This window comes from Streptomyces sp. NPDC046759, assembly GCF_040645475.1.
Classification (GTDB): Bacteria; Actinomycetota; Actinomycetes; order Streptomycetales; family Streptomycetaceae; genus Streptomyces.
In genome coordinates this window covers 1-113,521 of record NZ_JBEYYJ010000014.1, presented here as the reverse complement: position 1 = coordinate 113,521, position 113,521 = coordinate 1, and the positions used below count along the sequence as shown (strand labels likewise).

Annotated in this window: 96 protein-coding genes, 3 pseudogenes and 1 riboswitch (1 of these 100 cut by a window edge); of the genes and pseudogenes, 32 read left to right on the top strand and 67 right to left on the bottom strand. The window is 71.1% G+C overall.

Annotation, left to right across the window (positions count from 1 at the left end; all coding sequences use genetic code 11):
- On the top strand, positions 1–944 hold the end of the coding sequence (locus ABZ919_RS20340; RefSeq protein ID WP_361249474.1) for an exo-beta-D-glucosaminidase. Its footprint begins 1,831 nt before the window's first position; only the last 944 of its 2,775 coding nucleotides appear in the window; the start codon falls outside the window, past its left edge; its stop codon occupies positions 942–944.
- Here ABZ919_RS20340 and ABZ919_RS20335 read toward each other — a convergent pair.
- Positions 931–2,382: a hydrolase gene (locus tag ABZ919_RS20335; protein ID WP_361249472.1), complete on the bottom strand. Its 1,452-nt coding sequence runs from the start codon at positions 2,380–2,382 to the stop codon at positions 931–933. The genes ABZ919_RS20340 and ABZ919_RS20335 overlap by 14 nt on opposite strands.
- Before the next feature lie 222 nt (positions 2,383–2,604).
- Between ABZ919_RS20335 and ABZ919_RS20330 the strand changes: the two genes are divergently transcribed.
- Entirely contained in the window at positions 2,605–2,868 is a 264-nt protein-coding gene (locus ABZ919_RS20330) for a GlsB/YeaQ/YmgE family stress response membrane protein (protein WP_361249471.1), read from the top strand.
- Positions 2,869–2,874: 6 nt separating this feature from the next.
- Here ABZ919_RS20330 and ABZ919_RS20325 read toward each other — a convergent pair whose 3' ends face one another.
- From ABZ919_RS20325 to ABZ919_RS20315, 3 genes are all read right to left on the bottom strand, one after another.
- A complete protein-coding gene (locus ABZ919_RS20325; protein WP_361249468.1) occupies positions 2,875–3,651 on the bottom strand; it encodes a GNAT family N-acetyltransferase in 777 nt (258 codons plus the stop codon).
- Between the two features lie 218 nt (positions 3,652–3,869).
- Positions 3,870–4,724, bottom strand: coding sequence for a GNAT family N-acetyltransferase (locus ABZ919_RS20320; RefSeq protein WP_361249465.1), 855 nt, complete (start codon positions 4,722–4,724; stop codon positions 3,870–3,872).
- 474 nt (positions 4,725–5,198) lie between these two features.
- A complete protein-coding gene (locus tag ABZ919_RS20315) occupies positions 5,199–5,870 on the bottom strand; it encodes a chaplin (RefSeq protein ID WP_361249462.1) in 672 nt (223 codons plus the stop codon).
- 281 nt (positions 5,871–6,151) lie between these two features.
- Here ABZ919_RS20315 and ABZ919_RS20310 point away from each other — a divergent pair, with 281 nt between their 5' ends.
- Positions 6,152–7,759 carry an alpha/beta hydrolase gene (locus tag ABZ919_RS20310; protein WP_361249460.1) on the top strand — a complete coding sequence of 536 codons (1,608 nt, stop codon included), beginning with the start codon at positions 6,152–6,154 and terminating at the stop codon, positions 7,757–7,759.
- Between the two features lie 131 nt (positions 7,760–7,890).
- Entirely contained in the window at positions 7,891–8,421 is a 531-nt protein-coding gene (locus ABZ919_RS20305; protein ID WP_361249755.1) for a DUF4232 domain-containing protein, read from the top strand.
- On the opposite strand, the gene asnB is transcribed toward ABZ919_RS20305, so the two are convergent.
- Positions 8,411–10,252, bottom strand: a complete 1,842-nt coding sequence (gene asnB / locus ABZ919_RS20300) for an asparagine synthase (glutamine-hydrolyzing) (RefSeq protein ID WP_361249458.1) — start codon at positions 10,250–10,252, stop codon at positions 8,411–8,413. The two genes, ABZ919_RS20305 and asnB, sit on opposite strands and share 11 nt — an antisense overlap.
- Before the next feature lie 278 nt (positions 10,253–10,530).
- Positions 10,531–11,310 (bottom strand): alpha/beta hydrolase, encoded by a 780-nt coding sequence (locus ABZ919_RS20295; protein WP_361249457.1) that lies wholly within the window; start codon positions 11,308–11,310, stop codon positions 10,531–10,533.
- A gap of 177 nt (positions 11,311–11,487) precedes the next feature.
- Between ABZ919_RS20295 and ABZ919_RS20290 the strand changes: the two genes are divergently transcribed.
- Positions 11,488–12,582 carry a chemotaxis protein gene (locus ABZ919_RS20290; RefSeq protein WP_361249454.1) on the top strand — a complete coding sequence of 365 codons (1,095 nt, stop codon included), beginning with the start codon at positions 11,488–11,490 and terminating at the stop codon, positions 12,580–12,582.
- Positions 12,583–12,743: 161 nt separating this feature from the next.
- Positions 12,744–13,769, top strand: a complete 1,026-nt coding sequence (locus ABZ919_RS20285; RefSeq protein WP_361249752.1) for a Gfo/Idh/MocA family oxidoreductase — start codon at positions 12,744–12,746, stop codon at positions 13,767–13,769.
- Here ABZ919_RS20285 and ABZ919_RS20280 read toward each other — a convergent pair.
- On the bottom strand, positions 13,759–15,786 hold the full coding sequence (locus ABZ919_RS20280; protein ID WP_361249452.1) for a phosphocholine-specific phospholipase C: 2,028 nt from the start codon (positions 15,784–15,786) through the stop codon (positions 13,759–13,761). The genes ABZ919_RS20285 and ABZ919_RS20280 overlap by 11 nt on opposite strands.
- A 130-nt stretch (positions 15,787–15,916) precedes the next feature.
- Entirely contained in the window at positions 15,917–16,333 is a 417-nt protein-coding gene (locus ABZ919_RS20275; RefSeq protein WP_361249449.1) for an SsgA family sporulation/cell division regulator, read from the bottom strand.
- Between the two features lie 348 nt (positions 16,334–16,681).
- Between ABZ919_RS20275 and ABZ919_RS20270 the strand changes: the two genes are divergently transcribed.
- Complete coding sequence (locus ABZ919_RS20270) at positions 16,682–18,106, top strand: SpoIIE family protein phosphatase (RefSeq protein WP_361249447.1); 1,425 nt, start codon at positions 16,682–16,684, stop codon at positions 18,104–18,106.
- Positions 18,107–18,154: 48 nt separating this feature from the next.
- Here ABZ919_RS20270 and ABZ919_RS20265 read toward each other — a convergent pair whose 3' ends face one another.
- Entirely contained in the window at positions 18,155–19,651 is a 1,497-nt protein-coding gene (locus ABZ919_RS20265; protein ID WP_361249444.1) for a hypothetical protein, read from the bottom strand.
- Between the two features lie 335 nt (positions 19,652–19,986).
- On the opposite strand from ABZ919_RS20265, the gene ABZ919_RS20260 reads away from it, so the two are divergent.
- Together ABZ919_RS20260 and ABZ919_RS20255 are read left to right on the top strand one after the other, a co-directional pair.
- Positions 19,987–21,132: an aminoglycoside phosphotransferase family protein gene (locus tag ABZ919_RS20260; RefSeq protein ID WP_361249442.1), complete on the top strand. Its 1,146-nt coding sequence runs from the start codon at positions 19,987–19,989 to the stop codon at positions 21,130–21,132.
- Positions 21,133–21,392: 260 nt separating this feature from the next.
- Positions 21,393–23,363: an N-acetylmuramoyl-L-alanine amidase gene (locus ABZ919_RS20255; RefSeq protein ID WP_361249440.1), complete on the top strand. Its 1,971-nt coding sequence runs from the start codon at positions 21,393–21,395 to the stop codon at positions 23,361–23,363.
- A 16-nt stretch (positions 23,364–23,379) separates the two neighbouring features.
- Here ABZ919_RS20255 and ABZ919_RS20250 read toward each other — a convergent pair whose 3' ends face one another.
- From ABZ919_RS20250 to ABZ919_RS20215, 8 genes are all read right to left on the bottom strand, one after another.
- Entirely contained in the window at positions 23,380–23,877 is a 498-nt protein-coding gene (locus ABZ919_RS20250) for a hypothetical protein (protein ID WP_361249436.1), read from the bottom strand.
- Between the two features lie 57 nt (positions 23,878–23,934).
- The gene (locus tag ABZ919_RS20245; RefSeq protein ID WP_361249434.1) at positions 23,935–25,350 is read right to left on the bottom strand and encodes a 3-hydroxybutyrate oligomer hydrolase family protein; all 1,416 of its coding nucleotides are present in this window, start codon (positions 25,348–25,350) and stop codon (positions 23,935–23,937) included.
- A gap of 341 nt (positions 25,351–25,691) precedes the next feature.
- Positions 25,692–26,627 carry a universal stress protein gene (locus tag ABZ919_RS20240; protein WP_361249431.1) on the bottom strand — a complete coding sequence of 312 codons (936 nt, stop codon included), beginning with the start codon at positions 26,625–26,627 and terminating at the stop codon, positions 25,692–25,694.
- Positions 26,628–26,825: 198 nt separating this feature from the next.
- Positions 26,826–27,068 (bottom strand): DUF397 domain-containing protein, encoded by a 243-nt coding sequence (locus ABZ919_RS20235; RefSeq protein ID WP_361249428.1) that lies wholly within the window; start codon positions 27,066–27,068, stop codon positions 26,826–26,828.
- An 82-nt stretch (positions 27,069–27,150) separates the two neighbouring features.
- Positions 27,151–28,317 (bottom strand): thiolase domain-containing protein, encoded by a 1,167-nt coding sequence (locus ABZ919_RS20230; RefSeq protein WP_361249426.1) that lies wholly within the window; start codon positions 28,315–28,317, stop codon positions 27,151–27,153.
- Positions 28,314–29,363 carry a thiolase domain-containing protein gene (locus tag ABZ919_RS20225; RefSeq protein ID WP_361249424.1) on the bottom strand — a complete coding sequence of 350 codons (1,050 nt, stop codon included), beginning with the start codon at positions 29,361–29,363 and terminating at the stop codon, positions 28,314–28,316. Before ABZ919_RS20225 ends, ABZ919_RS20230 begins: the two co-directional genes overlap by 4 nt.
- Positions 29,360–30,301 (bottom strand): OB-fold domain-containing protein, encoded by a 942-nt coding sequence (locus tag ABZ919_RS20220; protein WP_361249421.1) that lies wholly within the window; start codon positions 30,299–30,301, stop codon positions 29,360–29,362. The genes ABZ919_RS20225 and ABZ919_RS20220 overlap by 4 nt, the downstream gene beginning before the upstream one ends.
- A gap of 21 nt (positions 30,302–30,322) precedes the next feature.
- The gene (locus ABZ919_RS20215; protein ID WP_361249418.1) at positions 30,323–31,123 is read right to left on the bottom strand and encodes a crotonase/enoyl-CoA hydratase family protein; all 801 of its coding nucleotides are present in this window, start codon (positions 31,121–31,123) and stop codon (positions 30,323–30,325) included.
- 185 nt (positions 31,124–31,308) lie between these two features.
- Here ABZ919_RS20215 and ABZ919_RS20210 point away from each other — a divergent pair, with 185 nt between their 5' ends.
- From ABZ919_RS20210 to ABZ919_RS20195, 4 genes are all read left to right on the top strand, one after another.
- Complete coding sequence (locus tag ABZ919_RS20210) at positions 31,309–32,925, top strand: acyl-CoA synthetase (RefSeq protein ID WP_361249415.1); 1,617 nt, start codon at positions 31,309–31,311, stop codon at positions 32,923–32,925.
- 579 nt (positions 32,926–33,504) lie between these two features.
- On the top strand, positions 33,505–35,304 hold the full coding sequence (locus ABZ919_RS20205) for a sulfatase (RefSeq protein WP_361249412.1): 1,800 nt from the start codon (positions 33,505–33,507) through the stop codon (positions 35,302–35,304).
- Between the two features lie 165 nt (positions 35,305–35,469).
- Complete coding sequence (locus ABZ919_RS20200; protein WP_361249409.1) at positions 35,470–35,802, top strand: metalloregulator ArsR/SmtB family transcription factor; 333 nt, start codon at positions 35,470–35,472, stop codon at positions 35,800–35,802.
- A gap of 112 nt (positions 35,803–35,914) precedes the next feature.
- Positions 35,915–36,814: a TIGR03620 family F420-dependent LLM class oxidoreductase gene (locus tag ABZ919_RS20195; RefSeq protein ID WP_361249408.1), complete on the top strand. Its 900-nt coding sequence runs from the start codon at positions 35,915–35,917 to the stop codon at positions 36,812–36,814.
- Here the strand turns inward: ABZ919_RS20195 and ABZ919_RS20190 are convergent.
- A complete protein-coding gene (locus ABZ919_RS20190) occupies positions 36,804–38,300 on the bottom strand; it encodes an acyl-CoA synthetase (RefSeq protein ID WP_361249405.1) in 1,497 nt (498 codons plus the stop codon). The genes ABZ919_RS20195 and ABZ919_RS20190 overlap by 11 nt on opposite strands.
- 226 nt (positions 38,301–38,526) lie before the next feature.
- Here ABZ919_RS20190 and ABZ919_RS20185 point away from each other — a divergent pair, with 226 nt between their 5' ends.
- The 3 genes from ABZ919_RS20185 (at position 38,527) to ABZ919_RS20175 (ending at position 44,044) form a co-directional block, all read left to right on the top strand.
- Positions 38,527–39,960: a cytochrome P450 gene (locus ABZ919_RS20185; protein ID WP_361249404.1), complete on the top strand. Its 1,434-nt coding sequence runs from the start codon at positions 38,527–38,529 to the stop codon at positions 39,958–39,960.
- Between the two features lie 28 nt (positions 39,961–39,988).
- A complete protein-coding gene (locus tag ABZ919_RS20180) occupies positions 39,989–40,951 on the top strand; it encodes a (-)-alpha-amorphene synthase (RefSeq protein WP_361249750.1) in 963 nt (320 codons plus the stop codon).
- 183 nt (positions 40,952–41,134) lie between these two features.
- The gene (locus tag ABZ919_RS20175) at positions 41,135–44,044 is read left to right on the top strand and encodes an AAA family ATPase (RefSeq protein WP_361249748.1); all 2,910 of its coding nucleotides are present in this window, start codon (positions 41,135–41,137) and stop codon (positions 44,042–44,044) included.
- Positions 44,045–44,075: 31 nt separating this feature from the next.
- Here ABZ919_RS20175 and ABZ919_RS20170 read toward each other — a convergent pair whose 3' ends face one another.
- The 10 genes from ABZ919_RS20170 to ABZ919_RS20125 all read right to left on the bottom strand — a co-directional run bounded on the left by ABZ919_RS20170 (position 44,076) and on the right by ABZ919_RS20125 (position 56,324).
- On the bottom strand, positions 44,076–45,626 hold the full coding sequence (locus ABZ919_RS20170; RefSeq protein ID WP_361249401.1) for an acyl-CoA synthetase: 1,551 nt from the start codon (positions 45,624–45,626) through the stop codon (positions 44,076–44,078).
- A complete protein-coding gene (locus tag ABZ919_RS20165) occupies positions 45,623–46,735 on the bottom strand; it encodes a nitronate monooxygenase family protein (protein ID WP_361249398.1) in 1,113 nt (370 codons plus the stop codon). The genes ABZ919_RS20170 and ABZ919_RS20165 overlap by 4 nt, the downstream gene beginning before the upstream one ends.
- Before the next feature lie 77 nt (positions 46,736–46,812).
- Complete coding sequence (locus ABZ919_RS20160; RefSeq protein WP_361249395.1) at positions 46,813–48,378, bottom strand: NAD(P)/FAD-dependent oxidoreductase; 1,566 nt, start codon at positions 48,376–48,378, stop codon at positions 46,813–46,815.
- Between the two features lie 55 nt (positions 48,379–48,433).
- Positions 48,434–50,587 (bottom strand): serine/threonine-protein kinase, encoded by a 2,154-nt coding sequence (locus tag ABZ919_RS20155; RefSeq protein WP_361249393.1) that lies wholly within the window; start codon positions 50,585–50,587, stop codon positions 48,434–48,436.
- A 113-nt stretch (positions 50,588–50,700) separates the two neighbouring features.
- Positions 50,701–51,543: an oxygenase MpaB family protein gene (locus ABZ919_RS20150; RefSeq protein WP_361249390.1), complete on the bottom strand. Its 843-nt coding sequence runs from the start codon at positions 51,541–51,543 to the stop codon at positions 50,701–50,703.
- 393 nt (positions 51,544–51,936) lie between these two features.
- Positions 51,937–53,106, bottom strand: coding sequence for an LLM class flavin-dependent oxidoreductase (locus ABZ919_RS20145; protein ID WP_361249387.1), 1,170 nt, complete (start codon positions 53,104–53,106; stop codon positions 51,937–51,939).
- A gap of 33 nt (positions 53,107–53,139) precedes the next feature.
- Positions 53,140–54,336, bottom strand: a complete 1,197-nt coding sequence (locus ABZ919_RS20140) for an SfnB family sulfur acquisition oxidoreductase (protein WP_361249385.1) — start codon at positions 54,334–54,336, stop codon at positions 53,140–53,142.
- On the bottom strand, positions 54,333–54,890 hold the full coding sequence (gene ssuE, locus ABZ919_RS20135) for an NADPH-dependent FMN reductase (protein WP_361249383.1): 558 nt from the start codon (positions 54,888–54,890) through the stop codon (positions 54,333–54,335). The genes ABZ919_RS20140 and ssuE overlap by 4 nt, the downstream gene beginning before the upstream one ends.
- Before the next feature lie 41 nt (positions 54,891–54,931).
- Positions 54,932–56,068: a dimethylsulfone monooxygenase SfnG gene (gene sfnG / locus ABZ919_RS20130; RefSeq protein ID WP_361249380.1), complete on the bottom strand. Its 1,137-nt coding sequence runs from the start codon at positions 56,066–56,068 to the stop codon at positions 54,932–54,934.
- A 175-nt stretch (positions 56,069–56,243) separates the two neighbouring features.
- Positions 56,244–56,324, bottom strand: coding sequence for a putative leader peptide (locus tag ABZ919_RS20125; protein WP_361249745.1), 81 nt, complete (start codon positions 56,322–56,324; stop codon positions 56,244–56,246).
- 137 nt (positions 56,325–56,461) lie between these two features.
- Here ABZ919_RS20125 and ABZ919_RS20120 point away from each other — a divergent pair, with 137 nt between their 5' ends.
- Both ABZ919_RS20120 and ABZ919_RS20115 read left to right on the top strand, forming a co-directional pair.
- The gene (locus tag ABZ919_RS20120; RefSeq protein ID WP_361249377.1) at positions 56,462–57,388 is read left to right on the top strand and encodes a LysR family transcriptional regulator; all 927 of its coding nucleotides are present in this window, start codon (positions 56,462–56,464) and stop codon (positions 57,386–57,388) included.
- A 16-nt stretch (positions 57,389–57,404) separates the two neighbouring features.
- Positions 57,405–57,641: an AAA family ATPase gene (locus tag ABZ919_RS20115; protein WP_361249743.1), complete on the top strand. Its 237-nt coding sequence runs from the start codon at positions 57,405–57,407 to the stop codon at positions 57,639–57,641.
- A gap of 70 nt (positions 57,642–57,711) precedes the next feature.
- Here ABZ919_RS20115 and ABZ919_RS20110 read toward each other — a convergent pair whose 3' ends face one another.
- The 25 genes and pseudogenes from ABZ919_RS20110 to ABZ919_RS19990 all read right to left on the bottom strand — a co-directional run bounded on the left by ABZ919_RS20110 (position 57,712) and on the right by ABZ919_RS19990 (position 84,434).
- Entirely contained in the window at positions 57,712–58,857 is a 1,146-nt protein-coding gene (locus tag ABZ919_RS20110) for an LLM class flavin-dependent oxidoreductase (RefSeq protein ID WP_361249374.1), read from the bottom strand.
- Positions 58,850–59,941 carry an LLM class flavin-dependent oxidoreductase gene (locus ABZ919_RS20105; RefSeq protein ID WP_361249373.1) on the bottom strand — a complete coding sequence of 364 codons (1,092 nt, stop codon included), beginning with the start codon at positions 59,939–59,941 and terminating at the stop codon, positions 58,850–58,852. Before ABZ919_RS20105 ends, ABZ919_RS20110 begins: the two co-directional genes overlap by 8 nt.
- Positions 59,938–61,314: an NtaA/DmoA family FMN-dependent monooxygenase gene (locus ABZ919_RS20100; RefSeq protein ID WP_361249370.1), complete on the bottom strand. Its 1,377-nt coding sequence runs from the start codon at positions 61,312–61,314 to the stop codon at positions 59,938–59,940. The genes ABZ919_RS20105 and ABZ919_RS20100 overlap by 4 nt, the downstream gene beginning before the upstream one ends.
- 20 nt (positions 61,315–61,334) lie before the next feature.
- Positions 61,335–62,549 carry an LLM class flavin-dependent oxidoreductase gene (locus ABZ919_RS20095; RefSeq protein ID WP_361249367.1) on the bottom strand — a complete coding sequence of 405 codons (1,215 nt, stop codon included), beginning with the start codon at positions 62,547–62,549 and terminating at the stop codon, positions 61,335–61,337.
- A gap of 117 nt (positions 62,550–62,666) precedes the next feature.
- Positions 62,667–62,753 carry a putative leader peptide gene (locus tag ABZ919_RS20090; protein WP_361249740.1) on the bottom strand — a complete coding sequence of 29 codons (87 nt, stop codon included), beginning with the start codon at positions 62,751–62,753 and terminating at the stop codon, positions 62,667–62,669.
- Positions 62,754–62,799: 46 nt separating this feature from the next.
- The gene (locus tag ABZ919_RS20085; RefSeq protein WP_361249364.1) at positions 62,800–63,525 is read right to left on the bottom strand and encodes a GNAT family N-acetyltransferase; all 726 of its coding nucleotides are present in this window, start codon (positions 63,523–63,525) and stop codon (positions 62,800–62,802) included.
- An 83-nt stretch (positions 63,526–63,608) separates the two neighbouring features.
- The gene (locus ABZ919_RS20080; RefSeq protein WP_361249361.1) at positions 63,609–64,634 is read right to left on the bottom strand and encodes an ABC transporter substrate-binding protein; all 1,026 of its coding nucleotides are present in this window, start codon (positions 64,632–64,634) and stop codon (positions 63,609–63,611) included.
- Positions 64,635–64,699: 65 nt separating this feature from the next.
- The gene (locus ABZ919_RS20075; RefSeq protein ID WP_361249358.1) at positions 64,700–65,497 is read right to left on the bottom strand and encodes an amino acid ABC transporter ATP-binding protein; all 798 of its coding nucleotides are present in this window, start codon (positions 65,495–65,497) and stop codon (positions 64,700–64,702) included.
- Positions 65,494–66,474 carry an amino acid ABC transporter permease gene (locus ABZ919_RS20070; protein WP_361249355.1) on the bottom strand — a complete coding sequence of 327 codons (981 nt, stop codon included), beginning with the start codon at positions 66,472–66,474 and terminating at the stop codon, positions 65,494–65,496. Before ABZ919_RS20070 ends, ABZ919_RS20075 begins: the two co-directional genes overlap by 4 nt.
- 320 nt (positions 66,475–66,794) lie before the next feature.
- A riboswitch (SAM riboswitch) is annotated at positions 66,795–66,903 on the bottom strand.
- Positions 66,904–66,941: 38 nt separating this feature from the next.
- Positions 66,942–67,143: pseudogene (locus ABZ919_RS20065) on the bottom strand (hypothetical protein); the annotation flags it as partial.
- A 101-nt stretch (positions 67,144–67,244) separates the two neighbouring features.
- Complete coding sequence (locus tag ABZ919_RS20060) at positions 67,245–68,573, bottom strand: LLM class flavin-dependent oxidoreductase (RefSeq protein ID WP_361249353.1); 1,329 nt, start codon at positions 68,571–68,573, stop codon at positions 67,245–67,247.
- Entirely contained in the window at positions 68,570–69,628 is a 1,059-nt protein-coding gene (locus tag ABZ919_RS20055; protein ID WP_361249351.1) for an aliphatic sulfonate ABC transporter substrate-binding protein, read from the bottom strand. Before ABZ919_RS20055 ends, ABZ919_RS20060 begins: the two co-directional genes overlap by 4 nt.
- A 40-nt stretch (positions 69,629–69,668) precedes the next feature.
- Entirely contained in the window at positions 69,669–70,400 is a 732-nt protein-coding gene (locus tag ABZ919_RS20050; protein ID WP_361249349.1) for an ABC transporter ATP-binding protein, read from the bottom strand.
- Positions 70,397–71,290, bottom strand: coding sequence for an ABC transporter permease (locus ABZ919_RS20045; RefSeq protein WP_361249346.1), 894 nt, complete (start codon positions 71,288–71,290; stop codon positions 70,397–70,399). Before ABZ919_RS20045 ends, ABZ919_RS20050 begins: the two co-directional genes overlap by 4 nt.
- Entirely contained in the window at positions 71,287–72,183 is an 897-nt protein-coding gene (locus ABZ919_RS20040; protein WP_361249343.1) for a TauD/TfdA family dioxygenase, read from the bottom strand. Before ABZ919_RS20040 ends, ABZ919_RS20045 begins: the two co-directional genes overlap by 4 nt.
- Before the next feature lie 1,356 nt (positions 72,184–73,539).
- Positions 73,540–75,354, bottom strand: a complete 1,815-nt coding sequence (locus tag ABZ919_RS20035) for an FAD-dependent oxidoreductase (RefSeq protein WP_361249340.1) — start codon at positions 75,352–75,354, stop codon at positions 73,540–73,542.
- Complete coding sequence (locus ABZ919_RS20030) at positions 75,354–75,617, bottom strand: UBP-type zinc finger domain-containing protein (RefSeq protein ID WP_359258641.1); 264 nt, start codon at positions 75,615–75,617, stop codon at positions 75,354–75,356. The genes ABZ919_RS20035 and ABZ919_RS20030 overlap by 1 nt, the downstream gene beginning before the upstream one ends.
- 5 nt (positions 75,618–75,622) lie before the next feature.
- Complete coding sequence (gene trxA, locus ABZ919_RS20025; protein ID WP_361249337.1) at positions 75,623–76,069, bottom strand: thioredoxin; 447 nt, start codon at positions 76,067–76,069, stop codon at positions 75,623–75,625.
- On the bottom strand, positions 76,066–78,705 hold the full coding sequence (gene clpB / locus ABZ919_RS20020; RefSeq protein ID WP_361249334.1) for an ATP-dependent chaperone ClpB: 2,640 nt from the start codon (positions 78,703–78,705) through the stop codon (positions 76,066–76,068). Before clpB ends, trxA begins: the two co-directional genes overlap by 4 nt.
- Complete coding sequence (locus tag ABZ919_RS20015; protein ID WP_361249332.1) at positions 78,696–79,070, bottom strand: chaperone modulator CbpM; 375 nt, start codon at positions 79,068–79,070, stop codon at positions 78,696–78,698. Before ABZ919_RS20015 ends, clpB begins: the two co-directional genes overlap by 10 nt.
- The gene (locus tag ABZ919_RS20010) at positions 79,063–80,004 is read right to left on the bottom strand and encodes a J domain-containing protein (RefSeq protein ID WP_361249329.1); all 942 of its coding nucleotides are present in this window, start codon (positions 80,002–80,004) and stop codon (positions 79,063–79,065) included. The genes ABZ919_RS20015 and ABZ919_RS20010 overlap by 8 nt, the downstream gene beginning before the upstream one ends.
- A gap of 6 nt (positions 80,005–80,010) precedes the next feature.
- Positions 80,011–80,595, bottom strand: a complete 585-nt coding sequence (locus ABZ919_RS20005; RefSeq protein ID WP_361249327.1) for a nucleotide exchange factor GrpE — start codon at positions 80,593–80,595, stop codon at positions 80,011–80,013.
- Positions 80,596–80,605: 10 nt separating this feature from the next.
- Entirely contained in the window at positions 80,606–82,510 is a 1,905-nt protein-coding gene (gene dnaK, locus ABZ919_RS20000) for a molecular chaperone DnaK (RefSeq protein ID WP_361249324.1), read from the bottom strand.
- A gap of 585 nt (positions 82,511–83,095) precedes the next feature.
- The gene (locus ABZ919_RS19995) at positions 83,096–83,662 is read right to left on the bottom strand and encodes a type 1 glutamine amidotransferase domain-containing protein (protein WP_361249321.1); all 567 of its coding nucleotides are present in this window, start codon (positions 83,660–83,662) and stop codon (positions 83,096–83,098) included.
- Positions 83,663–83,984: 322 nt separating this feature from the next.
- Positions 83,985–84,434: a DUF1931 family protein gene (locus tag ABZ919_RS19990; RefSeq protein WP_361249319.1), complete on the bottom strand. Its 450-nt coding sequence runs from the start codon at positions 84,432–84,434 to the stop codon at positions 83,985–83,987.
- 672 nt (positions 84,435–85,106) lie between these two features.
- Between ABZ919_RS19990 and ABZ919_RS19985 the strand changes: the two genes are divergently transcribed.
- Together ABZ919_RS19985 and ABZ919_RS19980 are read left to right on the top strand one after the other, a co-directional pair.
- Entirely contained in the window at positions 85,107–85,484 is a 378-nt protein-coding gene (locus ABZ919_RS19985) for a DUF2267 domain-containing protein (RefSeq protein ID WP_361249316.1), read from the top strand.
- Positions 85,485–85,567: 83 nt separating this feature from the next.
- Positions 85,568–86,623, top strand: a complete 1,056-nt coding sequence (locus ABZ919_RS19980; protein WP_361249313.1) for an LLM class oxidoreductase — start codon at positions 85,568–85,570, stop codon at positions 86,621–86,623.
- A 41-nt stretch (positions 86,624–86,664) separates the two neighbouring features.
- Here ABZ919_RS19980 and ABZ919_RS19975 read toward each other — a convergent pair whose 3' ends face one another.
- From ABZ919_RS19975 to ABZ919_RS19965, 3 genes are all read right to left on the bottom strand, one after another.
- A complete protein-coding gene (locus tag ABZ919_RS19975) occupies positions 86,665–87,273 on the bottom strand; it encodes an NAD(P)H-dependent oxidoreductase (protein ID WP_361249312.1) in 609 nt (202 codons plus the stop codon).
- 12 nt (positions 87,274–87,285) lie between these two features.
- Positions 87,286–88,131, bottom strand: a complete 846-nt coding sequence (locus ABZ919_RS19970; protein ID WP_361249309.1) for an aldo/keto reductase — start codon at positions 88,129–88,131, stop codon at positions 87,286–87,288.
- Positions 88,132–88,232: 101 nt separating this feature from the next.
- Positions 88,233–89,507, bottom strand: a complete 1,275-nt coding sequence (locus tag ABZ919_RS19965) for an MFS transporter (protein ID WP_361249737.1) — start codon at positions 89,505–89,507, stop codon at positions 88,233–88,235.
- Positions 89,508–89,722: 215 nt separating this feature from the next.
- Between ABZ919_RS19965 and ABZ919_RS19960 the strand changes: the two genes are divergently transcribed.
- Complete coding sequence (locus tag ABZ919_RS19960; protein ID WP_361249306.1) at positions 89,723–90,622, top strand: LysR family transcriptional regulator; 900 nt, start codon at positions 89,723–89,725, stop codon at positions 90,620–90,622.
- A 583-nt stretch (positions 90,623–91,205) separates the two neighbouring features.
- On the opposite strand, the gene ABZ919_RS19955 is transcribed toward ABZ919_RS19960, so the two are convergent.
- The gene (locus tag ABZ919_RS19955) at positions 91,206–91,586 is read right to left on the bottom strand and encodes a DUF2267 domain-containing protein (RefSeq protein WP_361249303.1); all 381 of its coding nucleotides are present in this window, start codon (positions 91,584–91,586) and stop codon (positions 91,206–91,208) included.
- A 359-nt stretch (positions 91,587–91,945) separates the two neighbouring features.
- Between ABZ919_RS19955 and ABZ919_RS19950 the strand changes: the two genes are divergently transcribed.
- Entirely contained in the window at positions 91,946–93,370 is a 1,425-nt protein-coding gene (locus ABZ919_RS19950) for an NAD-dependent succinate-semialdehyde dehydrogenase (RefSeq protein ID WP_361249300.1), read from the top strand.
- A gap of 187 nt (positions 93,371–93,557) precedes the next feature.
- Here the strand turns inward: ABZ919_RS19950 and ABZ919_RS19945 are convergent, their stop codons facing one another.
- The 3 genes from ABZ919_RS19945 to ABZ919_RS19935 form a co-directional block, all read right to left on the bottom strand.
- Positions 93,558–94,547: a cytochrome d ubiquinol oxidase subunit II gene (locus ABZ919_RS19945; RefSeq protein WP_361249298.1), complete on the bottom strand. Its 990-nt coding sequence runs from the start codon at positions 94,545–94,547 to the stop codon at positions 93,558–93,560.
- On the bottom strand, positions 94,544–95,959 hold the full coding sequence (locus tag ABZ919_RS19940; protein WP_361249295.1) for a cytochrome ubiquinol oxidase subunit I: 1,416 nt from the start codon (positions 95,957–95,959) through the stop codon (positions 94,544–94,546). Before ABZ919_RS19940 ends, ABZ919_RS19945 begins: the two co-directional genes overlap by 4 nt.
- A 1,125-nt stretch (positions 95,960–97,084) precedes the next feature.
- Positions 97,085–97,405, bottom strand: a complete 321-nt coding sequence (locus tag ABZ919_RS19935; protein WP_361249292.1) for a DUF2795 domain-containing protein — start codon at positions 97,403–97,405, stop codon at positions 97,085–97,087.
- Between the two features lie 313 nt (positions 97,406–97,718).
- On the opposite strand from ABZ919_RS19935, the pseudogene ABZ919_RS19930 reads away from it, so the two are divergent.
- Positions 97,719–97,888: pseudogene (locus tag ABZ919_RS19930) on the top strand (transposase); the annotation flags it as partial.
- Positions 97,889–97,999: 111 nt separating this feature from the next.
- Here ABZ919_RS19930 and ABZ919_RS19925 read toward each other — a convergent pair.
- Positions 98,000–99,781, bottom strand: coding sequence for a helix-turn-helix domain-containing protein (locus ABZ919_RS19925; RefSeq protein WP_361249289.1), 1,782 nt, complete (start codon positions 99,779–99,781; stop codon positions 98,000–98,002).
- A gap of 757 nt (positions 99,782–100,538) precedes the next feature.
- On the opposite strand from ABZ919_RS19925, the gene ABZ919_RS19920 reads away from it, so the two are divergent.
- The 4 genes from ABZ919_RS19920 to ABZ919_RS19905 all read left to right on the top strand — a co-directional run bounded on the left by ABZ919_RS19920 (position 100,539) and on the right by ABZ919_RS19905 (position 102,379).
- Positions 100,539–100,736 carry a hypothetical protein gene (locus ABZ919_RS19920; RefSeq protein ID WP_361249286.1) on the top strand — a complete coding sequence of 66 codons (198 nt, stop codon included), beginning with the start codon at positions 100,539–100,541 and terminating at the stop codon, positions 100,734–100,736.
- Positions 100,737–100,808: 72 nt separating this feature from the next.
- Entirely contained in the window at positions 100,809–101,129 is a 321-nt protein-coding gene (locus ABZ919_RS19915) for a DUF2267 domain-containing protein (protein ID WP_361249284.1), read from the top strand.
- A gap of 90 nt (positions 101,130–101,219) precedes the next feature.
- Positions 101,220–101,705, top strand: coding sequence for an Hsp20/alpha crystallin family protein (locus ABZ919_RS19910; protein ID WP_361249281.1), 486 nt, complete (start codon positions 101,220–101,222; stop codon positions 101,703–101,705).
- 107 nt (positions 101,706–101,812) lie between these two features.
- Positions 101,813–102,379 carry a hypothetical protein gene (locus tag ABZ919_RS19905; protein WP_361249279.1) on the top strand — a complete coding sequence of 189 codons (567 nt, stop codon included), beginning with the start codon at positions 101,813–101,815 and terminating at the stop codon, positions 102,377–102,379.
- A 487-nt stretch (positions 102,380–102,866) separates the two neighbouring features.
- Here the strand turns inward: ABZ919_RS19905 and ABZ919_RS19900 are convergent, their stop codons facing one another.
- Both ABZ919_RS19900 and ABZ919_RS19895 read right to left on the bottom strand, forming a co-directional pair.
- Positions 102,867–103,073 carry a hypothetical protein gene (locus ABZ919_RS19900; RefSeq protein WP_361249277.1) on the bottom strand — a complete coding sequence of 69 codons (207 nt, stop codon included), beginning with the start codon at positions 103,071–103,073 and terminating at the stop codon, positions 102,867–102,869.
- 114 nt (positions 103,074–103,187) lie between these two features.
- Complete coding sequence (locus tag ABZ919_RS19895) at positions 103,188–105,542, bottom strand: FUSC family protein (protein WP_361249275.1); 2,355 nt, start codon at positions 105,540–105,542, stop codon at positions 103,188–103,190.
- A 457-nt stretch (positions 105,543–105,999) separates the two neighbouring features.
- Here ABZ919_RS19895 and ABZ919_RS19890 point away from each other — a divergent pair, with 457 nt between their 5' ends.
- The 4 genes from ABZ919_RS19890 to ABZ919_RS19875 all read left to right on the top strand — a co-directional run bounded on the left by ABZ919_RS19890 (position 106,000) and on the right by ABZ919_RS19875 (position 108,557).
- Entirely contained in the window at positions 106,000–106,632 is a 633-nt protein-coding gene (locus ABZ919_RS19890; protein ID WP_361249273.1) for an MBL fold metallo-hydrolase, read from the top strand.
- Positions 106,633–106,914: 282 nt separating this feature from the next.
- Positions 106,915–107,478: an aromatic acid exporter family protein gene (locus tag ABZ919_RS19885; protein WP_361249735.1), complete on the top strand. Its 564-nt coding sequence runs from the start codon at positions 106,915–106,917 to the stop codon at positions 107,476–107,478.
- A 42-nt stretch (positions 107,479–107,520) separates the two neighbouring features.
- Complete coding sequence (locus tag ABZ919_RS19880; RefSeq protein ID WP_361249270.1) at positions 107,521–108,165, top strand: hypothetical protein; 645 nt, start codon at positions 107,521–107,523, stop codon at positions 108,163–108,165.
- A gap of 29 nt (positions 108,166–108,194) precedes the next feature.
- Positions 108,195–108,557 carry a hypothetical protein gene (locus ABZ919_RS19875; protein ID WP_361249268.1) on the top strand — a complete coding sequence of 121 codons (363 nt, stop codon included), beginning with the start codon at positions 108,195–108,197 and terminating at the stop codon, positions 108,555–108,557.
- A gap of 57 nt (positions 108,558–108,614) precedes the next feature.
- On the opposite strand, the gene ABZ919_RS19870 is transcribed toward ABZ919_RS19875, so the two are convergent.
- The 4 genes from ABZ919_RS19870 to uvrA form a co-directional block, all read right to left on the bottom strand.
- Positions 108,615–108,779 carry a hypothetical protein gene (locus tag ABZ919_RS19870; RefSeq protein ID WP_176986079.1) on the bottom strand — a complete coding sequence of 55 codons (165 nt, stop codon included), beginning with the start codon at positions 108,777–108,779 and terminating at the stop codon, positions 108,615–108,617.
- A 397-nt stretch (positions 108,780–109,176) separates the two neighbouring features.
- A complete protein-coding gene (locus tag ABZ919_RS19865; RefSeq protein ID WP_361249265.1) occupies positions 109,177–109,329 on the bottom strand; it encodes a hypothetical protein in 153 nt (50 codons plus the stop codon).
- 121 nt (positions 109,330–109,450) lie between these two features.
- Positions 109,451–110,113, bottom strand: a complete 663-nt coding sequence (locus ABZ919_RS19860; RefSeq protein ID WP_361249262.1) for an SDR family oxidoreductase — start codon at positions 110,111–110,113, stop codon at positions 109,451–109,453.
- A 172-nt stretch (positions 110,114–110,285) separates the two neighbouring features.
- Entirely contained in the window at positions 110,286–112,754 is a 2,469-nt protein-coding gene (gene uvrA, locus ABZ919_RS19855) for an excinuclease ABC subunit UvrA (protein WP_361249260.1), read from the bottom strand.
- A gap of 645 nt (positions 112,755–113,399) precedes the next feature.
- Here uvrA and ABZ919_RS19850 point away from each other — a divergent pair.
- Positions 113,400–113,521, top strand: a pseudogene (locus ABZ919_RS19850) (aldehyde dehydrogenase); the annotation flags it as partial.

The window sequence follows — 113,521 nt, the reverse complement described above, 5'->3', positions numbered from 1 at the left end:
TCGCCGACTATGTGCGCAAGGCCCAGCTCGCCCAGTACGAGAACGTCCGCGCCCAGTTCGAGGCGTACGAGCGCAACGCCACGGACACCTCGAAGCCCTCTACGGGGGTCATCCACTGGATGTTCAACAGCGGCTGGACGTCCCTGCACTGGCAGCTGACGGACCGGTACCTGGACCAGGGCGGCGCCTACTTCGGTGCGAAGAAGGCCAACGAGCCGCTACACATCCAGTACTCGTACGACGACCGATCGGTCGTCGTGGTCAACCAGCGGCACGCCGCGGCGACCGGACTCACCGCACGGGCGACGCTCTTCGCCCCCGACGGCACACAGAAGTACGACAGGACCGTCACCGGGCTGGAGGTGAGCGGCGACGGCGCGCACGGCACCGCTCTCACCCTGCCGTCCTCGGTGAGCGGACTGCCGCCGGCGTATCTGCTCCGCCTGGTCCTGACGGGCCCGGACGGCAGGGAGGTGAGCCGGAACGTGTACTGGCTGTCCACTCGTCCCGACATCCTCGACTGGAACCACACCACCTGGTACTACACGCCGACGACCGGCTACGCCGACCTCGAGGGGCTCTCCTCGATGGCGCAGGTGCCGGTGTCGCTGACGGCGGCCACCAGGGCGCGGGACGACGGCGTCTCGACCACGACGGTCACCCTGCGGAACACCGGGACCGGGAAGACCCCCGCGCTGATGACGGATGTCCATCTCGTGGACGCGCGGGGCAAGCCGGTGCTGCCGGTGCGCTGGTCGGACAACGAGGTGAGCCTGTGGCCGGGCGAGTCGGTGACGCTGACCGCCACCTGGCGCACGGCCGATCTGCGCGGCTCGGCGCCGGGCGTCCGGGTCTCCGGCTGGAACACCCCGGAGCGGACGGTGCCCGCACGCAGCGGGGGCGGACCGGTACGGCCCGCCCCCGGCCGGTTCAGCTCACGTTGAGCGCGGTGTCGTCCACGACGAACGACGTCTGGTACTGGGATCCCTCGGTGCCGGTGAACTTGAGCGTGACGGTCTGGCCCGCGTAGCTGCTGAGGTCGAAGCTGCGCTGGGTGTAGCCGGAGGCGGCGTTGAGGTTCGAGTACGTCGCCAGGGTGCCGAGGACCGTGCCCGAGCTGTTGAGGACCTGGACCTTGAGGGTGTCGTAGGCCGTGCTGGTCGAGGGCTCGGCGGTGTCGACGTGGAGGTAGAAGCTGAGCGCGGCCGTCGAGCAGCCGGACGGGACGCTCACCGTCTGCGAGAGGGTGTCGGTGGTGGCGGTGCCGTAACCGTCGAGCCAGGCGTAGTACGAGCCCGAATGTGCCGGCTCACCGGTCGCGTTGGTGATGACCCCGCTGGACGCGCTCCACGCGGTGTTGCCGGACTCGAAGCCGTTGTTGCCGAGGAGCTGGGCGGCGGTGCAGGTGCCACCACCGCCGCCTCCACCGCCGCTGCTGGTGCCCGAACCGGCCAGCCAGGCGGTGGCGTTGAGCGCGAGGGGGGCGTTGGTGGCGCTGGAGTCGTTCCAGCCGTCGTACAGAGTGTTTCCGGACTGGCCGGTGCCGTCGTCGATCGGCGAGCTGTCGCCCCAGAAGGCGACGCGACCGCTGCCGAACGTGCTGGTCAGGAAGAAGGCGCCGGTGTTGCCGGAGTAACCGGTGCGGTAGAGCAGGCCCTTGACGGAGGAGTTGTCGGCGGGCTTGAGGGTGGCGGTGGTGCCGTTGGCGACGAGGCTCTTGGTGACGGTGCCGAAGGAGCCGTGCAGCACCGGGTCGGTGCTGTCGCTGATCGCCGCCGGGTGGTCGGAGCTGATGTTCAGCGAGTCGATGGAGAAGCCGAACGGGTCGGTGGAGTCGACGCTGTTGTTCGTCATCAGGTCGTTGAGGATCTTGACCGCGTCGTAGCCGTCGTTGTTGCGGTCGGCTCCGGTGTGGTCGGAGATCATGAACAGACCGCCGCCGTTCTTCACGAAGTTCATGATCGCCGTCTTCTCGGCGCTCGTGAACAGCGTGTTGGGTTCCGGCAGGACCAGCGTGTCGAAGTTCGACAGGTCGAGCGAGGAAGAACCGCCGTAGCTGAGGCTGGAGCCGGACGGCAGCGTCTTCAGGCTGTAGCCGCCGGTCTTCTGCAGCGCCACGCCCCAGGAGGACAGGGCGCCGGTCCAGTCGGTCTCGGCGGACGGGGAGGAGTCCTGGCCGAGCGGGTCGGGCTGACTGGTGGAGATGATCCAGTCGGCGTTGCCGGCCGTCTCGGCGTGGGCGTTGTCGAACAGGATGCGGTGCGTGGTCGCCGCGTGGGCGGCGGTGCCGCTGCCGACCTGGACGGCGGCTCCGGTGAGGAGCAGACCGAAGCCGGCGAGAGCGGTGGTGAATCTGCGGCGGGATCTCCAGGATCCAAGCATCCGGCGAACCTCCATGAGGGGTGGGGAGAGGCTGTGCGGGCGCCAACTCTGCGCGCGTAGAGCCCGCTTGAGGGTTCTACACGCGTCGACTGGTTGAAAGGTACATGGCATGAAGGCCCGGTGAACAGAAAGGCGCGGCAACAAGCGACGGCGACCCGAGCGGACTGCCTCCGGTCACAGCGGGCAGATGGTTAGCGGGAGGCAACACCATAAGGGGTGGACATGGAGATCTCGGGCATCATCAGCGCCATCGTCATCGGGCTCATCATCGGCGTCCTGGGGCGCCTGGTCGTCCCCGGACGACAGCACATCGGCGTCCTGTGGACCATCGTCGTGGGGATCGTGGCCGCGCTGCTGGGCTCGGCGATCGCCGCCGGGCTGGGAGTGGCGGACACCAAGGGACCCGACTGGATCGAGTGGTTCATCCAGATCGCCCTGGCGGCGGTCGGTATAGCTGCTCTGGACCGGTCCTTGGTCCGCCGCTGACGCCGCTCACCCTCCGTGGAGGTAGGGGGTCGTGGTGGTCAGCGCGTGGAAGCCGAGGCGCTCCAGGATCGGGCGGCTCATGTCCGAGGCGTCGACCTGGAGAAAGGGGTAGCCGCGGGCGGCGGCCACTCGGGCGCGGCGGGCGACCAGGGCGCGGTAGACGCCCCGGCCCCGCCAGGCCTCGACGGTGCCGCCGCCCCACAGCCCGGCGAACCGCGTGCCGGGCACCAGCTCCATCCGGGCGGCGCTTACGGGTTCGTCCCCGGCGAGCGCGACGACGGCGACGACCGTGCCGGGATCGGCGGCCAGACGGGCGAGCAGCCGGTGCCGCAGCCGGGTGCCGTCGGTGCCGAAGGCCCTCTCGTGGACGTCCACGACGAGGCCGACGCCCGCCGGGTCGGTGGCCTGTACGAGCCGGATGCCCGCGGGCGGTGCGGCGTCGGCGGCGAGCCGCTCGGTCTCTCCGATCAGCAGGGTCTCCTCGGCCTCGGCCCGGAAGTCGGCGGCGACCAGCCGGGCGCCGAGGTCCACCGGCCGGTCGTGGCCGTAGAGCTTCCACTCGAAGTCGCGCCCGAGGCCGGTGAAACGGTCGATCTGGTCGTGGATCGCGCGGTCCGCGCTCGCCCGGTCCAGACCGGACCAGAGCACACCGTTCCACCCGTGGGCGTCCGCGACCTGACGCACCACCGCGCCGGCCCGTTCGATCCGGGCTCCGGGGCCGTCGGGAGTCGCGTTCTCGCGCATGTCCCGGTCGTAGAGGGCGAGCACCGCCGTGTGATCCATGCATCCGACTCGACCATGCCGGACGGCGCCGGGCAACCGAATTGGCCTCCACCCGCCCGCGCGCCCCGGGCGGCCGGGCTCGCACCGGGCGGGCCGCCGTCGCGGGCCGCGCACTCACAACGGGCCCGCACGCGCTCGACGGGCCCGAGGGCGGCCGTCTCCCGGGCTGGGCGCGGCGCACCGCAGCCCGGAGAGGTACACGGCGCTCTGCCTGCGCGTCAGCCGAGTTCGAGGGTCGTGACGCCGAACACGCGGTGCCGGGCATGTTCCCGGACCGGCCCCGTGTACATGCGCGCCGTCTCGAACGAGGGCCGCAGCCCGGCCTGTTCGGCAAGCGTGACACCGGCCGTGTTCGGCTCGGGCACGTCGATGGCGACCTCGCGGCCCGCGGCCTCGGCGGTGAGGGCGCCGAACAGTGCGCGGGCGTCGTCGGCGGTGTCCGCGAAGAGGGGGCCGATGCGCAGCGTGTCATGGCCGGGGCGGAGCACACCGTAGCCGGTCGGGCGGGCGCCGTCGTACCGGACGAAGGCCCGGTGGCCGGGCCCGGTGAGCCACTCGGCGAGGAACCGCGGACGGTCGGCCGGCGAGCACGCGCTGTCGTAGGCGGTGATCGCGGCGAGGTCGGCGGGGCCGGCCGGACGGACGCCCGCGGTCACCCCGCCCTGCGGGGCGGTCCCGGTGAACCGGATGGTGCGGTGGGCGAGTTCGAACCCGGACTGGCGGTAATTGTCCTGCTGGGCGACGACGCCGTCCAGGCCGACGGTGCGGTTCCCGGCGTGGGCGAGGGCGGTCTTCCAGGTGGTGAGGCCGTGGCCGCGGCCGCGCAGGTCGGGCCGGACGAGGTAGCAGCCGAGGAAGGCGTAGTCCGGGCCGTGGTTCACGACCGAGATGGCCGAGACCGGTTCCCCGTCCATCCGGCCGAGGAAGAACCCGTCGGGATCCTGGGCGAAGAACGCGGGCCCGTCGGACAGTCCGGGGTTCCAGCCCTCGGCCGCCGCCCATCCGGCGATCACCGGCCAGTCGGCGAGAGTGGCCTGCGTGACGACGAGGTCGTGGGGGGCCGAGGGGGTCATCGGTGCGCTCCAATTCCGTCGGGACCGGACTGCCGTGCCGCATCCTTCCGGATCAACGGGCGCCGCGCCACGGGAAGATCGGCCGTCGTGCGCCGCACGTCCCGGTCGTTCGGCGCGCGCGGCAGCGGACGCACCCTCGCGGCGGCGAACAGTCCGAAGAGAGTGAGGGCAAGCAGCCGCACCGGCTGCTGCAGCCACGCGGATCCGCCTTCGCCCAGGGCGGCACACGCGGCCCGGACCCGTCGCGCCCAGTGGGCAAGCGCGCGCCGGTGCCCTTGTGCCGGCCGCCACCGGATCGGACTACCGCACTCCCGCACTCGTACCTCTGCCGCCTCGCTCAGTAGGACCTCACCTCGCGTCAGGATCAAGGCCGGCGATCGCGCGACGACCCAAGGCGCTCGGCCGCGGCCGGCAGGCCGGGCGGACTCCCCGGCCCCACCGGGGCTGCGCCCGGTGGGGCCTTCGGGGGGCGGGTCAGGTGGTGCCGCCCGGGCGGAAGCGGCGGTAGAGCACCGTGCCCGTGAGGAGGAGCGCGGCGCCGCCCGCGACGGCGGGCGCGGTGAGGTCCGTGCCGGTGTGGGCCAGCGTGGACACTGTCGGCCGAGCGACCGGGCGCGGTGTGCGGGGGGCGGTGTGGTGCGTGACGACCGGGCTGTGCGGACGGCGAGGGGTGCGGGGCTGTTCGCCGGGTCCGTCGACCGACCGGTTGCCCGTGGCCGGGTTGCCGATGCCGACCACGTCGATGCTGTTGCCGCTGACGTTCACCGGCACGTCGACCGGGACCTGGACGCCGTTGCCGGAGAGCAGCCCGGGCGAGCCGGCCGCGGAGCCGCGGGCCACGGCTCCGCGGGACTTCGGCACCCGGCTCTTTGCGGCGCCGCCGTTCGCGCACGCGTTGCCGGCGGCCGGGTTGAGCAGCCCGACCACGTTCACGGTGTTGCCGCACACGTTCACCGGCACGTGCACCGGGAGCTGGATGCCGTTGCCGGAGAGCAGCCCGGGTGAGCCGGCCGCGGAGCCGTCGGCGGCGGCGCCGTCGGCGGCGGCGCCGTCGGCGGCGAAGGCGGCGGACACCGGCAGCGCCACGGCCATCGCACCGGAGGCGGCGATGACGGCGATCACACCGTTACGGGTAGCCCGTCTCATAGGTTCCCTGCCTTCCAGATGTTGTCGCGGGTACTCACCCGCACCCCTTAGAACGCAGGCGAACCATCCGAGTTATGGCTTATCGGGCTTTCACCCCGTCGAGCGACAGGGTTATCGAACTGCATGTAAAGCCACTCAATGATCACTAACGGGACACGGAGGGTGATGCCAGGGGGGCCGGCGGCCGTACCGCTCGCCGGGAGGCGGGCCGTGCGGGGCCCGCTTATGGTGATCCGAGGGCGCCGCGCCCGGTCCGCGACAGGCGTCCCGGGAGGCGATCGATGCTGGCCAAGCTGTCCACACGGCCCGCCGTTCGGCGGTGCGCGGGTACCGGAGTCCTCGCCCTGGCGCTGCTCGGGGCCGGACTGCCCGCGGCTGCCGCCGACCGGCCGCAGCCCGACCTGTCCCGCTTCTACCGGCAGAAGGTGAGCTGGGCGGCCTGCAAGGGCACGGACATGCCGAAGGACCTCCAGTGCGGGAAGGTCACCGTCCCGCTGGACTACGCCCGGCCCGGCGCGGGCACGCTCGACGTGGCCCTCGCCCGCTACCGGGCCACCGGCAGGAAACAGGGTTCGCTGCTGCTCAACTTCGGCGGTCCGGGCGGCGCGGGCATCCCCGCGATGGCCGACGACGGCAGGGCGTTCATGGGCCTGACCAACGGCTACGACGTGGTCACCTTCGACCCGCGTGGCGTCGGCCGGTCCTCCCCCGTCAGCTGCGGCGAAGGCGGCGACGCGACCTCTGCGGTGACGGACTACGACGCCGACCTCGACCATCCGCAGGCACTGCTCGCGAAGCTGCGCAAAGCCGCCGACGAGTGCGCCCGGCACTCGAGCCCCGTACTGCCCCACATAGGCACGGTGAACGCCGCCCGCGATCTGGACGTGGTCCGCCAGGCCCTCGGCGACAAGCGGCTCAACTACCTCGGTTTCTCCTACGGCACGCGGCTCGGCGCGGTCTATGCGGCCGAGTTCCCGCACAAGGTGGGCCGGCTCGCCCTCGACGGCGTGGACACCCTGACCGAGCCGCTGTCCGAGCAGGGGGTGGCCGGCGCGGAGGGGCAGCAGACCGCGCTGGACGATTTCCTGGACTGGTGTACCACCGACGTCGCCTGTCCGTTCGGCCGGGACCGGCGGACGGCCGGGGCCCAGGTGGTCCGGCTGGTGAAGTCCCTCGACCGGAACCCGGTGCCGACGGACTCGGGCGGCTCGTTCTCCGGACAGGACCTGGTGGCGGCCGTCTCGCAGGCTCTGTACAGCAAGCAGTTGTGGCCCTCGCTGGAGCGTGCCCTGGCCTCGCTGGTCGAGGAGGGCGACACCCGGGGGGTGCTGACCTTCGCCCGTGGAGGCTCGGGCCTGCCCCGCGCCGGTCACCGCCCGAGCGGCGTCCCGCTCGATCCGCAGGACATCCCCGCGGACAACCTCGAGGCCGCGCTGATGGCGATCAACTGCGCCGACGACCCCGACCGGCCCGACGCGGCGCGGCTCACCAAAGAGCTGAAGGACCTGCGGGCCGAGTACGAGCAGGCATCGCCGGTCTTCGGCCGCTACCGGCTCACCCAGCTGCTCATGTGCTACGGCCGCCCCAAGGGCACCGACTTCATCCGCGACCGGGTGAAGAACCTGCACTCGGCGAAGATGCTGCTCGTGGGCACGCGCGGCGACCCGGCGACGCCGTACCGGTGGACCGTGGAGACGGCCGCGCGGCTCGGTCCGTCCGCGGTGGTGCTCGACAACAAAGGGGACGGCCACACCGGTTACGCCTCTTCCAGGTGCGTGCGCCAGAAGATCGACGACTTCCTGCTCTACGGCTCCCTGCCGCCGAGCGGCAGCTCCTGCCCGCCGGACGGCGGCAACGACTGGAGCGGCACCACGAACAGCACCGGCTGACGCCGGCAGGGCCCCATCGGGTATCAGGGGTGGATCCGGCACAACCTCAGTCCCCGGCCGGCCGTCCCACCGGACAGGCGCGCCCCGGCCGCCGCATCCCGCCGTACGTGACCACGACAAGGGACACCAGCATGCGCATCCGCACCGCCGTCGCCGTACCCGCCGCCTCCGCCGCCGCGGCGGTCCTGTTGTCGGCCGCACCGCAGAGCCAGGCCGTCACGGCCGCCCGGGCCGCGGATCTCCGGTGTGCCGCGCAGTCACTGGCGGTCCGGGCGAAAGCCGTGTCCGGCGATCCGACCGTGGTGCGCGTCAGCGTCACCAACCGCAGCTCCCGCGCGTGCCTCGTCGACCGGGTGCCCACGGTCACCTTCGGCGACCTGGACGGCGCGGCGCTGCCGACACCGGCGGGCGGCACGGGCACCTACCGGCTCCCGGCGGGCCGCGCCGCCCACGCCGACGTCCGGACCATCGGCGACCCGGCGGACCCCGAGGCCCGCCGGGTGGCCGTCGTGACCGTGGCCGCCTCCGCCGCCCAGCGGGGCCGCTCCTTCACCGCCGCGCAGCTCGGCACCGGGCCCCGGGTCCTCGTGTGGGAGCCGGTGACGACGTGGTGGCAGCCCACGCGGGCGGCCGCGGACCGGGCCGCCGGCCTCAGCCGGTGATCACATCGGGCGTGTAGAGCTCCAGCCACCGGGCGAGGTCCAGGGTGCGCTCCAGGCCGCGGCGGGCCGCCTGGGTGCTGATCGGCGCCTCGCGCTCGGCGGCCCGGCGGAGCCGGTCGCGGTCGACGAGGTCGAAGACCCGGTGCGCGGGCCGGGAGAGCAGGTCCTTGGCCTGCTCCTGCAGCGCGCGGGCGTACTGCGGGTCCTGGGTGGACGGGTAGGGGCTCTTGACCCGCTCGTACACCGAGCGCGGCAGCACGTCCGCGGCCGCCTCGCGCAGCAGGCTCTTCTCCCGGCCGTCGAAGGACTTCAGCGCCCACGGGGCGTTGTAGACGTACTCGACCAGCCGGTGGTCGCAGAACGGCACCCGGACCTCCAGGCCGACGGCCATGCTCATCCGGTCCTTGCGGTCGAGCAGGGCGCGGACGAAGCGGGTCAGGTGCAGATGACTCATCTGCCGCATCCGGTACTCGAAGTCGCTCTCGCCGTCGAGCCGTTCGATGCCGGCGACGGCGGTGCGGTAGCCGTCGGCGACGTAACTGTCCAGGTCCAGGGGCTTGGTCAGGTCGTCGCGCAGCACGTCGGCGTCCTCGCCGAAGTGCCGGCTGAAGCTGGCCAGCCAGGGAAAGGTGTCGGCGCGGCGCGCCTCCTCGTCGAAGAACTGCAGGTAGCCGCCGAAGACTTCGTCGGCCGATTCGCCGGACAGGGCCACCGTGGACTTGGCCCGGATGGCGCGGAAGAGCAGCAGCAGCGAGGAGTCCATGTCGCCGAAGCCGGACGGCAGGTCGCGGGCGCGGATCACCTGCTCGCGCACGGCGGGATCGGCGAGGTCCTGCGCGTCGAGCACGATGTCCTGGTGGTCGGTGCCCGCGAGCTCGGCCACGTCGTGCACGAAGGGCGTGTCGGGCGTGCCGCGCAGTTCGTCGGCGACGAAGTTGTCGGTCTGACCGGCGAAGTCGACGGCGAAGCTGCGTACCTTCTCGCCCCGTTCGGCGAGCTGCCGGGCAGCGATCGCGGTCATCGCGGAGGAGTCGAGGCCACCCGAGAGCAGGGTGCAGCGGGGCACGTCGGCGACCAGCTGGCGGCGCACGATGTCGTCGAGCAGCGAGCGTACGGTGGCGATGGTGGTGTCGCGGTCGTCCGTGTGCGCACGGGTCTGCAGCTGCCAGTAGACGCGGGTGGACGGGCCGGAGCGGTCGACGGTGACTACGGTGCCGGGTTCCACCTCGCGCATGCCGTCCCAGATCGCATGTCCGGGCGTCTTGACCAGCACGAACAGTTCCCGCAACCCGTCCAACGTCACCCGGCGGCGGGCCAGCGGGTTGGCCAGGATCGCCTTGGGCTCGGATCCGAAGAGCACGCCGTCGGGCGTGGGGTGGTAGTAGAAGGGCTTGATGCCCATGCGGTCGCGGATCATCACGAGCTTGTCCCGGCGGCCGTCCCAGACGGCGAACGCGTACATGCCGTTGAGCCGTTCGGCGACCTCGTCACCCCATTCGAGGTAGCCGTGCAGGACGACCTCGGTGTCGGAGTCGGTGGTGAACCGGTGGCCGCGGCCTTCCAGTTCCCGGCGCAACTCCGTGAAGTTGTACGCCTCCCCGGAGTACACCATGGCGATGGTCCCCTGAGGGGTGGCCAGGGACATCGGCTGACGCCCCCCGGGAAGGTCGATGATGGCGAGCCGGCGGTGGCCCAGGGCGGCCGGCCCCTCCACCCAGGTGCCGCGGTCGTCCGGGCCCCGGCAGGCCATCGTCTCGGTCATCGCATGCAAGGTGGTGGCCTCGACGGTCAGGTCGCGGTCGAAGGAAACCCATCCGGTGATGCCGCACATGCGCTGTCTCCTGCCTCCGGCTCACCGCCGGCTCCTGCGCCCGCCTGGACCTGTCCAGGTGAACCGGGGACCGGCCGACAAACCAGTTGTATCGAGCACCTACATGACGAGCCTCCGTCAGTTGCCCGAGGCAGTCAACGCGACGGGAACACGGCCGACCCGTCCACCCCCACGTTTCGGCCGTGTTTTGCTTGCGCGAAATCCCGCGAAGCCTGTGGCACCGGTCGGGCCCCCTGCGAACCGGCCACAGGCAAAAACTTCGCCAAGCGCCGCGCCGCTCACACCTTTTCGGTCACAAACCTGTCCAGCACAGCGGTCAGCTCGGCCGGCTTCTCCAGCGGCAGCTCATGGCCCGCGTCGAGGATGCGCACCTCCGCGTCCGGATAGGCCTTCGCCATCCGCAGCATCTGCCGCACCGGCAGCTGTACGTCGTGATAGCCGTGCACCATCAGGGTGGGCACGCGGATCTCGCCCGCCCGGTCGAGCACGTCGAAGGCGCGCATCGCTCCGTACAGCGTCATCACGACCTCGCGCGGGGTCGCGGCGGAGGCCCGGACGTGTGCCCGGATCTCCTCACGCGGATAGCCGGGCGCGAAGGCGCGCTGGATGTTCGCGGCCACGAACAGCCGGTACGGCACGAGGGTGGAGACGGCCATCAGCAGGCCCCGGCCCCGGCTGTAGGTCATCCGGCCGATGGACCCCACCAGCGCCATCCGCTCCACCCGCTCGGGGTGGGCGAGCGCGATGGTCTGCGCGATCATCCCGCCCATCGAGTGTCCGACCAGCGCGAACCGTTCGACCCCCAGATGGCCGAGGAGGGCCAGGACGTCCTGCGCCAGCTCCGCGATCGTGCGCACCCCGGCGCCGGTGCTCTCCCCGTGCCCGCGCAGGTCCAGCCGGATCACCCGGCGTCTTTCGGAGAAGTGCGCGATCTGGTGGTCCCAGCGGTGCCGGTCGGCGGTCCAGCCGTGGACGAACACCAGGGGCACCTCCCGCGCGTCACGGGGACCCTCGTCGTCGTACGTCAGGGCCGCTCCGTCGACTTCGAGCTGCGGCATCTTGGCCTCCTGGGGTGCGCTGGGCTCCGGTTACTGGCCGGTACCGTAGCCGCCCTCGAGGTGCCGCGTCACCGCTGTCCACCGGGGAACCCCCAGCTGTCCGTCCCGTGCACCCATGACGACTCTGCCCGGATTACCCCGAATGCCGTACTAGTGAATCCGACCTATCGTGCTGTCATGGAGCACGCACTGAGTCCCGCGGCCCTCGCCGAACTGCGGCGACCGCGTCCTTATCCGGCGGTGTCGGTGCTGACCCCCACGCACCGCCGCGAACCCGAGAGCGGCCAGGATCCCGTCCGGCTGCGCAATGTGGTCACCGAGGCCCGCAGGCGCCTGGAGGCCGATCCCGCCGTCACCCGCGACCGGCGCAACGAGGTGGTGGCACAGCTCGACCGGGCGCTGGCGGAAGTGGATCTGACGCATGCCGAGGACGGTCTGGTGATCTTCGCCGCGCCGGGCGAGCACCAGGTGTGGTCCCTCGCCCGCAGCGTCCCCGAGCGGGTGGTGCTCTCGGACACCTTCCTCACCCGCAACCTGGTCGCCGCGCAGGCCGCCGAACGCCCCTTCTGGGTGCTGTCGGTCTCCGCGGACCGCGTCACGCTGTGGAGCGGCGGCGAGGACCGTGTGGTGGAGGACCGCTCCGGCGGCTTCCCGCTGGAGCGCAGGCAGGTGAACTTCGACCCCGAGCGGCAGATGCGCACGGGCGGCCTGCCGAGCACCTTCACCGACGAGGCCACCCGGCAGTTCCTGCGCGAGGCGGACACCGCCATGACCTCGGTCCTGCGCGAGCAGCCACGGCGGGTGTACATCACCGGCGAGCAGGCGGCGCTGTCCCTGCTCGACGAGGTCGGCACCGCCGCGAAGTCCGCCGTCCACGTCCCGCACGGCGGCCTGGCGCAGGCGGGTCCCGAGGCCGTGTGGCAGGCGCTGAAGCCGGTGCTGGAGGCGGAGGCCCGCAAGGACACGACAGCCGTGGTCCGCGAGCTGACCTCGGCACGTGGCCACCACACCTTCGCCGCCGGTCTCGACGAGCTGTGGCAGAGCGCCCGGGAGGGCCGGGTGCGGCTGCTCGCCGTGGAGGAGAACTACCGGCCCACCGTCCGCGACAGCGGCGAGCATCTGATGCCGGCCGGGGCCGGCGACCTGGACGCCCGCGAGGACATCGTGGACGAGATCGTCGAGCGGTGCCTGGAGACCGGAGCCGAGGTCCGGTTCGTGCCCGACGGCACGCTGGGCGACGCGAACGGGATGGCCGGGGTGCTGCGGTACTGAGCCGGTCCCCGGCACCCGGCACTCCCCGGGCACCCCCGGCGCCACAGACAGCCCTGTTGCCGGCGCCAGACGGCTTGTTGCCCGCGCTCCCGGCCCTCACCGGGCGGCGCTCCCTGCGCGGCGTACGCTACGGCGTGATCGTCGGCGTGAGGGAGCGCAACGTGGGTGACCTGCTCGGAGTCGCGGTACTGGGTGCTGGGCACATGGGGGCCGACCACATACGACGTCTCGACCGAGTGGTCAGCGGCGCGAGGGTCGCCGCGGTGGCCGACCCCGATGCCGAGCGGGCCGGGAAAGCCGCGGCCGGCCTCGACGACGTCACCGTCCACGCGGATCCGTTGGCCGCGCTCGACGCGCCCGGCGTCGCGGCCGTGCTGATCGCCTCTCCCGGCCCCGCCCACGAGAAGGCGCTGCTCGCGGCGTTCGCCCGCGGGCTGCCCGTGCTGTGCGAGAAGCCCATGGTGCCGGACTCCACCGGTGCGCTGCGGGTGGTGGAGGCGGAGGCGCGGCTGGGCCGCCGGCTGGCCCAGATCGGGTTCATGCGCCGCTACGACGCCGAGTACCGCCGGCTCAAGGCGCTGCTGGACGACGGCGGTCTGGGCCGGCCGCTGATGCTGCACTGCACCCACCGCAACGTCTCCTCCCCCGGCCACTTCACCAGCGCCATGCTGATCAACAGCTCGGTCTCGCACGAGATCGACGCGGCCCGCTGGCTGCTCGGGCAGGAGCTGGCGGCGGTGACCGTGCTGCGTCCCACGCCGTCCACGAACGCCCCCGAGGACCTGCTCGATCCGCAGTTCGTGCTGTTCGAGACCGACGGGGGCGCGCTCGTCGACGTCGAGGTCTTCGTCAACTGCGGCTTCGGCTACCAGGTGCGCTGCGAGGCCGTGTGCGAGCGGGGCAGCGCACGCATCGGCGAGGAACACACCATGGTCGTCACCGCGGCGGGCGGCGCCCGCGAGGAGGTGGCGCAGGACTACCTCGTCCGCTTCGCCGACGCCTACGACCGCGAGGTGCAGTCCTGGGTGGACGCCACCCGGCGCGGCGAGGTCACCGGTCCGAGCGTCTGGGACGGGTACGCCGCGTCCGTCGTCGCGGAGGCGGGGGTCCGGGCGCTGGAGACCGGCGGCCGGGTGGCCGTCGACCTCGCCCCGCGCCCGGACCTGTACGCCGGGGTCAGCCGCTGACGCCGGCGGCACCCGTCTCCAGGTGACCGGTGAACCGGCGCGACCAGGTCGCGTCGGAGTCCACGGTCACCGTGAAGTCGTACCAGCCGTTCTGGTACGCGACGGCGTTGAAGTAGTCCTCCGTCGAGGCGCCCGCGGCGACGGTGTAGGTCCAGGGGCCGTCGCTGCGGTAGTGGGTGGAGGTGAGGGTGAACGTCACCGGTGACGTGTCCGAGTTGGTCATCCTGAAGTAGATGGCGAGCTTGCCCGTCCCCGGCTCGACCGCGTAACGGGTGTGCACCTCGGCCGACTTGCCCGCCTTGGTCGCGTCTCCCTGGAAGCGGCGCAGGAAGCGGTTGGGGCCGACCATGGTCAGGTCGTACTTGCCGCCGCCGAAACCGGTGCCGATGTTGAAGTAGTCCGAGGCGGTGCCGCCCGCGTCGACCGTGTACTGATAGGGCGTGGTGTCCCGGTAGGCGTTGGGGTGGATGGAGAAGTGGGCCGCCCGGGAGGCGGGGGCGCCCTGGTTGGTCATGGTGAACCAGGCGAGGATCTTGCCGGCCGCGTCGAACTCCAGATGGTCCAGGTAGCCGCCCGGCTGGTAGGGCAGCGCGCGGGCCGGGCGGGTGCCGGGCTCCTGCGCGGGCAGGGCGTTGTCCGTCGGCACCGGGTTGGGCAGCGGGCCGCAGGTGCTCAGCCCGATGACGCTCGTGGCCGGCAGGGACACGGGGCCGTGGACCGGGTGGGCGAAGTCGAAGACTCCGGTGAGGTCGCCGCTGACCTTGCGCCGCCAGTCGCTGATGTTGGGGCACTTGGCGGGCTTGCCGATCGCGGTCGTCCAGGTCTCCAGGAAGCGCAGCACCGAGGTGTGCTCGAAGACCTCCGAGGAGACCCAGCCGCCGCGCGTCCAGGGCGAGACCACGATCATCGGCACGCGGAATCCGAAGCCGTACGGCACGCCGTTCAGGAACTCCCCGGGCGTCCCGGCGGGCGGCGCCGGCGGGGGCACGTGGTCGAAGAAGCCGTCGTTCTCGTCGTAGTTGAGGAACAGGACGGTCGAGTCGAAGACGTCCTGGTCGGCGGCGAGGGCCTGGTAGACGAGGTCGACGAAGTGGGCGCCGTCGCCGGGCGGGGCGTAGGGGTGCTCGGAGAAGGCCTGGTTGGGGACGATCCAGGAGACCTGCGGCAGGGTGCCCGCGAGCACGTCGGCCTTGATGGCGGCGGCGATGTCGTCGGGGGTGGAGCCGGTCGCCTTCGGCACCGACGACATGCCGCGGTCGTGGAGCGGGTCGCCCGGCTTGGCGTTCGTGAAGTTCTTGAAGTAGGCGCAGCCGTTGTCGCCGTAGTTGTCGGCCGCGTTCTGGTACACCTTCCAGGTCACCCCGGCAGCCTGCAGCGCCTCGGCGTAGTTCTGCCAGGTCAGGCCCGACTCGTCGCCGCCGTCGTAGGAGGAGGAGTCGACCTTGCCGCTCCACAGGTAGGTGCGGTTGGGGCCGGTCGCGCTGAGCGTCGAGCAGAAGTAGGCGTCGCAGATGGTGTAGTTGTCGGCGAGTGCGTAGTGGAAGGGGATGTCGGAGCGGTCGAGGTAGCCGAGCGAGCGGACGTTACCGACGCCCGCGACCCAGTTGTCCATGCGGCCCTTGTTCCAGGCGGAGTGCTGCGAGGACCAGGAGTGGGGCAGGTCGCCGTTGCACTGGGCCAGGGTCTCGCCGTCCTTGCCGCCGGCGGACGGGGTCGCGCTGAGCTTCCACGGGTACTGGCGGCCCAGCCCGTTCGGCTGGTCGAAGACCGGATGGCCGCCGCTCACGGTGATGCCGCTGCGGTCGTCGAAGCCGCGGACGCCCTTCAGGCGGCCGAAATAGTGGTCGAAACTGCGGTTCTCCTGCATGAGGATCACCACGTGCTGCACGTCCTGGATGGTGCCGGTCGGCGTGGTCGTCGCCGCGGCAGCCGTACGGGTGCCCGCGCCGCCCAGCGCCACACCCGCCGCCACGGAAGCGCCGAGCCCCACGAATCCTCTTCGGCTGATCGGTGTCATTCGCCCCGTCCTCGTCACCTTCGGTGCCCCTGCGGCACGTCGCGCGCCAGGGTGCCCGCGGTGATCGTCGAGGTCCATACCGGTGCGGTGAGGCAAAGGTGAACAAAAGTCAAAGTCGTCGCCGGTGCCCTCACACGCTGCCGAAGAGGGTGCTCAGCCCCCGCTCGACCACCCCGGCCAGGTCCTCCTGCCCGGGCCCGACCGCCGCGTAGGTGCGCAGCAGGAAGCGGCGCAGCGCCGATGCGGGGAACTGCAGCAGGGCCAGGCCGTGGGGCGAGTGGAACTCCACGACCGTGCGGGTGCGGCCGTACGGCCAGATCTGGACGTCCCCGTGGCCGGCCGGGGACCGCAGCCCCTGGTCGAGCAGTGAGCGCGCGAAGGTCCAGGTGACGTCCACGCCTTCCAGGGAGGCCTCGGCGGGGAAGTCCACGAAGACGGCCAGGGGGTCGTCCGTGGTGTAGCGCAGCGTGGCCGACACAGGTATCTCCTCGTCCTCGGCGGTGATGAGCCGGGCCGGTGCGGGCTGTACGACAGTGATGGCGTCCATGCCTTTATGGAGTCCTCCGAGGCCCCTCGCATGGCGCGAAATCCGGTCAGAGTTCGATGGGTACAAGTCGTGTCGCGACAGCTGGAACGCAAGAGCGACGAACACGCGTGTGGATACCGGAGAAAGGCGATCGGCGACGGACAATTCCCGTAGCTCCTCTACGACTTGACCGTCCGAACACCTACGCCATTCGCGTGCGGGGATCAGTCCGGGGAGACTCTGGCATATGCCGGAAGCACCACCGTATCGTGTGTTGCCAAATCCCTTACGAGGCGTCGCGGGCTGTGCGAAAGTCGTTAACGGTCCCCCCGTCCTTCCCGGCCGTATCGTCCCCCAACGGAGTGCGTCATGCCGTCACCGGTCTCCGCGGACCACCCAGCCGCCCAGCCACCCGGACGCGGCTCGGTCGAGGCGTTGATAACGCAGACGCGACGGCTCAAGGGCGACGTGGACGCCGTACGGAGGGACACCCGAAGCGACGGTTCGGACCCGGAGGACCGCTGGCAGCGCGCCCTGTACGACCTGGCACTGCACCAACTGGACGATCTGAACGCCCACTTGGCCCAGCTCCGGGACGGCCCGGCCGGCGGGCCGGCGGAAGCCGTCGAGGCGCCCGCCTCACCCCATGTACCGGCCGGCACCCCGCGCGGCTCGCTGCTGAGCCGCGTCGGCAGCGCCGAGTGGAACCTGCTGACGGACGAGGCGACCTGGTCCGTCGAGCTCTACCAGATCCTCGGCCTGGACCCGGCCGTCCCCGCCCTCACCCTGGACGAACTCCCCTCGCTGGTCCCGGACGAGGACCGGCCGAAGCTGACCGCGATGGTGACGGACTGCCTGGTCGACGGCAAACCCATCGACGGCGAGTTCCGGATCGTGCGGCCCGACACCTCCGTGCGGGCGGTGCACATGATGGGCGAACCCGTACTCGGCGCCGACGGCGGAACGGCCTCGATGTGGGCCGTCGTGCGCGACGTCAGCGAACTGCGCCGCTGCCGGCGGACGGTGCACGAGACCCGTGACTCGCTGCAGCGTCACCGCCGCGAGGAGCAGACCGAGCACCGGATCGCGGCCGAGCTGCAGGAAGCCGTGCTACCGCCATGGCACGGCTCCCTCCGACTTCCGCACCAGGGGCCACGGGCCCTCGACCTCGCCGCCCGCCGTCTTCCCGCGGCGACGACCACACCGCTCGGCGGCGACTGGTACGACGCGCTGGAACTGTCCGACGGCGACACCCTGCTCAGCGTCGGCGCCCTGACCGGGCACGGGGTGGCCGTCACCTCCGGGATGGCGATGCTGCTCGGTGCCGTACGCGGCATGGCGCTGGCCGGCAGCCCGCCCGGTGAACTGCTCGGCATGCTGAACCAGTTACTGGACGCCACCGTCCAGCCCGCCCTCGGCAACGCCCTCTGCTGCCGCTACCGGCCCCAGAGCCGCACCCTGGTGTGGGCGCAGGCAGGGCGCCCCGCCCCGCTGCTCTACCGCGACGGGACGGGGCGCATGCTGAGCGCACCGGACGGCGTCCTGCTCGGCGCCACCTCGGGCGCCGTGTACGGCCAGGCCGAAGAGACCCTTCAGCCGGGCGACCTGCTGGTTCTGCACACCGACGGACTGGTGCCGGGGCACGGCGCGGCCGCGGACCGCCTGCTCGGCCTCGCCCCGCGGATCGGCGCGGCGCACACCGCGCAGGACTGCCTGCGGACGCTGGTCGAGGAGTTCGGCGGCGCCGGACGCGAGGACGACGCATGTGTGCTCGTCGCCCAGGTCACCGCATGAGTTGACGTCACGGACGGAATCCCGCGCACAGGCCCGGTGCCTGTGCGCTCACACCTGTGCGCTGTCGCCGCCGCCCTTGGCCCTCGGCTTGGGCAGGGCGAGCCGGATCTCCTCCCGCAGTTCCTGGATCCTCGGAAAGCCGGCGTACTCCGCGGTCAGCCGGTACATCTGGCGCAGCCGGTCCCAGGTGCGACGGGAGGAGTTGGAGCCCATCGACATCAGGGCCAGCCGGGCGTAGCGGTCGGCCTGTTCGGGGTCGTCGGCGATGAAGCAGGCCGAAGCCATGGACAGATGGTCGAAGATCTTCGACCGCTCCCGCCCGTCGACGCGCAGGGCCAGGGCCTTGTCCGCGTAGTGCTGGGCGTGCGCGGCAGCGCTCGGGTCGAACTCCGCCAGCGTGCGGTAGGCGAGGGCCTGCATGCCGTACAGGTCCTCGTCCTTGAAGGTCTGCATCCAGTCCAGTGGCTCGCCGTCGCCCCGGTCGGCGATGAACATGTCCTCCGCCTGGCCGAGGGTGCGGCGCATCGCCTGGCCCTTGCCCATCGCCGCCTGCGCCCAGGCCTCGATGGTGTGGAACATCGCCTTCGTGCGCGGCTGCAGCCGGTCACCGGCGCCCGACTGGGCGAGCTTCATCAGGTCCAGGGCGTCGTCGGGCCGGCCGAGGTGCACCATCTGCCGGGCCGCCCGGGACAGGGCCTCCCCGGCCCGGGGCCGGTCTCCGCCCTCTCTGGCGGCATGGGCGGCGATGACGAAGTACTTCTGGGCCGTGGGCTCCAGGCCGACGTCGTGCGACATCCAGCCCGCGAGGACGGCGAGGTTGGCCGCGACGCCCCACAGGCGCCGCTGGAGATGAGGTGGATGGTGGTAGGCGAGCATCCCGCCCACCTCGTTGAGCTGGCCCACGACCGCCTTGCGCTGAAGCCCGCCGCCGCGGGCCGCGTCCCAGGCGCGGAACACCTCGACCGAGCGCTCCAGTTCCTCGATCTCCTGCGACCCGATGGGGGCGGCCTCGTAGCGGTCGAACCCAGCGGGGTCGGCGTGCAGGGGGTCGTCGAGGACGGGGGCGTCGGCCTTCAGGGCCGGGTCGGTGTGCAGCCAGTCGTACATGGCGCTGCTGAGTGCGGATCCCGCGGCGAGCGCGGCACCCGCGCCCACCAAGCCGCGTCGGTTGAGCATGAGGTCCATTCCCGTGAATTCGGTGAGGACCGCGGCGGTACGTTCGGGCGCCCACGGCACGCCGTCGGGATGTTCCTCGATCCCGTCGCCCTGCCGTTTCCCCGCACGCCCGTGCCGTACCAGACCGAGGTCCTCGATGGTCACGACACGGCCGAGACGCTCGGTGAACAGGGCTGCCAGCACCCGCGGTACGGGATCGCGCGGGATCTCTCCCGTGTCGATCCACCGACGGACCCGGGAGGTGTCGGTCGACAGCTGGGGGTGGCCCATGGCCGCCGCCTGCTTGTTGACCAGCCTCGCGAGTTCGCCCTTCGACCAGCCGGCCAGGCCGAACAGGTCCGCCAGGCGGGTGTTGGGTTGTCCGCTCACGTCAAGCCCCCAGGTTCTCGGCTGAGTTGACAGTAGCCCGGTGGAGGTTGCCGGGCGACTATTCGCCAGGGTTCGCCAGGGTCCGCCAGATGGTGTGCCACTGGGCATCGGGTGTCGAGTAGGAACGCGCCACCCCGACCCGGTCGCCGCTCGTGCCTCACCGAGCTGACGGGTGCATTCCCCAGGGTGCACCCGGGCGACCGGGCCGGGCAGGCGCACGCTCACCGTGCACGCGATCGGAGTACGGGCTCCCCGGAGCTCCGGCCCGGCGCATGCGCGCCGAGCACAGCACCACAGGCAGGCACCGCAGGCACACGAAGGGATCTGTATCTCCCATGTACGCAGCATCGTCCTCCGTGTCCGCCCCGCCCCGGCCGCTGCGTTCCCGCCCGGCGGGCGGCGGACCGTATCTGGACCCGGCGGCGCGTCCGGGCGGACCCGTGCCGGTCGCGGGCCGGCTCCGGCGGCTGCCGGGCCAGCCCGGCACCCCGCCGCTCAGCGGCAGACTCGACCTGTCCGGCCCCCAGGGCACGCAGCTGCGCACCGCGATCGCCTCGGTGCACCGGATCTGCCCGGAGTTCACTCCGGTGCAGGTGCTGCGGCGCAGCGGACGGTCCGTTCTGCTGGTCGGAACGACGGGGCGCGGCGCGGCCGTGGCCAAGTGTCTGCTGGACCACTCACCCGCCTGGGCCGAGCGGATCCGTCACGAAATAGCCGCATACCGCTCGTTCGTCCGGCACCGGCCACCGGTCCGTGTGCCCCGGCTGATCGCGGCGGACCCGGACAACTGCACCCTGGTCATCGAGCGGGCGCCGGGCCGGGTGGCGGCGCTGCAGCGGCATCCGGCGGAGGCGCCGCCCCGCGCGGACATCCGGACCGCGCTGGGCGCCGTCTGCCGGGTCAACGCCTGGCGGCCCCCGGCGGGCACCTTCGACATGCCGCTGGACTACGGCGCCCGGATCTCCCGGTTCCACGAGCTGGGCCTGCTCACCGACCGGGACCTGGGCGACCTCCAGAAGCTGCTGCACGGCATCGCCCATGAGGTGGGCCGGCACGGCATGCTCCAGTTCTGCCACGGCGACGCCCTCCTGTCGAACATCCTGTTGTCACCGGCCGGTCCAGTGCTGGTGGACTGGGAGCACGCGGGCTGGTACCTGCCGGGGTACGACCTGGCGACGCTGTGGCTGGTGCTCGGGGACGCGCCGGTGGCCCGACGGCAGATCAGCCAGATCGCCCAGTCGGCGGGCCCGGCCTCCCGGGACGCCTTCCTGGTGAACCTGATGCTGCTGCTGACCCGGGAGATCCGTACCTACGAGACGGCCGTGCAGCGTTCGATGCACGATCCGGCCCCGGCGGCACCGGGCCTGGCCCACCCGGGTGCTGCGCCGTCCGGCGAGGAGCAGCGGCTGCTGCTCAGGCGGCTGCACGACGACTGCCAGATGGCCCGCAGGGCCGTCCGAGCGGCGGTCGGCACTCGCTGAGGGGGGACGAGGGTCCGCGGTGCGCCAGAGCGGCGGCGCACCGCGGACCTTCGTATGCGCGGCCGGACGATGGCCACTGGTGTACGCCAGTGACGCCGCGCAGGCCCGCGCACCGCCGCGTCGAAACTCGCCGAAAACCCTCCGTGACATGGGAAATCGCTGCCCCGAAGGCATCATTGACGGATCGTCGGCAAGCCGGTACGACTGTCCCAGTTCGGCGCCGTACGCCCCGCCACGCCCGCCCGTCACTGGAGGCCGCATTGCGAGGTTCCGCCACTGATACCACCTGCAGACCCGGCCACGGACCTCTGCGGCGAGCAGCCGGCCCGCTGGCCTCGGCGGCCCTGCTGGTGCCGCTGCTCGGCGCGGCCCCCGCCCAGGGCGCCACGGACTCCTCCGCGGGCCGGCTGCAGGACGCCTTCACCACCGCCGCGGCCGAGTACCACGTGCCGCAGAGCGTCCTGCTGGCCGTCTCCTATCTCCAGTCCCGCTGGGACCGGCACGCCGGTGCCCCGAGTGTGACCGGCGGCTACGGTCCGATGCACCTCACGGACGCCCGCACCGCCATCGCGGCGACGGAGCATCTGGCCGAGGGCACGGAGGACGCCCGCGGCGACACCACCCGCCCCGCCGTGCACCCCGACGTCAAGGTGCCGGCCGAGTCCACGCTCCCCGCCCGTCTGAAGACACTGCCGAAGGCTGCGGAACTGACCGGCCTGACGGCCCAGAGGCTGCGCACCGATCCGGCGGCGAACGTGGCCGGCGGCGCGGCCCTGCTCGCCGCCGCGCAGAAGGGGCTCGGCGAGCCGCTGAGCAGCGACCCGGCCGACTGGTACGGCGCGGTGGCACGCTTCTCCGGCGCCGACGACAGGGCGACCGCTGCGGCTTACGCGGACGATGTGTACGACGTCCTGCGCACCGGCGAGAGGCGCGTCACGGACGACGGCCAGCTGGTCGCGCTCGCCGCCCAGCCGCGGCTGGCCCCCGACACCACCCAGCTGAGGCGGGCCGGTCTGCGCACGCTGCCCACGGACGACGTCGAGTGCCCGAAGTCGGTGTCCTGCGAGGCGGTCTGGGCGCCGTACGCGCAGTTCGGGAACGACGACTACGGCAACCACGACCTCGGCGACCGTCCGGTGTCGCAGCCCGTCAAGTACATCGTCATCCATGACACGGAGGGCACCTGGGACGGGGTGCTGAACCTGATCCAGGATCCCACCTATGTGTCATGGAACTACACGATCCGTTCCACGGACGGTCTGATCGCCCAGCACGTCAAGGCGAAGGACGTGGCCTGGCACGCCGGCAACTGGGACATCAACGCCCGGTCCGTCGGCATCGAGCACGAAGGCTTCCTCGCCGCCCCGGACGCCTGGTACACCGAGGCGATGTACCGGTCCTCGGCCCGGCTGGTGAAGTACCTGAGCCGCAAGTACGCCATCCCGCTGGACCGGCAGCACATCCTGGGCCACGACAACGTGCCCGGCCCAACCGCGTCCACCATCCCCGGCATGCACACCGACCCGGGCCCGTACTGGGACTGGCGGCACTACTTCCAGCTGCTGGGCCATCCCTTCGAGCGCACGGCCGGGAAGCGGGCCGGGATGGTGACGATCCTGCCGGACTACGCCACGAACCAGCCGGCGTACACCGGTTGCACCACCGCGGGCCAGCCTTGCACGCCGCACGGCTCCGGCGAGGTCCGGCTGTACTCGGACCACGACGTGAACGCACCGCTGATCAAGGACATCGGTCTGAAGAAGGATCCGACCGAGGACGTGAACGACCTGTCCTCCCGGGTCTCCACGGGTCAGCAGTACGCGGTCGCGGACCGCTGGGGCGACTGGACCGCGATCTGGTACCTGGGCCAGAAGGCCTGGTTCCAGAACCCGTCCGGGGCGCGGACGGCGGTGCCCGCCAGCGGGCTGGTGATCACCCCGAAGGACGGGCCGGCGAGCATCCCGGTGTACGGCCGTGCCTACCCGGAGAAGGAGGCCTACCCGGCGGGCGTCCCCGTGCAGTCGGTGGTCCCGCTGCCGTACACGGTCCCGGCCGGTCAGAAGTACGTGGTCGGTGACGTGGTGCCGGGCGAGTACTACTACTCGGTCACCTTCACCACCGACTCGCACCGGGTCGTCGTGGGCAAGGACCTGTACTACGAGATCCAGTACGGCCACCGGGTCGCCTTCGTCCGCGCCGCGGACGTGACCCTCGAGGGCGCGGCCGGCTAGTCACGGCCGCCCGGCCTCAGCCCTGCTGGAAAAGCTCCGCCGGGAGTGGCTTCAGCAGGGCGTACAGGTCGTCGGTGATGGGGCGGTCCCAGGCGGCGATGGTGACGAGGACGCCGTCGCTGCGGTCGAACTGGACGCAGGAGATCCGGGACTCGGACAGCTTCAGCCGTCGCACGATGAGGAGGTTGTCGCCCTGCAGCACCGGGGTGTCCTCGACGCCCGCGACGGTGACCTCCTCGTCGTTCTCCAGCGCCAGCAGCAGCTGGCCCACCTCGAAGGGGATCTCCCCCTCGGCGACCTCGCGGGCCGGGGAGCCCTCCGGCAGATTCCCGATGATCATGGCGGGGCCGCGGCCCCCGAAGAGGTCGTAACGCAGGAAGACGCCCTGGCAGGTGCCGTCGGGGGCAGGCAGCAGACCCGCGCCGAGGTTGCCGGGCCAGTCGCCCGGGTCCATGGCCAGCACGTCGAAGTCGGGTCCGGCGGGGGTGGCGCTGCGGCGGCGGAGGAACGACATGCGGCCATGGTACGTGCCCGGGCCCCGGTGGGTGACCTGTGGGCGCCCGGAGATCCCTCATCGCAGGGGGCAGCTGGTGAGGAGCGTGGCGGGGTCGGCGCCGGCCGGGTGCGGGACGGTGTGGTCGGCGGGCGGGACGGCGGTGCCGGCGATCCAGCTCTCCAGTGCCTCGAAGGCCGAGCGGTGGCAGGGCACCATGGGCCGCAGTCTGCCGGGGAAGGCGTCGACGAGCGAGTCGGTGTGGGTGCCGTCCTCGATGCGGTAGTAGCGCAGCAGGGCGCCCCGTCCGGCCGCACGGATCATGCGCGCGTACACGTCGGAGTCCTGGCTGATCGGCAGCAGCGCGTCGAGGGTGCCCTGGAGGGTGATCAGCGGTTTGCCGATGCGGCCGGTGAGGGCGATCCGCTCGACCGCGCGGTGGACGGCCGCGGGGCGGGCCGCGTAGTCGTAGTCGGCGTCGCAGGCGGGCGTGCCGGAGGCGCAGAACGGGGTGCCGGCCTCGGTGGCGCCGTCGTAGCCGGGGTCGAGTTCCTCGCGGTAGATGCGCTGGGTGAGGTCCCAGTAGACCTGGTAGTGGTACGGCCACAAGTACTCCGAGCCGGCCGGGAAGCCGGCCCGGTGCAGGGCGTCCGCGGCCTCGGCGGCTGCGGGGCCGCCGCCGGCGTAGGCGGGGTAGTGGCGCAGGGCCTGGGGCAGGAAGGTGAGCAGGTTGGGGCCGTCGGTACGCCAGAGGGTGCCTTCCCAGTCGACTCCGCCGTCGTAGAGCTCGGGGTGGTTCTCCAGCTGCCAGCGGACGAGATAGCCGCCGTTGGACAGGCCGGTGGCGATGGTGCGGACGGGCGGCCGGTGGTAGCGCTGGGCGACCACGGTGCGGGCCGCGCGGGTGAGCTGGGTGAGCCGGGTGTTCCATTCGGCGATGGCGTCGCCGGGCCGTCGGCCGTCGCGGTAGAAGGCGGTGCCGGTGTTGCCCTTGTCGGTCGCGGCATAGGCGTAGCCGCGGGAGAGCACCCAGTCGGAGACGGCCTTGTCGTTGGCGTACTGCTCCCGGTTGCCGGGGGTCCCGGCGACGACCAGGCCGCCGTTCCAGTGGTCGGGCAGCCGGACGACGAACTGGGAGTCGTGGTTCCAGCCGTGGTTCGTGTTGGTGGTGGAGGTGTCCGGGAAGTAGCCGTCGATCTGGATGCCGGGAACGCCGCTGGGCGTGGGCAGGTCCCTGGGGGTGAGGCCGGCGTAGTCGGCCGGGTCGGTGTGCCCGGAGGCCACGGTGCCCGCGGTGGTCAGCTCGTCCAGGCAGTCGGCCTGTTGGTGCTCGGCGCCGGGCACGCGGAGACGGGTGAGCCCGGCGCAGTGGCCGTCCGCCTTGCCGGCGGGTGCCGCCGTGGCCGGGGTGGTCAGCAGCAGGCAGGCCGCGGTGAGCGACAGGGCGTGCAGTGCGGCTCGGCGGGTGGGCCGTCCGGGCGGTGTGGTGGGCATACGGTTCCTCCGGCTGTGGGTGGACGCGCTGGAGGTTAGGGCGCAGTGGGCGCGCCGGACATATGCGTGGGCGCCATGAAGGCGGCCCTTGCGACGTTGTCCGCCACCATGACCGTGCATGGCTGACCTGGTGTTGCTGACCTACCGTCAGGGCCACGGCGGCTGGCGGTGGTTGCTCGCCGTCCCGCAGGTGCGTCGTCGCCGCCGGCGGGGCCGCCCGGGCCGGGGGGTGTCCGGACGTGGCGCTGTGGAAGGACCCATGGGGGCAGCCGCGAGGGCGCGGGCCCGCCGTGCCCCTGCCCGTCGGCCACCGGAGACGGGCCGCGGGGCGCCGTGACGGTCTACCGGGCCGGCTGGGCCGCGTCCGGGCCGGACGCGTGATCCGGCTCGGACGGCGGAACCACCACGACGGGGCTCGCCGCGTGCAGCAGGACGGCCTGGGTGACCGAGCCCATCATGCGCGCCGGGGCGAGCAGGCGTCGCCGGTGGCGGCCGACGACGAGCAGCTCGGCGTCCTTGGAGGCGGAGACCAGATGGCCGGCCGCGTCGCCGGGCAGTGCCTCGGCGTCGGCGCGCACCTCGGGGTGACGCTCGCGGTGCGGGGCGAGGAACCCCTCGGCGAGGGCGCGGGTCTCGTTCTCGACGGCGTCCTGGTCGATCTGCGGCGGCATCAGCTCGGCCGGGGCCGCCCAGGTCTGCACCGGCCACGGGTAGGCGGCGATCACCTGGACGCGGGCGGCGCGCAGGGCCGCCTCGGCGAAGGCGAAGCCGAGGGCGGTCTCGTCGGGGCTGTCGACGTGCAGGCCGACGACCACGCGGGGCCCGGGCTCGGCCGGCCCGTCGCCGTGCACCTGCCGGCCGGGACGAGGTACGACGACGACCGGGCACTCGGCGTCCCGGGCGGCGGCGAGGCTGTTGGAACCGAGCAGCAGGCTGGCGAAGCCGCCGCGGCCCCGGGAACCGAAGACCAACAGCTGGGCGTCCGTGCCGAGTTCCGGCAGCACGGCACCCGGGACGCCCTCCAGGGCGACGTACTCGACGACGGGCTGCGGGCCGCGGCCCGCGAGCCGGGCGTGCACGTCGTCCAGGACCGGGTCACCCCCCGCCTCGGGCGGCCCGGCGATCAGCACGTCGGCCTGGCCCCAGGCGGCGTACTGCCGTACGTGCACCACCCGTAGCGGAGCGGCGCGACGGCGGGCGGCGTCGAAGGCCCACTCCAGCGCGCGCAGACTGTCGTCCGAACCGTCGACCGCGGCGATGACCGGCGCAGTGCTCATCGTCCCTCACCTTTCGGAACACGACCTTCCCCCTGTGCTGGGGCCAGCCTGACGCAGGCATCGGCCCCGGCCGGGCGCTGCTGATCGCGTGTCCCGAAATCCGGCCCGAACACCCCCGGTCCGGCTGCCGGTGCCCGGGAGGCGCCGGGTCGCGCACCGGTGGCGGCGGTCCCGCCACCGGGCCGGCTCGGGTGCGGGTCAGGTGAGGTCGAACTCTCCTTCCCTGGCTCCGGAGACGAAGGCACCCCACTCCGCCGGAGTGAAGATCAGGGAGGGGCCTTCCGGACGGCCGCTGTTGCGCATCGCGATGAAGCCCTCGACGAAGGCGATCTGGACATCGCCCAGCCCTCGGCTGCTGGACTGCCACTCGGCCTTGCTGAGGTCCAGCTCCGGCTTGTCCCAGCCCGCGAGCGGCTTGTGCTGGATGGTGGTCTCGGCCACGTCCGTGCTCCTCCCGGTTCGTCGTCCGCGGCTCAGCCTAGCGACCGCTCACGACGCCCAACAGGCCACGTGGGGAGGACTTTCAGGAGTCCGGCGGCAGCGCTCCCACGAGCCACATGGAGAAGAACTGCGAGCCGCCGCCGTAAGCGTGCCCGAGCACCCTGCGAGCGCCGTCCACCTGGTGTTCGCCGGCCTGGCCGCGGACCTGGAGGGCCGCCTCGGCGAAGCGGATCATGCCGGAGGCGCCGATGGGGTTGGTGGACAGCACGCCGCCCGACATGTTGACGGGCAGGTCCCCGTCGAGTGCGGTCACCCCGGACTCGGTGAGCTTCCAGCCCTCGCCCTCGGCGGCGAAGCCCAGGTTCTCCAGCCACATGGGCTCGTACCAGGAGAAGGGCACGTACATCTCGACGGCGTCGATGTCCCGGCGCGGGTCGGCGATGCCGGCCTGGCGGTAGACGTCGGCGGCGCAGTCCTTGCCGGCCTGCGGGGAGACGAAGTCCTTGCCCGCGAACAGGGTCGGTTCGCTGCGCATCGCGCCGCCCAGCATCCAGGCGGGCGGGCGGGGGGCGCGCGCGGCGCCGGCCCGGTCGGTGAGGATCATCGCGCAGGCGCCGTCGGAGGACGGGCAGGTCTCGGAGTAGCGGATGGGGTCCCACAGCATGGGGGACGCCATCACCTTCTCCAGGGTGATGTCGTGCTCGTGGAGGTGGGCGTAGGGGTTCTTCAGGGCGTTGCGCCGGTCCTTGTGGGCGACGAGCGCGCCGACGGTGTCGGGGGCGCCGCTGCGCCGCATGTAGGCGCGCACATGGGGGGCGAAGAAGCCACCCGCTCCGGCGAGCAGGGGCTGCTGGAAGGGAATGGGCAGGGACAGGCCCCACATCGCGTTCGACTCGGACTGTTTCTCGAAGGCGAGGGTGAGGACCGTGCCGTGGACACGGGCGGCGACCAGGTTGGCGGCCACCAGCGCGGTGGATCCGCCGACCGAGCCGGCGGTGTGCACCCGCAGCATGGGCTTGCCCACGGCGCCGAGGGCGTCGGCCAGGTACAGCTCGGGCATCATCACGCCCTCGAAGAAGTCGGGCGCCTTGCCGATGACGACCGCGTCGATGTCGGCCCAGGCCAGCTCCGCGTCCTCCAGCGCCCTGCGGGCCGCTTCGCGGACGAGTCCGGCGATCGAGACGTCCCGGCGGGCGGCCACGTGCTTGGTCTGGCCGATCCCTACGACGGCCACGGGCTCCTTGCTCATCGTGGATCCCCTTCGAGTACGGCGACCAGGTTCTGCTGCAGGCACGGGCCGGACGTGGCGTGGGCCAGGGCGCGGTCGGACGCCCCGCGGTGGATGCGGGCGGCGGCCTCGCCGATGCGGATGAGTCCGGCGGCCATGACCGGGTTGGCGGCCAGCGCCCCGCCGGAGGGATTGACGCGGACGTCGTCGCCGAGGCGGAGCGCCCTGCGCAGCACCACCTCCTGCGAGCTGAACGGCGCGTGCAACTCGGCGGTGTCGGCCGGCCGTTCGAAGGCGCCGGCCCGCTCGGCGGCCAGCCGGGCGGAGGGCGAGTCGGTGAGGTCGCGGACGCCGAGCCCGTGCGCCTCGATGCGGTGGTCGATGCCCCGGATCCAGGCGGGCCGCGCGCACAGCTCACGGGCCCGGTCCCCGGCGGCGAGGATCACCGCGGCGGCACCGTCCGAGACGGGCGGGCAGTCGCCGGTGCGCAGCGGCCGTACGACGTAGCCGCCGTCCGGTACGAGGCCCTTGAGCTGGGCGTGCGGGTTGGCTTCCGCGTCAGCCCGGCTGCGGGCGCCGACGGCGGCGAGCGCGGGTTCGTCGGTGCCGCCGGCGTCGATGAGGGCCTGCGCCTGGAGCGCGGCGAGGGCCACCGCGTCGGGCCACAGGGGCGCCACGTAGTACGGGTCGAGCTGGCGGGTCAGCACATCCCGCACCGAGCCGGGCGAGCACTTGCCGTAGGAGTACACGAGCGCGGTGTCCGCGTCGCCGGTGAGCAGCTTGGTCCAGGCCTCGTACAGCGCCCAGGCGCCGTCCATCTCGACGTGCGACTCGGAGATCGGCGGCCAGGCGCCGACGCCGTCCAGGGCGAGGGTGAAGGAGAAGGCGCGTCCGGCGAGGTAGTCGCTGGAGCCGGAGCAGGTGAAGCCGATGTCGGCGGTCCTGAGGCCGGTCTGCGCGAGCACCTCGTGGAGGACCGGCATGAGCATCTCGACCTCGGAGGACTCCTCGGTGGAGCGCCGGTGGTCGGTCTGGGCGAAGGCGACGACCGCGATCTCCCGGGTCACAGCAGCTCCTTGTAGGTGTCGTAGTCGGCGTCGGGCTCGCCGGTGGGCCGGTAGTGGTCGGGGTAGCGGGCGCCCTCGGTCCACACGGGCTCGACGCGCAGGCCCATGCGCACCTGGTCGTAGGGGATGCCGCCGATCCGGGCGTGCAGGGCGAGGTCGGCGCCGTCGAGGGCGATGTGCGCGTAGACGTAGGGGACCTCGATGTCGAGGTTCTTCGCCTTGATGTTCACGATGCAGAAGGTGGTGACCGTGCCGCGGGGGCCCACCTCGACCCGTTCCTCCGTGGCCACGCCGCAGGTGGGGCACGCGCCCCGCGGCGGGACGTACACCTTGCGGCAGGAAGGGCAGCGTTCGCCGACGGTCCGCCGCCCGGACAAGGCGTCGATGTAGGCGGACTGCGCACGGCCGGGTGAGTAGGTGTAGTCGAGGCGGGCCGGGGCGACGATCCCGGTGACCGGGTCGCCGAACTCACCCGTGTGGCCGTCCGGTTGCCCTGGTTCTCCGTCGTACGGCTCGAAGCAGGCGATGTCGGTGATGGCGCCGGTGCGCTCGCGGGCCCAGCGGACGCGCACCCGCATGCCGGTGCGGACGGCGTCGGGGCCGGGCGCGTCCAGGGCGTGCAGCAGGGCCGTGTCGGCGCCGTCGAGCCGGACCAGGGCCCAGGCGAAGGGGGTGACGAGGGGCTGGCCACGGCGCGGCTCGTGGTTCCACGCCCAGGTGGTGACCGTGCCCGTGGGGGCGACCTCCACCAGGTCGCGGATCTCCTCGGCGGTGACGGGGTCGTACTCCACGGGCGGGACGAGCACCCGTCCGTCGCCGGTCCGCACCCCGAGGACGACGCGTTCGCGCAGGCCGGTGAGGAAGGCGCTCTGGACGGGACCCAGGGAGCGGGTGAAGGGGAACTCGACGACGAGGGGGGCTTTGAGGACTTCGGGCATCCTGGGGACTCCTTCGGCGGCTCAGGCTCGCTTGTAGACGGGGGGCCGCTTCTCCGCGAAGGCGCGGGCGCCTTCCTTGGCGTCGGCGGTGTCGAAGACCGGCCAGCCGCGCACGAGTTCGGCCGCGAGGCCGTCGGTCTCCGTCATCTGGGCGGTCTCGTAGACCGACGCCTTCACCGCCTCTACGGCGAGCGGGCCGCAGGCGTTGATCTGCTCCGCGATCTCCAGGGCCTTGCGGAGGGCGGTGCCGTCGGGGACGACATGGCCGATCAGCCCGATGCCGGCGGCCTCCTGGGCGCTGTACGGCCGTCCGGTGAGCAGCATCTCCAGGGCGTGGGTGCGCGGGATCTGGCGCTGCAGCCGGACGGTGGAGCCGCCGATCGGGAACAGGCCGCGCCTGACCTCGAACAGGCCGAAGGTCGCGGACTCGCCCGCGATGCGGATGTCGGTGCCCTGGAGGATCTCGGTGCCGCCCGCGACGCAGTACCCCTCGACGGCGGCGACGACCGGCTTGCGGGGGCGATGGTGGCGCAGCATCGCCTTCCAGTGCAGGTCGGGGTCGGCCTTGAGCCGGTCGCGGTAGTGCTCCCCCAGCATGCCGTTCCCGGCCAGTGCCTTCAGGTCCATGCCGGCACAGAAGGAGCCGCCGGCCCCGGTGAGCACGATCGAGCGGACGTCGTCGTCGGCGTCGGCCTCGAGCCAGCCGTCGTACAGGCCGACCAGCATCGGAAGCGAGAGCGCGTTCCTGGCGTCGGGCCGGTTGAGCGTGAGCACCAGTGTGGCGCCCTCGCGCCGCACGGTGAGGTGTTCCGTCCCGCTCATGGGCTTTCTCCCCTCGGTGAGAACGAGAACAGGTTGCAGGAGGCAGGGGAGCACTTCAAGGGTTTTCTGACACCCAGTCAGATTTATTGGCGCGGGCCCTTCCCACTTGCCGCGCGCTTTGCTCTGATGACCGGCGAACCGGCTGAGGCGCCTTTGCCCGTCGGAGCGCGGGGTCAGGAGGAGCGGTGGAGTACAACCTTGCCGACCTGTTCGAGTCCGTCGTCGACGTGGTCCCGGACCGCGAGGCGCTCGTGTACGTCGACCATCCCGGCACCGGTGCGGAGCGCCGCCTGACCTACGCGGAGCTGGACGCGGCCGCCAACCGCATCGCCCACCACCTCCTCGGCAGCGGGGTACGGCCCGGGGAACACCTGGGCCTGCACCTGTACAACGGCGTCGAGTACCTGCAGACGGTACTGGCCTGCCTCAAGGCGCGGATCGTCCCGGTCAACGTCAACTACCGTTACGTGGAAGATGAGTTGGTCTACCTCTACCGGGACGCCGACCTGGTCGCCCTGGTCTTCGACGCCGAGTTCGCGGGCCGGGTGACGGGCGCGCTGCCGCGGGCGCCCCGGCTGCGGCATCTGCTGCGGGTGGGCGCGGAGACGGACGCGGTGCCCGGGGCGGTGCCGTTCGCCGGGGCCGAGTCGGCCGGCTCGCCCGGGCGGGGCTTCCCGGCCCGCTCCGGGGACGACCAGTTCATCATCTACACCGGCGGCACGACGGGCATGCCCAAGGGTGTGATGTGGCGCCAGGAGGACCTCTTCTTCGCGGGCCTGGGCGGCGGCGCGCCGACCGGGGTGCCGGTGAAGACACCGCAGGAGCTGGCCGAGCGGGTCGCCGCCGGCGGCTCCGGCATCACCTTCTTCCCCACTCCCCCGCTGATGCACGGCACGTCCACGCTCACGGCGTTCATCGGCTTCAACTTCGGCCAACGCGTCGTCCTGCACCGCAAGTTCGTGCCGGAGGAGGTGCTGCGGACCGTCGAGAAGGAGAGGGTCACCAGCATGTCGCTGGTCGGCGACGCCATGCTCCGGCCGCTGATCGACGCGCTGAGCGGGCCGCTGAAGGGCACGGACTGCTCGGCCCTGTTCAGCGTGTCCTCGTCGGGCGCGATCATGTCGGAGACGGTGCGCCGGCAGTTCGCCGAGCTGGTGCCGAACGCCGTGCTGCTCAACAACTTCGGCTCCTCCGAGTCGGGCTTCAACGGGACGGCGACGGAGGACTCGGGTCCCGAGCGCGGCTTCCGCCTGAGGGTCAACTCCCGCACGCGTGTGGTGGATCCCGTGACGCACGCGCCGGTCGCCGTGGGCGAGATCGGCCGGGTCGCCCAGTGCGGGCACGTCCCGCTCGGCTACTACAACGACGCGCGGAAGACCGCCGAGACCTTCTTCGAGAAGGACGGCGAGCGCTGGGTGCTGCTCGGCGACATGGCGACGGTCGACGAGGACGGCGTCGTCACCGTCCTCGGCCGGGGCTCGCAGTGCATCAACACGGGCGGGGAGAAGGTCTATCCGGAGGAGGTCGAGCAGGCGCTCAAGGCACATCCGGATGTGTACGACGCGCTGGTCGCCGGGGTCCCGGACGCGACCTGGGGCAACCATGTGGCAGCCGTGGTGCAGCTGCGCGAGGGCGCGTCGCATCCCTCGCTGGCCGACATCCAGCACCACTGCCGCACCCGGCTGGCCGGCTACAAGGTGCCCCGTCAGCTGGTGGTCACCGACTCCATCCAGCGGTCGCCGAGCGGGAAGGCCGACTACCGGTGGGCGCGGGAGGTGGCGGTGGCGGCCGACCGGCGGTAGCGACCGGGGGGCCTCCCGCCGCCCCACCACCCAGCAGGACCACTCCGTGCGCACGATCGGCATCTCTCGACTACGTTGGGTGACTGTCGGTCGGACGAGCGACGCGATCCCGGCCCTACGGACCGGCACCGGTCACGCACGGAAGGATCACGGGTGTCTCACCACACGCCTAGTCACCTGCCGGGCAGCGCAGACGAGACGAACAACGAGCCGACGGACGCCGGGGGTCCCACCGGACGGACGGGGGGTGGGGCGCCTGCCCGGCCAGCCGGAAGCCGGGGGCCTGCCGGGCCGACCGAGGGCGAGGCACCTGCCCGGCCCACCGGGAACGAGGCACCTGCCGGGCCAGCCGGAAACGGGGGGCCTGCCCGGCCAGCCGGAAGCCGGGCGCCTGCCGGACCGACCGGGGGCGAGGCACCTACCCAGCCCACCGGAACCCCGGGGTTCGCCAGGCCGGTCCGGACGGGGAGCCCAGGTGGGTCGGGGGAAGGCGGCGCTTGCGCTGCTCGGAAGGCGGACGCACCCGCGGCATCCGGTCGGCCCAGGGAGCGGGCCCGAGTCGCGCGGGGGCCCAACCCCGTGACCGGCCCACTCGGCGGGCTCGCTCGCATCGCGCGGGACCTCGCCGCAAAGGTCCGGCCGACCGGCAGGCGCACCCGCATCGTCCAGGAGCTCGTCGCCGAGGCCCGGGCGACCGACAGGCGTGCCCGCTTCCCGCGGGACCTCGTCGCCGAGGCCCGGCCGACCGGCAGGCGTGCTCGCATCGCGCGGTGTGTGGTCGTGGGCTCGGGCGTGCTCGCCGTCGCCCTGCTGGTCGTGGCGCTGCTGCTGCCGGACCAGCCGGACAGTCTCGGCCCGGCCGCGTTCGTACGGCTGCCGGCCGAGGGCATCCTCGTCGCCGCCGTGCTGCTGGTGCTCCCGCCCCGGGCGAGGCGGGCCGGTGCGGTGGCCATCGGCGTGCTGATCGGGCTGGTCACATTGCTCAAATGCCTGGACATCGGCTTCTACACGGTGTTGTACCGCCCCTTCGACCCGGTGCTGGACTGGGGTCTGCTGGGCAACACGGCCGACTATCTGCGGGAGACCTCCGGCCGCACCGGCGAGCTGTTCGCCATCGCAGGTGCCGTGCTGCTGGCGGTCGTGGTCCCCGCCCTGACCGCGGGTGCGACGGTCCGGCTGGCCGCCCTGCTGGCCCGGCACCGCGCCCGCGCCGTCGGGGCAGTCCTGGCACTGAGCACCGCATGGGTCACATGTGTCGTGCTCGGCCTGCAGACCGGCGGCGCGTCCGTCGCCTCGACCCTCGACGCGGACCTCCTCGGCGACCGCGCCAAACAGGTCCGCGCCTCCCTCGCGGACGCCCGGCTCTTCCGGCGCCAGGCCGCCCACGACGCCTTCGCCCGCACGCCGCGCGACCGGTTGCTGACCGGCCTGCGCGGCAAGGACGTGCTGTTCACCTTCGTCGAGAGTTACGGCCGCTCGGCGATCGAGGATCCCGCGATGGCCCCGCGGATCGACGCGGTCCTGAAGGCGGGCAACGACACCCTCGAGGCCACCGGATTCCGGGCACGCAGCGGCTGGCTGCGCTCGCCGGTGACCGGTGGCGGCAGTTGGCTGGCCCACTCGACGTTCCTGTCCGGGCTGTGGATCAGCAACCAGCAGCGCTTCCGCACCCTCACCTCCAGCGACCGCACCACCCTCACCGGGGCGTTCCGCAGGACCGGCGCCTGGCGCACGGTCGGGGTCGTGCCGGGGGTGCTGGTGGCCTGGCCGGAGGGCCGCTTCTTCGGCCTCGACCACATCTACGACGGCCACCACCTCGACTATCACGGCCCGGACTTCGGCTGGTCGCAGGTGCCGGACCAGTTCACCCTGCAGACGTTCCAGCGGCGGGAGTTCGGGAGGCGGGGCCGGGGCCCGCTCATGGCGGAGATCATCCTCACCTCCAGCCACTATCCCTGGGCACCGTTGCCCCGCACGGTCGACTGGGCGAAACTGGGCGACGGCTCGGTCTTCCAGCGGATCAGGCGTGCGGGCAAGTCGGAGAGCGACGTCTGGCAGAGCCCGGAGAGCGTGCGCGCCGAGTACCGCACCTCCATCGAGTACTCGCTGAACAGTCTCGTCGGATGGCTGCGGCGCTACGGCAACCAGAACACCGTCCTGGTCTTCCTGGGCGACCACCAGCCGGTGCCGACCGTCACCGGGAACAGCCCCCGCAGGGACGTCCCGGTCACCGTCGTCGCCCACGATCCCAAGGTGCTGGACCGGATCTCCGGCTGGGGCTGGACGGAGGGCCTGAAGCCCGCGGCGAACGCCCCCGTCTGGCCGATGGACAGCTTCCGGGACCGGTTCCTGAAGGCCTTCGGCCCGCAACCGGGCTGATCGCCGCAGACCGCCGCAGACCCTGCTCATCGGTCCCGCGCGTCACGCCGGCGACCGGTACCCGGCGCACCACGGGATCGTGGACCTGTGCCCGAGGACGCGGGCCGACCCCCGGATCGTATCGACGTACCCCGAAACGTCGCCGGGTGCCTATACTCCGGAGGCATGACGGACGCCGCCCCCATCCCGGACCCCGACCTGGTCAACGCGCTGCGGGCGCTGTCCAATCCGATGCGGCTGCAGATGCTTCGCTGGCTGCGCGAGCCCGAGCGGCACTTCCCGATGGAGGCGGCCATCGCCGATCCGGCCGAGGTCGGTGTGTGCGTGAGCCACATCCAGGCCAAGGCGGGACTGGCGCAGTCGACCGTGTCGGCCTACCTGGCGGAACTCCAGCGCGCGGGTCTGGTCCGGGCGACGCGCGTGGGCAAGTGGACCCACTACAAGCGGGACGAACAGCGCATCGCCGATCTGGTCAGGGAGCTGGCGCAGACCCTCTAGCCCGGACGTCCTGACCACGGGCACTGCCGGGGTCGACCACCGCTTGCACTCATATCGTCAATCTGCGATATTCCGAATCATCGCATCGAACCGACGCACGGGGAGCGACACCATGACCGGGAAGAACGACCTGGACCTCGGTACGTTCGGGATCTACACCTTCGACTTCGAGCACCAGCCGGCCGGGCTCGTCCGGGACTCCGTCCAGGAGCTGGAGGACCTGGGCTGGCGAGCCGTGTGGATCCCCGAGTTGCTCGGGCGGGACGCGTTCACGCACGCCGGCTATCTGCTCGCTTCCACGCGACGGCTCAGCGTCGTGAACGGCATCGCGCGGATCTGGTCCCGGGAGGCCCGCTGGACGCACGGAGCCGCTCTGCTGCTCGCGGACGCCTACCCGGGACGGCACGTGCTCGGTCTGGGCTTCGGCGGGCAGCCGCGCCCGGGGGTCAAGCCCCTCGCCGCGATGGCCGCGTACCTCGACGAGCTGGACGCCATGGACACTCCCGGCCCCCTCCCGGCAGAGCCGGTACGGCGCCTGCTGGCCGCATACGGCCCCAAGATGCTGGAGCTGGCCCGCGAACGCGCCGCAGGCGCCCAGACCTACCACGTGAACACGGCCCACACCGCACAGGCGCGGGAGATCCTAGGGCCGGAGGCCTTCCTGGCCGCCGAGCATGCCGTGCTGTTCGAGACCGATCCGGTCCGGGCCCGCTCCCTGGCGCGCGAGCACCTGCACGGCTACCTCGGAACCCCGTACAACGTCGCCAAGTTCCGCCGGCTCGGCTACACCGATGCCGACCTCTCCGGCGGCGGCAGCGACCGGTTCGTGGACGACCTCGTCTTCTGGGGCGACCCGGACACGGTCGCCCGCAAGCTGCACGGGCACGTGGACGCGGGCGCCGACCACGTGGCCGTGCAGGTGATCGGGGTGCAGCCGGGCGGTTCGGCGCTGCCGCACTGGCGGGCGCTGGCCGACGCGCTGCTGCCCGCGAAGGGCTCGGCTAGCCGCTGAAGCGGTCTCTCAGCTCGCGCTTGAGGATCTTCCCGCTGGCGTTGCGCGGCAACTCGTCGACGAACAGCACCCGCTTGGGGGCCTTGAAGGGCGCGAGCTTCTCCTTCACATGCGTGATGAGCTGGTCCTCGGTCACCTCGCCGCGCGGGACGACGATCGCCGTGACGGCCTCGATCCACCGCTCGTCCGGCAGTCCGACCACGGCGGCCTCGGCGACGCACTCATGGGTGTACAGGGCGTCCTCCACCTGGCGTGACGCCACCAGGACACCGCCGGAGTTGATGACGTCCTTCACCCGGTCCACGATCGTGAAGTAGCCGTCGGCGTCACGCACCGCGAGGTCGCCGGAGTGGAACCAGCCGTCCCGGAAGGCCTCGGCGCTCTCCTGCGGCTTGTCCCAGTAGCCCTCGCACAACTGCGGTGAGCGGTAGACGATCTCGCCGGGCGTGCCGTCGGGCACGTCCTCGCCCCGGTCGTCCACGATCCTGGCGTCCACGAACAGCACCGTCCGGCCGCAGGAGTCCAGCCGGCCCTCGTGCTCGTCGGGGCCCAGCACCGTGGCCAGCGGGCCGATCTCGCTCTGCCCGAAGCAGTTGTAGAAGGCGAGCCGCGGCAGGCTTTCCCGCAGCCGCTGCAGGACGGGCACGGGCATGATCGACGCGCCGTAGTACGCCTTGCGCAGTCCTTCGAGGTCGCGGGTGGCGAAGTCGGGCCGGTTGGCCAGGCCGATCCACACCGTGGGCGGCGCGAACAGGCTGTCCACGCGGCCGGCCTCGATCAGGTCGAACAGCCGGTCCCCGTCGGGCCCGTCCAGGATGACGTTGGTGGCCCCGACGGCGAGGTAGGGCAGCAGGAACACATGCATCTGGGCCGAGTGGTACAGCGGCAGCGCGTGCGCCGGAAGGTCGCCGGCGCTCAGGTCCAGGGCGGTGATCGCGCTCAGATACTCGTGCACCAGGGCCCGGTGGGTCATCATCGCGCCCTTGGGCAGGGCGGTCGTACCGGAGGTGTACAGCAGCTGCACCAGGTCCTCGGTGCGGGGCTCGGGACCGTCGTACGGCGCAGCGTGCGCAAGCCGGCCGAGGAGCGAGTCCTCACCGTCCCTGAGCGGCAGCACCCGTACGCCGTCGGGGAGTCGGCCGACGAGCGCCGGGTCGGCGAGGACCAGGGTGCTTCCGGACTGGCCGACGAGGTACGCCAGGTCGTCGCCGGCGAGGTTCTGGTTGACCGGCACGTGCACCAGGCCCGCCCGGGCGCAGGCGAGGAAGGCGATCAGGTAGGCGTCGGAGTTGTGCCCGAAGGCGGCGACCCGGTCGCCGGGGGCGAGGCCCTGCGCGAGCAGCACGGAGGCCGCGCGGGAGACGGCGGCGTCGAGCTCCTCGTACGTCCAGCTGCGCGCGCCGTACTCCACCGCGACCCGCGCCGGGGTGCGTCGGGCGCTGCGCCGCAGCACCCCGTCGACCGTGCTGCCGTGTCCCTGCGTCATGACTCATGATCCTCGGTCGGGCGGGGAGAGAGGTCAAGCACGAGGGGCGGCAACAATCGTTCGGCGCATACGACTTCTGCTTCCGCGTGCTTCCGTGCGCCCCTGTGGAGAAAGGTTTTTGGACACCGAGCAACGATGAACTTGGGCAGGACATGTTGAGATCACGTCCGAAGCAGATGCACCGCAGATGCACCCATGTAAGCGTCACATCGAGCAGGAGGTATCCATGAGCCGTGCTGTGGCTGAACAAGAACGAACGTGGACGACAGGTACTGCTCCCGGCATATTCCCACTCCTCGGCCACGGTATCGCCTTCTACCGTCGGCCGCTGGCGTTTCTGAGTTCTTTGCCCGCGCACGGGGACCTGGTCGAGATACGGCTGGGCCCCCAGCGCGCCTGGATGGTGTGCCACCCGGAGCTGGCCCACGAGGTACTCATGGATCCGCGCACCTTCGACAAGGGTGGACCGCTGTACGACAGGCTCGGGAAGCTGATGGGGGACGGTCTCGTCACCTGCCGCCAGCCGGCGCACCGGGACAAGCGCAGGCTGCTCCAACCCGCCTTCCGTCCCTCCCACGTCACCGCCTACGCGGACCTCGTCACCGAAGAGGCCGAGTCGGTGTGCCGGGCGTGGCCGGTGGGGCAGGCGGTTCCCGTCACCGAGGCGATGATGGCGCTTTCGACACGTGTGATCAGCCGGGTCCTCCTCTCCGACACGCTGGACGACACCACGACCGCAGAGGTCCGGGACTGTCTCACCGACGTCGTCCGCGGCCTGTTCGTGCGCACGGTCGTACCGATCGACGTCCTCTTCCGCCTCCCCACACCCGCCAACCGCCGGTACCGGCGCGCGCTCTCCCGTCTGCACGCGATCATCGACGCGGCGATCGCGCAGCGGCGCCGGGGTGCCGACCGCGACGACGTGCTGGGGACCCTGCTGGCGGCCGCGCGCGGCGACGGCGGGGCACCGGCCATCACCGACCAGGAGGTCCACGACCACCTGATCACGCTGCTGCTCACGGGCGCCGAGACGCAGGCACTGTGCCTGGCCGGCGCCTTCAGCCTGCTGGCCCGTCATCCGGAGGCGGAGCGCCGCCTGCACGCCGAGCTCGACTCCGTCCTCGCCGGAGGCCGACGGCCCGGTCCCGACGACCTGCCGCACCTCGTGTACACCCGCTGCGTCGTCTCCGAGACGCTGCGCCACTCGTCCCCCGGCTGGCTCTTCACCCGCGTGGCCACCAGGGAGACGGAACTCGCCGGGTGCCGTCTGCCCGCGGGGGCCACCATCCTGTACAGCCCTTACCTCCTGCACCACGATCCCGCGTCGTTCCCCGACCCCGAGCGCTTCGACCCGGACCGCTGGCTGCCGGGGGTGCCCGCCGTCGCGCAGCGCCGCGCGATGATGCCGTTCTCCGCGGGCAGCCGTAAATGCCTCGGTGACGAGTTCGCCACGGTGGAGGCCGTCCTGGCGCTGGCGACCATCGCCGGCCACTGGCGGCTGCGTCATCTGCCGGGGTACGTCGAACGGCCGCCGCGCCCCGGGATCACCATGGGGCCGCGTGCGCTGATCATGGCCTGCGAGGCCCGTCCACAAGCAGCGGCCGCGCCTCGCGCGTCGGATTCCCGAACGGCGGGTGACCACGTTGTCGACCACACATGAGGAAATCACGCTGGGCCCACCCGACGGGATGCCGGTCTCCAGCCTCCGGGACCTGATCGACGCCAACCTCCACATGCCTTTCCCGTTCCGTCGCAACCCCTGTGGGTCGGGAATGGCGGCCGAAGTCGATGCATGGCTGGGAAAGTGGGGACTGACCGGCGGACCGGGTGTGCCCGCGATGATCGCCCGCACGCGCCCCGCCGAACTCGCGCGCTGCACCAGTCCCACCGTCGATGCCGGTCTGCTGCACATCGTGGCCCACCAGATCGCCTATCAGTTCATCTTCGACGACCTCGCGGAGGACGTCGGCCGGCGCTCTCCGGACAGGCTGCTGCCCATGCTGTGCGAGAGCGTCGAGATCCTGCGGGACGGCCGGAGGCCCAGCACTCCGCTGGGAGCGGCCCTGGCCGATCTCCACCGGCAGGTACGGGAACGGAGCACACCCGCGCAGGCCGCGCGGTGGGCCTGGAAGAGCCGTGAATACGTACACGGCCTGCTGTACGAAGCGGTGGCCCAGACCCAGCCCCGCCTCCTGCGGACCGGGGACTGCACCTCGATACGGTCGCTGACCGCGGGCGTCGAGCCGTTCTACCCCTTGTACGAGGCCGCCCAGCCACGCGAATTGACCGCTGCCGAGGTCCACCATCCCGGCCTGCGGCGACTGAGCCGCCTGTCGGCCGACGCCGCGGTGTGGACGGCCGACCTGTTCTCCGCGGTGAAGGAACAGCGCGCCGGCGAGGTGATCAACCTGGCCCTGGCCCACCAGCGCGAACAGCGGTGCTCTCTGCAGGCCGCCGTCCTCCTGGCCGTCCGGCAGATCAACGACACGATCGAGGAGTTCCAGCAGCTCCACGAGCAGATCGAACCGGAGTTGAGCCCCGCGGCCGCCGGTTACGTGGAGGGCATGATCGGCTGGATCCGCGGGTGCTACGACTGGTCCCGCACCGTGCCTCGCTACGCGGATGTGGCATCGGTGCCTGCCGTGCCGTAGGCCTCCTGGGATGCTCCGGTGACAGCGCCACCGGGAGGTGTCCATCCCTGGGTTCTACCCCATGGGCGGACATTCTCCCACCGGCACTTCGTGATTCACCCTATGGGGCCCAATCCGGCCTTCCTCACCTGGATGGGGCGTACGCTCGGCTCCCGAGCCGAGCGACAGAAGGCGGTACGGCACATGGCGACGGAGCCGCGGCACCCGGTCCCGGAGCAACGGACATTGATCGAGCGCCGAGGCGAACTCCAGGCCCTCGACGCCGCGTTCCGGGAGCTGCGACGCACCACGGATGGCGTGCCGCGAGCCAGGCGCAGGGGGCTGCTCGCCTTCAGCGGACCGGCGGGACTGGGCAAGACGGCACTCATCACGGAAGCACGTGACCGGGCCGCGGCAGCCGGATTCACCGTGCTGTCGGGCCGAGGCGGGGAGAAGGAACAGGGGTCGGCGTTCCGTGTGGTGCGCCAGTTGGTGCAGCCCTTGCTGGCGAGGATGGAGGGGGCGGAGCTCCGCGCCTTCCTGGGAAGCTGGTACGACGTCATGGCCGCCGTGCTCGGCCTCGAAGCCAGGGGCCCCGCCCCCGCACCGGACCCGACCGGGGTGCGCGAGGGTCTCGACTGGGTCATGACGCGCCTCACCATGAAGAAGGCGCCCGTCGTCCTGTTCCTGGACGACCTGCACTGGGCGGACGCCGAATCCCTGAGCTGGTTCGTCTCCTTCGCGTCCCGCGTCGATGATCTTCCCCTGCTCGTCGTGGTCTCCTACCGGCCCGACGAATTGCCGCCCGAGGCGGACGGACTCCGCGCGCTCGTCGGACGTCACGGAGACCGCCCGCGCGACCTCGCTCATCTGACCGTGGAGGGCGTGAGGCAGATCATCCGGAAGGAAGTCGGGGCGTCGGCCGAGGACGTGTTCTGCAAGGAATGCTGGTCGGCCACCGGCGGAAGCCCCTTCGAGACGGTGGAGCTCGCCATCGGGCTCGCCGAACGGAAACTGAGCGGCACCCAGGACGAGCTGCCCGCGATGCGTGAGCTCGCCGCGGCGATCAAGGGCCCGGGACTGATCGAGCGTCTGGAACGGCTCGGCACCGCGACCGTTCGCTTCGCACACACCGCGGCCGTACTGGGTTCGCCCTTCCCGCCACAGCTCGCCGCGACCATCGCGGTGCTCGGCGACGAGGCCACCGCCGAGGCGACCCAGCAGTTGCGCGCGGCCCGGATCCTCGCCGACGGCCATGGGCCCGAGGGCGAGCTCGAGTTCGTTCACCCGCTGATCGCCACGACGATCTACCGGTCCATCCGCACCGGTTTCCGGGCCGGGCTGCACAACGCGGCCGCGGTGGCCGTCCTCACCGCGGGATACGGCCCCACCGTCGCCGCCCGGCATCTGCTGGAGGTGCCCTGCGAGGGCAGTCCCGAGACGGTCGAGTGTCTGCGCGAGGCCGCTCGCGAGTACCTTCGCGCCGGGGCCACCGAGGCCGCCCGGCGGCTGCTGACCCGTGCGCTGCAGGAGCCTCCCCTTCCGGAGGACCGTGCCGCGGTCCTGCACGAGCTCGCCTGCGCCACGTTCCTGATCGAGCCCACGGCCACCGTGCGGTATCTCCGCCAGGCGCTGGCCGAACCCGATGTCGACCCCGATCTGCGCGCCTCCATCGTCTACCGGCTGACGACGGCGCTGGCCCATACCGACCAGCTGGCCGAGGCCGTGACCGTGGCCGCCGAGGAGGCACGGCAGGCCACGAACCCGCGCGTCAAACTGCGCATGCAGGCGGATCAGTTCGTCTGGAGCACGATGCGCGCCGACGATCCCGACTCGCCCGCCCGCTCCCGGACACTGGCGCGGCTCGCCGCGCAGCTGCCCGGTCGCAGCCTGGAGGAGCGCTACATCCTGGGACTGCGGGCCTGGGACGCCGTGCTGCGCGGCGAGCCGCGACAGACCGCCCTCACCTACGCGGAGAAGTCCCTCCGAGGCGGCATGAGCTGGACCGACGAGAACCGGGGCTTCGAGGTGCCCCTTTCGGTCGCGCTGGTGTTCATGTACGGCGACCAGCCGCGTCGGGCCGAGGAGTTGTTCGAGAAGGGCATCGCCGAGTGCACGCGCAAGGGCTGGCACGGCTCCCACCTGGCATTCGGCCAGACCATCGCCGGCTACGTCCGCTACCACCGCGGCTGCCTGGCGGAAGCCGAGGATCTGGTCCGGGAAGGCCTGCGCATCGCCGACAGGGTGGAGGGGGTCGTGGCCGCCCAGTGGTACGGCGTCGGCATCCTGATCCAGATCCTGCTGGCCCGTGGGCGGATCGCCGAGGCGCGCGTACTCGCCGACGAGCACCGCTTCGGCGCGACGGCTCCGAACGCCGTCATCTATCCCGACCCGCGCACCGTGTACGCGGAACTGCTCCTGGCGGAGGGGCGGCACGCCGAGGCGGCCCCGCTGCTGTCCTCGGTCGGGGACTGGCTGGACAGCCGGGCCTGGCGGAACCCGGCCTGGTGTCCGTGGCAGCTGCGGCTCGCCTCCGCGCTCACTCCCACCGACCCGGAAGCGGCCATCCGCCACGCCCAGGAGGCGGTGCGGCGCGCCCGGCACTTCGGCGCCGCCTCGATCACCGGCCAGGCACTGCACACCCTCGCCGAGGTGACCGGCGGGCCGGCGACGCTCGATCTGTACGCGGAGGCCGTGGACCAGCTGGGCCAGTCGCCCGCCGCCTACGAGCTCGCCCGCGCCCAGATCGGCCATGGCGCCGCACTGTCCCGCAACGGACGGCTGCAGGAGGCCGCCGATCGGCTGTACCAGGGCCTCGAAGGCGCCGTCCATTGCGGGGCCGAGGCGCTCGCCGCCCGGGCCAGGGCGGAACTCTCGGCGGCCGGGTTGCGCCCGCTGCCGCTGCGCTATGCGCAGGCCGACACCCTGACCGCTCAGGAACGCCGTACCGCCGAACTGACCGTCCGGGGGCACCCGGTGGCGGTCATCGCCAAGGAGCTGCACCTCACTGAGCAGGGCGTGCGGCAGCTGCTGTCCAGCGTCTACCGCAAGATCGGCACGGACGCCGCCGGTCTCGCCCCGTTCCTGGAGAGCCGTCCTCGCCGTCGCCCGTGAAGCCGTGGGCCTGCCGCGTCACGCCCTTCGCTCACACCGGCCGCGTCCGGCCCTCCCAGTACGGATCCCGCAACCGCCGCTTGTACAGCTTGCCGTTGGGGTCGCGGGGCATCTCGGCGATGAAGTCGACGCTCCTGGGGCGTTTGTAGCCGGCGAGCCGCTCGGCGCAGTGCGCGAGGAGGGCCGCGGCCAGATCCGGGCCGGTCTGGTGGCCGGGGACGGGTTCGACCACGGCCTTGACCTCCTCGCCCCAGTCGTCGTGCGGGATGCCGAAGGCGGCGGCGTCGGCGACGGCCGGATGGGAGAGCAGCACGGACTCGATCTCGGCCGGGTAGATGTTCACCCCGCCGGAGATGATCATGTCGATCTTGCGGTCGCGGAGGAACAGATAACCGTCCTCGTCCAGGTAGCCGAGGTCGCCGACGGTGAAGAAGTCGCCGATGCGGTTCTTGCGGGTCTTGGCCTCGTCCTTGTGGTAGGAGAAGCCGCCCGTGTTCATCTTCATGTAGACCGTGCCGAGTTGGCCGGGCGGGAGCCGGTTGCCGTCGTCGTCGAAGACCGCGAGCTCGCTGATGGGCCACGCCCTGCCGACGGTGCCGGGCTTCTTCAGCCAGTCCTCGGCGGTGGCGAAGGCACCGCCGCCCTCGCTGGCCGCGTAGTACTCCTCCACGCAGTGCCCCCACCAGTCGATCATGGCTCGCTTGACGTGGTCCGGGCAGGGCGCGGCGCCGTGGATGGCGTGCCGCATGGACGACACGTCGTACCGCGCCTTCACCTCGCCGGGGAGGGCGAGCAGGCGGTGGAACTGGGTGGGGACCATGTGGGTGTGCGTGCACCGGTGGGTGTCGACGAGGCGGAGCATCTCCTCCGGGGTCCACTTGTCCATGAGCACCAGACGGTGCCCGATGTGCAGCGACGCGCCCGCGAACTGCAGGACGGCCGTGTGGTACAGCGGTGAGCAGACCAGGTGGACGTTGTCGTCGAACGGCTTGATGCCGAAGATGCCGAGGAAGCCGCCCAGGTACGCCTCCTCGGGCGCCTTGCCGGGCAGCGGGCGGCGGATCCCGCGTGGGCGTCCCGTCGTGCCGGAGGTGTAGTTCATGACCCAGCCGAGCTCGCGGCCGCCGGGCACGGACACCGGTTGTCCGTCGAGGAATTCGGCGTACGGCCGGAAGCCGTCGGCCGCGCCGACCGCGTAGCGGTGGGTGGCGGGGAGTCCCGCCTCGTCGGCGGCGGCGCGTGCGGCGGCGGCGAACCGTTCGTGGGCGATGATTACCTTGGCGCCGGAGTCGGCGACGATCCAGGCGATCTCGGGGCCGACGAGGTGGTGGTTGACCGGGACCAGGTAGAGGCCGGCCTGCGTGGCGGCCAGGTAGGCGGTGAGGAACTCGACGCTGTTCGGCAGGACGGCGGCGAAGGCGTCGCCGCGCTGCAGGCCGGCCGCACGCAGCCCGTGCACGAGCCGGTTGGCGGCGCCGTTCAGCCGTCCGGCGGTCCACTCCTCGCCGTCGGGGGCGACGAGGACGGTGCGGTCGGGCTGCTGGGCGGCCTGCGCCCAGAATCCGGCGGGGGGTGTGCTCACGACTGGCCGCTCCTTCCGGCGATGCGGTTGATGCGGTCCACGGCCTTCTCGAAGCCGCGGGTGAGGTCGTCGAAGACGGCCTGGACGCTGCGTTCGCTGTTCATCCGGCCGACGATCTGGCCGACCGGCGTACCGAGCAACGGCTCGACCTCGTACTTCTGGATCCGGGAGACCGCCTCGGCCACCAGCAGGCCCTGCAGCGGCATGGGCAGGGTGCCGGGTCCGGCCGGGTCGTCCCAGGCGTCGGTCCACTCGGTACGGAGCTGGCGTGCGGGTTTGCCCGTGAGGGCACGGGAGCGGACGGTGTCGCCGGACCCGGCGGCGAGCAGCTTGCGGGTGAGGGCGGGCGCGTGCAGGTCGGCCTCCGTGGTGGTCAGCCAGACGGAGCCCAGCCACACGCCCTGCGCGCCGAGCGTGAGCGCGGCCGCCACCTGCTGTCCGCTGCCGATGCCGCCGGCGGCCAGCACGGGCAACGGGTGGACCGCCTCGACGACTTCCGGCGTGAGCACCATGGTGGCGATCTCACCCGTGTGGCCACCGGCCTCGTACCCCTGGGCGACGACGATGTCGATGCCGGCCTGCCGGTGTTTGCGGGCGTGCCGGGCGCTGCCCGCGAGCGCCGCGACCAGCACCCGGCGGTCGTGGGCGCGGGCTACGACGTCCGCGGGCGGGGAGCCGAGGGCGTTGGCCAGCAGCCTGATCGGGTAGTCGAAGGCCACGTCGAGCTGGGTGCGCGCGACCTGTTCCATCCAGCCGGTGATGCGCCACCCGGACGGCTCCCCCGCGGCCAGCTCCGGGACCCCGTGCTTGGCGAGGGTCTCCCGCACGAACTGCCGGTGCCCCTCGGGGATCATCGCCTCGACGTCCGCCTCCGTCACGCCCTCGACCTTCTTCGCGGGCATGACGACGTCCAGCCCGTAGGGCCGGCCGCCGGCGTGTGCGTCGAGCCAGTCGAGGTCGCGTCTGAGGTCGTCGGGGGTGGTGTAGCGGACCGCGCCGAGCACACCGAAGCCGCCGGCCCGGCTGATGGCCGCGGCGACGGCGGGGAACGGCGTGAAGCCGAAGACGGCGTGCTCGATTCCCAGTTTCCTGCTCAGCTCCGTCTGCATGGGCGCAGGATGCCGCAGCCGGCCGGACGACGGAAGAGGTTTTCTGACGTTCCGTCAGATCGACTGGGGTGCGGGCCTCATGAGGTGGCTTCCAGCACCGCCATCGCCGCGTTGTGTCCCGGCACCCCGCTCACCCCTCCCCCGCGCACCGCTCCCGCGCCGCACAGCAGGACGTTCGGGTGGCGGGTCTCCACTCCCCAACGGCCCGTCTCCTGCTGGGCGTAGGGCCAGGACAGGGCGCGGTGGAAGATGTTGCCGCCGGGCAGCCGCAGGTCCCTCTCGAGGTCGAGCGGGGTCTTGGCCTCGATGCACGGGCGGCCGTCGGCGTCGGTGGCCAGACAGTCGGCGAGGGGCTCGGCGAGGTGGGCGTCGAGCTGGGCGAGGGTGGATTTCAGCAGTTCCCCGCGCACGCCGTCGTTGTCCCGGTCGAAGAGCCGGGCCGGGGTGTGCAGGCCGAACAGGGTGAGCGTCTGGTAGCCGCGTTCGGCGAGGTCGGGGCCGAGGATGGTGGGGTCGGTCAGGGAGTGGCAGTAGATCTCCGAGGGCGGCGTGGCGGGGAGTTCACCGGCGGCGGCCTGGGCGTGGGCGGTGGCGAGCTGCCGGTAGCCCTCGGCGATGTGGAAGGTGCCGGCGAAGGCCTCACGCGGGTCGACGTCCGGGTCGCGCAGCTTCGGCAGCCGGGTGAGCAGCATGTTGACCTTGAGCTGGGCCCCCTCGGCCGGCTCGGGCGCCGCGTCGCCGGTGAGCACGGCGAGGTCCTGGGGGGAGGCGTTCACCAGGACGTGCCGGGCGGCGGCGATTCCCTCGCCGTCGGCGGTGCGGTAGGTGACCTCGGCGGTGTGCCCGTCGGTGGCGATGCGGACCGCCTCGTGCCCGGTCGCGACGACGGCGCCGGCCGAGCGGGCGGCGGCGGCCAGGGCGTCGGTGAGGGCGCCCATGCCGCCGACGGGCACGTCCCAGGCGCCGGTGCCGCCGCCGATGACGTGGTACAGGAAGCAGCGGTTCTGGGTGAGGGAGGGGTCGTGGGCGTCGGCGAAGGTGCCGATCAGGGCGTCGGTGAGGACCACGCCCCGGACCAGGTCGTCCGCGAAGTTCTCCTCCACGGCGACGCCGATCGGCTCCTCGAACAGCGCCCGCCAGGCGCTCTCGTCGTCGATGCGCCGGCGCAGCTCCTCCCGGGTCGGCAGGGGTTCGGTGAGCGTCGGGAAGACCCGCTCGGCGACGCGCGTGGTCATGCCGTAGAAGCGCTTCCAGGCCGTGTACTCGCCGTCGCCTCCGGTCAGCCGGGCGAAGGCGTCCCGGGTGCGCTGCTCACCGCCGCCGACGAGCAGTCCCGTGGGCCTTTCGGCCCGCTCCACCGGGGTGTACGAGGAGATGGTGCGGGCGCGGACCCGGAAGTCCAGCGCCAGGTCGCGCACGATCTTCTGCGGCAGCAGGCTCACCAGGTAGGAGTAGCGCGACAGCCGGGCGTCGACGCCGGCGAAGGGGCGGGTGGAGACGGCGGCGCCACCGGTGTGGTCCAGCCGTTCCAGCACCAGCACCGAGCGGCCGGCGCGGGCCAGGTAGGCGGCGGCGACCAGGCCGTTGTGTCCACCGCCGACGATGACGGCGTCGTAGGTGCGGGTGTGCTCGTTGGCAGGCATGGTCCTTCGTAACACGTGATGATCCACGGCGGCCAGAGGTGTGCCCCGGCCGGGGTCAGGCTCCGCCGGGTGCGAGCCGCCTGCGGACCACCGCCACTCTGCGGTACAGCTCACCGGCCTCGGTGCCCCGGCCGAGCCGCTCCAGGCAGTGCGCCTCGTCACCCCGCGCGGACAGGGTGTCGGGGTGGTCCCAGCCGAGGACCTGCTCGCGGGTGGCGGCTGTCCGCCGGTACTCGGTGAGGGCTTCCGCCCAGCGGCCCAGCCAGCCGAGGGCCACCGCGACCTCGCGGCGGCTGACGAGCGTGTCGAGATGTGCGGGCCCCAGGACCTGCTCGCGCAGCAGGCACACGTCCCGCGCCTCGCCCAGGGCCTCCTCCCAGCGCCCGAGCCTGCCGAGGTGGACACCGAGGCCGTGGCGGGCGCGCAGGGTCTCGGGATGCGTGGGGCCCTGGACGCGGCTGCGGTCCGTGATCAGTGCCCGGTACACGTTCAGGGCGTCCGCGCTGCGGCCGAGGCGGCCGAGGCTGAGTGCGGTCTCGTAGCGGGCGGCCAGGGTGTCGGGATGGTCCGGCCCCAGGACACGCGCCCTGGCCTCGGCGGCCTCGCGGTAGAGGCGCAGCGCCTCCTCCCAGTGGCCCGACTGGCCCTGGGCGTAGGCGACTTCGCAGCGCGAGACCAGGGTGTCGGGGTGCTCGGGGCCGAGCACCCGGGCCCGGGCGGCGGCCACCTCCAGCGCCGTACGGCGGGCGTCGTCCAGGCGGCCGAGCCGGCCGAGTGTGCAGGCGAGGTTGTGGCGGCAGCGCAGGGTGTCGGGGTGGTCGGGACCCATGGTGCGCACCCGGGCGGCCAGCACCTCCGCGTAGACCTGGTGGGCCTCGAAGTGGCGGCCCAGCCGGCCCAGCGCGTAGGCCGTCTCCTGGCGGGCGGCCAGGGTGTCGGGGTGGTCGGGCCCGAGGACACGCGCCCTGGCCGCGGCGAGGTCCGTGTAGGCGGCCAGCGCCTCGGCGACCCGGCCGGCCCGGATGAGGGCGAAGGCCGCCTCGTGGCGGCCGGCCAGGGTGCCGGAACCGCCCGGACCGGGAAGCTCCGCGGGGGGAGGCAGAACGGGTCGTCGAGCGTCCGCGGGCCCGTTGCGGCTGGTCGCGCCCACGCGGCGGGAGCCGCATGCCGGATCCGGCCCCGCACCCCCCCGGGGCGCTGCCGCCCACCGGGCCGACAGTGCCGCGCCCGCGTCCGGAGGCAGCGCGCCCGGACCGGCACCGAGCGCCTTGTGGCCCGTGGTCATGCCGCTGGTCCAGGACGGCAGGCGGGTTCCGCCTCCCGTGTCCGGGGTCCGAACGGCACGGACGGAGCCGCTCGTCGTCCGTCCGGCCCTGATCCGGCGGACCACCTCACCCGCGTCATCAGGCCGTTGCTCGGGCCGCTTGGCCAGCAGGTCGAGGATGGCGGCCTCGAGATGGCCGGGCAGCTCGGTGCGCAGCTCGCGCGGGGGCCGGGGCGGGGTGTCGCGGTGGCCGATGAGGATCGCCCAGGCGTCCTCCAGGTCGAACGGCGGTGCCCCGGTGGCTATTTCGTAGAGTACGCAGCCCAGCGAGTACAGGTCGCTGCGCTGGTCCACCGGGTTGCCGCCGATCTGCTCCGGGGACATGTAGTGCGGGGTGCCGAGGGCGACGCCCGTGCCGGTCAGCCGGGCGGTGAAGCCGATGTCGTGCCCGAGCCGGGCGATGCCGAAGTCGCAGATCTTCACGGTGCCGTCGGCCAGCCGCACGATGTTGGCCGGTTTCAGGTCGCGGTGGACGACGCCCTGCCGGTGGGTGTAGGCGAGGGCGGCGGCGACCTGCGCCGCGATGTCCTCCACCTGGTCCACCGGCAGGGGATGCCCCTTGTTGTCCTGCAGCAGCCGGCTCAGGTCGCGGCCGTCCAGCAGCTCCATGACGAGATACGGGACCCCGTCGGACTCGCCGAAGTCGTGCACGACGGTCACCCCGCGGTGCGAGAGGCCGGCGGCCACTCTGGCCTCGCGGCGGAACCGCTCGCGCAGGACGCGGGCGAGCGAGGGATCGTGGTACGGCCCGAGCGGCTTGAGACACTTCACCGCGACCTGCCGGCCGAGGGACTCGTCCCTGGCCCGCCACACCTCGCCCATCCCGCCCCGCCCGATCAGGTCGAGCAGCCGGTACCGGCCCTGAACCAGCCTGTTCTCCCCCATAGCGATCCGCCGCCCCCGTCGCCGTCCGCCCCGCCGCCGGGAGGCCGCCCGGACCGCACGCCCCTCCGCACCGGCCCGATCCGCGCCACCCCCTGCTCGTCCAGTATGGCGGTCTATCGCCCGACTTTGTACGGTGCCGGGCGCGCTTGTGGCCCGAGCCGGGCCATGGCCCGCAGGATGTGTTTGGGCGGCAGTTGCCAGCGCAGATGTGCGGGAACGCTTCGCAGCAGCGCACCTGCGGCCCGCAGTCTGCGCGTGACGACGTCGGGCGCGGGGGCCGGTCTGCCGTACAGCTCATGGGCGTACGGCGGCAGAGCGGCGTACGCCAGTTGCGCCACGCGCCGCCACAGCACCTCGCGCGCCGGGACGAGGAGGGGGTGCGTCGGCGGGCGGAGCAGGAAGTCGTCCACCTCGCGTGCCTCGGGCCCCGCCGCCAGCTGTGGCCGCACCGTGGCGAAGTACGCGGCGAGTTCGGCCCGGCTCCCCGGTACGGTCTCCGCATCGAGCCCCACCAGACGTGCGCTGACCCGGTGTTCGGCCAGGTACCGGTCGGCCTGGGCGTCGGTGAGCGGGAATCCGGAGCGGCGCAGGACGTGCAGATAGGAGTCGATCTCCGCACAGTGCACCCACAGCAGCAATCCTGGTTCGTCGATGCCGTACCGCTCGCCGGTGTCCGGGTCGGTGGCCGTCAGCATGCTGTGGATCTTCCGTACGCGGGCGCCGGCCCGCTCGGCGGCCTCGGTCGTGCCGTAGGTCGTCGTACCGACGAAGTTCGCGGTGCGCATGAGCCGGCCCCATGCGTCGCGCCGGAAGTCGGAGTTCTGCATGACGCCGCGCACCGCGCGCGGGTGCAGCGCCTGCAGGTAGAGCGCGCGGACACCGGCGACCCACATCATGGGGTCGCCGTGCATCTGCCAGGTCACGGAGTGCGGCGTGAAGAGCCCGGGGTCGCCCATGCCCGCAGTGTGACTGGGCTTGTCAGTTGACACAAGGAAACCCTCATGACCTGCACTGATGCCAACTGGCTCTACCGCCTGGAGCTAGATTGTCCCGTTACTTCCGTGAGCGAGGCTCGATCGAGCGACATCAGGGCATTTGGCTACACGACGCGTGGTGATCTGGGGTGTGACCGCGGCTGACTGATCCACGCTCCCGGATGACGAGTCGAAGCCGTCGAACCCGGCGCCTCCGTGGGATCGGGGCCCGGTGATGCCAGGGAGCCCGGAGTCGGACGCCTCGTCCAGTTCTGTGCGCGGCAGGACGCGTTCAGCGTCGCGCAGGGCGGCCTCGCGGGCGGACTCGACGGCCGGCTCGGCCGGCGACGGCAACCGCCTCGGCGTCGTCGGCGATCACGTGGGGCATCGCACGCTCCCGGCGTCGGCGAAGGGGACCTGGGCGGCGGGGGCCACCTGCTGCCCGTACGGGTGCTGCCACAGACCCTGCGCCTGAAGCTTCGGCAGCACGCCCTCGCCGAACCAGTACGCCTCTTCCAGATGCGGATACCCGGAGAAGATGAACTCCTCGATCCCCGACGCGGCGTACTCCTTGATCCGCTCGGCAACCTCGGTGTGGCTGCCGACCAGGGCGGTCCCTGCTCCACCCCGCACCAGACCGATGCCCGCCCACAGGTTGGGATGGATCTCCAGCCCCTCCCGGCTCCCACCCCCGTGCAGGGCCAGCATCCGCTGCTGTCCCTCCGACTCACTGCGGGCGAGCCCGGCCTGAACCTGCCGCACGGTCTCCGCATCGAAGCCCGCCAGCAGCCGCTCCGCCTCGGCCCAGGCCTGCTGGGAGGTGTCGCGGGTGATGACGTGCAACCGGATTCCGAAGCGGACGCTGCGGCCCTCCTTCGCGGCCAGCTCCCTGATCCAGACGATCTTCTGCGCGACGGCGGCGGGCGGCTCACCCCAGGTGAGGTAGACGTCCACATGCCTGGCGGCAACTTCTCCGGCGATCGGCGAGGAGCCCCCGAAGTACACCTCGGGCACCGGGTCGGGCACCCGGGCCAGCCTGGCGTCCTCGACCCGGAGGTGCTCGCCGGCGAGGTCGACGGTCTTGCCCTCCCACAACCCCCGGACGATTTCCAGGAATTCGCCGGTGCGCCGGTACCGCGCGTCCTTGTCGAGGAAGTCCCCGTAGGCCCGCTGCTCGTGGCTCTCGCCGCCGGTGACGACGTTGAGCAGGAGCCGTCCGCCGGTCTGCCTCTGGAAGGTGGAGGCCATCTGCGCCGCGAGCGTCGGCGAGACGAAGCCGGGGCGGAAGGCGACGAGGAACTTCAGACGCTCGGTGTTCTGGCTGACCATGGCGGTGGTCAGCCACGCGTCCTCGCACCACGCGCCGGTCGGCGTGAGAGCGCCGACGAAGCCGAGGTCCTCGGCGGCGCGGGCGATCTGGCTCAGGTAGGCGACCGTCGGTGGCCGGTCGCGCCCGGACTGCGTGGCGGGGGTGCCGTGGCCGCCGCCGACGACGTGGCGGCTGTCACCGTTGGTGGGCAGGAACCAGTGAAAGGTGAGGGACACGTGAGGGCTCCGATCGGTGTTCGTCAGCGTTGGTCACAGGAGGCCGTGCCGGGGCGGCCTGGTGCCGTTGAGCACGTAACGGCCGATGTGCTGGACCTTCCAGCGGGCCGGGTCGTGCAGGGTGTGGGTGCGCGCGTCGCGCCAATGGCGGTGCAGTCCCAGGGAGTCGAGCGCCGAGCGGGTGCCCGACACCTCGAAAAGGGCGCTGGCGACCTCCACGGCGGCCTCGGCCGCCGTCACTTTTGCGGTGGCCACCGCGATCGAGGCCTCTGCGGCAGATTCGTCGGTCAGGTCGGCGCGGGCGTCGTCGACCGCGCGGGCGGCCTCGCGAAGCAACGCTTCGGCAGCCCTTTCTCTGATCGCCAGCTCGCCGAACCGCTGGATGAGCAGCGGATCCTCCGCGGCGGTCGCGTGCCCCTCGGCGGCGCTCTCGAACCAGGGGCGGCTGTTCGTACGGACGAACTCCACCGCCTCGGCCAGCGCCCCGGAGGCGATCCCGGCGTCGATGGCCGCGTGCAGCAACTGAGCTACTGCGCCGTGGAGTTGGGGGCCCTGGAAGGTGAGGTGGTGCGGCACGACGCGGTCGGCGGGCACGGGCACCGACTGCAGGCGGACGGTTCCGCTGGCGGTGGTGCGCTGTCCCATGCCGTCCCAGTCGTCCACGACGGTAAGGCCGGGCGCATCGCGCGGGACGTACGCCACGTGCAGGGTGTCGTCCTCGGTGCGGGCGAGGACGGGGATCCAGTGGGCGAACAGCGCGCCGGTGGAGTAGTGCTTGACCCCGTCGAGGACGTACGACCCGTCCGGGAGCCGGGCGAGGCGGGTGCGGATGTCCTGGACGTGCTGGGTGCCCGCCTCGGACTGGGCGTTGCCGAACCGCTTGCCGGCCAGTACCTCGCCGAAGAAGAACTCCTGCTGCTCGTCGGTCCCGTGCCGGCGCAGCACGTTGACGTACACGAAGTGGCTCTGCGGGATCTGGGCCAGACTGGCGTCGGCGGCGGCCAGCAGTCGGAAGATCTCGGCGACCGTGTCCGCACGGACGTCCGCGCCGCCGAACCGGGCGGGCACGGTCACGGCGAGCAGCCCGGAGACGGACAGCCGCTCCAGTTCCGCGTGGGGGAGCCTGCGCCGCGCGTCCCGCTCGGCGGCGCCCTTGCGGAAGTCCGCGGCCAGTTCCGCGGCCACGGCGAGGGCCTCGGCGTCGTCCGCGATGACGTGCGCGGCGCTCATCCGGCGGCCGCCAGCAGTGTCGTCCGCCCGCCCAGCGCGGCCGAGAACTGGTCCGTGACCTGCGCCAGAGCCTCGGCCGATCCCGGCGCGACTTTCAGCGTGCCGTCCTCGCCCACCGTGATGTCCTTGTCGAGCGTGAACCAGCCCGGCGTGATGTGCGCGGGGCCCATGGAGGCCAGCACCGGGCGCAGGGCGTAGTCGATGGCCAGGACGTGGGCGGTGGTGCCGCCGGTGGCCAGCGGGAGGACCGTCTTGCCCGCCAGGGCGTACTGCGGGAGCAGGTCGAGCAGGGACTTCAGCAGTCCGGAGTAGGCGGCCTTGTAGACGGGGGTCCCGATCACCACCCCCTCCGCCTGCTCGAACAGGGCGTTGGCCCGGACGATCGCCGGGTGAGCGAAGTCGGCCCCGAGCAGCGCCTCGGCAGGCAGGGTACGAACGTCCAGCGCAATCACCCGGTGCCCCTGGGCGATGAGCCGCTCGTCCAGGTGGCGCAGCAGCCGAGCGGTGCGGGAGGTGGCGGAGGGGCTTCCGGAGACGGACAGGACAGTGGCCATGGGAGGACCTTTCGGTTCGTCGTTTCGTGTGCGGGCCGGGGTCAGGCGTGGGCGGCGGCGGGCTCGGACGCGGCTTCCTGTGCCTCCAGTTCGCGCACCAGGGGCAGCACCCGCTTGCCGAAGTACTCGACCTCCTCCAGGTAGTGCAGGAAGCCGAGGAGGAAGAGGTCGACGCCTAGCCGCTTGTAGGCGACGATCCGCTCGGCGATCTGCTCGGGGGTGCCGATCAGACCCGTGCGGAAGCCGTCGTTGTACTGGACGAGGTCCTCGAACGTGGAGTCCTGCCACATGCCCTTGCCGTCCCCGGTGGACGGACCGGCCTGCTGGACGGCGTCGCGGAAGCCGTGCACGGCCTGTGTGTCGGCCTTGGCGACGATCTCGCGGAGCGTGTCGCGGGCTTCGGCCTCGGTGTCGCGGGCGATGAGGAACCCGTTGAGGCCGAACTTCGGAGCCTTCCGGCCCGCTTGGGCGGCGGAGCCACGGACGTCCTGGATCTGCTCGGTGACGCCGTCGAAGTCCTTGCCGTTGGAGAAGTACCAGTCGGAGACGCGGCCGGCCATGGCGCGCGCGGCGGTGGAGTTGCCGCCCTGGAAGATCTCCGGGTGCGGACGCTCGGGGGTGTTCAGCGGCTTGGGCTTGAGGGAGAAGTCGCGCAACCGGTAGAAGTCCCCGGAGAGTTCCGCGTGGTCCTCGGTCCAGATCTTCCGCAGGGCGCGGATGAACTCCTCGGAGCGCCGGTAGCGCTCGTCGTGCTCCAGCCAGGGCTCGCCCAGCGCGGTGAACTCGCCCTTGAACCAGCCGCTGACGACGTTGACGGCGAAGCGGCCGTTCGACAGGTGGTCGGCGGTGGCGCCGAGTTTGGCGAGGACGCCCGGGTGCCACAGGCCGGGGTGGACGGCGGCGATGACCTTCAGCCGCTGGGTGGCGAGCAGCAGGGCGAGGCTGAAGCTGGTGGACTCGTGCTGGTACTCGGCGCCGTAGCTGGCCATGTAGCGGACCTGGCTGAGCGCGTAGTCGAAGCCGTTGTTCTCGGCGAGGACGGCGAGTTCACGGTTGTAGTCGTAGCCCCAGTCGGTGCGCTGCTCGACGGTGCTGGTGACCAGACCGCCACTGACGTTCGGCACCCAGTAGGCGAAGCGGACGGGATCGGATCCGGGGTATGCGAAGGATGCGGGCATGGGAACTCCTGGCTGGAGAATGCTGCGCGGGCAGGACGAATGGGCTCCGCGGAATTCAGGCACGCTGGAGCGGCGTTCCCGGGAAAGCCGTCGTCACGACGGAAATGAGCCGGGACCGGAATTCACGGAAGGAAGTCACAGAGGGAGCGGGTGGGAGGGTTTCCCTCGGGCGCGCTCAGACCCGACAGCGACAGGAGGCGCTGGAAACACGCGCAAGGTCGACATGGCGTCGCCGCGTGAGGTCCTGTCGCTTCATGCCATCGATCGAACCAGGGGGGAGTCCGGCCGGTCAAGAATGCCCGGATGTGATTCCACATGGTGAGAGTCGGTATTCACGAGGTTGTGACAGGGATTCCCTTGAACCCGGTCCCGGGAGGGCGCAGTCTCCTGTTCGTGCGTATCGAACAGCTCGAATACATCGCTGCCGTCACACGCCTCGGTTCGCTGCGGCGCGCCGCCGAGGAACTGCACCTGTCCCAGCCGGCGCTCAGCGAGACCGTACGCAATCTGGAGCGCGAGCTCGGCGTGGACCTGCTGGAGCGCAAGCGGTCCGGGGCGAAGATCAGCGACGAGGGACGCGAGCTGCTGCCGCACATCATGAGCGTGCTGGACGCGGTCGACCGGCTGCGCGGCGCGGCCGGCGACCAGCACCGCATCAGCCGCATGGTCCGGCTCGGCACGGTGAACACCGCTACCGTGCCGCTGGTCATCCCGACCGTGCGCGAGTTCCGGGCCTCGCACCCGGTCACCCAGGTGGAGTTGGTCGGCGCGCAGCAGGCCGACATCCACCGCGGGCTGCTGGAGGGCGCCTTCGACCTGGGACTGGTGAACTACCTCCGGGGCGACGACATGCCGCCCGGCTTCGAGACGAGGGAGTTGCTCTGCGGCCGGCCGGTGGTGTGCGTGCGTCCGGACAGTCCACTGGCGGCCCTGGACGCGGTGGACGCGGACAGTCTCCTGGCCGAGCCGCTGGTCGTGATGCGGTCCGGCTATGTGATGCACCGTTTCGTGCACCGGCTGCTCCGCGGCCGGACTCCGTCCTTCTCGTACTCCACCGACGGTGCGGAGATGGGCAAACTGATGGTGGCCGAGGGGCTGGGGGCCACGGTGCTGCCGGACTTCAGCGTCGTCGGCGACCCGCTGGAGCGACGGGGCGCGATCACTGTGCGGCCGCTTGCGGGGGATGCGACCGACGTACTGCTGGTACTGCAGCGCCGCCATTCCGGCTCCGTTCCGCGGGCGGTCCGCGACCTCCACGAGCTCTTCGTGCGCAACGCCCAGGCGTACGTCGCCTCTTCGCGACGTCTGACGGAGGGATGATCCCGTGCAGATCGTCATGGGCGGCCTGCCCGGCACCGGCAAGACCACCCACGCCCGTCTCCTGGCGGCCCGGATCGGCGCGGTCCATCTGCGGGTCGACACCATCGAGCAGGCCATCGTCCGCTCCGGGGCGGCCCCGGCACCCGATTGGTCCCGTGGGCTACGCCGTCGGACATGCCCTCGCCGAGGGACATCTGCGGCAGGGGCTGAACGTGATCACGGAATCGGTCAATCCACTGGGTGTGACGCGTGACGCCTGGCGGGACACGGCCGTCGGGGCGGGCGTGTGTGTCGTCGTGTGGGGACCGAAGTCCTCCCGAACATCAACTCGACTGGAAACGCCCCCGCCGGCGCCATTCCTCCGCGAGCAGTTGGTACGACCTCACCCGGTCCGTGTGGTCGTGGGTGATCGTCGTGATGAGCAGCTCGTCGGCTCCCGTGGCCTCCTGGAGTTGTTCCAACTGGTCGGCCACCCGGCCCGGTGAGCCGACGAACTGGGTGTCGAGGCGGTCCTGGACGAGGGCCCGGTCCTCGTCGGTCCATGGGTGGGCGCGCGCTTCCTCCGACGTCGGGTACTCGATGGCGCCCTCGGCGGTGCGAATGCTGCGGACCCACGGGCCGTATCCGGTGGCGAGTGCGCGGGCGGTGGCGTCGTCCTCGGCGACGACGACGTCCGCCGAGACGCTGACGTACGGCTTGTCGAGGAACTCGGAAGGCTGGAAGAAGGACCGGTAACCTTCCACCGCCTCCAGGACCGTGGCCGGGCTGACGTGGTAGTTCGCCGCGAACCGCAGACCGCCCCGGCCCGCGACGGCGGCGCTCTGACCACCGCTGCTGCCCAGGATCCACACCTCCACGTCGGCGCCCTCCCCCGGCACGACGTGCGCCTCGACCCCCTCCGGGGAGCGGTAGGTGCCGGCGAGCAGGGCGAGGATGTCGTCGATCTGCTCGGCGTAGTCCTGTGACTCGGCGCCCGGCAGGAGAAGCAGCCTGCGCTGCAGCGCGATGCGGGGTGACCCGAGCAGATGCTCGAAGGAAAAGCGGGGCGGGATCAACAGGCCGTTCGGGGTGCGGCCGTCGACGACCGGGGTCGCCGTCGGCAACGGTGCGGCCGGCTGTCCCGGCGGGCGGCCGCCCGAGCGGCCCAGGCCCAGGTCGAAGCGGCCCGGGTGCAGCGCGTCGAGCAGGCCGAACTCCTCCACCGTGGACAGCGCCGTGCGGTGCCCGAGCTGCACGGCCCCGGAACCGAGCCGGATGGTGGAGGTGGCGGATGCGGTCAGGGCCAGGAGGACTGCCGGTGACGTGCCGGCCACGCCCGGATTGAGGTGGTGCTCGGCGAACCAGTAGCGGGCATATCCGAAGCGCTCGGCCTGCTGTGCGAGGTCGATGGAGTTGCGCAGAGCGTCGGCTGCCGTCGAGCCGGAGGGGATCGGGACCAGGTCGAGAACGCCGAGGGCAGTATCAGACATGGACGGACTCCTGGGTGAGCGGTGGCGCCGGAAGCACGGGCCCCCACACGAACGGCGGGTCCGGGATCTCGCGGCGCAGCACGGGGGCGGCCTTGGACTGGAACAGCTCGAGGGAGGCACGGTGCTGGGACTCCGTCAGCCCGCTCGCGTCGGCGTGCAGGTGGAGCACGGTGTGCCCGAACTGTTCGTGGTAGCGGTGCACCTTGTCGATGACCTGTTGCGGGCTGCCGATCAGAGCGGAGCTGCGTTCGACGAAGTCCTCCAGGGTCTCGAAGACGACCGGCAGGCCGGCCTGCTTGAAGAACGCGAGGTTGGACTCGAAGACCGGCCGGTACGCGGCTGCCGCCTCCTGCGAGGTGGGGGCGACGTAGATGCCCGCCGTGCCCGCGCCGACGGTGATCTGCGCAGGGTCGTGACCGTAGTGCTCCCACCGGTCGCGGTAGTGGCGGATCAACGCGGCATACGGCTCGATGGGGTTGGTGACGTTCGCCGAGAAGAGCGGGTCGCCATAGCGGGCGGCCAGGTCGACCGACTCCTTGCTGGTCGCGCTGCCGTGCCAGACCCGGACCGGCCGCTGATACGGCCGCGGCCACACCTCGGCGTCCGTCAGCGGGGGACGGAAGCGGGTGTCGGCGGTGACCTTGTCCTGGCGCCAGATCTTCCGGAAGACCTCGTAACTCTCGGCGTTGCGATCCCACTGGTCCTCCGGCGTGACGTGGAAAAGGTCGCGCTGGGCGGCCCCGTTGCCCTTGCCGATGATCAGTTCGAGACGGCCGTTGGAGAGGTGGTCGAGGGTCGCGTAGTCCTCGTAGGCGCGGACCGGGTCGAGGAGGCTGAGCGTGGTCACGGCGGTGAACAGCCGGATCCGCTTGGTCAACGCGGCGACGTGGCTCAGTACGACCGGCGGCGACGAGGAGATGAACGGCCGCTCGTGCCGCTCCCCCACGCCGAAGCCGTCGAAGCCCAGTTCCTCGGCGAGCAGGGCGCTGTCGAGCACCTCGCGGAACCGGTCGTGCGTCGGCTTCCGGACACCGGTGACAGGGTCCGGGCGGTGCACGATCAGGGTGATCGCGAGGAACTTCACGAGGCCACCCGCTCGTCCGACACGTCGTCGGGGTGGGCGAGGCCGAGGTGGTGGCGGAGGGTCGGGCCCTCGTACTCGGTGCGGAAGACACCCCGTTCCTGCAGGAGCGGGACTACCTGGTCGGCGAAGGCGTCGAGGCCGGTGGGGGTGATGTGCGGGACGAGGATGAAGCCGTCGCTCGCGTCGGCCTGGACGTACTCATCGATGGTGCGGGCGACCGTGGCCGGGGAGCCGACGAAGTTCTGGCGGTTGCCGGCGTTGATGACCAGGTCTCGGATGGACCAGTTGTTGGCGGCGGCCAGCTCACGCCACTGGCGCGCGGTGGCCAGCGGGTCGCGGTACATGCGCACTTGGGCGCGGCCCTTGGAGATGTGGTCGTCGCTGACGTCCGGGTCGATGTCGGGCAGCGGGCCCTCGGGGTCGTAGGAGGACAGGTCCCGGTTCCAGACGAACTCCAGGTGCTTGATGGCCGTGGCTCCGCTGACCTGCTGGCGGCGCACCTCCTTGGCCAGCTCCTCCGCCTCGGCATCGGTGTCGGCGAGGACGAAGGTCGCGGCGGGCAAGATCAACAACTGGTCATGGCGGCGGCCGTACTTGGCGAGGCGGCTCTTGACGTCCGTGTAGAAGGCCTGGCCGCCCTCGAGGGTGGCGTGGCGGCTGAAGATGGCGTCGGCGGAGGAGGCGGCGAACTCGCGGCCCTCCTCCGAGTCACCGGCCTGGAAGATGACGGGTCGGCCCTGCGGTGAGCGCGGGACGTTGAACTGGCCGTGGATGTCGAAGTGTCGCCCGCTGTGCACGAAGGAGCCGGCCTTCGCGTCGCGCAGGAAGACGCCTGCGGCCTGGTCGGCGATGATCTCGTCGCCGTGCCAGGAGTCGAAGAGTTCGTTCGCCGTGGCCAGGAATTCCTTGGCGCGGGAGTAGCGCTCCGATTGGGGCAGGAAGCCGCCGCGGCGGAAGTTCTCGCCGGTGAAGGCGTCCCAGGAGGTGACGACGTTCCAGGCGGAGCGGCCGCCGGAGAGGTGGTCGAGGCTGGCGAACTGGCGGGCCACCTCGTACGGCTCGTTGAAGGTGGAGTTGATGGTGCCGGTCAGGCCGAGGTGCTCGGTGACGGCGGCGAGCGCGGCGAGGACGGTGAAGGTGTCGGGGCGGCCGACGACGTCCAAGTCGTAGATCTTGCCGCCCTGTTCGCGCAGGCGCAGGCCCTCGGCGAGGAAGAGGAAGTCGAACTTGGCGCGCTCGGCGGTCTGTGCGAAGTGGACGAAGGAGCTGAACTCGATGTGGCTGCCGGCGGCCGGGTCGCTCCACACGGTGGTGTTGTTGACGCCCGGGAAGTGGGCGGCCAGATGGATCTGCTTCAGCGGTTTGCTGGTCATGTCGGTGCTGTCCTTCCGGCTCAGGCGGTCGCTGCGGCGTAGCGGTTGGCGGGGCGGGACAGGCCCAGCAGGCCGCGCAGGGTGTCGGCTTCGTAGGTGGTGCGGAAGGCGCCCCGGCGCTGGAGCTCGGGGACCAGGCGCTGCGTGATGGCGGGCAGGTCGTGTCCCGCGACCGCGGGCCGCAGCCGGAAGCCACTCAGGCCCGCTGTCCCCCACTCCTGGAGCAGATCGGCGAGTTGATCCGGCGTACCGGTGAAGATGCGCGCGTCGCTGGTGTACGGCTCCTCCCCCAGGGCGTCGAGGCGAGCGCGCCGGTCCTCGGCGGCGGCCTGCTCGTCGTCCAGGAACACCACCAAGTCACCGAAGACATGCAGGAGTTCCCCGGCGCGCCCGGCCGCCTCCTGCTCGGCGTGGATCTCGGCGACGATCGCACGGGCGTGGTCGGCGTCGTGCGGGGTGACGTAGCCGACGTCGGTCTGGCGGGCGACCAGCCGGTACGGGACGGTCTGGTGGGCGAGGGAGGTGACCACGGGCTGCCCCTGCGGCGGACGCGGGGTGATGGAGGGGCCCTTGACGCTGAAGTGCCGGCCCTCGAAGTCGATGTAGTGCAGCTTCTTCCGGTCGATGAAGCGGCCGGTGGCGGCGTCCCGGATCTCCGCGTCGTCCTCCCAGCTGTCCCAGAGCCGGCGCACGACCTCGACGTATTCGGCGGCTTCGTCGAAGTGCTCGGTGAGCCGCCGCTGTCCGGCGGGGTTCTGCAACTCCTCCAGGCTGACCGGCGGGAAGGTGCGGCGGCCGAAGTGGTCGGCCTCGTGCGGGCGGGCACTGATCTGCACCCGCAGGCCCGCGCGGCCGGTGCTGACATAGTCGAGGGTGGCGATCGCCTTGGAGATGTGGAACGGCTCCGTGTGGGTGGCGATCACGGTCGGGACCAGGCCGATGTGCCGGGTCAGGGGTGCGATGCGGGACGCGGTCAGTACGGCGTCCAGGCGGCCGCGCACCTGGTCGGTGCGGCCGTCCAGCTCGCCGTAGTGCGAGGACTGCAGGCCGAGCCCGTCCTCGAAGGTGACGAAGTCGAGCAGGCCGCGCTCGGCCTCGGCGACCAGATCGGCCCAGTAACCGGCGGTGAACAGGTCCCGGGGGCGGGCGACTTGCTCGCGCCAGGAGGCGGGGTGCCAGCCGGTGCCGTCCAGTGCGACGGCAAGGTGCAGATGAGAAGGGGGAGTTGAGGACACGAGGATGCCTTCCTGGAGGTCCGTACGAGATCGCCGGCCTGCGGGAATCGGGGCGCACGGCGGTGGGCGACCGCAGGGAGATGGGGACGGGGGGTCCGGCCGAAGGCTGGGTGAGGATCAGGAACAACAGAGGGCGCCGGCCACGCGCTGGAGGTCGATGTGCAGCCGACTGTGGAGGCGGACGGCACGCGGTACACGTGTCACGCGGCCCACCTCCGAGTCATCGCCTTCGACAGGGACAACGGCATGGCTATGCCGTTTCTTCCAGTACGGCGGCTTCGGTCTGCCGTACAAGTGAGAAGACCGTACGGCGGCGCAGGGTGAAGCCGATCGACTCGTACAACCGGATCGCGTTCGCGTTGTCGGCCCTGGCGTGCAGAAAGGGCTGCTCGCCGCGCTCCTTGATGCCGGCTGCGACGGCACGGACCAGGCGGGTGGCCAGACCCCGGCCGCGATACGCCGGGTCGGTGCACACGGCGCTGATCTCGGTCCAGCCAGGTGGACGGAGGCGTTCGCCGGCCAGGGCGATCAGGCGACCGCGGTGGCGGATGCCCAGGTAGGTGCCCATCTCGACGGTGCGGGGCAGATAGGGGCCGGGCTCGGTGCGGGCGACCAGGTCGAGGATCTCGGGCACGTCGTCGGAGCCGAGCCGTACGGCCTCGGGGTCGGCCTCCGCGCGCAGGCCGGTGTCCACGAGCTGGACGCCGTGTCCGGTGCCGATGACCTCCCAGCCCTCCGGCGCCTCGGTGACGCCCCGCACCGAGGCGGTGCCACCGGGGCCGACGAGCGCGGCGAGGTCGCCCCAGGCGCGCGGGTCGTCCTCGTCGGAGACGGCGTGGAAGGGAGCGACGTCCTGGTGATAGCGGGCGGCGTTGCCGATGCGTTCGGCGAAGTGGGCGTGGGGCCCGGTGAGCGCGGCCCAGGCGGGGTTGTCCAGGATGTGCGGGAAGCTGGCGTCGAGGGTGGTGACGGACATGGTGTGGCGGTCTCCGGTGTCGGCTCGGTGTGTCCGGCGGGCGGGGAGTCCCCCGCGGGGCGGGGGGTCCCCGGCCCGCGGTGTCAGGAGTTGTCGAGCGGCAGGCCCGGCGGGTTGACCTCGGACTTGGCGACGGCCTCGTCGGAGAGGTTGTAGGCCTTGAGCCACTCGGCGTACTGGCCGTTCTTGATCAAATAGTTGATGGCGTCGGAGAGGGGCTTGGCGAGTCCGCTGTCCTTCTTCGCCGTTGCCGCGATCAGGCCCTGGAGGCTCGCGCCTGCGCCGGAGTAGGTGCCCGCGGTGCGGGTGGCGTTGGGCGTGTTGGCGACCTGACGGTTGTGGTAGGCGAAGCCGGGGTTGGGACCGAAGGAGGCGTCGATCTTGCCGCTGTTCAGGGCGAGGTAGGTGCTGGAGCTGTCCTGGAAGTACTTGACGGTGAGCTTCTTGCCCTCCTTGGCCAGCTTGGCCTTCCACTCCAGGAGGATCTTCTCCTGGTTGGTGCCGGAGCCGACGGCGATCGTCTTGCCGGCGAGGTTCTCGTAGGTGCCGTCGAAGTTCCAGGTGCTCTTCTTCGGCACGATGAAGGCCAGGTTGTCCTGCCGGTAGGAGGCGAACTCGTACTTCTTCTTGCGCTCCTCGGTGTCGGTGACGTTGGAGAAGGCCACGTCGACCTTGCCGCTGTCGATGCCGACGAAGAGGTTCTCCCAGGTGGAGTTCTTGACCTCGGCCTTGAGCCCGAACACCGCGGCGACCAGGCGGCCGAGGTCGGGCTCGGAGCCGGTGAGGGTCTTCTGGTCGTCGCCGACGTACGCCAGCGGGGGAAACCCGGCGGGCAGGGCGCCGATGCCGATCTCCAGCGTGCCGCTCTTCTTGACGGGGGCGGGCAGTTCGGCGCTGATGGACTTGACCTCGGAGACCTTGATGGTGGTCTGGGTTGCGGCGCCGTTGGAGACCCGTCCGATGACGACCTCGCCGGACTTGGCGCCTTCGGTGGTGGTGGCCGCGTCGCTGTTGCCACCGCAGGCGGCGAGCCCGGTGGCGAGGCAGGCGACGGCGGTCGCTGCGGTGATGCCGCGTATCAGGCTGCGTCGGGTGAAGTGGGTGGGCATGGCCGTTCCTTGTTCGCTGGAGGTGATGAGGGTGGTGTGGGGGGAGGTCTTGGGGGTGCGGCGGGTCAGAGGACCTTGCTGAGGAAGTCCCTGGTCCGCTCGTGCCGGGGTTTGTCGAGGACCTCGAAGGGCGGGCCCTGCTCGATGATCTTGCCGCCGTCGATGAAGACGACCCAGTCGGCGATCTCGCGGGCGAAGCCGATTTCGTGGGTGACGATGACGAGGGTGGTGCCGCTGGTGGCCAGGTCCTTGATGACGGCGAGGACTTCACCGACCAGTTCGGGGTCGAGGGCCGAGGTGGGTTCGTCGAAGAGGATGACGCCGGGGCGCAGGGCGAGGGCGCGGGCGATGGCGACGCGCTGTTGCTGGCCGCCGGACAGTTGCCGCGGGTAGGCGCCGATGCGTTCGCCGAGGCCGACGCGTTCGAGGAGTTCCTTGGCCAGTTGCTGCGCCTCGGGCTTGCCGAGCTTGCCGGTGGCGACGGGTGCGGCGGCCACGTTGTCCAGCACGGTCAGGTGTGGGAAGAGGTTGAAGTTCTGGAAGACGAACCCGATCCGGCCGCGCTGGGTGAGGATGGCCCGCTCGCTCAGCTCCTTCAGGCGGTCGCCGTGCCGCTTCACGCCGATCAGCTCGCCGTTGATGGTGACGTAGCCGATCTCTGGCTTCTCCAGGTGGTTGATGACCCTGAGGAGCGTGGACTTGCCGGAGCCGGAGGGGCCGAGGATCACGGTGACCTCGCCGGGGCGGACGGTCAGGTCGACCCCGTCCAGTACCCGGTGGGTGCCGTACCACTTGTGCACGTCGTGGACTTCTACGGTGGCGGCCTCGACGTCCGCCAGGGCTTCGAGCGGCTCGGCGGTCATACGGTTGCCTCCCGTCGGATGCGGACCCGCAGGTCGGAAAGACCGATGCGGAGCTTCTGCAGGGGCGTCGGCGGCAGGCTGCGGGTGGCTCCGCGGGCGTAGTGCCGCTCGACGTAGAACTGGACGACGGACACGATGCTGGTCAGGATCAGGTACCAGACGGTGACGACCAGCAGCAGCGGCACGATGTCGCCGGGGTAGGTGGACCCCATGGTCTGCGCGGAGCCGAACAGGTCGAGCAGGGAGACGTAGAAGACCAGTGAAGTGCCCTTGATCAGGCCGATGAGCTGGTTGACGTAGTTCGGGATGATCGAGCGCAGCGCCTGCGGGAAGACGATCCTGCGGAACTGGTAGCTCTTGGGCAGGCCGAGCGCGGCGGCCGCCTCATGCTGGCCCTGGTCGACGGAGAGGATGCCGCCGCGTACGACCTCGGCCGCGTAGGCGGCCTCGTTGAGGCTGAGGCCGACGACGGCGACGACCATGTCGGTGGCGAGTTTCGACTCGTCGAAGGAGAAGAAGGCCGGGCCGAAGGGAATGCCGACGCTCACCGTCTTGTACAGCGCGCTGAAGTTGTAGAGGAAGATCAGTACCACGATGAGCGGGACGGATCGCAGCGCCCAGACGTAGGTCCAGCTGACCGCGCGCAGCACCGGGCTCTTCGAGAGGCGGCCCAGTGCGAGCACGATGCCGCCGGCAAGGCCCAGCACCGCACTGTAAGCGGTGACTTCGAGGGTGATCAGCAGGCCGTCGAGGATGGTGGGCCGCAGGAACCAGTAGCTCCAGCGGTCCCACTGGTAGAAGGGGTTGGTCACCAGTCCGTGCACGAACTGGGCGACCAGGACGAGTACGACCGCGGTGACGATCCAGCGGCCTGGCTGTCGCACCGGAAGAACTCGCTGCGCAACGAAGGATTTTGACGGACCGTCGGTGGTCGGCGGCTCGGCCAGGGCGACGGTGGCACCAGGGGGTTCACTCATGGTGGGCTCCGGCTGGGTCGGACCTCCCGGAAGCACGGCGGCATGCGGCGGCGCACGACGGCGGGTACCGGGGGCGGGGAGGACGACGGCACACCGCGGTCGCGGTGTTCGTCAGGAAGTGCGGGGGCTGCGGGGAGAGGTCAGCCCCGACAGCGGGCGCGGCCCGGCGCGGTACACAGTGCGCTGTTCACGCGGAGCAGATCGACGGCACGATCGCCGACGAGCAGGTTCGCATACGACGGTACGCAGCTCCCGGAGCGGCGTGCGGCCGTCCTGGGAGCTGCGTACATGGCGTCACCGTCACTCTTCCGGCCCTGTGGGCCTCGCGCTTACCGAAACTTCATCGGCCGGGTCGTCACCTGGGGCACCCCACCGCGGTGGGAGGGTTGCCGGTCAGCAAGCCAGGGCTTGTCGCTGACGCTCATGACCGTTCTGGGCGGTATTTAAAGCAACGGCCCGAACATTTGTCAACGCCGGTCCAGCAGGTGGAAAGGCAGGCGAGCGGTGTGTGCCGTCCGGTCCAGGATCCGGACGGCCGCTCCGGCGGCCTCCAGGCCCTGGCAGCGGGCGCGGTGGCGGCGTTCGATGCCGTCGATGTCGAGGCGGACGCCGAGCGCCGGGGGCGGCGAGCATGCGGGCGTAGGCCCACAGGGTGGGGTGACCGGCGACGGATCAGGGCTTGAGGCGACCGGTGCCGAACATCGCGGCCGACCAGGCCGTCAGCGCCGCCGCGAGGCCCCAGACGGGAAGCGGCGGGAGTGGCGAGCGGGTCAGCCATGGAACTGGTTCGCCGGGATGGGCAGCCCGTAGTGCTCACGCAGGGTCGCGCCCTCGTACTCCTCGCGGAACAGCCCCTTGCCGCGCAGGATCGGCAACACATGCTCGACGAAGGCCGCGAGGCCCGACGGCAGGGCGGGCGCCATGATGTTGAACCCGTCCGCGGCACCGCCCTCGAACCAGGTGATGATCGTGTCCGCGATCTGCTCGGGTGTGCCGATGAACTCGAAGTGACCGCGTCCGCCGCCGAGCCGGGAGATGATCTGCCGGACCGTCAGCTGCTCACGCACCGCGAGGTCGATGATCAGGTCGGAGCGACTCTGCGAGCCTTCCAGCTTCGGCCTGGCGAGGATGAAGCCCGGTAGGGGCTCGTCGAGTTCGAAGACCGACGGCTTGGTCTCGGACACGGCGGCCAGCTGACGCAGCCCGTACTCCGGAACGCGCAGCTCGTCGAACTGCCGGGCAAGCGCCCGGGCCTCCTCCTCGGTCGACCCGATGTACGGGACGATGCCCGGCAGGACGATCACACCGTCCGGGTCGCGGCCTGCGGCCCTGGTCCGCGCCTTGATGTCGGCGTAGAAGGCGGCGGCGCGCTCGTACGTCGTGTGCGCGGTGAAGATCGCCTCGGCGTGGCGGGCCGCGAAGTCCTTGCCGTCCTCGGAGGAGCCGGCCTGGACGAGCAGCGGGTAACCCTGCGGTGGACGCTCGACATTGAGGGGGCCGGCCACCTTGAAGTACCGGCCGCGGTGGTCGAGGCGGTGCAGACGCGCGGGATCGGCGTAGCGTCCGGTGGTCCTGTCCGCGAGGACGGCCTCGGACTCCCAGCTGTCCCACAGCGCCTTGGCGACCTTCAGGAACTCGTCGGCGCGGGCGTAGCGTTCGGCGTGGCCGGGGCGGTCGTCGAGGCCGAAGTTGGCGGCCTCGTCGGCTCCGGCGGAGGTGACGATGTTCCAGCCGGCGCGGCCGCTGCTTACGTGATCGACGGACGCGAGCCGGCGGGCGAGGTTGTACGGCTCGTTGTAGGTCGACGACACGGTCGCGATGAGGCCGATCCTGCTGGTCGCCTGGGACAGCGCGGTCAGCAGCGTCAGCGGTTCGAGCTGGCCCGGCGGCCGGAACTCGCCGGTGCCGATGAGTGCCGGGCCGTCCGCGAGGAACAGCGAGTCGAACTTGGCGCTCTCGGCCAGCTGCGCCAGCTCGATCCAGTGCCGCAGGTCGAAGTCCGCCCGGGAATTGCTGTGCGGGAGCCGCCACGCCGCCTCGTGGTGGCCCGCCTCCATGAGGAAGGCATTGAGATGGAGCCGACGCCGTCTCGCGCTCATGAGGTGACCTTCAGCTTGGAGCTGTCGTAGCCGGCCGGGAGGAGGTTGTCGGTGATCGACTTGACGTCGACCCTCTTGGTGATCTGGCCGGCCTCCAGGAAGGCGTCGGCGAGCTTCTGCTCCAGCTCGACGTCCGACTGCTCCACCGGGGTCACCCGGTTCGAGTAGGCGGCCAGGGACGCCTTGGCGTCGGCCGGCGGGATGCCCTGCTCCTTCGAGAGCGCCTGCGCGTATTGGCCGGGGTTCTTGACGGCCCAGGCGAACTCTCGCGAGAGCCTCTTCAGTACGTCCGTGAGAGCGGCACGCTTGGTCCTGTCCTTCAGCGACGTGTCACTGGCGACGTAGTAGCTGCTCGTCTGGTCGATCGGCGGGAGCCCCTTCACCAGGATCCGCGCGCCGTTCTTGACCGCGATGGCGGACTGGGGGTTCCAGATCGACCAGGCGTCCACCTTGCCGGTGTTGAACGCCGTAGCGCCGGCCGCCGGGTCCAGGAAGGTCAGCTTCACGTCCTTGGGGGTGAGGCCGACGCTCTTCAGCGCGTTCAGGGCCAGGCCGTGGGCTGAACTGCCCTGCGGAACGGCGATCTTCTTGCCCTTGAGGTCGGCGGCCGTCTTCAGCGTCGAGCCCTTCGGGACGATGATGTTCTCCACCGCCTGGTCGGGCGTGAGCGAACGGTTGACGGCGACGACCTTGAAGCCGTACTCCTTCGCGGCACCGGTGATCGGCGGCACGTCGCCGACGCTGCCGAGGTCGATGTCGCCCGAGGCGGCGGCCTGCACGAGGGGCGGGCCGTAGGTGAAGCGGGCGAACTTCACCTTGTAGGGCGCTTTGTCGAACACGCCGGTGATCTTCGCCAGCTCCTGGCTGCCGTCGCCGCCGTTGTCGCCGATGGTGAAGGTGTACTTGCTCCACTCGGGGTGCTTGGCGTCGCTCGCTGCGACGGCGTTGCTCAGGGGCGCGGCGCTGTCCGAAGACGACGATCCGCACGCGACGAGGGTGCCCGCCAGGGCGAGCGAGCCGATGGCGCCGATGAGTCTGGTGGTTCTCTTTCGCATGGTTGTCGTGCTTTCTGTGCTGGGAGGGTGTTCGGGGAGGTCAGTGCCGGCCGGCGAGGCCGAGGTCTTCCAGGAGCCGGGCGCGGAGTTCCTCGCGCGCGACGTTCGCTTCGCGGTCCGCGGCGGAGAGGTGCACGTCGTGCGAGGTGCCGATACGGCCGTTGCTCATGACGACGATGCGGTCCGCCAGGGCGATCGCCTCGTCGACGTCGTGGGTGACGAGCAGCATGGCGGCGTGGTGCTTGGTCCGCAGCGCCCGTACGAGGTCGTGCATGCGCAGCCGCGTGATGGCGTCGAGGGCCGCGAACGGCTCGTCGAGCAGCACGAGTTCGGGCTCCGAGACCAGCGCTCGCGCGAGCGACACCCGCTGGGCCTCGCCACCGGAGAGCTCCTTGGGCCATGCCTTCTCACGGCCCGAGAGCCCGACCTCGGCGAGCACGTCGAGGGCCCGCTGCTCCGCGTCGGACCCGTGCAGGCCGAGGGTGACATTGCGCAGCACCCGCTGCCACGGCAGCAGCCGGTCGGCCTGGAAGACGATCGCGCGCCGTGCCGGGACCTCCACGCGCCCTCCGTCGGGCCGGTCCAGTCCGGCGAGCAGCCGCAGCAGGGTGCTCTTGCCGCAGCCCGAGGGGCCGAGCAGGACCACCAGCTCCTCGTCGGCGATGGTGAGGTCGAGGTGGTCGAGGACCGTCCGGTCACCGAACCGGCGGACCACCTGCTCGACCACGACCCCGGTCTGCCGACGGGGCTCCGTCGCGATCGTGCTGCTCATGACGCCTCATAACTGGGGCGCCACCGCAGCAGCACCCGCTCGAGGACCCGGACGAACTGGTCGGCGAGCAGACCTAGGAGCGAGTAGATCACCAGTCCCACGAAGACCTGGTTGGTCTGGAGATACGTCTGCCCCTGAGTGATGAGGAAGCCAAGTCCCTGGTCCGCGTTGACCGTTTCGGCTGCCACCAGGCCCAGGACGCTGTAGGCGAGAGAGAACCGGAGGCCGACGAGGAAACCGGGAAGGGCTCCGGGCACCAGCACCCGCGTCACCAGGCGCCAGGTGCCCGCACCCGTCGTGCGCGCCATCTCGATCAGCCGCTGGTCGACGCCCCGGATCGCGGCGAACAGGTTGAGATACATCGGGACACCGGCGCCGAAGGAGATCAGCAGCACCTTGGTGAGTTCGTCGATGCCGAACCACACGATCATCAGCGGCAGTACGGCGAGGAGGGGGATCGTGTTGAGCACCTGCACGAGGCCGTTGAACAGGTACTCGCCGCTGCGCAGCAGCCCGCCGAGCACGCCGGTGACGATCCCCACCGTCAGCCCGATCGCCAGACCGATGCCGGCCCGCTGCAGCGACATGGTCAAGTCGGGCCCGAGGACGCCCTGTTGCCACAGGTCGGCGGCTGACTTCACGATCGAGGTCGGCGCCGGGGCGTAGGTCTTCGACACCACTCCGGCCCGGGCGAGCGCCTCCCAGGCGATGAGGATCGCGACCGGAGTCGTGTAGATCCCCAGCGGCCAGCGCAGGGACTCGCGGAGTGTGCTGAACGGTGTGCTTCGGCGGGCGTCGCGCGGCAGGAACACTTCGCGTGCCCGCGCGCTCGTCGTCTCGGCGTCCGGGCGCTCGGTGACGGCCGGCGACTTGAGGCTGAGCTCGGTCATGCCGCCACCGCCAACACGCCGCTGTAGTGCGAGGGATCGCCGACGAGCTGCTCGCTGCGGCGGCCGTCGACACCGGTCGGCACCTCACCCGCGACCGTCACCCGGTTGAGGCGGCGCGGGTGGTCGTCGTAGTTGTCCACCCCGTAGTGCTGGGTGATCCGGTTGTCGAAGATCAGCAGCTGGTTTCGGGACCACCTCCAGCGCAGGATGTTCTCCGGGCGCGTCACGTACGACTGGAAGATGCGCAGCAGATCGGCCGATTCGCTGCCCGACAGGCCGACGATCCGCTTGGCGAACCCGCCGATGAACAAACCGCGTTCACCCGTCAGCGGATGCACCCGCACGACCGGGTGCTCCGCCTCGTAGGGCGTCGAGACGAAGATGCGGTCGTACTCCTGTTGTTCGGCGGTCGCGGCTGCCGGGCGCGCGTAGTCGTACTGGTTGGTGTGCACGACGCGCAGCGTGTCGGCAAGGGAGCGCAGCGGTTCGGGGAGGTCGCGGTAGGCCGCGGCGGCGTTGGCGATGAGGGTCTCGCCGCCGTAGGGCGGGATCACGACGGATCGGAGCGTGGTCAGCTGCGGCGGGTTGACCACGAAAGTGACGTCCGTGTGCCATGCGTTGGCCTTGGAGGTCTCACTGTCGACGGCGAGCACGTTCGTCGTGCCGTCTGCCGCCGGCACGTTCGGATGAGCGGTCGTCAGCTCGCCGAACCACCCGGCCACACGCTCCTGGTCGGCGTTGTCGAGCCGCACGTCGTCGAACACGATCGCCTTGTGCTCGTTGAGGGCGTCTCGGAGCGTGGTGATCGTCGAGAAGTCCGGCGGCGCCGCGAGGTCGACGCCCTCGACGACTGCGCCGATACGGCCGGTGAGCTTGCGGATGGACGGAGGCATGAGGGGGTCCCTCCCGGACGGATGGGCACACCAAGGCGTGCCGGACAGCTGGATGAAGGCGCTGGTAGCGCGCAGGACTGATCGACCCGGCACGCGGAACGCCGAATCGGCCGGGCCGGAGAGAAAAAGCGTGGTCGCAGGACCGCTACGGCCGCGTTCTCAGCGACCCAGTCGGTGTACGCGAAGGGGCTCCCGGCTCATACGAGGCGGAGAGCTCGCACGAGGTGGATACGACGATCCGGTGGGAAAGCATCGCCGTGCGGGCGGTTTCCGCCTCGGCCAGGCGCGCGCCGACTACGCACACCGGCCCATGCCGGCGACCGCCTGCCGGGTCAGCGACAACAAGACGCGCTGGAGACGTGCGCCAGATCGATGTGGCGCCGCCGGGTCAGGTCCACGCGCGGGTTCATGGGACGGGAGTTCAGCAGACGGCCACCACGTTGGTCAATGCTTTCCCGGACAGGTCTTGCATGACGGACACGCAGAACCTCTGCGCCTGTCGACGGCCGCCGCTCGGTACTGCTCGCCCACCGTGGCCGACAGCCGCGCAGGATCCGCTCAATCGAGGCGCAAGAAGGCACGCAGGCGTCCCAGCGGTGAGACGCCCCTCCGCCATGTTCGACCTTGACACTCTCAGGGGTGGACGACGTACGTTGAAAAGGAGATTCCTGACAGCCGGAGGCTTTGATGCACGCACCGCGCGGCACCGCGCGGTGCGTGCACCGGTGCACCGTTCATCACCGGGCGGCACGTCGACTGCTGCCGTATCTCCTGCGCTGTCTGTCCTTCCGTACGCGCCTGACCCCTGCCGGCCGTCCCGTCGGCTGTCTCGTCGTGGCCCTGTGGCGGCGCGTCCTCGTGCTTCCCGGAAGGAACCCCCCCATTGACCGGCTCCGCCCTGCACCTCGCCGTCGCCGTCGACGGCGCCCCCCGCGGCCTGGCGCCGCGCCGCCCACTCCCCCGATCAGCTGCTCACCCCGCCCCGCGTGGCCCAAGTCGCCGCCATCGCCGAGAACGCCGGGTTCACCCTGATCACCCTGGATGACGGCGTGCTGCCGCCCGGCGTCTCACTGGATCCGGTTGGCGTCAAGAGCCGAGCCGATCGTCGGGAACGGTTTGCAGATGCTCGCCCAGAAGCCACTTGGGGCCGCAGCACTCGACGACGAGGAACCCGACGAGCCGGCCACCATGGCCGAGGAAGATGGCGACGAGTGAGCCCCGAACACAGCCTGGGGTCTCGGCCCCCGGCATGTAGCGTCCCGGCCTCCCGTGGGATCTCCGGCTGCCTCTCGCGCCCGCACGGAGTGGTCCAGCAGGCCGCCACCCGCGGTGGCGGCCTGCTGGACTGGCCATTCGTCATGCGAGCCATGCGGACTCCTTGTGACGTATGCGTGGGGAGGCGTCCGAGTGGCCCGCGACGGCTGGCGTGCCCGTGGTGCCGGGTGCGGCCGAGTGCCCCAGGTGCCGGTGCACGAAGTGGATGGCCATCGCGCCCTCACCGGCCGCGGAGGCCACCCGCTTCACCGAGCCGCTGCGGACGTCCCCCACCGCGAAGACCCCGGGCAGGCTGGTCTCCAGGGTCATGTTCGAGCGCCCGCGGCCGTGCCACACCTCGGGGGAGGCGCAGGCTTCCTGGGCCTCCGGCCCGGTGAGGACGAAGCCGCGGGAGTCGAGGGCGATGGTGTCGGCGAGCCACTCGGTGTGAGGGTCGGCTCCGGTGAAGACGAACAGGCTCCGTACCCGGAGCCGGCGGTGCCCGCCCGTGCGGTTGTCGACCACGTCGAGCTCCTCCAGCACTTCCTGGCCGATGACCTCGGTGACCTCGGTGTGCAGCATGACCTCCACCCGCGGATGGCGCTCGACCTGGTCGACCAGGTAGCGGGACATGTTGGCCTCAAGGCTGGCTCCTCGGACCAGCAGGTGCACCTTCGGTGCGTACCCGGCGAGAAACAGCACCGCCTGGCCCGCCGAGTTGCCTCCGCCGACGACGGCCACCGGGTCGTTGCTGCACTGCTGGGCCTCGTAGACGGTCGCCGAGTAGTGCACGCTCGTTCCCTCCAGGCGTTCGATGCCGGGCACCTGGAGCCGGCGGTAGCGGGCACCCATGGCCAGGACTACGGCGCGGGCGGCGATCTCGCTGCCGTCGGCGAACGCCACCACGTAGTGGTCCTCGTCCTTGGCGTGGAGGCCGGTTGCCTCCAGCGGAAGGCTGATCCTTGCGCCGAACTTGTCGGCCTGGAGCACGGCGCGTTCGGTGAGTTCGGCGCCGGAGATGCCGGATGGGAAGCCGAGCAGATTCTCGATGCGGGACGACGTACCGGCCTGGCCGCCCGTGGCCATCGCCTCCACCACCGCGGTGCTCAGGCCCTCGGAGGCGGCGTACACCGCGGCAGCGAGGCCGGCGGGTCCGGAGCCTACGATGAGGACGTCGCCGCGACGGTCTCCGTCGGGCAGTGACGGCAGGCCGATGAGCCGGGCCAGTTCCGCATTGCTCGGGTTGCGCAACAGGGTGGTGTCCCGCCAGATGACGAGCGGTGTCTCCTCCGGGCCGACGCCGAAGCGGCGCAGCAGCTCCTCGGCCTCCTCGTCGGTCTCCAGGTCGATCCAGCGGTGCGGCAGCCGGTTGCGGATGGCGAACTCGCGCAGCCGCCTGGTGTCGGGCGAGTAGCGCGAGCCGATGATGCGGAAGCCGGCGCCCTGTCCGACGAGCAGCGCGCGACGGCCCAGACAGGCGCGCAGCACGACGTCGCCGATGGTGGAGTCCTGGGACACCAGGTGGCGCAACTGGTCCAAGGGGACGACGAGGACCTCGCCGGGCTCCTTGGCGACAGCGGTGTAGAAGGCCACCTGTCCGTACAGCAGGCCGAGTTCGCCGATGAAGCGACCGGGGCCGTGCACGCGCAGCACGTGCTCCTCGGGAGTGCCGTAGTCCTCGACGACGGCTACGGAACCGCTGAGGACGACGAAGAACGTCTCGCAGCGCTCCCCCTCCCGGATCAGCACGTCGTCCGGAGCGATGTTCCGGCGTTGCCCGTGCTCCGCCAGACGTGCTGTCTGGTCCTCGGTGAGGCGCGGATACGCGCCGTAGATGTCCGGGGTCTCCCAGAAGGCGGCCTCGTCCGCTTTCTCCGGCACCGGTGCTTCGCCCGGCGGCGGCTGGTCGCCGGACATCAGACGAACGCCTCGTGAACGTAGCACCAGCGCCATTCCTCGCCGGGCTGGTACGACTGCACGATCGGATGAGCGACGGCAGCCGCGTGCTTGCGCGCGTGCTTGTTCGGCGAGGAGTCGCAGCAGCCGACGTGCCCGCAGGTCAGGCAGAGCCTCAGGTGGACCCACGGGGAGCCGAGCATCAGACACTCCTGACACCCTTCTGGGGTCAGCGGCTGGACCGGCCGGACGAGCGCGAGGTGGGGGTCTGCATGCAGGGTCATCCGGATCACCCTTTCCGGGCGGTGAGCGACTGTTCCACCCACTGGCGCAGAGCGGGGGCGGGCGCCGCCCCCGTCTGCCGGGCGACCGTCTCGCCCTGGTCGAGGATCAGCAGTGTCGGTACGGCCTGGACCTCGAAACGCTGCGACAGTCGCGGGTTCTTGTCGATGTCGACCTTGACGAGTTTGATTCGGCCGGCGAGTTCGGTGGCGACCTTCTCCAGTGCGGGGCTGACCATGCGGCAGGGGCCGCACCAGGTGGCCCACAGGTCGACCACGACGGGGACGTCGGCCCGCTCGGCGACCTCGGTGAAGTCGTCGTCGCCCGCGTCCACGATCCACGGTAGGGGCTGCTTGCAGTGGCCGCACTTGGGGTGGCCCTCCGCGGCCACGGGCACCCGGTTGGTGCGCCCGCAGTGGGGACACCTGACGGTCGTCGCCTGCGTCGTGCTCATGCCGCCCGCGCTCCCTTCACGTCCTCGGGCTGGTCGTAGGTGACCACCAGCTCTCCGTGTTCGGCGTCGACGCGGACCGTCGCTCCCTCCTGGACGTCACCGCGCAGCAGGGCGCGCCCGACCATCGTCTCGACCTCGTGGGAGATGTAGCGGCGCAGCGGCCGGGCCCCGTACACCGGGTCGTAGCCCTGGTGGGCGATCAACTCCCGGGCAGCTTCGGTGAGTTCGACGGTGATGCGGCGTTCGGCGAGCCGGCGGCGCAGCTCGTCGAACTGCAGCTCCACGATCCGCTCGATCTGCCGCTCGCCGAGCGGTTTGAACAGCACGATGTCGTCGACGCGGTTGAGGAACTCCGGGCGGAAGTGCCCGCGCAGCTCGCCCATCACCAGGGCGCGGGCGTCCGGCTTGATCTCGCCCTCGGCGGTGGCGCCGTCGAGGAGGTGCTCGGAGCCGATGTTCGACGTCATGATGATCACGGTGTTGCGGAAGTCGACGGTTCGGCCCTGGGAGTCGGTGATGCGGCCGTCGTCGAGGACCTGCAGCAGGGTGTTGAAGACATCGGTGTGCGCCTTCTCGATCTCGTCGAACAGCACGACCGAGTACGGCTTGCGGCGTACGGCCTCGGTGAGCTGGCCGCCTTCCTCGTAGCCGACGTATCCGGGTGGTGCGCCCATGAGCCGGCTGACGGTGTGCCGCTCCTGGTACTCACTCATGTCGAGGCGGACCATGTTCTCCTCGGAGTCGAACAGGGCCGCCGCGAGGGTCTTGGCCAGTTCGGTCTTCCCGACGCCGGTGGGGCCGAGGAAGATGAACGAGCCGATGGGGCGGCGCGGGTCGCGGATGCCGGAGCGGGCGCGGATGATGGCGTCGGCGACGAGTTTGACGGCCTCGTCCTGGCCGATGACGCGCTCGCGCAGGATCTCGTCGAGGCGCAGCAGCTTCTCGCGTTCGCCCTCCTGGAGACGGGCGACGGGGATACCGGTCCAGGCGGCGACGATCTCGGCGATCTCCTCCTCGGTGACGACCTCGCGCAGCAGCCGGTTCTGCCCTTGTTTGGTGGCCAGTTGCTCCTCCTCGGCCTTCAGCCGGCGCTCCAGCTCCTGGAGGCGGCCGTAGCGGAGTTCGGCGGCGCGGTTGAGGTCGTAGGCGCGTTCGGCCTCCTCCGCCTCGTGGCGGACCTGCTCCAGTTCCTGGCGTAGTTCCTGCACGCGGCGGATGGCCTGCCGTTCGGCCTCCCACTGGGCGCGTTTGGCGTCGGCCTCGCCGCGCAGGTCGGCCAGTTCCTTGCGCAGTTCCTCCAGGCGAGTTCTGCTGGCGGCGTCGGTCTCCTTGGACAGGGCCGCCTCCTCGATCTCCAGGCGGGTGACGCGGCGGGTGATCTCGTCGAGTTCGGCGGGCATCGAGTCGATCTCGGTACGCAGCCGGGCGCACGCCTCGTCGACGAGGTCGATGGCCTTGTCGGGCAGGAACCGGTCGGTGATGTAGCGGTGGCTGAGGGTGGCCGCGGAGACCAGTGCGGTGTCCTGGATCTTCACGCCGTGGAAGACCTCGAGGCGTTCACGCAGTCCGCGCAGGATGGAGATGGTGTCCTCCACGCTCGGCTCGTCGACCAGCACCTGCTGGAAGCGGCGTTCGAGAGCGGCATCCTTCTCGATGTGCTGGCGGTACTCGTCGAGGGTGGTGGCGCCGATCATGTGGAGTTCGCCGCGGGCGAGCATCGGCTTGAGCATGTTGCCCGCGTCCATGGCCCCTTCGGCGGCGCCCGCGCCGACGACGGTGTGGAGTTCGTCGACGAAGAGCAGGATGCGTCCCTGGGCGGCCTTCACCTCGGACAGGACGGCCTTGAGGCGTTCCTCGAACTCGCCGCGGTACTTGGCACCGGCGACCAGGGAGCCCATGTCGAGAGCGAACACCGTCTTGTCGCGCAGGCCCTCGGGGACGTCGCCGCGGACGATGCGCTGGGCCAGGCCCTCGACTATGGCGGTCTTGCCGACGCCGGGATCGCCGATGAGGACGGGGTTGTTCTTGGTCTTGCGGCTGAGGATCTGAGTGACGCGGCGGATCTCCGCATCACGGCCGATGACCGGGTCCAGCCGCCCGGACCGAGCCTCGAGGACGAGGTCGCGGCCGTACTTCTCCAGAGCCTCATAGGCCACTTCAGGGTTGGCGGAGGTGACGCGCTGGTTGCCGCGGACCTGGGTGAGCGCGCTCAGGAACGAATCCCGGGTCACGCCGTGCTCCTTGAGCAGGCGTCCGGCGGCGGTCGCCGAGCCCTCCTCGGCCAGGGCGAGCAGGAGGTGCTCCACGGACACGTACTCGTCCTTGAGGCGTTTGGCCTCCCGCTCGGCGGCATCGAGCAGGCGGGACAGGCGCTGGGTGACGAAGACCTGGCCGGGTGCCGCTCCGGGACCGGTGACCTTCGGGCGGCGGGAGAGTTCCTCGCGCACGGCCGCCCGCAACTCGTTCGGGTCGGTACCGGCCTGTTGCAGCAACCGTGGGATCAGACCGTCCTCCTGTTCGAGAAGCGCGAGCAGCAGGTGTTCCCCGTCGACCTCGGTATGCCCGATGCCGACGGCCGCGCTCTGGGCCTCCTGGAGAGCTTCCTGGGACTTCTGGGTGAGACGGTTCATGTCCATGGGGGTGTTTCACTCCTCGTACCGGCGCGGCGCAGGGCGGCTTCGAGCATGCTGATGCGGTCCAGCAGATCGAGCACCAGGCCGATGGATGCGTAGTTGAGGCACAGCCCGGTGCGCAGCCGCTGCACGCGGGCGAGGACGGCCGGTGCCGTGGGTTCGAACACCAGCCCTCCGGAGGCGTCGCGCTCGGCCTCGACCAGCCCCAGAGCGACGAACCGGCGGACGAGGTCGGGGTGCACGCCGGACTGGCGGGCCACGGTCTGCAGAGAGAGCCTGGGCACCGGCACGATTGCGTACCGGACGCGTGCCGACGCGAGAGCTGTCAGCCGAGACGCCTGGCGCGCCTCGGCGCGTGGGTCACTCATCGTGTCTCCTGGGGTCGAACGACGAGACGGCGGCGAGCTCCTCGAAAAGTGCGCGCTCCCGGTCGTTGAGCCTGGACGGCACCATGATCCGGAGCTCGGCGTAGAGGTCGCCGTTGGGGCCGCGCGGGTTCGGCATGCCCTCACCGCGCAGTCGCAGCCGCCGGCCACTGGACGAGCCCGCGGGCACGTTCACCTTGGCCGTCGCCCCACTCGGCGTGGGCACCGGAACCGTCGCGCCCAGCGCGGCCTCCCAGGGGGTGACCGGAAGCTGCACGTACACGTCCCGGCCGTCGAGGCGGAACTGTGGGTGCGGCTGGATGCGCACTCGCAGATACAGGTCCCCCGGGGGCGCGTCACCGTTGCCCCGGCCGCCCTCGCCCGCCAGCCGGATACGCTGCCCGTCGGTGACACCCGGTGGCACGTCGACCTCGTACCGCCGCGGCTGCCCGGTCGGCCCGGCGAGCGTGACGGTGCGACGGCCTCCGCGGTAGGCCTCCTCGACGGTGAGCGGCAGTTCGGCCTCCTGGTCGGCTCCGGGGACACGCATCCGTCCGGCGCCCCCGAAGAACGAGCCGAACAGGTCGTCGATGTCGACACCCTCCGCGCCGAAACCACTGGTGGCGTACCGGCCCCGAGGGCCGCCCCCGGTGGACCAGCGGAAGCCGCCGCCGGGTCCCGCGCCGGCACCGACCCGCTCCTCCCAGTCCTCGGGAACCTTCCGGAAGTCCTCGCCGAAGCGGTCGTAACGGGCCCGCTGGTCGGGGTCGGACAGGGCGCTGAAGGCCTCATTGATCTCCTTGAACCGCTCCTCCGCCGCCGGGTCCTTGTTGACGTCGGGGTGGTACTTGCGGGCCAGCTTGCGATACGCCCGCTGGATCTCGTCCTTGTCGGCGTCTCGCGGGACCCCGAGAACCTCGTAGAAATCACGTGCCATGGCCGCTCACTCCCGCTTGGCGACGGTCACGGCGGCCGGCCTCAGCTGCCGCTCGGCCTCGCCGTAGCCAGGGCGCAGCACCTGCACCACGGTGTTCGGTTCGGCGTCGGCGTCCTGGACCACGCCGACGACCTCGTGCCGGGCGGGGTCGAACGGGACGCCGGTCTCGGCGTGACGCTCGTACCCAAGGCGTTCAAGGATGGACACGGCCTGGTCGCGCACGGCGCGAACCCCCTCGACGATCGCCCCGGGGTCGGAGCCCGCGTGGTTCAGGGCCAGTTCGAGGTTGTCGATGACGGGAAGGAAGGCCGCCGCCGTGCGGGCGCGTTCGACCGCGCGCTCCCGGTCCAGTTCCCTGGCGTGTCGCTTGCGCAGGTTGTCCAGGTCGGCGAGGGCACGCCGCCAGCGGTCCTCGACCTCTTTCAGCGCGGCCGCGTACTCGTCCTCGGCCCCGGCCGGACCGGTGGCCGCGTCGGGCCCCGGTTCGGCCTGCGTGGTCGGCGGCGCGGGCTCGGGCAGGTCGCCCTGTGGCGGTCGTGCGGCGCCTTCGGGCGGTAGGTCGGACGATCGGTCCTGGGGAGGGATCGGCATGGCGGGTACCTCAGCCCTTGTCGAACTCGGCGTCGATCACGTCTTCGTCGGCGCCGGCACCGCCCTGCCCGGAGCCGTCCGGCCCGGTGGTGTCCGACGGACCACTGGCCGCCGCGGCTTCGGTCTGGTGGGCGGCGAGCCCGGCGTAGACCTGCTGGAGTTCGGAGATCAGCGGCCTGGCCTTGTCCACTCCGGCCTCGTTCTTGACCGCGTCGCGGGCCTCTGCCACCAGCATCTCGGCACGGGCCTTTTCGTGCGCGGGCGCGGCGTCGCCCAGTTCGTTCAGACGCTTTTCGACCTGGTAGGCGATCGCGTCGAGTTCGTTGCGGGCGTCGACGGCCTCGCGGAGTGCCTGGTCCTGGCCCCGGTTGCTTTCGGCCTCCTGGACCATGCGTTCGACCTCGCTGCGGTCCAGGTTGGAGCTCTCGCTGATGGTGATGCTCTGTTCCTTGCCGGTGTCCTTGTCGCGCGCGCTGACGTTGAGGATGCCGTTGGCGTCGATGTCGAAGGTGACCTCGATCTGCGGTTCGCCCCGCGGCGCCGGCCGGATGTCGGTGAGCTGGAACCGGCCGAGGACCCGGTTGTCGGCGGCCAGCTCGCGCTCACCCTGGAGGACGACGATGTCGACGGCCGGCTGGTTGTCCTCGGCGGTGGAGAAGGTCTCGCTGCGGCGCACCGGGATGGTGGTGTTCCGCTCGATGATCTTCGTCATCACTCCGCCGCGCGTCTCCACGCCCAGCGACAGGGGCGTGACGTCGAGCAGCAGGACGTCCTTGACCTCGCCCTTGAGCACCCCGGCCTGGATCGCGGCGCCCAGGGCCACGACCTCATCGGGGTTCACGCTCATGTTGGGTTCCTTGCCGCCGGTCAGGCGGCGCACCAGTGCCTGGACGGCGGGGATGCGGGTGGAACCGCCGACGAGGATGACCTCGTCGATGTCGCTCTCGCCGACCTTGGCGTCGGCCATGGCCTGCTGGACCGGACCGAGGCAACGCTCCACCAGGTCGCCGGTGATCTGCTCGAACGTGGAGCGCATGATCGAGTCGGTGAGATGCTTGGGCCCGGAGGCGTCGGCGGTGATGAACGGCAGGCTGACCTGGGTCTGGGTGACGGAGCTGAGCTCGGTCTTGGCCTTCTCCGCCGCCTCGAACAGGCGTTGCAGCGCCTGCGGGTCCTTGCGCAGGTCGATGCCGTTCTCCTTCTGGAAGTCGTCCGCGAGGTAGTCGACCAGACGCCGGTCGAAGTCGTCGCCGCCCAGATGGCTGTCACCCGCCGTGGAACGCACCTCGACCACGCCGTCGCCGACATCGAGGATGCTCACGTCGAAGGTGCCGCCGCCCAGGTCGAAGACGAGGACGGTCTCGTGCTGCTTCTTGTCCATGCCGTACGCGAGGGCGGCCGCCGTCGGCTCGTTGATGATCCGCAGCACTTCCAGTCCCGCGATCCGTCCGGCATCACGGGTCGCGGTGCGCTGGGCGTCGTTGAAGTAGGCGGGCACCGTGATGACCGCCTCCGTGACCCGTTCCCCCAGCTGCTTGGAGGCGTCGTCGGCGAGTTTGCGCAGCACAAGGGCGCTGATCTCCTCAGGCGCGTACAGCTTGTCACGCACCTTGAACCGGGCCTCGCCGTTGTCTCCCGGGACGACGTCGTAGGCGACGGCCTTGGCCTCGTCGGGGATCTCGTCGAAGTGCCGGCCGATGAACCGCTTGGCCGAGTAGATGGTGCCCTTGGGGTTGAGGATCGCCTGGCGCCGGGCCAGCTGGCCCACCAGACGTTCCCCGGTGTCGGTGAAGGCCACCACGGACGGTGTCGTGCGGTTGCCCTCGCTGTTGGGGACGACGGACGGCTCGCCGCCCTCCCACACGGCGATCACCGAGTTGGTGGTGCCCAGATCGATGCCCACTGCCTTGGCCATGAGGAACTCCTTCCGCGGCGGTCGACGTCCGTCGGCGACCGTTCATCCTCCGGGCCCTGTCCGCCCGGCTTCGAAACTCGTTCAGCTGGGGGGTCGCTGCGCGGGCGGCCGCCCCTGGAGGGCGCTCTCCGTGTTCGCGCCGGCCCGCTGTCCAGCCCGGCGACCAGCCGGACGGCCTCATCGGCGACGTCCTCGTCCACCACGACGTCGTACCGGCTGGGCTCCCTCGAGCGGACCGAGGCGAAGTCTGCGGGCCTGCTCGGTCATTGGCCACTCCTTCCGCCGACGGACCGCCGTGCGGTCCCTACAGGCCCCAGAGTGACTGTTCGCCCGGTCACCCCGCCTGCGCCCAGCGGGTCGAAAAGTGGCACCACCCGTCGGTCTGCGAGGACAGGAGGCGGGACGGCGATCCGGGTTCGCGGCTCGCGGCGGGGTACCTCAGGGATCGGCCCGGCATGAGGTAGCGGGGCTCACGAATGTTCCGAGGCAAGTGTTCCGACGCAACTGACCAGCCCGTGAGGTGGAGAGCGAGCCCACGGCCACCGTGCACCGCCTGCTCCCACCGCCTGCGACCAGGCCGCCGGGTCAGCCGGGTATGGGGTGGTGCGTCCGGGCGAACTGCTCCACGACGGCGGCGCAGAAGGCAGGCAGGTCGGCCGGGCCGCGGCTGGTGACCAGTTGCCCGTCGACGACCACCTCCTGGTCGGCGACGACCTCCGCGCCGGCGTTGCGCAGATCGGTGCGGATGCTGGGCCAGGACGTCAGGCGACGGCCGCGCACGGCGTCGGCTTCCGCCAGGGTCCACGGGCCGTGGCAGATCGATGCGACCGGCTTCCCGCTGGCCATGAAGTCTCTGACGAACTGCACCGCGTCGCGGTCCATGCGCAGCTGGTCGGGGTTCATGGTGCCGCCGGGCAGGAGCAGGGCGTGGTAGTCGTCGACGGAGGCGTCGGCGACCAAACGGTCCACGGGGAAGGTTCCTGCCGCGTTGAGGTCGAACTGGCGGGCCTGGATCTCGCCGGGATGGAGCGAGACGATCTCGGTCTTCGCCCCTGCTCCCTGCAGCGCACCGCGCGGCTGGTCGAGTTCCACGCGCTCGACGCCGTCGGTGGCCAGAATCGCCACCCGCATCCCCTGCAGTGCCTGTGTCATGGTACGGCTCCCTTCGAGTCGCCGGTTGTACGACGCGAGCGGCAGGGACACCCGGCAGGGCCCGTCCGGATTCTTTTCCGGACCGGGGACTGCAAGCCGCGGCCGAGGGCGCCCCGGGCATGTATCAGCCGGAGCTGCCGTCCGGGTGGAGGACGACTGTGGAGGACGACTTTGGTCCAAGCCCAGCCGTCGCCGCGGGCGTCGTGCTGGTATCCCTCTGCTGCCTCGTTCGGTAGGAGTTCGTGGAACCAGAACACCTACGCGCGCGTTGAGGACCTCGGCATGTCGGTTCAGATCGGTGACATGCGCCGGGGCGCGACTGCTACAGCAGCCGGTCGAACACCGCGGTCACGCCGTCCCAGTGGCTGGTCTGCGGGTTCTTGACATCCGGGTACATGATTTTGAACGTCTCGGCGAGGGCGACGCTGAGACCGCCGATGATCTCGGGGTAGCGCTCTTCGGTCTCCTGGGTGGGTGTCCTGTCGAGGGGAGGGTGCGCGGCGAGCTGTTCCAGAATCGGCTTCAGCTCGACCTCCTCGTCGAGCCGCCGGAACCGGTGGATGCTCTCCTGGAGGCCCTTGGTGATCGGCAGGTCCCACCGTTCGACGGTATCCCGGCCGTTGGCCTTGGCCGACGCCTGGCCGACGACCAGGAGGTCGTAGAGCTTGGCGTCGACGAAGTCGCCGTACCGCTTCAGGTCGTTCTTGTCCACGTCGAGGCCTGCGGCGGCGCGGAAGAACCTCTCGAACTTCGACACACCCATCACGGTCATGCCTCTCGCCTCCTCACCGGGAACCGGACGGCGTCATTCGCTCCCGCCAGCGCCGCCATCAGCTGTTACCGGTCGAGATTCGCAGAGTCCGCCCGCTGGGCGCCTCCGCACCCGAGGCCGAAAAAGGACACCCCCTCCTACCCTGGCAGAGCATGAAATGCGCAGGGACCCCCGGCCAGCCGTACGGCCCTCCCTCCGCAGGAAGCTGCGCGGCGCTGCAGCGCCGCGCGCGGGTGAGAGCCGCGCCGGGTGTCCCCGAGGTCCATCGACCTCGCAGTGTGGCTGATGGACATCGCCCGACAGCTCGCCGCCGTCGAACGCTCTCGACGCCGAACGGGCCGAACGGGCCGGCCGGAAACGCGACGGCGGGAATGCCGACCGCGCCCCACAGGCACGGCGCCCTGACGCACATCCGGCAGACCGGCGGCGGTGTCCCCTTCGCCGTGGCGGAGGCCGTCTGCACTTGTGCTCGGAGGTCTATGGAGCCCGTCGCTTTTCCGCCCGCCGGGAGCAGGCAGGGTGGGGCCCACATCGGGAGCATGGAAATGGCCTCCGCTGAGGCGCATGCACCATGACGCCCAGCCCGCTCCCCCCACACCCACGACGCACCCTTCGGTGACTGTCTCAGGTCCCGCGCCAGGCAGTTGGAAAGCTTCAGAAAGGGAACGGCTCATGGACTACAAAACCTTCCTCGACACCATCACCCGGCGCGCCCCTGTCCCCCCGGAGAAGGTGGAGCCCCTCACCCGTGCCACCCTGGAAACCCTGGCCGAGCGGCTCACCAGGGGTGAGGCGGAGGACCTCGCGTCCGAACTGCCCAAGCCGCTGAAGGAACCGCTGGTCTCTCCCACTCCGGAGGCCGAGCGCTTCGGACTCGACGAGTTCATCAATCGGGTGAGCAGGCGAGCAGGGGTGAGCCCGGACGAGGCCCGCGAGGGCGTACGGGCGGAGCTGAGCACCCTGAGGGACGCGGTCAGTGATGGCGAGTTCCGCCACGTACTATCCCAGCTGCCCCGGGACTTCGAGACTCTCGTCGGCGCCCCGGGCTAGAAGGAGCCAGGTCGGCGCCGTCCTCGAGGAGACGGAACCGGCCGTACTCACGGCGGCCACCGTCACACTGGCCGGAGGATCGCATGACACAATCGACAGTTCCTTCAGCCGGCGCACCCGTGGACGTCGAAGGCGGTGCGCAGCGGCCGTTCTCCGAGCACGCGGCCATGGCCAGGGCGTATCCCGGCGGCAGGATGACCGTTGGCGCCATCACGCCCCTGGAGGGCTTCGACGGGCCCGTGCCGTCCCTGGCCGGGCACATCGAGCGGATCCAGCAGGCGGAGCGGGCCGGCTTCGCCTCGGTGTGGGTTCGTGACGTGCCGCTGCTGGACCCGAGCTTCGGGGACGCCGGGCAGGTCTTCGACCCGTGGGTGTACCTGGGGCAGCTCAGTGCCCGCACCACCTCGATCACACTGGGGACCGCCAGCATCGTCATGCCGCTGCGGCATCCCTTGCACACCGCCAAGGCGGCCGCCTCGGTGGACCAGCTGTCAGGCGGACGGCTCCTGCTCGGGGTGGCCACCGGTGACCGGCCCGTGGAGTTCCCGGCCTTCGGTCAGGACCCGGGCAGCCGGGCCGAGAGGTTCCGGCAGTCGCTGGAGTACTTCCGTGTCGTCCTCGAGCACCGTTTCCCGCACGTGGAGTCGCAGCTCGGCCGGATGCGCGGCACCGATCTGCTGCCCAAGCCGGTGTACCGGCGGATCCCCGTACTGATGACGGGACGCGGCAGGCAGGACGTTGGGTGGATCGCCGACAACACGGACGGCTGGCTGTACTACACCCCGCCGCTCCAGCAGCAGGCCGAGAACATCGAGCGGTGGCGGGAGCTGACCCGGGGCGAGGGCGGTGGGTTCAAGCCGTACGCGCAGGCCACCTATCTGGATCTGACCGAGGACCCGCTGGCCCTGCCCCGGCGCATCCACCAGGGCTTCTCGGTGGGCCGGGTGTCGTTCCTGGCGATGATGCAGGCCTGGCAGGACATCGGCATCGACCAGTTGATGATCAATTTCAAGCACAGCCGCCGTCCGGTCGCCGAAGTGATCGACGAACTGGCCGAACACGTGCTGCCGCACTTCCCACCCGGGCGCTCCGGGGCGCGCGGCGAGCACCAGCGGCCCGTGGAGCGGACCGGGCCCTGAGGAAGCGGGACCCCGGCGCCCCCTGCGTGACAGGGCCGGGCTCAGTCCCGGACGGCCCCGGACGGCCGCTCCTGCGCGTAGTCGCACGTGCCCTCCGCCCGGAACTGCAGGGCCGCCCTGGTCACCTCCGCGCCGAGGCCGCGCAATTGGTCCGCGACCGCCTGGTCGGTGAGGCGACCGTCGCCGTCGAAGACCCGGGAGGACCGCGGGACCGCGAACACCAGCGGCACGGCCCAGCCGCGCAACGACCGCACGATGAACTCCATCGCGTTGATCGCCTGCAGGCCCTGCACCCCACCGGCGGTCGTCAGCATCCCCACGGGTTTGTTGCTGAGGTAGGGCGGGTCGTGGTCGGCCAGGAGGGCGAGCCAGTCCACCGCGTTCTTGAACGCGCCGCTGACCGACCCGTGGTAGGTCGGGCTGCTCCACAGCAGGGCGTCGGCGGCCTGAACGGTGTCCGCAAGCCGGCGGGCGGACGCGGGGATCCCGTGCTCGGACGTGTAGAACGGAAGAGCCAGCCGCTTGAGGTCGATCACCACGGTGCCGGCGCCCGCATCGGCAGCCCCCTCGACCGCCACACACAGTGCGGTGAGGCTGGTCGACGGGGTGCGCAGCGAACCTCCCATTCCGACGACGAGCGGGCGCGCCATCCTGTCAACTCCTTAGAGCATCTCCAGGGGCGTGGGCCCGCTGGGTGGCGGGAACGCCTCGTCGAGGACGTCGAGCGCCTCGGTGGGAAGGTGGAGGTCCGCTGCGCCGCGGTTCTCCCGAACGTGGTCGGGTGATCCGGAACGCGGGATCGCGGCCACCCCCTGTTCCAGCACCCAGGCGAGTGCCACCTGGGCCGGCGTTGCTCCGAGGGCCCGGGCCACGGCATCCAGTGCCTCGACGTTCAGGAGCCGCCCCTGCTCGATCGGGGAGTAGGCCATGACCGTCACCCCGGCCTCACGGCACCAGGGGAGAAGATCCCACTCGACGCCGCGCCGGGAGAGATTGTACAGCACCTGGTCGACGGCCGCGGCGTCGCCACCGGGGAGGGTGGTCAGCTCGGCCATGTCGGCGACGTCCAGATTGCTCACGCCCCAGTATCGGATCTTCTCCGCCTCCATCAGGTCGGTGAATCCGGCAAGGGTCTCCTCGAGCGGCCACCGTCCCCGCCAGTGCAGCAGGTACAGGTCCAGCCGTTCCGTACGGAGCCGCCGCAGGCTGTCCTCGCAGGCGGCGACGGTGCCCTTGCGGTCGGCGTGGCCGGGCAGCACCTTGCTGACGAGGAAGACTTCTTCCCAGCGTCCCCGGAGGGCCTGCCCGACGAGCTCCTCGGCTGCGCCGTCGCCGTACATCTCCGCCGTGTCGACGACGGTCATGCCCAGGTCCACGCCCAGCCGCAGCGCGGCGACCTCCTGTTCACGCCGGGCCGGGTCCTCGCCCAGGTACCAGGTGCCCTGCCCGAGCGCCGCAATCTCGTCACCGGCGGGCAGCACAATCGTTCGGGCCGATTCCGCAGACATCTCGGGCCTCCCGTCTGCCGCGGATCCGTGTCACGCGCACCCGCACCGGGTGCCCAGGTCCGGGCCTCCCAGACAGCCGTGTCCCATGCGCCGCAGGGAGGTCAGGAGGGGCGAGCGGACTGCGCCGGCACCTCGCCGGGACCGGGTGCGCGATCCCGCAACGCAACGACCACCGACACAACGGCGCCGCAGGAGAGGACCGTCGCGAAACCGATCATCGCGGTCTGCACGGCGAAGTGCCGCAGGGCGATGCTGAACAGGACGGAGGGCAGGCCCATTCCCAGGTACGCGACGACGAAGAACACGGCGAGGACCCCCGCGCGTGAGGCCGGCTCGGCCACTGAACCGGCGCGTTCGACTCCCCCCTTGAACAGCAGCCCGGAGCCGGCTCCCGACAGGGACACGGCGACCAGGTAGAGCCAGAGAGACGGGTGGTGGAGGGCGACGGCGCACAGGACCAGCCCGACCGGAAAGACCACTGCCCCCACGGTCAGGAGCCGGGGCAGTGGGAGGCGGCCCAGCACCAGCTGGGCGGCCGCCGCGGAACCGAACATGAGGAAGGCCGCCAGGCCGACCACGAGGTGCGAGTCGGTGTGCAGGGTGCCGTGGAGCACACTCGCCCCGAGGGAGGAGATCAGGCCGAGGATCGCGAAGGCGAAGGCGCCCAGCGCGCCGGCCGCGCCGAACGCCCGCCGGCCGCCGGGGCGCAGGACGAACCTGCTGGGCGGTTGGGCCGCGGGCAACTCCAGGTCCACGGTCTCCGGCGTGCACAGCACCAGCGCCAGGCACACTGCCATGGCGAGCGTGAAGATCGCCTGGGCAGTGATCAGGGGCATGGGAAGCCACTCGGCGGCGGCTCCGGCGACCAGGGGCCCTGAGGCCAGGCCGCCGAGGTTGGCGGCGGTGGCCACGATGCCGGGCAGCACCGAACCCGTCCGTTCCGGACGGACCTCGTGGTGGAGGTCGTGCAGGTACGTCGTCGCGGTCGAGGCCATCAGCCCCAGTCCGACACCGTTCAGGATCCTGCCCGCGATCAGCCCCGGCAGGTCCCGCCACACGATCAGTACGACCGACGCGACGATGCCGACCAGCAGCGCGGGGACGATGATGCGCCGCCGGCCGAGCCGGTCCGACAGGTGTCCCAGCCCCAGGAAGGCGGCCGCTGCGCCCACGACCATCGAGGCGTACGCCACCGTGACCGTGGTCGCGCCGAAGTGGTCCCGGGCCTCGTACAGCGGCCACAGCGGAGTCGGCGCGGTGCCGAAGGCCATGAGCACGGTGAAAGCCACCGCCACGAACCAGAAGCCGGTCGTGTGCGAGGCACGGCGCCGGGCGAGGGCGCGGGGCGGCAGTTCGGCGGGAGCGGGTGCTGGGATCCGGTGGGTCGGGTCGTCGGGAACGGGTGCTGGGATCCGGTGGGTCGGGTCGTCGGGAGCGTCGGCTGTGGGACGGCTCAGCGGCGTCGGAACGGCAGGCAGGGGTACCCCTCCTCGGGCGGAAGCGGATGACGCTTTCCATCCTCCTCACCAGCCAGAATCAATGCCAACGAATGTTTTTGCTGGTCTCCAGCAATGCGAGTGATACTTCTCGTGTGGAGCTACGTCAGCTGGAGCACTTCATCGCGGTCGCCGAGGAGCTGAGTTTCACGCGTGCCGCCCGTCGGCTGCACGTGGTGCAGTCAGGGGTGTCCGCCGCGATCCGCTCCCTGGAGCGCGAGCTCGGCTGCGCGTTGTTCGAGCGCACGTCGCAGCAGGTCCGGCTCACCGGGGCGGGCGCCGCGCTGCTGCCGGAGGCTCGGGCCACCCTGAACGCCGCCCAGGCCGCCCAGGACGCCGTGCGCGCCGCACAGGACACGCTGCGCGGCACGGTGAACGTGGGCGCCATGGCCTCGGTCGAAGTGGTGGATCTGCCTGCGCTCCTCGGGCAGCTGCACGCGCGGCACCCGGCGATCGACGTCCGGCTGCGGCTGGCGACGGCCGGCTCGGCGGGACTGGCGCACGCGCTGCTCAGCGGGGACCTTGACGTGGCCTTCCTGTCGCTGCCCGAACGCAAGCCCGCCGGGATCGACGCACAGGAGCTGGCCACCGTGCCGCTCGTCCTGGTGGTGAGCGCCGCCCATCCCCTGGCGCAGCGGGGAAAGGTGGCACTTGCGAATCTCGCGGGCGAGCCCTTCGTGGACTTCCCGCCGGGCTACGGCAACCGCGAGGTGGTCGACCGGGCGTTCGCGGCGGCGGGCGTCGTACGCCGGGTGGCACTGGAAGTGCCCGACATCGACATGGGGGCGGCACTGGTCCGGCACGGTCTGGGCATCGCCTTCCTGCCCGCGTTCGCCGTTGCCCGCACCCCCGGCCTGCACGTCCTGGACGTCCTGGACGTCCACGACACCACGCTCCGCTGGAGCATGCACCTCGGCACGTCGTCGACCCGGCGGCCCAGCTCGGCTCTGCGGGCGCTGCTCGACCTGGTCGACCTCCACGTCATCGCCCTGTGACGTCCGGGCCGCGGCCCGGACGTCCTGGCGAGCGTGTTCGCCACGGCTACGGTCCTGTTCATCAAACAGCGCCACCTGGAACCGCCCGGGAGAGGGAGCCGAACAGCCGCCAGGCGCGGTTGGCGTACACCGACCTCGACGCCGATCGGATAGAGCTGGGCCCGCCGCGGAAGAGTCAGTGAGAAAGATCGCCACGTCCCCTTCGGACCGTCCAGGTGGTTTCTGACGGCCTCGACGATGTCGGAGACGTCGGCCTGCTGGCTCACGCCGACCGGGGCGGTCAGTCGACCTGCCATCCGACCCGAGCACGGACTGCCCGGCGGAAAGGGTCGGGCAACCGGGGGGCGAGAGCCCGGGCGATCTCCGACGGCAGACCGGGGTCGGCCAGGCACGACACGCACGGATCTGCCGGACGAGGTCACGGGCACGTCAGCCGTCATGACCACCCCTTCGTGTGCACCGCGCGCCATGGCGGCCCCGAGGGACCGGCGATCCGCGGGTGTCACCCACTGTGCCCCGGAGTACACGCAGCGTCCGGGCCGCTGGCGCCGTGACACGGGCGCCGTGCCGAAGGCCCCGGGGGTCACCCGGCGGATTCGATGGCCCGGGAGAAGTCCGTTCCGAGCTGCGACATCAGGTCGTTGAACTCCTTCTCGCTGATCGCCTCGCGGAGTACGGCCAGTACGGTTCGCACACCCCGGTCGGCTTCCTCCTCCTTGAGCATGGTGCGTTCGGCCACGCGCTGCACGCTGGTGTGGTGGCCGAAGCGCTCGATGCGGTCCGTGGTTCCCCGGCGCACCGCCTCCGCGAGGCCCTCGGGGAGCTCGGTGATCAGGTCCCTGGCCTCTCCCTGGCTCAGCCTGTGGGCCAGCGTCTCGAGCGTGGCCCAGGTCAGGTCCGCTGCCTCCTGCCGGCTCAGTCCGGTGCGCTCGGCGACGGTACGGACGAATTCCTGCTCATCCATGGGTCGTCCTCCTTCGCTGCTGTGGTGGGACGAACGGCGCGGATCCCCTGCAAGCCTGCCACGCCGACCCGGCCCGCGCCCGCCCACGGACGGCGGTGACCACGACCACCCATTGACGCCTCCCTGCACCGTGGTGTGCAGGGCCTTGCCGGCCAGGTCGAGCTCGTCGTGTTGCACACAGGCGAAGAGCCGCACCATGAGAGCGTCGGCGTAGCCGAACTCGGGCGGCGACTCTGCGCATGCGACGTGAACAAGCAGAGGACCCGGGTGCCACAGCTTGCCGTGGCATGGGGCGAATCAGCACGTGTGAGCGGGTCCGGGCGTGGAAACCCGAGGTGTCCCGACTCCAGGGAGGCGTCATGAACGCCCATGTCACTGCCCAGGGGAGCCCCATCGCCACGGTCAACCCGTACACCGGTGAAAGGGTTCGTGAGTTCCCGGCGCTGAGCGCGGAGGACGTAGGGCGCGCGATCGACGCGGCGCACCGTAGCTTTCCAAACTGGCGTGCCCGGTCGACGGCCGACCGGGGAGCTCTCGTGCAACGCGCCGGCCGGCTCATGAGGGAGCGAAAGGAGGAACTGGCGCACCTCCTGACCCTTGAGGTCGGCAAGCTGATCAACTCGAGCCGTGCGGAGGTCGACCTCGCGTCCGACATCCTCACCTACTACGGCGAGCACGGCCCCGAGCTGCTGGAAGAACGACCCCTGCCGGTGCCCGAGGGCACGGCCGTGCTGGTGAACGAGCCGCTCGGCGTCCTTCTCGGTGTGATGCCGTGGAACTTCCCGCTGTACCAGGTCGTCCGATTCGCGGGTCCGAACCTCGTCCTCGGCAACACGATCCTGCTCAAGCACGCGAGTAGCTGCCCCCAGTCCGCACTGGCACTCGAGCAGCTGTTCACGGATGCGGGTGTGCCGACCGGGGTCTACACCAATCTCTTCGTGCGGGGCAGAGACGTCGGGAAGATCATCGATGACTCCCGAGTGCAGGGAGCGTCGCTGACCGGAAGCGAGCGGGCGGGCATGAGCTTGGGCGAGATCGCCGGCCGCAATGTCAAGACGTCCGTCCTCGAGCTGGGTGGCAGTGATCCCTTCGTCGTGCTGGACGGTCACAACCTCGAGCGCACCGTGTACGCCGCGTTCCTCGGCCGGATGGGCAACACCGGGCAGTGCTGCGTGGCGGCCAAGCGTTTCATCGCCCTTGCCGACGTCTACGACGCCTTCGTCACCGGGCTGCGTGACCGGATGAGCGAGGTGCAACCGGGAGATCCGGCGGAGCCCGCCACCACGCTCGGCCCGCTGTCCTCCGAGGCCGCGGCCGAACTCCTGATGGAGCAGGTTCGTGACGCGGTGGACAAGGGAGCCACGGTGGTGCTGGGCGGCGGGCGGCCCGACCTGCCGGGCGCCTTCGTCGAGCCGACCCTTCTCACCGATGTCACACCGGACATGCGGGCCTACCGGGAAGAGCTCTTCGGCCCCGTCGCCACCGTCTACCGGGTCGCCGACGAGGACGAGGCGGTGGCACTGGCCAACACCTCCGCCTACGGCCTGGGAGGCGCGGTCTTCGCCGCCGACCCGGAACGTGCTCGCGGAGTCGCGGACCGGCTGGAGGCGGGCATGGTGTGGATCAACCACCCGACCGCGTCCCGACCGGAGCTGCCCTTCGGCGGCATCAAGCGCTCCGGCTACGGGCGCGAACTCGGCGACGCGGGCATCTTTGAATTCGCGAACCGCAAGCTCGTGCGCTACGTGGACGCCGACGCCCCGATCGAAGAAGTGCTGGGCTGACTGCGTTGGATCACCCAGCGGCGGCGGCCCAATCGCTCGCTGGACGGGTGACGGTGTGCGCCGTCCGAGGGGTGGCGGTGACCGCGCTGGTGGAGACGGATCCTGTCGTACCGTCTCACCGCGCCCGCGACAGATCATGACCCCGGGACGACACCGCGCGCGGCGTTCCGGTGGCGGCAAGTCCCCGTCAGCCGAGCTTGCGTCGCAGTTGCAGGCTGTACAGCAGGAGGAGCGAGGGTGCGATCAGAACAACCGCGACGCAGGACACCAAGAACAGCACCCACAAGGTGGCCGTCGGAGCCGCCGCCTGTTGAATCGTCAGGTGGGTGCCCAGGAGGTACGGGTACTGAGCCACTCCCCATCCCCCGACGACGGTGGTGATCGCGAGGGCCGCCAGGGTGCGCACGACAGGAGGGCTGCCCCTGCGCAACAGGAGCAGCGCGGCCAGGCCGCACAGGCCCGAGACGACCAGGAGCGGTGCTCCCACCGTGCTGAGCTGGTGGAACAGGCGCGGGGAGTCCGCACGCAGTACGAACACGCCCACGAGCGCCACCAGTCCCGCAACGATGCCCGCCCCGAAGGCCCGGTGGCTGAACGCCTTTTCCAGGGAGGTGTCCGCTCGGTGCTGAGCCTGTCCGGTGAGGAACACGGCGGCGAGGTAGGCGCAGACGGTGACCGCGAGGACGCCGCCGAGAACGGAGGTCGGATTGAGCCAGCTGGACAGCGCGTCGCCGTGCCCGGCCGAGGGGACGCGACCGGAGGCGATCCCGCCCGCGACGGTGCCGAAGAAGAACGGGGTCAGCACCGACGAACAGGCGAAGGCGACACCGCTGATCAGCTCTCCCCGCCCTTGGGCCAGCGCGTGCCGGAAGGCGAAGCCCGAGCCCCTGGCCACGATCCCCAGCGCCGCCAGCCCCAGAGGGATGTACAGAGTGGTGGTCATGGCCGTGAACGCCTGGGGGAAGGCTGTCCAGATCGTGACGAAGCAGAAGATCAGCCATGTGTGGTTGGCCTCCCACACCGGGCTGATGGAGACGTTGATCAGCTCCCGTACGGGACGTCCCCGCGCGGCGCCGCCGGCTGTCAGATCCCAGAAGCCGGCCCCGTAGTCGGCGCCGCCGAAGAGGGCGTAGGCGATGACCCCGATGAACAGGACCACGGCGATGACCTCGCTCATGCGTCATCTCCTCCGAAGGGGTGCCCGTTCGTCGCCGGCGCCGCCCGGGGGCCGTACGGGACCACGGCGGCCTCGGTGCCCTCCTCCGACCAGCGGCGGCGCAAGGTTCGCAGGACGTACAAGGCGCCGACGGCGACACACGCGTAGATCACGAGGACCGTGGCGAACAGGGGCCACAGGTTCCCCTGCGTGGCGACGGCGTTCTCCGTCAGCAGGAGTCCCACGACCGTCCAGGGCTGGCGGCCGACCTCGGTCACCACCCAGCCGCTCTCCAGCGAGACGAGCGCGACCAGCCCGGAGACCGCGGAGCTTCGCAGGAACCAGCGGTTGGTCGGCACCTCGCGCCGCCGCCACCACAGCCAGGCGAACCAGAGTGCCAGCAGGAGCAGGAGCGATGCGGTTGCGACCATGACGTCGAAGGCGAGATGCACGTCGCTGAGGACCGAGTCCGTGGGGCGTACCGCTGCGGGGATCGCGTCGAAGCCCTTGATCGTGGTGGACGGAGTGAAACCGGCGAGGATCGAGGCCACGTCGGGAAGCTGGATGCCGTAGCGCACCTTGCCGTCGACGAAGATGCCGCCGAGGGTCTCCGGGACGTGATCACCGGTGGTCGGCAGGAGTTCGATGGCGGAGAACTTCGCCGGCTCCCTGTCGTACACCTGGCGGGCGATCGTGTCCCCGACGAGGAACTGCAGCGGCATGGCGATCGCGGCGACCGTGAACGGCACGGCGAACCCCAGCCGGTGGTAGTGGTCCCGGCGCCCCTTGAGCAGGCCCCACGCGTACACGCCCGCGACCATGAACCCCGCGACGATGTACGCCGCGAGGAGCATGTGCACCATCTCCCACCAGAACGCGCCGTTGAAGAAGACCTGGGAGGGGATCACGCCCACCACACGCCCGTTCCGCACCGCGATTCCGGCGGGCTGGTTCATCCAGCTGTTGGCCGCAATGACGGAGGCCGTTCCGCCGACACCCGCCAGGGTGACCACGACGCCGGTGAAGAAGTGCGGCCACGGGGGCAGCCTCTTCCAGCCGTAGATGTAGATGGCCACGAAGATTGCTTCGAGGAAGAAGAAGAGACCCTCTACGGCGAACGGAAACCCGAAGGCCGGCCCGTACTTGCCCATGAGCCCGGGCCAGAGCAGCCCCAGCTCGAACGTCAGCACGGTGCCGGACACGGCCCCCACCGCGAACAACACGGCGGCCACCTTGGACCACCGCTGCGCCAGGACCAGCGCCTGCTGATCGCCGCGGCGCAGCGCCCGGTAGTGGCAGACCAACATCATGAAGGTGAATGCGAGGCCGAAGGGCACCAGGATGATGTGGAAGCCCAGTGTGAACGCCATCTGCTCACGCGCGGGGAGCAGTTGTGGCGGGTCGGCGGCTGTTAGCAGGGCAGACAGCACCATGAACTCTCTTTCCGGCTCGGACGGCGGCGGACGATGCTCACGCCGTGGGGTGCTGACAGGCTGCCGGTGCCGGTGCCCGCGCGTGCCGGAGATTCACGCCGGTCGGCGCATGTCCGAGGGCGCGGCCGCCGACGAGGTCAGAGACGGCCGCTACGGTGTATCCGCCGGGTGCGGAGCACGGAGGTGGACCCGGCGCGGCGGGCGGGAGTGCGCGGGCGAGCGCGCGGACGGGCTCCGGGACGCGGAAGCCCGGCGGGACGCGGCGCCGCCGGATCGTGGTTGTTGCGGTGCGCCTGGAAGGTGCACACGGTGCCGGGGGCGGCGAAGAGGTTGCCGCGGGCGGCCTCCCACCCGGCCGCGGCATGCCCCGAGGCGCTTCGAGTCGGCTGGGGGCCGCGTTTTCCCGCGTTCTCCGCCACCTTTTCAAGGATCCTGTCCGTGTCATTCGAATCATTCACGGCCTTTACCTTTCGGCACTTCTAACCGGCCTGAAGAAAGATCCTCCTGAGCGGCCAGGTCGATCGACGACGGGGGAATGACGACGGGGGAATTCCGAGGATGCCTTGCCTTCCGCGCTCGATGGTAAACGGCCATTCCGCGGCAGTACGGCCGGCGGTGCCGGAGTACGAAGCGGTGTCGTCGAGGATGAGGATCCTGTCGGCTCGCCGAGCCGTTCGACCATGTAGTGCTGGAGGTCGTCGCGGAGCTCCTCGGCGTCCCAGCGGGGGCGCTCAGCCCGTCGTCGTACCTGCCGGCTGGGGATTCCATCCGTCAGCACCTTCCGCCACCCTTGCGGCCGAACCGTCGCGGGGCTGCACAGGCCCTGTCCAGAGGTGGTCGGGCCCGCAGGGTGTACGAGGCCGAGATGGTCGCCGCCCGCTTCGTGGACGGCCCGGAGCGGCGCCGCACCGCCGTGTGCCCGCCCGCCTGGCTGCGGCTGGTCCGGTCCGTGCGGGCCGTGCTGCCACCACTGGTGCCGCGCGTGGCTCGCCGGCAGGCTGCCCCGCCTGGAGGTGGAGGAGGAGCTCGCTCCGGCCGGGCCGCTCGGCGCCGGCGGCGACGCCGACCGGGCGGTGAGGCGGCATGCCCGCTGAGGGGTGCGGCCGGAACCGAGCGGCCCGGCCGTCAGCTGTCCAGCTCCTCCTCGATTGGCGGTTTCGGCACCTCGCGCAGATGCTGGGACTGTCCCGGCCTCCCGCCCTCCCGGGCCTGCTCGGCCCGCTGCGCCGGGCTCAGCCCCAGGTCGGAAGCGGGGTCCACGCGGACCGACCGGGCCACCTCCTCGCGGTTGGCGTACTGCTCGGCCGGGATGCCGCGCAGCGCCTTGACGACATCCGGCGCGGCACCCGACTGGCTCGCCGCTTCGATCAGCCTGTCCTTGCCGGCGGGGAAGTCGACATCCTTGATGGCCTCCACCACGTCCCGGGCGCTCGTACTGTGCGTCATGGCCCCTTCTCCCTCATCGGAATCCGGAATCCTGGGCCACCCGGGTAACCGGCAGGGGCCGCTCACTCACCTCCTTCACCCGCCGGATTTCCCCCGGTTTGCCGGTCTGGGCCGGGAGGACCCTGCCCGGCAGGAGGTGATCGTCGTGCCCGCACCCGGGAGCAAGAAGCACGACACCGAGCGCGCGAGGGCCCTGCAGCCTCGCCTGCTGGAGACGCATCAAGAAGGCCCACACATGAGCCCGGTTCTTGCGGAGTGGGGCTCCGAGCGCCGCGGTCACGCCCGGACCTCCGCCTGACGCCCGAGCACGGACTTGAGGACCTCCACCAGCGTTCCCTGCGCCAGCCAGAGCACGGATGCGGGTACGAAGATCGTGGGCCGCAAGCGATGCGTCGTGACCGACCTGCCGGCCTCCTCCTGGCGGTGCTGGTCACTGCGGCCGGTATCCAGGACTCCGCAGCCGGCACCCGGCTGCTCGACCAGGTCGCCCCCGGCCGTCCCGGCATCCGCAGGGCGGCCCAGATGCTCCTCCGCCGCCCGGCCCACCCACCGCAGCGCTGCTGACACCATTCCCACAGCAGTTCCAGCGAGGCGTCAGCCTGGCCCGCCCAGGATGATCTTCCACACTCGGGTCGCCACCTGGAGGTTCAGCCGGTCTTCGACGTTCGCGAGGTCGTTGCCGCTGATGTCGCGGATGCGCTGGAGGCGATAGCGCAGCGTGCTGCGGTGGATGGCGAGGGATTCTGCGGTCTCGTCGTAGTTGCCGCCGCAGTCGAAGTACCGGGACAGGGTCTCCACCAAGGTCGCGTGGTGCCGGGAGTCGTAGTCGATGAGCTGCCCGAGCCACTCCTGTACGAACGTCTCCAGTTCCCGGTAGTCGTTGCCGGGTCCCAGGATGCGGTAGAGGCCGAGCTCGTCGAAGAACGTCGTGCCGTAGCGGTCGCGGGAGTGGCGGCGCACGTCCAGGGCGCGCTGCGCCTCCTGGTAGTGGTGGGGGATGTCGTTCAGGGAATCGGAAGGGGCGCTCACCCCGATCGTCCCGGACCGTGTCCCGGTCTCCCGGGCGAGCGCCTCGTACAGCGCGCGGGCGTGCGGCCTGGCGTCGGCGACCAGGACGACGTGGTCGGAGCGTCGGGTCAGCAGCGAGCGCATGCCCACGGCAGAGGCCGCCCGCCCCACGGTCTGTGCGAAGGAATCGTCGGCGGTCCGGTTCGCCCACTGCACCACGACGACATAGTGGCTGCGGTGCAGGTCGTATCCGACTGCCTCGGACCGGGCGTAGGCGCTCGCCTCGTCCGTCCCTGCCAGGAGGTCGTCCACCAGCTCGCGGTGCAGCCTCAGCTCCACTTCGGCCAGATTGCGCAGGTGCGTCAGCTCGGGGGCGAGTGACGCGGCAGCGTATTCCAGCGCGAGCACGGTGTGCTCGTCGGCCTCGTCCCGGGCATCGACCAGGGCCAGCACACCCAGGATCTCGCCGTGCGGGCGGATCAAGGTGATCAGCCGGTCCCTTATCCGCACCGGCCCGGCCTGACGGGCGACGGCGTGCAGCATTTCGACCTGGCGCACGGGGTCCGGTTCGGGATAGGGGACGGGGCGGCTGGGGCCGGTCCAGGACCTCAGCCGACCGAAGCGGTCCTCGACCAGCGCGGGAAGTCCAGTGAGCCCGTGCAGCGCGCGGGTGACAGCTTCCTCGCCGCCACCCGAGGCAGCGACGCCGGCCATGAACGCGTGAAAGGCTCGCTCGAAGCCCAGCTCAGCCACCACAGAGATCAGCTGCCGCTGGAGGGCCGTGCGTTCCTCCCTCAGTCGGTGCAGCTCCAGTGCGTCCTCGCATCGACGGCGATGTGCGAAAGCGACTGACAGTGCAGCAGTGGTGTGCCGGACGAGCGTGGCGAGCAGAGATCGCTCGGCCTCGGTGGGCCGGGAGCGGGACGTCACCACGAGGTAGCCGTGGAGTCCCTCAAGTCCCCGCAGCCCCAGGGCCCGGCCCCAGGGCCTGCCGGGTACGGTCACGTTGCCGTCCTGCCCGGCCAGCTCCCGCACCCTCCGGCTCACGGCCAGGGCAGGCATCTGCCCGTCCCTCGGACTGGGGACCAGGTCGCCGCCCACATTGAGGTATCCGGCCTCGGCACTGTATGGCCCTGCGGCGGCTATGTGATCCATGGCCAGGCGCAGGATCTCGACTTCGTCCGGAGTGCCGAACAGGGCGCGGGAGAGGGCGACCAGTTCGTGGAGGGCATGGTCGGCTGGGGTGCGAGCGGGTGGGCGGGGCCCTCCGCGCGCGGCCGTGGGGTGCCGCCCGGCGCAGCCCACCGGAAGGCCGCCCTTCCGGTGGGAGTAGCGGTGGTGCAGGCTGTGCGCCCGAATGCCGGCCATGGGACCACTCCGTCCCTCGAAGCCTTCAGAGAACCGAGCGGCATGTCGCGTACCCGCTCACGGGCCGGCTACCCGAGATGTGTGGATCCTTTCTCTCGTACTCGTGGGGCGACCGGACCTGTGCATTCCTGACTCGCCAGACGCAGGCGTGGAGCCACCCGGTTCGTCATCCCGGGGAGTGCTCGAGACTCTCCGTGTGCACCGGTAGGAACCCGGCGTGGGCCACCTGGTGCGGCCCCTGCCGCATGGTCGGCCCCGCGCCCTCGGACAGGTCGCCCGCGACCTCGCCGGACGGATCAAGCCCGTCAAGGTCGACATCAACGAAATCCACGGGTCAATCGGCGGCGTCGAGGTGCAGGGGGGCCGGTGCCGACCCTCCTCGTCGTTCGGACCAGGGCGAGACGCTCGCCGGCAAGGCCGGCCCGGCACCCGCGGACGTCCTGCGTTCGTGGGTCGAGCAGGCGATGGCGGCCGGCAAACCACTGCAGGAGGGGCACCGCGGAAGCCCCCCGGAAGCGCGGAACAGAACTGCATATTCCCAGGTGCGAACCATGAGCTCCTCTACCGAAGCAGGCACCTTCGACCGGCCCGTCCGCCCCGCCGGGCGAAGAAGGCGGCCTGCCGCGAACCCACGAGAAGACGGAGATGAAGGGCGATGGTCGTGCCCCTGCGGAGCCACAGCCGTGGCGGAACAACGGAGCGGCGCCTCGGGTGGGCCCGCAACCCGCTGACTGAATTCGACGAACTGTTCACTCAGATGAGCGAATTGCCCGATCCACGGTGGGCGGTGCCGCGTCCGCAGCCGCGTGGACCCCCACTCGCGGACGTCACAGAGACCGACGACGCCTTCGAGGTCGAGATCTACCTCGCTGGTGTCAAGAGCGTCCCCAAGGCGGAGGTCACCAAGCCCCGTCACATCCGAATCACCGAGATCAACGAGAGCGGCGGTCATTGAGCCGAGGAGCCCGGCGGTGCGTGACAACGGTCCAGAACCGTCGGGCGCTCCAGGGACGAAAGGAGCCATGAGATGACCGATACGGGTTTCTCCTCTTTCGACACCACGGTGGACAAGGCCAACCGGCTCCTCAGGGAAATCGAGGAGGCCAACGGCTGGCCCAAGGAACGCCGGAAGCAGTCGTACGCCGCACTGCGCGCCGTCCTGCACGGGCTACGGGACCGGCTCTCCGTCGACGGGGCCGCGCACTTCGGGGCGCAGCTTCCGACCCTGATCCGCGGCGTCTACTACGACGGATGGAGGCCGTCCGAGACACCAGTGAAGCTGAGCGGCGAGGAATTCCTCCAGCGCGTCCGGGACGACTTCCCCTACGCGGTCACCGCCGCCGCCTGACTTCCCGGCCGGAGGTGTGTGAGCAACCTCCCGCCGGGTACACCGATACACCCTAAATGCCTGAGATGTAACTCGTGGAGGTGAGTTCTGATGACGCTACCCGCACGCCGGCAGCGAGTCGGCGCCGTGGCGGAGCCCGGGGTCACCGCGTGGACACGCAGCCCTCTCGCCGAGTTTGACGATCTGTTCAACCGGATGGGACGGCTGCTGGAGTCGACCGTGGGGGCCGGCGCCACGCCGGCGGAGATGCCCTGGATCCCGCAGGCCGACATCTCCGAGACGGACGACGCGTATGTGATCGAACTCGACCTGCCCGGCGTCAGGAGCGAGGACATCGACGTAGAGATCAACGACCGGGAAATGGCGATCTCCGGGGAGATCAAGGAGCGCGAGCGCAAAGGCGTCATGCGGCACCGGACCCGGCGCACCGGACGCTTCGAGTTCCGGCTGGTGCTGCCCGGTGACGTGCGAGCCGAGAACGTGAACGCCGCGCTGTCCGACGGCGTGCTCTCGGTGACCGTGCCCAAGGCTCAGCCGGCGAAGGCCCGGCATGTGGAGATCAAGAAGGGGGACTGATCTCCGGTCCCCCAGGCCGGGGGAGGCAGCGAGCGTTGCCCGCTGCCTCCGCGGCACCCAGGCTAGCCCTCCGGCCGCCTTTGCCCATCGCCCTGTGAGGAGTTCTGATGGCAGTCACCGTCGAAGCGGTCATCCCGCTGCTGCGCGACGTCCGCGATGCCGAGGAGGCGGTCGCCGGCCAGTTGCGGGCGGATCTGGCCGCCGAACCCGCGAGGGACCACCGGCAGACCCTTGAGGACCACATCCAGGAGGTCGATGACCACATCCACGAGCTCAATCGCCGCCTGGATCAGCTGACCGCCCGAGGACCGTTGTCCGAGGCCTTCATCGCCCTGGGCGGTCAGGCCGTGAGCACCGGCCGCGTGCTGTGGCGGCTGACGTCGGGGCTGTCGGCAGCCCTGTGGACCGGGCACGATGGTCACACTCCGCAACGCCTCCTGCAGGACATCGAGGAGGAGTTCGCCGTGGTGGCCAAGGCGGCGGCGGCCGCCCGCGCGGCAGAGCGTTTCGCCGATGAGATCGGCGACAGCCCCGACGCCGACATGCTCCGGGGCATCCGCACCGACGACGAGCGGTTCCTCAACAACCTGGACCACAGCCTGGAAGAGGCGGCAGACGTGGTGGTCCGCGTCAAGACCAGCGAGGCCGGCGGCGGAACCGCACCGGCCTCCTGAGCAGTGCCCCCATACTCGTCCGTCCCGGGTGCCGGACCGCCCGGGGAGGGGTACGTCGCGCTCAGGCGCCGTGCGCGTCCCGGACGCCGAGTTCGTCGATGTGCCCCAGCAGGTCGAGGGGGGACAGCAGCCCCACTCCGAGCGCCTCCGCCCGCCGCGCAGCCAGCAGATCCCACACACTGTCTCCGCCGACGACACAGTCGCGGGCGGGGATTCCGAGCCGCGCCCGCCAGGAACAGATCGGGCTCGGGTTTGGCGCGGCTGACTTCCTCGCGGGTGACCGTCGGCACGTCGGGCGGCACGGCGGGTCTGGCGAACATGGGTGCGGCGTCGTCCCGGCGGGCGCTGGTGGCGATCGTCCAGGGGACGCCGCAGTCCGTCAGCGTCCGAAGAAGCTCGGCGGCTCCGGGCAGCGGCTGGATGGCGTTCGTCCAGCTTTCGAAGCGGCGGTGATGGGCGTTCTGCAGTTCATCGGCCTCCTTCAGCCTCAGCCGTACTCCGGTCTCGCGGGTTCGAGTGCCGCCGCCACCTCATCGATCTCCTCGTTGTGCGACCGGTCGGCCATGACGGCGGTGCGACCGGTGCCGGCCATCCCCGGGGCGTACGGCGGACCGCCGGGACCGGTCTCCTCGGCGGTCAGCGGCCGGGCGACGTTCTCGAGCGACTGCTGCTCGGCGCACACCCCGAAGAACACTCCGCGATCGGCCTGGTGAGCGCGGGCCCCCTGCCGGCATCGTGGCGCCGCCGGGACCATGACGCCTCGTCAGCCGAACCACCGCCGCGATCGCCCACCGCGGGCGCCCGCGTCCTACCGGCCCGCGGCAGCTGTCTCCGCCGGCCGGGTGTCCGGCTTGGCCTGCTGTTCCTTGAATCCCATGCCGAGCGGGCGGGCGAGTCCCAGGACGTCTTCGTCCACCCGCTGCAGATGACGCAGTGCCACCTGAGTGAGCCGGTTTCGCTGCCGCTCCGTCTCCGGCGCCGTCCGCCTTCCGGATCCGGGGGCGTGAGGGGCTTCGGAGCCCTTCTGCGCGGTGACGGTTCCCGCCTCGACGTCGAGAGGCTCCCGGCAGCCACCCTTGGTCTGCAGGCACTCGATGAGCGCGCCGAGGTTGCGGTCTACGCGTCCTGCCGCCTCGGACAGCCGCGCATCGCTCACGATCCCCCGACTGCCTGGCGCGGGCTGGGCGATGGCCGCGAGGTTGCGGGCGTGGTAGGCGGCCGTCTCCAGCAGTCCCAGGACGTAACGGGTGAGCCGCCGGCGACGGCGCAAGGGGGTGATCGGATGGCGCAGCGGCAGAGTGGTGGTCCGCAGATCGGCCAGTGCGCTGTCCAAGGCCCGTGCCCGGTGGAGCAGGTCGACGGGGCGACCGCCGCCGAGCTCGGCCACACCCTGGCCGGTCACCTCACGCAGTCGTGAGAGCACTTGGCGGATCTGCTCCTCGGTGCGCTCCTGCGTCCGCACCGGCAACACCAGCAGGCCCACCACGACCGCGCAGGCGGCCCCCAGCGCGGACTCGCCCAGCCGTATCACGAGCAGGTCCGGGGTGAAGCTGTGCAACAGCGTGTAAAGCAGCCCGATCATCGCGGTGACGAAGAAGGACACCACCGCGTAGGAGATCGCGTAGAAAGTCCCGAACAGGCACAGGATGACCAGGGTAAACGCGGCCCAGGGATGATTGCCGACCAGACCGGCCAAGCCGATTCCGGCCAGGACGCCGAGCAGGGTGCCCACCAGACGCCGGGACCCTTTGACCAGGATTTCTCCGGACGAGGAGGTGTTGACGAACACCACCCAGCAGGTGAAGACGGCCCAGTACCAGCGCTGCGGCGACAGCAGTTCGCCACCCACGATCGCCAGGGCCGAGGCGAGGGAAACCTGCACGGCGACGCGGGTGGTCGTGCGTTCCAGGCCGGCCGGTTCGCCCTCCTCCTCGGACTTCTCCCTCAGGGCGTCCTCGGCGTCGAGAACGGCGTCCTCGGTTTGCAGCTCCTCCCGGCAGCGCACGGTCTCGGGGCTGTCATCCGGACTCTCCTCGCTCTCGTCAGGTCCGGTCAGTGCCAGGCGCAGGCCGAGCAGGGCTCGGCTGACGTCGCCGATCGCCCGGAACACGTCCTGCACGGCGGGGGGCGCGTCGGGCAGCCGTTCGTCGTCGCGGTAGCCCAGGAGCCGGTCCCGCACGATCTTCAGGCCGACACCGTGGTCGCTGCCGGGAGCCCGCCCGGCGAGCACTTTCAGCGCGTGCAGATCGGCGATGAGACGGTGGATGACCTGCTCGTCGGCCGTGCGCAGCGGTACCGAGACGTCCGGTGGCACGCGGCCGGTGCGCTCGGTGATGTCACTGGCGACGGGATTGACCCCCTGCAGGCCGAGCGCCCCTGTCAGCAGGACCGCGAGGTGTTCGGCGGCGACTTCCGCCTCGGCGATGCGCCGCTGGACATGGGCTGCCGTGCAGTGCTCCCGGATCGTGTCGTCCAAGTGATCCTGGATCATCAGTGCTGCCTGATGCAGGGCAGCCGTGCGCCGCCGCAGACGGCGCACGGCCCGTTCGGCGCCGGGTGTTCCCGGCTTCTGCCGAGCCAGGTCGATGACTGCCTCAAGGTGCTGCACCAGTCGCGCGCGGAACGCCTCAAGCAGTCGTTGCAGGGTCCCCTGCGACGACGTCGGGACGAGCCCGAATCTCACCACCGCGCTGCAGACCGCACCGATCACCAGCAGCTGGCACAGCTGAGGCAGCCACTGCGGGTGAGGCCTGACGAACTGGGTGATGAAGAACATCTGGAAGGCGATGACGCCCAACGCGCTGCACCGTCTGGTGAACCGTCGCGCGTAAGCGGCCGCGAAGATCACCAGGACGCAGACCACGTCGCTCACCAATCGGTGGTGCACCAGCAGGGCTCCGAAAGCCAGCGCGGTCAGACCGGTCGGCAGTCCCAGAGCCAGCGTGATCGCCTGATCGCGCCGGTGCGGATCGGAAACGGCGAACGCGAAGACCTCCGCCGCCGTCGCACCGGTGACCAGGAGCGGAAGAGGGATGTGCAGCTCAGTCATCACGACGACGGACAGCAGCACGCTCAAGACGATGCGCAGCGCGTTCAGCAGCCGGATGAACCCGGGATCGGAGGCGATGACCCGGTCCCACGCGGACGTCCAGACATCCCCCACCCGCCCGGCCGGCCCCACAGTGCCTGCGGGTACTCGTTGTTGCGCGGTGTCCTGGTCCGTGGCTGGGCCTCCCGAAGCGTTCCGGCCACCGGTAACGGCTTTTGCGGCCGCCGACCGGCGTGAAGGCGGGGCATCCGGCGTGGCCGGGCACCCTCGAGAAGACGGGTACCCGCATACACCGCGATCACCGTGTCCCGCCGCTGGCTGCACCTCCCTCAAGACTGCCAGTCCTCGCCCGGTGTGACAGCCGGCGCGGCGGCCGGTCGAAGGGTTCCGCGTCGGTCGTCACCGTCCAGCGGTCCCTCCAGGGCATGCCGGACTTGCCGCGCCGCGCCCTGCGAGGTCCACTGGCGTAGAGGGCTTCGCCGGGAAGGGGACGTTCCATGAAACCGCAGGTACGCGATCCGATCACGCGCGTGGTGCGCCATGGCGGCCGGCTCCCGGCGGTGACGTCCCGATGACCGCCCACGTCGAACGCCTGCTGACGGTCGGCAGCCTGACCGGGGCGCACGGCGTCCCTGTGCAGCTGGAGAACAATGTGTGGATCGTCGGCGACGACGAACAGGTCATCGTGATCGACGCCGCCCACGAGCCCGATCTCATCGCGGAGGCGGTCGGCGACCGCCGTCTGGTCGGGATCGTGTGCACGCACGCGCACAGCGGCCACGTCGATGCGGCCGTGGAGCTGTCCGAACTGACCGGGGCGCCCATCCTGCTGCACCGCGACGACCTCAGGCTGTGGCACGACATCTACCCGGACCGCACCCCCGACGACGACCTGACCGACGGCCGGGAGATCCATGTCGCGGGAACGGAACTGACGGTACGTCACACTCCCGGGCACACGCCGGGCTCCGTCAGCCTGTACGACCGGGTGCTGCATACCGTCTTCACCGGTGACACGCTGCTGTCCGACGGTCCGGGTACGGCCGGACGGGAGGGCTCCGATTTCCCGAGGATGATCAACTCGATCCGTGAGCGGCTGACCTCCCTGCCAGCGGACACCGTGGTCTGCCCGGGGCATGGCGATGCCACGACCGTCGGCCAGGCGGGGCAGCACGTCGATGAGTGGGTGGAACGGGACCTTTGAACCGGGGCGCCACCCGGAGTGCCCGCATGCCGGGGGCTGTCGTATCCGAGCAACAGGTCCTCGATTTACCGGGCTGATGCAGCGCGTGAGCTATGGGCGGTACCGCGCTCACTTCCCCGGCCCCGGTGGTGGGACTTGGTCAGGCGGCGCAGGAACGCGTCGTCGTCCGGACGCTGGTCGACCGCCACCGCGGTCCTCGCCTACCTCGCCGGTCTGCGGCTGGCCGGCAATGCGCAGCCCTGCTGGCTCCGCTGACGGCCTTGCTCGTCGTGCAAGGTCACGCTGTACGCGATCTTGACCGTCGGCATCCGGCGCATCGCCAGCGGGGTCGCCGGCGTGCTGATCGCCGTCGGCTTCACGGACGCCGTGGGGCGGACCCGGTGGAGCCTTGGACTGCTCGTCCTGGTCTGCCTCCCGCTCGACCACCTGCTACATCTGGCCCCTTGGGGGGAGGAGGTCGCCGTCACGGACATGGTCGTCCTCGGCGTGGGCGGGCAGCGGACCGAAGCGCTCGGGCGCGTCGTCGAAACCCTGATACGCGTGACCGTGGGCGTCCTGCTCAACCCGGTTGTGGTCCCGCCCGTCTACGTGGGGCCTGCCGGCGGGGCGACCAGGGACCTCGCGCCACGGCTGCGGCGGCTGCTGCTCCTGCGGATCGGCGACGAACTGGTGCACGTCGCCTCCGCCCGCCATGTGACGGCCTGGCTGGAGGAGGTGCGGCGACTGGATCACCAGACCGCCGATGTGGGCGCGGCCCTGGCCAGGGCCGAGGAGAGCCTGCGCCTGAATCCGCGGGGACGTCGGGCACCTGGCAGGAGCCGGTCGTTCGGCCGCTCCGGACGATGAAGAACACATCGCGAGCTGGGAGGAACAATGCGGAACCGGACATTGAGCAAGATCGGCACACAGCTGTTGCGTCTGCGCCACGACTCGTCACAGAGCTCACAGGACCGGGCGGCGCCGGCCGACTACGGACTGGACCACAGGCAGGTCGCCGAATTCGTTGCCGGCACGCTGGACGCCGAGGGCGAGGCGGCGCTCGCCCATCAGGTGGCGCGGCTGCTGCCCTTCCACTGGACCTGGCCCAACCAGGTCGCGGAGGAGATGTCGCAGATCATGAACCACGTCGGTGATCAGCGCGAGCTGATGGCCTGGCTGGATCGGCACCCCGGCCTGCCTCGGCTGGTGGCCCGCCTGTACGTCTTCATGGGCCTCCTCGACAGGTACAGCGCGGTGCCCGCGGTCGTGACCGCGATGCGTGAGTACCGGGAGCGGACACCGTATCCGCCGGGCCTGGAGCCCTGCTTGGTGCCCGCCACCGATGACGACACGCTCGCGAGCATTGCTTTCAAGCTCGAGAAACTGCTCGGCGAGGAGCGGACCCGGGAGGCCGTCGAACTGGCCCTGGCCAGTGCGGCATGGCTGCAGCAGATCGCGCCGCGCGCGCGGGAACTCACCCCTGAGGTCGGCGACTTGAACGAGCTGATGGAGCAGGCTCGACAGGATATCCGGGCGGCAGCAGCCGACATCTGAACACGACTGTCCATGGGGCGGTGAACGGCATGACGGTGAAACCGAACGCGAGGGCGTTCAACCACGCAAAGAAACTGACCGAAGAGGGCCGGATCGTCCTGGACGACCGGGACGAGTGGAGCGAGCACCGGCCTTCGGCAGCAGAGGAAAATGCCTACCTCGAGGAGCACGGATTCGACGAGTACGCCAGGTGGTACCTGGGCATCGATGACGAGATGGGAGAGGAGACCAAGGGCCGGTACAAGTTCCCCTACGGTGATTTCGAGCGCGTCCACCGCTGCGGTGTGCTCTCCGCCGAGGTACGCGCCGCACAGCAGAAATACGCGGACATCGAGAACGCCGCCGCGCACATGCACGGACTGCTGGACGGCAGGCGGGCCGGGAACCGGTGACAGCGCCGGAAGAAGTGCGCCCTCACCCGGCCCCCGGCGACGGAGCGTCCAGTGGCGCTAGGCGTCGTCGCCCCGCTCGCCCTCCGCCTGGGATGGCTCGCTCCGGGGGACGTCCGGGTGCTGTTCCGTTGCGGTACGCTCGCCCGTCTCGTCCCGCTCGCCCTCGGCCTGCGAGGGTGTGCGCGAGTACCAGGCGTCGTAATCAGGGGCTCCGGATTTCATGACGGGCCTCCTTCGTCGCTTACGTCCATCCTCCTCTCTCAGGCCCTGGTGGAACACCTGCGGCCTCACCGTGCGAACGGCAACCCAGCGTCACCGACGGCCCCGCACCTTCGCTCACACCTACGTCGAGGTGTCCTTGCGCCCCGGTGCCTGCGAGGACTGCGGCGAACCCCCCGAAGAACATCCGTGGGTGTTCGACTTCCACCGCGGGGTCCGCCACCGTCGAGCCTCGTAGGGCGCGGCCGCACAGCACCGAAAATCGGCTGGCGTAACCGTCGACAACGGGGGCACAGGCGCTCCTGGAGGTCACGCCAGGAACATGCCCCGCCTTTTTGGTCCTGGCGGACAGGCCGCGCCAGAGCGCTCCCCCCTTGCACTGGCGCGGCCCCTCAACTCTTCAGCGGCTCCCACCGCTGGACACGCACGCCTTCACCCCAGTGAGGGCGTACCGTCCCGACTCGTCGCTCCCGCCGCGGCGGATGCCGATGGCGTCGATCTCGCCGTCGGGGTTGTGGCCGCCGTCGTACGGGCCGCCCACGTACGGGGACACCGCGCCTCGTGTGCCCCGTGCGCGCCAGGGCGTTCTTCAGCCAGTCCAGCTTGTCCCGGGCCTCCTCGGGGCGCCCGGGTGTGAGTCATTACCCGCACCCGGGCGAGGGCGGAGTGCGGCGTCAGCCGCCGGCCACGGCGCGCACCGCCTCCTCGACCGGGGTGGACCCGCTGATCAGCTCGAGGATGCGCCCGGCGGTCCTGGGCTCGTGGAGCAGGGCGGCGAGCACCGCAGCCACGTCATCGCGCGGCACTTGGCCGCGGTCGGTGTGCTCGGCGAGCGTGACGCGGCCGCTACCGGGGTCGTCGGTCAGCATCCCCGGGCGCAGAATCGTCCAGTCCAGTCCCGGACGGGAGGCGATGTCGGCGTCCGCCTCGCCCTTGGCCTTCAGGTAGGCGGCGAACACCGGGTCGGTGCCGGGCGGCGGCGGGCTGTCCACGCCCTTTGCGGAGATCACCAGGAAGCGGCGCATCCCGGCGCGCTCGGCCGCGTCGGCGAGGAGGATGGCCGCGTTCCGGTCCACCGTCTGCTTGCGGGCCGCGCCACTGCCCGGTCCGGCGCCCGCGGCGAACAGTGCCGCGTCGGCGCCGCCGAGGTGGCCGGCCACCTCGTCCACCGAGGCGTGCTCCAGATCGCACACCACCGGTTCCGCGCCGTCCGCGCGCAGGTCGTCGGCGTGGTCCGGGTTGCGGATCAGCCCTGTGACGTTGTCGCCGCGCGCCGAGAGCAGCCGGGTCAGCCGGCGCGCGATCTTTCCGTGTCCACCCGCGATCACCATGTGCATGGGGTCATTCTTGCCACACGCGACCGCTCACGCCGGGTTGCGGGACTGCCGCGGCAGGTCGGGTCCCGCGGTTGCCGCAAAGTCGGCTTACTCGCGCACCGCGCTGGTGCGCGAGACACGCGGCCACCGGGTCGCGCCAGGTGCCCGGGGATTCGCGATCGCGATTCTGTCGTCAGGAGCGCGCGAGCCGGGCCGCGAGATAGGGCGCGGTGGCGCTGCGGCGGGCCCTCGCCACCTTGGCCGGCGGACCCGCCGCGACCACCCGCCCGCCCGCGTCGCCGCCGCCCGGACCGAGGTCGATGACCCAGTCGGCGGTGGCGATCGTGTCCAGGTCGTGCTCGACGAGGACGACCGTGTTGCCGGCGTCGACGAGCCGGTGCAACTGTCGCAGCAGCAGCGCGATGTCCGAGGGGTGCAGCCCCGCCGTCGGCTCGTCGAGCAGGTAGAGCGCGTGCCCGCGGCGGGCTCGCTGCAGTTCCGTGGCCAGTTTGATGCGTTGCGCCTCACCGCCGCTGAGTTCCGTCGCGGGCTGGCCCAGCCGCAGGTACCCCAGTCCCACCTCGCGCAACGTCTCGAGACTGCGGGAGGCGGCCGGGACGGCGGACAGGAACTTGGCGGCGGCGTCGACGGACAGCGCCAGCACTTCCGCGATGTTCTTGCCGCGGTAGGTGACTTCCAGCGTTTCGGCGTTGTACCGGGCGCCGTGGCAGGTCGGGCACGGCGCGTAGGTGCCGGGCAGGAACAGCAGTTCCACCGCGACGAATCCTTCGCCCTGGCAGGTCTCGCACCGCCCTTCGGGCACGTTGAAGGAGAACCGCCCGGCCGAGTAGCCGCGCGCCCTGGCTTCGTCCGTCGCCGCGTACAGCTTGCGCACCGCGTCGAACATCCCGGTGTACGTGGCCAGGTTGGACCGGGGAGTTCGGCCGATGGGCCGTTGGTCGACCAGGACCAGCCGGTCGAACGACTCGACCCCCGACGCGTCCTGGACGTCGACCTCCAGCCGCGCCTCGTCGGGCTCCTCGGGTACGAGTCCGAGGTGGCCGCGGACGACCTCGGCGAGCACCTGCGTCACCAGCGTCGACTTTCCGGAACCGGACACGCCCGTCACCGCCGTCAGTACGCAGAGCGGTACGTCGACGGACACGTCGCGCAGATTGTGGCGGGAGACGCCGCTCAGGTGCAGCCAGCCGTGCGGTGTGCGCGGGCGGTGATCGAGCGGCTGGGCGCGCCCGAACAGGTACTGGCTCGTGGCCGACTCCCCGACCCGCTCAAGACCGGCGACCGGGCCGCTGTACAGCACGCGTCCGCCGCCTTCGCCCGCACCGGGGCCGATGTCGACCACCCAGTCCGCCCGCCGTACGACGTCCATGTCGTGCTCCACGACGAACAGCGAGTTGCCCGCCGCCTTGAGGCGGTCCAGCACGTCCAGCAGCGGTTCCGCGTCAGCCGGGTGCAGGCCCGCGGAGGGTTCGTCGAGGACGTAGACGACGCCGAACAGCCCGGAGCGCAGCTGGGTGGCGATCCGCAGGCGCTGCGCCTCGCCTGGCGACAGGGTCGTGGAGCGGCGCCCGAGGCTGAGATATCCGAGGCCCAGGTCGAGCAGTACGTCGATCCGCGCGACCAGATCGCCGCAGATCCGGACCGCGACCTCGGTCGTCTCCCCGGATCGGGCGGTCGACGTGGTGGCGTCGGCCTCGGACCGCCCCGCGACGGGCCGCAGCAGCGCCACGACCTCCGTGAGCGGCATCGCGTTGATCTCGGCGATGGAACGTCCGGCGAAGGTCACGGCGAGCGCCTCGGGCCGCAGTCCGCTGCCGTGACACGCGGGGCAGGGCACACTCCTGACGAAGCGGAGCGCCCGTTCGCGCATCTTCTCGCTCTTGGAGTCGGCGAGGACGTGCATGACGTGCTTGCGGGCGCTCCAGAACTTGCCCTGGTAGCCGTAGTCGACGCGGTCCTCCTCCGGCTCGATGTACACGGAGGGCTGTTCGTCCGTGTACAGCAGCCAGTCCCGGTCCTTCTTCCTGAGCCGGCGCCACGGTCGGTCGATGTCGATCCCCAGGCCGCTCACGACACTGCGCAGGTTGGCGCCCTGCCAGGCGCCCGGCCAGGCGGCGATCGCCCCCTCGCGGATGCTCAGCGAGGGATCCGGGACGAGCAGGTCCTCGGCGACGTCGTGCACGACGCCCAGTCCGTGGCACTCCGGGCAGGCGCCGGCCGCGGTGTTGGGTGAGAACGACTCGGCTTCCAGCCGTGCGGCCCGGGGCGGATAGGTGCCGGCGCGGGAGTACAGCATGCGCAGCAGATTGGACAGCGTGGTGAGGGTGCCGACCGTCGAGCGCGAGCTGGGCGACCCGCGTCGCTGCTGCAGGGCCACGGCCGGTGGCAGTCCGGTGATTTCCTGCACGTGCGGTGCGCCGACCTGTTGCAACAGCCTCCGGGCGTACGGTGCTACGGACTCGAAGTAGCGGCGCTGGGCCTCCGCGTAGAGCGTGCCGAACGCGAGCGAGGACTTGCCCGAACCGGAGACGCCGGTGAAGGCGACCATGGCGTCCCGCGGAACGTCGACATCGATGTTCCGCAGGTTGTTCTCACCGGCGCCCCGGACATGCACGAAGGGGTCGGTCGCGTCCTTGTTCACCGTTCCTGACTACCTGATCGCGCCGCGAACCGCGCGACAGGCGCCGTCACCGGGCCCCGCTCACGTGAGCGCCCGGAGGAATCCCGGTATGGATACCGAAGCAGGGTGTCCGGTGGCGCGGCGTGCGGTGCCGACCGGGTGGCTCGGAGCGGATGTTCGCGGTGGCGCACACAACCGTGGCCCCGTGGTGGAGCAGGCCCCGCACGGGGAGGACGAGGAGATCCGGCCGTACCGCCTGCACCTGCCGGCAGGGGCCAGCGTGTCACGCGGCGTCGGCGTTACCTCGGAAGCATCCCGTGGCCACGTGCGATCTCGGGGGCAGCTGGCGATAAGGAGTCATGCGGGTGTCGTCTCAGGACGTTACGGTCGCGGCTCTTCTGGCGGGTCGTCCGGGTCCGGAGATTCCGCTGATCGGTCGGTGCGTGATTGTTTCGCCTCGGGGCCTGACGGGGACCCGCACGGCACGCCGCCGGAGCGCCGAAGCTCCGCCTGGCGGGCCGGCGGCAGAACCACCGTTCCATCCGATCCAGGTGAGCGGCCCGCAGAGGCGTGCCGGAGTCGCGGACCCCCTCGTAGCACTTCCCAGAGCCAGGCTCTTTGCGCCCTCTCCGTCACCGCCCTGCCGCGACATCAAGGGAAGTCACCATGAAGGCAGCGGTATACGAAGGACCGCGAACGGTCACGGTGAAGGACGTACCGGACGCGAAGATCGAACACCCCTGCGACATCATCGTCAAGATCACCACCACCAACATCTGCGGTTCGGA

What these genes read in the sequence shown, in the direction of transcription:
- ABZ919_RS20335 (WP_361249472.1), bottom strand. Translation starts at nt 2,382, where the DNA reads ATGCTTGGATCCTGGAGATCCCGCCGCAGATTCACCACCGCTCTCGCC.
- ABZ919_RS20330 (WP_361249471.1), top strand. Translation starts at nt 2,605, where the DNA reads ATGGAGATCTCGGGCATCATCAGCGCCATCGTCATCGGGCTCATCATC.
- ABZ919_RS20325 (WP_361249468.1), bottom strand. Translation starts at nt 3,651, where the DNA reads ATGGATCACACGGCGGTGCTCGCCCTCTACGACCGGGACATGCGCGAG.
- ABZ919_RS20320 (WP_361249465.1), bottom strand. Translation starts at nt 4,724, where the DNA reads ATGACCCCCTCGGCCCCCCACGACCTCGTCGTCACGCAGGCCACTCTC.
- ABZ919_RS20315 (WP_361249462.1), bottom strand. Translation starts at nt 5,870, where the DNA reads ATGAGACGGGCTACCCGTAACGGTGTGATCGCCGTCATCGCCGCCTCC.
- ABZ919_RS20310 (WP_361249460.1), top strand. Translation starts at nt 6,152, where the DNA reads ATGCTGGCCAAGCTGTCCACACGGCCCGCCGTTCGGCGGTGCGCGGGT.
- ABZ919_RS20305 (WP_361249755.1), top strand. Translation starts at nt 7,891, where the DNA reads ATGCGCATCCGCACCGCCGTCGCCGTACCCGCCGCCTCCGCCGCCGCG.
- asnB (WP_361249458.1), bottom strand. Translation starts at nt 10,252, where the DNA reads ATGTGCGGCATCACCGGATGGGTTTCCTTCGACCGCGACCTGACCGTC.
- ABZ919_RS20295 (WP_361249457.1), bottom strand. Translation starts at nt 11,310, where the DNA reads ATGCCGCAGCTCGAAGTCGACGGAGCGGCCCTGACGTACGACGACGAG.
- ABZ919_RS20290 (WP_361249454.1), top strand. Translation starts at nt 11,488, where the DNA reads ATGGAGCACGCACTGAGTCCCGCGGCCCTCGCCGAACTGCGGCGACCG.
- ABZ919_RS20280 (WP_361249452.1), bottom strand. Translation starts at nt 15,786, where the DNA reads ATGACACCGATCAGCCGAAGAGGATTCGTGGGGCTCGGCGCTTCCGTG.
- ABZ919_RS20275 (WP_361249449.1), bottom strand. Translation starts at nt 16,333, where the DNA reads ATGGACGCCATCACTGTCGTACAGCCCGCACCGGCCCGGCTCATCACC.
- ABZ919_RS20270 (WP_361249447.1), top strand. Translation starts at nt 16,682, where the DNA reads ATGCCGTCACCGGTCTCCGCGGACCACCCAGCCGCCCAGCCACCCGGA.
- ABZ919_RS20260 (WP_361249442.1), top strand. Translation starts at nt 19,987, where the DNA reads ATGTACGCAGCATCGTCCTCCGTGTCCGCCCCGCCCCGGCCGCTGCGT.
- ABZ919_RS20250 (WP_361249436.1), bottom strand. Translation starts at nt 23,877, where the DNA reads ATGTCGTTCCTCCGCCGCCGCAGCGCCACCCCCGCCGGACCCGACTTC.
- ABZ919_RS20245 (WP_361249434.1), bottom strand. Translation starts at nt 25,350, where the DNA reads ATGCCCACCACACCGCCCGGACGGCCCACCCGCCGAGCCGCACTGCAC.
- ABZ919_RS20240 (WP_361249431.1), bottom strand. Translation starts at nt 26,627, where the DNA reads ATGAGCACTGCGCCGGTCATCGCCGCGGTCGACGGTTCGGACGACAGT.
- ABZ919_RS20230 (WP_361249426.1), bottom strand. Translation starts at nt 28,317, where the DNA reads ATGAGCAAGGAGCCCGTGGCCGTCGTAGGGATCGGCCAGACCAAGCAC.
- ABZ919_RS20220 (WP_361249421.1), bottom strand. Translation starts at nt 30,301, where the DNA reads ATGCCCGAAGTCCTCAAAGCCCCCCTCGTCGTCGAGTTCCCCTTCACC.
- ABZ919_RS20215 (WP_361249418.1), bottom strand. Translation starts at nt 31,123, where the DNA reads ATGAGCGGGACGGAACACCTCACCGTGCGGCGCGAGGGCGCCACACTG.
- ABZ919_RS20200 (WP_361249409.1), top strand. Translation starts at nt 35,470, where the DNA reads ATGACGGACGCCGCCCCCATCCCGGACCCCGACCTGGTCAACGCGCTG.
- ABZ919_RS20195 (WP_361249408.1), top strand. Translation starts at nt 35,915, where the DNA reads ATGACCGGGAAGAACGACCTGGACCTCGGTACGTTCGGGATCTACACC.
- ABZ919_RS20190 (WP_361249405.1), bottom strand. Translation starts at nt 38,300, where the DNA reads ATGACGCAGGGACACGGCAGCACGGTCGACGGGGTGCTGCGGCGCAGC.
- ABZ919_RS20185 (WP_361249404.1), top strand. Translation starts at nt 38,527, where the DNA reads ATGAGCCGTGCTGTGGCTGAACAAGAACGAACGTGGACGACAGGTACT.
- ABZ919_RS20180 (WP_361249750.1), top strand. Translation starts at nt 39,989, where the DNA reads ATGCCGGTCTCCAGCCTCCGGGACCTGATCGACGCCAACCTCCACATG.
- ABZ919_RS20175 (WP_361249748.1), top strand. Translation starts at nt 41,135, where the DNA reads ATGGCGACGGAGCCGCGGCACCCGGTCCCGGAGCAACGGACATTGATC.
- ABZ919_RS20165 (WP_361249398.1), bottom strand. Translation starts at nt 46,735, where the DNA reads ATGCAGACGGAGCTGAGCAGGAAACTGGGAATCGAGCACGCCGTCTTC.
- ABZ919_RS20160 (WP_361249395.1), bottom strand. Translation starts at nt 48,378, where the DNA reads ATGCCTGCCAACGAGCACACCCGCACCTACGACGCCGTCATCGTCGGC.
- ABZ919_RS20155 (WP_361249393.1), bottom strand. Translation starts at nt 50,587, where the DNA reads ATGGGGGAGAACAGGCTGGTTCAGGGCCGGTACCGGCTGCTCGACCTG.
- ABZ919_RS20150 (WP_361249390.1), bottom strand. Translation starts at nt 51,543, where the DNA reads ATGGGCGACCCCGGGCTCTTCACGCCGCACTCCGTGACCTGGCAGATG.
- ABZ919_RS20140 (WP_361249385.1), bottom strand. Translation starts at nt 54,336, where the DNA reads ATGAGCGCCGCGCACGTCATCGCGGACGACGCCGAGGCCCTCGCCGTG.
- ssuE (WP_361249383.1), bottom strand. Translation starts at nt 54,890, where the DNA reads ATGGCCACTGTCCTGTCCGTCTCCGGAAGCCCCTCCGCCACCTCCCGC.
- sfnG (WP_361249380.1), bottom strand. Translation starts at nt 56,068, where the DNA reads ATGCCCGCATCCTTCGCATACCCCGGATCCGATCCCGTCCGCTTCGCC.
- ABZ919_RS20125 (WP_361249745.1), bottom strand. Translation starts at nt 56,324, where the DNA reads ATGAAGCGACAGGACCTCACGCGGCGACGCCATGTCGACCTTGCGCGT.
- ABZ919_RS20115 (WP_361249743.1), top strand. Translation starts at nt 57,405, where the DNA reads ATGGGCGGCCTGCCCGGCACCGGCAAGACCACCCACGCCCGTCTCCTG.
- ABZ919_RS20110 (WP_361249374.1), bottom strand. Translation starts at nt 58,857, where the DNA reads ATGTCTGATACTGCCCTCGGCGTTCTCGACCTGGTCCCGATCCCCTCC.
- ABZ919_RS20100 (WP_361249370.1), bottom strand. Translation starts at nt 61,314, where the DNA reads ATGACCAGCAAACCGCTGAAGCAGATCCATCTGGCCGCCCACTTCCCG.
- ABZ919_RS20085 (WP_361249364.1), bottom strand. Translation starts at nt 63,525, where the DNA reads ATGTCCGTCACCACCCTCGACGCCAGCTTCCCGCACATCCTGGACAAC.
- ABZ919_RS20080 (WP_361249361.1), bottom strand. Translation starts at nt 64,634, where the DNA reads ATGCCCACCCACTTCACCCGACGCAGCCTGATACGCGGCATCACCGCA.
- ABZ919_RS20075 (WP_361249358.1), bottom strand. Translation starts at nt 65,497, where the DNA reads ATGACCGCCGAGCCGCTCGAAGCCCTGGCGGACGTCGAGGCCGCCACC.
- ABZ919_RS20070 (WP_361249355.1), bottom strand. Translation starts at nt 66,474, where the DNA reads ATGAGTGAACCCCCTGGTGCCACCGTCGCCCTGGCCGAGCCGCCGACC.
- ABZ919_RS20060 (WP_361249353.1), bottom strand. Translation starts at nt 68,573, where the DNA reads ATGAGCGCGAGACGGCGTCGGCTCCATCTCAATGCCTTCCTCATGGAG.
- ABZ919_RS20055 (WP_361249351.1), bottom strand. Translation starts at nt 69,628, where the DNA reads ATGCGAAAGAGAACCACCAGACTCATCGGCGCCATCGGCTCGCTCGCC.
- ABZ919_RS20050 (WP_361249349.1), bottom strand. Translation starts at nt 70,400, where the DNA reads ATGAGCAGCACGATCGCGACGGAGCCCCGTCGGCAGACCGGGGTCGTG.
- ABZ919_RS20045 (WP_361249346.1), bottom strand. Translation starts at nt 71,290, where the DNA reads ATGACCGAGCTCAGCCTCAAGTCGCCGGCCGTCACCGAGCGCCCGGAC.
- ABZ919_RS20040 (WP_361249343.1), bottom strand. Translation starts at nt 72,183, where the DNA reads ATGCCTCCGTCCATCCGCAAGCTCACCGGCCGTATCGGCGCAGTCGTC.
- ABZ919_RS20035 (WP_361249340.1), bottom strand. Translation starts at nt 75,354, where the DNA reads ATGTCCGGCGACCAGCCGCCGCCGGGCGAAGCACCGGTGCCGGAGAAA.
- ABZ919_RS20030 (WP_359258641.1), bottom strand. Translation starts at nt 75,617, where the DNA reads ATGACCCTGCATGCAGACCCCCACCTCGCGCTCGTCCGGCCGGTCCAG.
- trxA (WP_361249337.1), bottom strand. Translation starts at nt 76,069, where the DNA reads ATGAGCACGACGCAGGCGACGACCGTCAGGTGTCCCCACTGCGGGCGC.
- clpB (WP_361249334.1), bottom strand. Translation starts at nt 78,705, where the DNA reads ATGGACATGAACCGTCTCACCCAGAAGTCCCAGGAAGCTCTCCAGGAG.
- ABZ919_RS20015 (WP_361249332.1), bottom strand. Translation starts at nt 79,070, where the DNA reads ATGAGTGACCCACGCGCCGAGGCGCGCCAGGCGTCTCGGCTGACAGCT.
- ABZ919_RS20010 (WP_361249329.1), bottom strand. Translation starts at nt 80,004, where the DNA reads ATGGCACGTGATTTCTACGAGGTTCTCGGGGTCCCGCGAGACGCCGAC.
- ABZ919_RS20005 (WP_361249327.1), bottom strand. Translation starts at nt 80,595, where the DNA reads ATGCCGATCCCTCCCCAGGACCGATCGTCCGACCTACCGCCCGAAGGC.
- dnaK (WP_361249324.1), bottom strand. Translation starts at nt 82,510, where the DNA reads ATGGCCAAGGCAGTGGGCATCGATCTGGGCACCACCAACTCGGTGATC.
- ABZ919_RS19995 (WP_361249321.1), bottom strand. Translation starts at nt 83,662, where the DNA reads ATGACACAGGCACTGCAGGGGATGCGGGTGGCGATTCTGGCCACCGAC.
- ABZ919_RS19990 (WP_361249319.1), bottom strand. Translation starts at nt 84,434, where the DNA reads ATGACCGTGATGGGTGTGTCGAAGTTCGAGAGGTTCTTCCGCGCCGCC.
- ABZ919_RS19985 (WP_361249316.1), top strand. Translation starts at nt 85,107, where the DNA reads ATGGACTACAAAACCTTCCTCGACACCATCACCCGGCGCGCCCCTGTC.
- ABZ919_RS19980 (WP_361249313.1), top strand. Translation starts at nt 85,568, where the DNA reads ATGACACAATCGACAGTTCCTTCAGCCGGCGCACCCGTGGACGTCGAA.
- ABZ919_RS19975 (WP_361249312.1), bottom strand. Translation starts at nt 87,273, where the DNA reads ATGGCGCGCCCGCTCGTCGTCGGAATGGGAGGTTCGCTGCGCACCCCG.
- ABZ919_RS19970 (WP_361249309.1), bottom strand. Translation starts at nt 88,131, where the DNA reads ATGTCTGCGGAATCGGCCCGAACGATTGTGCTGCCCGCCGGTGACGAG.
- ABZ919_RS19955 (WP_361249303.1), bottom strand. Translation starts at nt 91,586, where the DNA reads ATGGATGAGCAGGAATTCGTCCGTACCGTCGCCGAGCGCACCGGACTG.
- ABZ919_RS19950 (WP_361249300.1), top strand. Translation starts at nt 91,946, where the DNA reads ATGAACGCCCATGTCACTGCCCAGGGGAGCCCCATCGCCACGGTCAAC.
- ABZ919_RS19945 (WP_361249298.1), bottom strand. Translation starts at nt 94,547, where the DNA reads ATGAGCGAGGTCATCGCCGTGGTCCTGTTCATCGGGGTCATCGCCTAC.
- ABZ919_RS19940 (WP_361249295.1), bottom strand. Translation starts at nt 95,959, where the DNA reads ATGGTGCTGTCTGCCCTGCTAACAGCCGCCGACCCGCCACAACTGCTC.
- ABZ919_RS19935 (WP_361249292.1), bottom strand. Translation starts at nt 97,405, where the DNA reads ATGACGCACAGTACGAGCGCCCGGGACGTGGTGGAGGCCATCAAGGAT.
- ABZ919_RS19925 (WP_361249289.1), bottom strand. Translation starts at nt 99,781, where the DNA reads ATGGCCGGCATTCGGGCGCACAGCCTGCACCACCGCTACTCCCACCGG.
- ABZ919_RS19920 (WP_361249286.1), top strand. Translation starts at nt 100,539, where the DNA reads ATGAGCGAATTGCCCGATCCACGGTGGGCGGTGCCGCGTCCGCAGCCG.
- ABZ919_RS19915 (WP_361249284.1), top strand. Translation starts at nt 100,809, where the DNA reads ATGACCGATACGGGTTTCTCCTCTTTCGACACCACGGTGGACAAGGCC.
- ABZ919_RS19910 (WP_361249281.1), top strand. Translation starts at nt 101,220, where the DNA reads ATGACGCTACCCGCACGCCGGCAGCGAGTCGGCGCCGTGGCGGAGCCC.
- ABZ919_RS19905 (WP_361249279.1), top strand. Translation starts at nt 101,813, where the DNA reads ATGGCAGTCACCGTCGAAGCGGTCATCCCGCTGCTGCGCGACGTCCGC.
- ABZ919_RS19890 (WP_361249273.1), top strand. Translation starts at nt 106,000, where the DNA reads ATGACCGCCCACGTCGAACGCCTGCTGACGGTCGGCAGCCTGACCGGG.
- ABZ919_RS19875 (WP_361249268.1), top strand. Translation starts at nt 108,195, where the DNA reads ATGACGGTGAAACCGAACGCGAGGGCGTTCAACCACGCAAAGAAACTG.
- ABZ919_RS19870 (WP_176986079.1), bottom strand. Translation starts at nt 108,779, where the DNA reads ATGAAATCCGGAGCCCCTGATTACGACGCCTGGTACTCGCGCACACCC.
- ABZ919_RS19860 (WP_361249262.1), bottom strand. Translation starts at nt 110,113, where the DNA reads ATGCACATGGTGATCGCGGGTGGACACGGAAAGATCGCGCGCCGGCTG.